We start from the raw sequence: 111,367 nt of genomic DNA on the forward strand, positions 1-111,367 counted from the left end.
TAGTGAGCTACAGCTATACGCTGCTCGCTACCATCGACAATGACAGCAAGACAGGCGCAACCCTTACCGAGTTCGACGACAGCATTGCGCTGAGCGTCACCGGCACCAGCGGCACCAGCGGCAGCGACACGCTGGTCGTGCGGATCGTCGATGATGCTCCACAAGCTGCCAATGACGCAGACAGCGTGACGGAAGGCCTTGGCAACAAGGCTGACGGCAATGTGTTCAGCGGGGTTGGGGGCACGGACGCCAACCCGACCGACGGTACGGCTGACACGATCGGAGCGGATGGCGCAGCGCCGGGCGGCGCGGTGACAGGGGCTCGGGTTGGCACGGAGGCAGGTGGCGGCGCGCTGACGGTGGTGAGCGCTGCGGGCACCGTGATCAGCGGTACTTATGGGGACCTGCTGATCAAAGCGGACGGCAGCTATACCTACACGCTGAAGACTGCGTCCATCCCGGCGGGTGTGGGAAGTGAGACCTTCACCTACCAGATCAAGGACGGCGACGGTGACACCGACCTGGCGCAGCTCGTGATCAGCCTGAACCAGGATGGGCGCGTGCCCGACGTAACGGGCGACACGAGCACGGTCTATGAGGACGGTCTGGCCGATGGCGCGCAGCATGGCGCGACCAGTGAGACCGACACCAGCGGCCAGTTCACGGTCAACGCCAATGGCGAGAGCTACACGCTGACGCTCGACGGCGATCTCAACCCAGCGCAGACCATCACGGCGGTAGGCCAGCAGGTGGTGACCAGCAAGGGCGTGCTGACGATCACCTCGATCTCGGCGCCGGACGTGAACGGTATAGTGACCTATGGCTACAGCTATACGCTGGCCCATGCGCTTACGCACAGCGGGCAGGGCGAGATCAATCCGCTGACCGACACGATCAGCATGACCGTGACCGACGCAACCGGTGACAGCGATGCGACACCGGGGTCGATCGTCATCTCTATCGTGGATGATGTTCCGACATTGTCTTCCGTCACCGATTTGTCGGTGGCGAATTCCATTCACACATACAGCGGCAATGACATCAGTTTCACATATGGCGCCGATCAGGCGGGCAGCATCACGCTCACCCATCTGACTGACATCACGGGTATCGTTTATTCAGGTGATGGCACCGGAACGGTGACGGCCAGCGTGAACGGCAATCCCTACTTCACCATATCCGTTGATCAGACGACGGGCGACTATACGGTGGACGTGCTGACTACACGACCAGTGGTGAACACCCCGCTCAGCTTCAGCAATATCGCACCTGGCAATTACACGACGGTCACGCTGCCGGGCGGGCAATTGTTCGACGGCGTTTCTTACGCCAACGGGACGACGACCGCCCAAGCCTTCACTAACGATGGATCGACGATCAACCCGTCGGGCAACGGCTTCGGTGTGGCGAACAACCTCGTCAATGACAATGAAGGCTTCCTATTCAGCAATCCGGATTCTTCGTCCCTGAGCTTCGATGTGAATTTCCAGCCGAATACATCTTCGGTGACCGTCACATGGGCCACCTACGCGGGTGGCACGCCGGCAGGTGGCGCGGCGCCGCTCCAAACCGGGAGCTTTGTCGTCACGAAGGACGCGGACGGGATCACCCATGTTGATATAGACCCGACGCTGGATTTCGACCACATGGTCGTCCGCTTTGATTACAGTGGAAGCGGCAATCCGGCAGCGCGCGTTGAGAATTTCAGCGTGACGCAGCAGGTCATTCCTGACGACCAAGTGCTGCAATTTGCGGTCACGGTGAAAGATGCAGATGGCGACACCGTCACCAGCACGACGCCTGTTACAACGATAGATATCACGTTCCAAGGCGGTGCGCCGGTTCCGCCGGTGGCGATCGACCTGGATGGCGATGGCCTGGAATTCATCGATCGTTCGGCGGGCGTTACCCATGATTATGGTAGTGGCCTGGTCAGCACCGCCTGGGTTTCGTCCGACGACGGCCTGCTCGCTCATGCGACCGCCGGCTCCTACGATATCGTCTTTGCGGATGATGCGCCGGGGGCGAAGAGCGATCTGGAGGGCCTCCGCCTTGCCTATGACAGCAATGGCGATGCTGTGTTCGACGCCCGTGATGCCGCTTATTCCGAATTCGGCGTGTGGCAGGACCTGAACAGCAACGGGATAGTCGATGGCGGCGAGTTCAAGTCGCTGGCGGACATGGGTATCGCATCGATCAAGCTGACATCCGATGGCCATAATTATCAGGCGGCGGGCGGCGATGTCACGGTGCTGGGGGAAGCGACCTTCACCCGGACCGACGGCACGACGGGCACTGTCGGGGACGTGGTTTTCGCTACCTCTAAGGATGGCGGCCCGGCCAAGACGGAAAGCACGGCCAGCGGCTTCAATCAGGCGTTGGTAGCGGCGAGCCTGGTCGCGGTGGCTGGTGCTGCCGAGACGGTGGAGCAGGTGCCTGCGCCCGCTGTCGCTCAGGCCGAGACCGCGACGGATGCCGTCCCGCTGCCTGCCACGAGTACGGTTGCGGAGCCTGCAAACGACCATGACGCAAGCACGTCGGTATTGAGCGAAAACCAGGAAAGTCATTTCGCGGACCAGCCGGTCGAACAGACGAGCCGTAGCGGTAGCGATGATGCGGCTCAGGATCATTCGACGCTTTCGGACGGGAATGATGCACCGGCCCCTGCCGTCCATGATGATGGCCAGCCGCAGCCCACATTGGACGATCATCAGGGCCTGCTCGCCCAGACGGTCAATCTGCCGAGCTTCGATGCAAATGCGGCGGCGCTCGTTGCGGCGCATGAGGCGGCTGCGAACACCAATGCGGCGGCGCAGGTGGTGGCCGAAGCGCTGGGCGATGCCGGAACGCCAAACATCGACGCTCTGCTGGCCGCGTTGCCAGGGGGCGAGCATGCGGCAGTGCTGCTCAACCCCGTTGCGGGTGAAGCTGCCGATGCCGGGCACGTGATGGCGATGGCGGCGACTGTCTTCGATGCGGCGATGGCTGCGCATGAGGCGATGGCGGTCGCTCACGGGTGATCGCCAGGGTTGGGATTTCTCGCGGGTATATTTGGGGGAGAATGATTATGCGGAACAGGTTGAGAAGCATCGCTTCCTTCGGCCTTGCAGCGGGGATGATGTCTACGGGGGCCTTGGCCGCGCCCGCTTCGCCCCTGCTGCAGATGGGTAGTTCAGAGCTCAAGGGTGCGCTGAAGAGCCGTTATGACACGGCTGTCGCAGCGGCGGGCGACGCAAGCTTGCGGGCAGCGCAGGACAGCCGTTGGACCTGGGCCGTGGAGGCCAAGAACCAGTGCGGCATAGCGCTGGGCTTCATGAAATCCGGCACTAGGGATGCGGACAGCATCAACAAGTGCGACGACTTTGTGGCACGCCTATCGGCGCCGCCACCGCCGCCGGTGCCGGCCGCAGCTTCAGCCCCACCCGCGCTGGACTGTACGGCACCGGCGGTGTCCATTTTCTTTGATTGGAACATGGATACGCCGCTGCCCGAGGGTGCTGCGACGATCAGTCAGGTGACGCAGTCCGCCGCTCGATGTGGTTGGACCCGCTTTGGCATCACCGGCTATACCGACACCTCGGGCGGCACGGGCTATAATGATGCCCTGTCGCTGCGCCGGGCGCAGAATGTCGCCGGGCTGATGGCCCAGGGCGGCATCGCGATGGATGCGATGACCGTCAGCGGGTTGGGCGAGACCCAACTCAAGATCGAAACAGCCGACAATGTGCGCGAACCGATGAATCGTCGGGTCGAAGTCACTGCCAGCGCGAATTGAGGGGAGCGCGATCATGACAATCCTGCGCAAGACATGCGGCAGCCTGATGGCTCTGTGCGCCGCGACCATGGCAACGAGCGGCTGGGCACAGACCACCGATCTCAAGAGCGCCATCGCCGCCGCGATCGACAGCCATCCGGAAATCAATCAGGCGATCCAGAACAAGGAAGCGATCGAGTTCGAGCGGGAACAGGCCAAGGGCTTGTATCTGCCCCGAGTCAGCGTGGAAGGATCGGCTGGTATTCGCCGGCTGGAGAACAACACGCGGCGGACGCTGGGTATCGGCGACCAGACGCTTTATCCACTGGAAGCGAGCGTCCTGGCGGAACAGACGCTGTTCGATTCCGGCTACCGCAGCGCCGAAAAGCGGCGTCAGGCCGCCCGGATCGACGGCGCGGCTCTGCGCGTGGGCGAACGGTCGCAGTTCGTTGCGTTGAACGTCACGCGCCAATATCTCGACTATATGCTGCAACAGCGCGTCGTAGCAGCGGCGGAGGATAACATCGCCTTCCACCGCAAGCTGCTCGGCGACCTGGGCGAGGGCGTGTCGAAGGGCTCGATCAGCATCGCCGACCAGCAGCAGGCCGAAGAGCGTCTGCAATCCGCGCTGGTGCGCAAGAGCGAGGCCGAGCAGGACCTGACCAACGCGGCGATCAGCTTCCGGACGCTCACGGGGCTTTCCATCGATCAGGTGTCGATGCCTGATTCAGTGATGAGCGCAGTCCCGCCGACGCTGGACGAAGCAATAGCGGGCGCGCGCACCAACAATCCCCTGATCCGGGAAGCGGAGGCCGACATTCAGGCGGCTCATGCCGTCGTCGACGAGGCGGAGTCCGAGCTTGGGCCGAAGGTTGTGCTGGAAGGGCGTGGCCGCATCGGCGAGGATGTCGATGGCTTCCGTGGCAGCACCAATGACGTTCAGGGGCGTGTCGTCCTGCGTTGGCAACTGTTCGACGGCGGAATCAACCGGGCGAAGGTCCAGGAAATGACCCGCCGGGCAAGCGAGGCGCGTTTCCGCCTCAGCCAGCGTCAGCGGGAGGCGGAAGACGATGTCCGCACCGCCTGGAACCGCTGGGACACGGAAAAGAAGCGTCTGACCGACCTTTCGCGTCAGGCAACCGTGTCGGATTCCTTGCTGGTGTCTTACCGCGAGCAGTTCAACGTTGGACGCCGTTCGCTGCTTGACGTGCTGGACAGCCAGAACACGCGTTTCAATACGCAGGTGCGGACGGAAACGGCCCGCTTCTCCGAGATCTTCGCGCAATATCAGATCTTGGCGGCGACCAATCAGCTGCTCGACACTCTGGGGATTGCCCAGCCTTCGGGCGCTAATCCTTATGCGCGCAAAAAATATGATGTTCCGGATCTGCCGCCCGCCGAATTGCAGCGGCGGCGCTATCCGGGCTGAGTTTCCATCTTTGGGGGTCACCCCGGCTTCGGCTGGGGTGGCGCGGGGTAAACAATGTTGGAACGAAGCACATTAAGTCTGGCCGAATGGCTGGACCATCAGGGTACGCCCGGCGACGAATTGAGTGAGTGTATCGCCCATGTCGCGCGGCATTTCGATCGATCCCCCGGGATCGTCGCGTTACGGGCGGGCCTTGCCGTTGATGAGTCGGGGCGCTTGCCCTTTCATCAGGCGGAATCCGCACTGGATCAGATCGGCCTGCTGAGCGACCATGTCCGCGGCCGTCTGGAAAAATGGCGGCCTGCCAATCTGCCCGCCATCCTGCCGCTGAGAGGCGAGCGCTTTCTCCTCCTGCTGGATCTGAAGCAGGGCGACGCGCTGATCCAACTGCCTCATGCGAGTGAGCCGGTGTGGGCCCGGCTTTCCGATCTGGAGCCTTATTTTCTTGGCGAGGCGCTGGCGGTCAATGCTGACCACGGCCGCGAGCGGGCCGAGGAACGGCCGTGGGACGAACGGGCACGGCAGCATTGGTTCTGGCGCGAAGTCTGGCGGGCGCGGGACTCCTTAGGCTATGTCATGCTGGCGGCGGGGATCATCAATCTTCTCGCCTTTGCGCTGCCGCTGTTCACGATGAACGTCTATGACCGGATCATCCCGAACAAGGCGGCGTCCAGCCTTTGGGTGCTGGGCGCAGGCGTCATGCTGGCCTTTGGCCTCGACTTCGCGCTGAGGCTCGCCCGGGCCCGGCTGGTCGATGAGGCTGGCCGGGACATTGACGAGCGCCTGTCGCAGCGATTGTTCGAGAAGGTGATGAATGTGCCGCTCGCCAGCCGGGCGGGCAGCACCGGGGCTCTGGCGCGGCGCGTGTCGGAATTCGAAAGCGTCCGGGAGTTCTTCACATCGACGACCGTGGTGCTGGTGGTGGACCTCAGTTTCCTGTTCGTGTTCGTCGGCATCATCGCGCTGCTGGGTGGTTGGCTCGCGATCGTCCCTGTCGTCATGATCGGGGTCATGGCGACGGCGGGCTATTTCCTGCAGCGTTCCATGGCGGCGCTGTCGCGTGACGCGCAAGCGGATGCCAGCCTGCAAAGTGCGGCGCTGGTGGAAGCAATCGGCGGCATGGAAACGCTGAAGGCATGCCGCGCCGAAGGGCGGATGCTCGACCGGTGGCGCCGTTACGCTCGAATGAGTGCATCGACGCAGGAAAAGCTGCGGCGGCTGAGTTCGACCAGCGTGACGCTCGCATCGCTGTGCCAGCAGGTGACGAGCATCGCGCTGGTGATCGGCGGCTTCTATATGTTCGCGGCTGGCGACATCACCATGGGCGCGATTATCGCGATCGTCATGCTGGCGGGCCGGTCATTGGCGCCCGTCGGGCAGCTGGCCTTCGTGATTGTCCGCGCACGGCAGGCGATGACGACGCTGGGCAGCCTGCAGACGCTGATCGACCAGCCGGACGAGCGGCTGGATGGCGCGCGTGGCATCATTCCCAAGGTGCGCAAGGGTGCGATCGACGCCAAGGGGCTGGAGTTCAGCTATCCCGGCGCCACCCAACCGAGTCTGAAGGGCATCGATCTGCGTATCGAGCCGGGCGAACGGATCGGCATCATCGGGCGCGTGGCATCTGGCAAGTCGACGCTGGGGCGAGTGTTGTGCGGCCTCTATCCGCCAGGCGGTGGCATGCTGACCATCGATGATGTGGACAGCCGCCAATATCATCCGCACGAACTGCGCTCCGCCTTCCGCTATGTCGGACAGGATGCGGAACTGTTCAGCGGCTCGGTGCGCGAAAACCTGTTGCTGGGCGCACGGGACGCCGACGATGAGAAGCTGCTGGACGCGCTGGAGCGTTCGGGCGCGTCCCGCTTCTTCGGGCGCGATGCCGCCGGGTTCGACCTGCACATCGGCGAGCGCGGCAGCCGTTTGTCGGGCGGGCAGCGCAGCTTTCTGGTGCTGGCACGGGCATTGGTGGAACCGGCCCGGCTGCTCTTTCTCGATGAGCCGACCGGAGCGATGGACAATCAGACGGAAAACCTTTTCGTCGATCATTTGGCAAAGGCATTGGAGCCGGAGCAGACGCTGATCGTATCGACGCACCGGCATGCGCTGCTGCGCATCGTCGATCGGCTGATCGTGATCGATCAGGGCGTGGTTCTGGCGGACGGGCCACGCGACGAGGTTATCGGGCAGCTTCAGAAGGGAGCGGTGCAATGAGCGCGCTATCCGCACGTGAAGCATCCCTGCTCGGCGTGACTTGTGCGCTTGTCACGGTCTTGGGTGCAGGAGTGGCCGGCTGGCATAGTGACCCTGCTCCCCACAGGTCGGTCCAGACAAAGATCATGGACGATGTGCCCGCCATTCCCCGTCAATATCGCGCACTGGTCAACATTACCGAACGCGAAGCCGCGCCCTTGACGACTGGGCAGGAGGCGGAGGCGCGGAATGACAGGCTCAGGTTTACGCAGGGGGCTGTTGCGGCAGCATCGCCTTTTCGGGCCCTTCAATCAGCAGGCGAGGACAGGAGCCGCGCGCTGCAATGCCTGACGCAGGCCATCTATTATGAAGCGGCTGCTGAACCGGAAAGCGGCCAGCGCGCGGTGGCGCAGGTCGTGCTCAACCGTGTGCGTCATCCCGCCTTCGCCAAGACGGTGTGCGGCGTGGTGTATCAGCGCTTCGACGCGTCCGTATGCCAATTCAGTTTCGTGTGTGATGGGTCGATCGCGCGGCGGCCGGTGGCTGTGCTCTGGAACCGGGCACAGCGGATCGCGGCGGCGGCGCTGGCGGGCGAGGTTGAACCCAGTGTGGGCACGGCCACCCATTATCATGCGGATTATGTGTTTCCTGGATGGGCGCCGCACCTGGCAAAGCTGGCGAAGATCGGCGCGCACATCTTCTATCGCTGGCCGGGCACCTGGGGCCTGCCACGCGCCTTTGTCGGACGCTATGCCGGTGGTGAATATATCCCCGCCTTCAATCCGGCGCAGACGGCGGCGGTGAGCGAGCCGGAGATCGATTATCCACCAATCGCGGCGCTGCCGGAACGGCGGGCGGCCAATGATGTGGGCGGACGCATGGACCCGACCAAAGGGTGGAAGCTGTCCATCCCTGATCCTTCGCAAGGTGGCGGTGCGCTCAGCACCATGCTGGCGGCGCAGGAAAAGGCGAAGGCGGTAGCGCTCGCTGCCGATGAACATGCAATGCAAGAGGCAAAACCATGATGGGGCGCTGGATCGACTGGCTGCGGGGGCAGCCGGGCAACAAGCAGGTCATCCTTTATAGCGGCGGGGGCATGCTGGCGTTCCTCTTGTGGGCCAGCCTCGCGCCAGTGGACGAAGTGACGCATGGGCAGGGGCGGGTGATCCCGTCAAGCAAGGCGCAGGTGATCCAGTCCGCCGAACCGACCACGATCGAAGAGATATTGGTCCGGTCGGGGCAGAAGGTCAGCAAGGGACAGCTGCTGGTGCGGCTGGATGACGCGATGTTGGCATCCGAGCTGGGGCAGTTGCAGGCGGAGACGCGATCGCTTGCCGCGCGGGCAGGAAGGCTGGAGAAGGAAGGCACTGGAGCGGGCGAAAATTGCACGACCGGTGGCCCCGAATGTCAGCAGGAGCAGGCGCTCGCGGCCGTCCGTCAATCGGCGCTCCGCAGCAAGCAGGATGGGCTGTCCGCTCAGGTGGAGCAGCGCCGCCGGGAACTGGGCGAGGCGCAGGCCACGATCGACAGCCTGGGTGGCAGCGTCCAACTGGCGCGGCAACGGGTGGCGATGTTGGAGCCACTGGCCGCGAAGTCCATTATCCCGCAGACCGAATTGCTCGATGCCCGGCGTGATCTGGTGGATGCGCAGGGGCGGCTCAACGCGGCGCAGCAGCAGGCGTCACGCGCATCCGCCGCGATCCGCGAGGCGCAGGCGCAGCTGTCGGAAGCCAATTACCAGTTCCGTCAGGATGCTTTGAACGAGCGCAGCCAATTGGAGGCGAAGATCGCCGTCAACAGTGAGTCTCTGCGGGGGGCGAAGGGCCGGGCACAGCGCGCGGAAATTCGCTCGCCAGTCGATGGCGTCGTCAACGATGTGCAAGTGACGACCATCGGCGGCTTCGTGACTGCGGGTCAGAAGATCATGCAGATTGTGCCCATCGGAGACAAGCTGCTGGTAGAGACGCGGGTGAAGCCAAACGACATCGCCTTCATCAAGACCGGTGATCGCGCCGTGGTGAAGGTGACGGCATACGACTTTTCCATCTACGGCGGCCTGAGCGGGACCGTGCAGCAGGTTTCAGCCGACAGCGTCTATGACGAAGCGACGCGGGAGGCCTATTTCACGGTGGTCGTCGAAACGGACCGGGCATGGCTTGGGTCGGGCGCGCACAAACTGCCGATCACACCCGGCATGGTGTGCGATGTCGAGATATTGACGGGCCGCAAATCGGTACTCGCCTACCTGCTGAAGCCGATCATGAAGGCGCGCGCGGAGGCGTTGCGGGAGCGGTAAGGCAGTGGGTCTTGTCAGCGAGCGGCGAACTGGACCGGGTGCGGCGTCGTCACGCGATAGCCGTGGGTCCAGCGGCCATAAGCGTTGAAGCTCATGATCGGCCGATAATCGCTGACGGCAGACGAAGGCAGTACCCTGTCTGTCATATTGTCGAGCACCATCAATTCATGGCCTAAACGTACCGCGAGCACCGCGTGATCGGCCTGCCGTACCAAGTCTCGCGCGATGACTAGGAACATGGCGCGCCGGTCGAAGCCTGCCGCTTCCAGCAGTTGCATCTTTGCGATGGCGTAGTCTTCGCAGTCGCCGACCCCGCGCTGTAGCGACTGGCTGGCCGAAGCCCAGCTGTCGCGCCCCTGCCGGTCATCAGCGAAGCGCAGGCGGTTGTTGACCCAGCGATTCACCATCTCCACCTGTTGAAGCCCGGCGGCGGCGCGGGCCGACCGCAAGAAGCTTGCGGATATGACGGGAGCGGAAGCCGATCGGGCGATTGCCGCCCATTTGTTGTCGAGCGGTGTCCGGCTTACCGCCATCGCCACCGATCCGAAGATATCCGGCTGTCCCGCGCGTGGCGCTGGAGCAGATGGCAGCGGCGTGGCCTTAGGCATGACGAAGGTAGCGGCTGGTGCTGTCATCAGCTCGCGCATGAAGGCCGGGACAAGGTCGGGTTGTTTGTAACTGAGCGAAGACTGGTTCAGCATCAACCGGACGCCTTGCAATTCCCACCCAGGCATCTGCGACAGCATCCGCTCGACCCGGCTGCCGTTGACGACGGCCTGCGGTTCGGCAAGCGGCGACGCCCAGTTCAAGGAAGATCCGCTCCCTTGCTGCGCGCTGATGGCGGTGAGGCGGCTCATGCCGCCCGCGAGCAGGGTGGATGCGAGACGGTCGGCCTGACCGTAGGCTGCACCGCTTGTCGTCGAACTGAGCACGGCGGCCGGAGCAGGGGCTTGGGCGAATGCGGCGCCGCTCTGAAGCGTCAGCAGCAGGATCGGAGCGGCGCGTGGCGCGATGCGAAGGATCGGGGCGAAGCCTGACATGCTTGCCCGTATCGCCCGGAAAATTGAACATCCCGTGGCCCGCCGTGGTTAATGCTGCGGTAGCCACGAAATCGCGACAGGCTCAGTGCCGGGTTGCTGATGCGCAAATAGGGTCAGGCGTCGATCGCTTCTTCGTCCACCGTTGCGGCATTTTCCTGGATGAAGGCGAAGCGGTGAGCGGGATTGGTGCCCATCAGCCGCTCAACCAATTCGCGCACTTGCTGACGATCTTCGACATCATCGGGCAGGGTGATGCGGATGAGGCTGCGGGTCTTGGGGTCCATGGTGGTCTCGCGCAGCTGGCTCGGGTTCATTTCGCCAAGCCCTTTGAAACGGCTGACCTCCACCTTCTTCCCCTTGAACTCGGTGCGCAACAGTTCCTCGCGATGGGCGTCGTCGCGCGCGTAGAGGCTCTTGCCCCCGGCGACGAGGCGATACAGCGGCGGCTGGGCGAGATACAGATGCCCACGCCGCACCAGTTCGGGCATCTCCTGGAAGAAGAAGGTCATGAGCAGCGTCGCGATATGCGCGCCATCGACATCGGCGTCGGTCATGATGACGATGCGCTCATAGCGCAGATTGTCCGGATTGCAGTCCTTCCGTGTCCCGCAACCAAAGGCCAGGATCATGTCCGCGATTTCCTGGTTCGCCAGGATCTTTGCGTTGTTCGCGGACGCGACGTTCAGGATCTTGCCGCGCAGGGGCAGGATCGCTTGTGTCTTGCGGTCGCGCGCCTGCTTGGCCGATCCGCCTGCCGAGTCGCCTTCGACCAGGAAGATTTCCGTGCCCTCCGGATCGTCGGTCGAACAGTCGGTGAGCTTGCCGGGCAAGCGCAGCTTGCGCGCTGAGGTTGCCGTCTTGCGCTTGACCTCTTTTTCCGCCTTGCGCTTCAGACGCTCGTCCATGCGATCGACGACATAGGCGAGCAGCGCCTTGCCCCTCTCCATATGGTCAGAGAGGAAGTGGTCGAAATGGTCGCGCACCGCGTTTTCGACGAGGCGAGCGGCTTCGGGGCTGGTGAGGCGGTCCTTGGTCTGGCTCTGGAATTGCGGATCGCGGATGAAGACGGACAGCATGATTTCCGACGACGTCACGATGTCGTCGGCGGTGATGTCCTTCGCCTTCTTGTTCCCCACCAGCTCGGCAAACGCGCGGATGCCCTTCACCAGAGCGGCGCGCAGACCGGTCTCGTGCGTGCCGCCATCGGGCGTCGGGATGGTGTTGCAATACCAGCTATAGCTGCCGTCCGACCAAAGCGGCCAAGCGATCGCCCATTCGACGCGACCGGCAGCGTCTGGGAAATCCTGGCTTCCCGAAAAGAAAGCGGTGGTTGCGCATTCGCGCGTGCCGATCTGCTCTTTTAAATGATCGGCAAGACCGCCGGGAAACTGGAACACCGCTTCGGCAGGGGTATCGTCGCTGATCAGCTCAGGCGCGCATTTCCAACGGATTTCGACGCCCGCGAACAGATAGGCCTTGGACCGCGCGAGCCGGTAAAGGCGCGCGGGCTTGAACTTCTGCTCGCCGAAAATCTCATGATCGGGGATGAAGCTGACCGACGTGCCGCGCCGGTTGGGTGCGGCACCGACTTTTTCGAGCCCGCTGGTCGGCAAGCCTTGGGCGAAGCTTTGTCGAAACAGCTCCTTATTGATTGCGACTTCCACAACGGTGACGACGGAAAGGGCGTTCACGACGCTGATACCGACGCCGTGAAGGCCGCCGGAGGTCGCATAAGCCTTGTCCGTGAACTTGCCGCCGGAATGAAGTGTGGTGAGGATCACCTCCAGCGCCGACTTGCCGGGGAATTTCGGGTGCATGCCGACTGGGATGCCACGGCCATTGTCAGTGATGGTCAGCTTGTTGCCGGGTTCCAGCGTCACCTCGATCCGGGTGGCGTGCCCCGCGACCGCTTCGTCCATGCTGTTGTCGAGCACTTCGCTGGCAAGGTGATGCAGGGCCCGTTCGTCCGTGCCGCCGATATACATGCCGGGGCGGCGGCGCACTGGCTCCAGCCCTTCCAGCACTTCGATGGAGGAGGCGTCGTAGCCGGAAGAGGAAAGGGGCTGGCTCGCGAACAGATCGGACATGCGCACAAGCTATAGGCGGGTGGGCGGCGGGCGCAAGCAGGAGGAATGAAGAAGGGCCGGTCTCATCGACCGGCCCGTGATATTCTAGAGGTAAGCGAAGCGTCAGCGTACGCGCGGCCCGCCGAAGGGCAGCGGCGGCGGGGGACGGCGCGTACCGCGGGGCAGTTGAGCCTGATAGGCGCGGCCGCAATGTTCGACGCAATAGGGAAAGCCCGGATTTACGGCTTCACCGCAGAAATGGAAGTCCGGTTCGCCCGGATGGCCCATAGGCCATTTGCAGATACGCTCGGTCAGGTCGAGCAGCGTCGTCTTGCCTGCGATCTCCGGGCTTGGTTTGGCAGGGACCAGGCGGCGCGGTGGCGCGGGGGGGATCGGAGCCTGCTGGTCGCCGGGGCCCTGGCGCAGGAAGCCACCCGGTCCGACCGATATGATGCGTGGTTGCGGCGCGGGGGCGGGGGTTTCCGCGGAAGGTGCCGCAGCAGATTGCGCGGGAGCGGGCGCGACCGGCGGGGCAGGCCGCGCGGGCGTTGGTGCGCTATGCTGCTGCACGGGTGCGGCAGGCTTGGGCGCTTCGGCCTCCGGCGCAGCTTTCCGGACGGGCGCGGTCTTCTTGGGCGCTTCGTTCGGCTTAACGGGCGATGGGCGCGACTGCAGGCCAAGGCGATGCGCCTTGCCGATCACGGCATTACGGCTGACCCCGCCCAGTTCGTCCGCGATCTGGCTGGCGGTCAGGCCTTTTTCCCACATTGCCTTGAGCTGGTCGATACGCTCGTCGGTCCAGGACAATGAATGACTCCTCAAATTCTCTGGCTAGCGCCCTATATGGGACGCGCCTGCACAGGTTAAAGCCCGTGCACAACGCCCTTGCGGCACAACAGACCAGCCGATAGTCGATCGAAGCATGAACGAACAGCCCCAATTTTCCGTACCCGCCTCTTCGCGGCCCGCTTTTCATGAACCGGGTGAGCTCGTCATCCGCAACGTCAATTGGGCGGGCACGCGTGCGCTGTACCGGAAGGAGGTGCGCCGCTTCATGAAGGTGCAGCTCCAGACCATCTGGGCGCCCGCCGTCACGACGCTGATGTTCCTCATCATTTTCTCGATTGCCCTGGGAGGTGCGAACCGGCAGGTGCTGGGCGTTCCCTTCGCGGACTTCATCGCGCCCGGGCTCATGATCATGGGCATGATGAACAATGCGTTCGCCAACAGCAGCTTCTCCCTGCTCGCGGGCAAGATGCAGGGTACGTTGATCGACTATCTGATGCCGCCCTTGTCCAACAGTGAATTGCTGCTGGCTCTTGTCGGTGCGGCAGTGACGCGGGCATTCTGCGTCGGACTCGCCCTGTGGGGAGCGATGGCGCTGTGGCCGGGCGTCCATGTTACGCCTGCACATCCCTGGGCGATCGCCTGGTTTGGCCTGATGGGAGCGGCACTGACGGCGTTCATTGGCGTATTGACATCGATCTGGGCGGAAAAGTTCGATCATGCCGCTGCGATCACCAATTTCGTGATCGGGCCGATGACGCTGCTGTCCGGTACATTCTATTCCATCGATCGACTGGCGCCAGTATTCCAGGCGATCAGCCATGCCAACCCGTTTTTCTATGCAATCTCAGGGTTCCGCTATGGGTTCGTGGCGGCGGCCGATGGAGACGTGGTGGTGGGCAGCATCGTACTTTTGGTGCTCAACATCGCGCTGGCGCTGCTGTGCTATATTCTTCTGAAGCGTGGTTGGAAGCTTAAGGCTTGATATGTGGCGAATGGGTCAGATGAAGCCCGCTATCACTGGGATGACTTGGGTCAGGACGAACAGAGCCGCCGCGGCGGCCAACCAATGACGGAGGCGGGGAAGGCGGGGACCGTCCCAGCCTTCCCCGGAGCGAAAATCCATCAGATCACGCCCTTGCCACCTACTCGGGTAAGGGCGAAGCCTGCTGCCTCTGCTTCGCTGCGCGGATAAATATTGCGCAGGTCGATCAGCAGCGGCGTGTTCATCGAACCGGCAAGGCGCTTTAGATCAAGCGCGCGGAAGATGTCCCATTCAGTGACGAGCACCAGGGCGTCGGCGCCGGTTGCCGCCTCATAAGCGTCCTTCGCCATCGATACGCCCGGCATCATCGGCTTGGCGACATCCATGCCTTCGGGATCATAGGCGACGATCCGGGCGCCTGCATCCTCCAGCGCCTGCACGATCGCGAGGCTGGGGGCATCACGCATGTCGTCAGTGTTGGGTTTGAAGGTGAGGCCGAGCAGCGCGACGGTCTTGCCGCGCGCTTCGCCACCCAGCGCCTTCACGATCTTGCGGCCCATGGCGCGCTTGCGCAGGTCATTTACCTGCACCACCGTTTCCACGATGCGGATCGGCGTGTCATAATCCTGCCCGGTCTTCACCAGCGCCAGTGTGTCCTTCGGGAAGCAGGAACCGCCATAGCCGGGACCCGCGTGCAGAAACTTGCTGCCGATCCTGTTGTCGAGGCCGATGCCGCGCGACACGTCCTGCACCTCCGCGCCGACCGCTTCGCACAGGTCCGCCATCTCGTTGATGAAGGTGATCTTGGTCGCCAGGAAGGCGTTGGCTGCATATTTGATCAGTTCGGCCGTCCGGCGGCCCGTGAACATCACCGGCGCTTGATTGAGGTTCAATGGCCGATAAATCTGGGCCATCACAGCGGTCGCCCGTTCGTTGCCGGTGGTGCCCACCACCACGCGGTCGGGCCGCTTGAAATCGCTGATCGCGGCGCCCTCGCGCAGGAATTCGGGGTTGGAGACCACCTGAATATCCATGCCTGGGCGGACTTCATGGACGATGCGTTCGACTTCATCGCCTGTCCCAACGGGCACGGTTGACTTCGTGACGATGACGGTGGGACCATCCACTGCTTGCGCGATCTCGCGTGCCGCAGCGTAGACGTAGCTGAGGTCCGCATGGCCATCGCCACGGCGCGAAGGCGTGCCGACGGCGATGAAGATAGCATCCGCGCCCTTCACGCCCGCAGCAAGGTCAGTCGTGAAAGTCAATCGCCCCGCCGCGGCGTTATTTGCCACCAGTTGATCGAGGCCGGGTTCGTAGATCGGCATGCGGCCAGACAAGATCGCGTCGATCTTGGCAGCATCCTTGTCGACGCACACCACGTCATGGCCGAAATCGGCGAAGCAGGCACCTGATACCAGGCCGACATATCCCGTGCCGATCATCGTGATCTTCATAAATTACCCACTGCCTCGTTCGAAAAAATGAAGGATTGACCGGGCCCTAGCATAGGTCATTGCACCTGCGAAAGCGCGCGTCGGAATTACCCCTTGTTCAGGGGATGGTTACGATTTGCTGGCAGGGGGTAGCCTTAAAGGCTCGCATCAAGGGGCGAATATGAAAGTTGCGGTGGTATTCGGGACACGTCCCGAAGCGATCAAGCTGTTTCCTGTCATCCATGCGTTGAGCGCGCGCGATCATGTCGATGTGCGCGTGATCGTCACGGCGCAGCATAGGGGTTTGCTGGACCAGGTTCTCGACATTGCGGGCATAAGGCCGGACATCGACCTGGACGTGATGACGCCGAACCAGACGCTGGATGGACTGACGGCCAAGCTGATCGTCGATCTCGGCAAAGCGTTCGATGCAGAAAGGCCTGACCGCATCATCGTGCATGGCGACACGCTGACGACCATGGTTGCGAGCCTCGCTGCCTATTACCGGCAAATTCCGGTCGCTCATGTGGAGGCCGGGCTGCGCAGCGGAGATATTTATCACCCCTGGCCGGAGGAGGTGAACCGGCGGGTTGTCGCTTGCGTGGCCGACATGAACTTCGCCCCGACCCATGCTGCGGCCGAAGCTCTTTTGCGCGAGAGCCGCGAGCCGTCCGGCATCCATGTCACTGGCAATACCGTGATCGATGCTCTGCTTACGACGCGCGAAAGGATCGTCGCAATGCCTGGGCTTGCGTCTGGCCTGGATCAGTTGGCGACGCGATTTGCAGGAAAGCGCATCCTCGCCGTCACCAGCCATCGGCGGGAGAATTTCGGCGGCGGCATGGAGGCGATCGCCCGCTCCATTGCTGACATCGCGGCACGTCCGGACATCGCCGTGATCTTTCCCGTTCACCCCAATCCAAATGTGCGCCCGATCATGGAGGCTGTTCTGGGCGGATTGCAGAACGTCGCGATGATCGAACCACTTGATTATCCCCATTTCGTAAGGCTGCTGGACATGTGCCATCTGGTTCTGACCGACAGCGGTGGCGTGCAGGAGGAGGCTCCGTCGCTCGGCAAGCCGGTGCTCGTCATGCGCGAAACGACGGAACGTCCCGAAGGGGTAGCGGCTGGGACCGCCAAGCTGGTGGGCACAGATCGCGCCCGGATAGTTCGCGAGGTCCTGTCGCTGCTTGATGACGAAGCAGCCTACCGTGCAATGGCGCGCGCGCATAATCCATTTGGCGACGGTCGCGCTTCGGAGCGGATCGCAGCCATCATCGCATCAGGAAGCGCAGAGACGGAAGGGCTGGACGAGGCAGCATAGCTTAGCGCGCCGACTTTTCATGCCTCGGCCGTCAGGCGCGGGCGGCTTGCGCCACGCGGACGCCGGGGCGAGCGGAGGGGTCTGCCAGTTCACGCGCCTGCCAACCGTCCGCGTCCCGGCTATATTCGACATGGTGGCCGCGCTGGAAGCTTGCGCCGTCCCAGACGATGACTTGCAGTTCGATCCGGTCGTTGCGGTGGACGTGGAGCCAGTTGAAGCTTTGCGGTTCGGCATTGCGCAGGCGGGTCGACGTGGCGGTGCCAGCCTGGATGACGAGCGCGCCGCCCGCGTCTGCGACCATCTTTTGCGCGGATTCGGCGTAGGTGCGGTGGAAATGCCCCGCGAGCGCGATATGGATGCCCGCTTCCGCCGCTGCTTCGACCGCGTCATCATGACGGCCGACGGCTTCGCTGAGTTCGCCGCCCTTGCCGATTGGCATGGCGAATAAGGGGTGGTGAGTAACGAGGATGCGCGTTTTTTCCGGCGCGACCGGGGAAAAGCGTTTCTTGATCATGTTCATTTGATCATGATTGATGCGCCCGTCCTTGATCGTCAGCGACCGGGCGGTGTTGATACCCAGGATCGCGACCTTTTCATCCTCATACCAGGGGCAAAGCTCATTGCTGATATAGCGCTTGTAGCGGCGTAGCGGCGCGGCGAAGCGGCGAAAAACGTCATAGAGCGGCACGTCATGATTGCCGGGGATGACGAGCAGGCGCATGCCCGCGGCGCGCAGCCGGTTGAGCCAGGCGGATGCGGCGCGGAACTGCTCGACACGGGCGCGCTGGGTGAAATCGCCGCTGATGATGACGAGGTCGGGCTGGCTGCGTTCGAGCCAGGCTTCGGTGGCGGATACGATCTTGGGATCATTGGCGCCGAAATGAACGTCGGACAGGTGAGCGATGCGAGCCATGGCCTTCCAACGACTGTTCATGCGGATTTGTTGCGGGCAGGAGCCGATCCGCGCCTGGCGAGTTGTTGGGGCATGGAAACGAACTCCCTGCCGCGCGAAGCGGCGCTGATCGTCAATGTCCACAGCCGCAAGGGGGAGGCGCTGTTCGAACAGGCGCGTGAGAAGCTGGAGGCGGCTGGGGTGCGCCTGATCGCCGCCCACGCCGTGCGCGATCCGGCGCGCTTGCAGGACACCGTGCGCCAGGCTGTGAGCAGCGGAGCGCCGATGGTCATTGTGGGCGGCGGAGACGGTTCCCTCTCAGGGACGGTGGATGAGCTGGTGGGCAAGAATTGCGTTTTCGGCGTGCTGCCGCTCGGCACCGCGAACAGCTTTGCGCGGACGCTCGGTATCGGGCTGGACCTGGATAGCGCGGTAGAGACGATCGCCAATGGCAGGCGGCGGCGGATCGACCTGGGCATGATCGACGGCGATTATTTCGTGAACGCGGCTTCGCTGGGGCTGTCGCCGATGATCGGGGAGACGGTGCCGCATAAGCTGAAACGCTATCTGGGGCGGATCGGCTATCTGCTGTGGGCGGTGAAATGTTCGGCCGGGTTCCGGGCGTTCCGCCTTACCATCGACGATGGCAAGGCCGAGCGGCGCATGTGGTCGACCGAGGTGCGGATCTTGAACGGGCCTTATCATGGCGGGGTCGAGCTGTCCGACCGTGCTGATGTGGACAGTGGCGAGATCGTGATACAGGCGGTCGTGGGGCGCAGCCATGCGCGGCTGGCGTGGGACTGGTACGCCAAATTCTTCAAGCTGCGCGATCGGGATGCCCGGACCGAAGAGTATCGAGGCCAGTCCTTCCGCATTGAGACGCGGCCGCGGCAGCGCATCTCGATTGACGGGGAAGTCGTCGCCAGGACGCCCGCGACGGTGAAGATTGCGCCGGGCGCGATCGACGTGGCGGTGCCGCGTTAGGGCGTGACGAGGTCTTTCTCGTAGATCTGGTAGACTTTGTTCACCTTGCTGTCGATCGCGTCGGCGATGGCGTTCATGCCCTGATTATCGTCCAGCACCCAGCCAATCTCACCCCGCGTGGCGCCATAGCGGGTGATGGCGTTGCGGCGGATATATTCGATCATCATGAAGGCAAGCTGGCTCGCGAGGCGCGACGATTGCAGCCGCTGAACTACGCCCATGAGGGGCACGCGCATGGTGCGAACCTGGGGCTTGCGCAGCCACCAAAGGAGCTTTGCCCAACCGAAGGGAAGCAGCGAGCCATTGAGCGGCGCGGTGGCTTCGTTGAGGTCGGGCAGGGTCATCATGAAGGCGACCGGTTCGCCATCCAGTTCGGCGATCATGATCAGATCCTCGAACACGATGGGCTTCAGCTTCTTGCCGGTGTGGGCGACTTCGGCGTCGGTGATGGGGACAAAGCCCCAATTCTTGCCCCAGGCGTCGTTGAGGATGCCGAGCAGGATCGCCGCTTCCGCATCGAATTTCGACTTGTCGACAGGGCGAATGCGGATGCGGTCGCTCTTTTCCCCCGACGATACGATGCGCTGGATGAGGGGCGGGAAAGGGTGAGTGATGTCGAGCTCATAGGTTTTGAGCTGCTTGATGGGCTGATAGCCCGCGCCCTCGATCATCGCCTGATATGCGGGGCTGTTGTGCCCCATCATTACCGTCGGCGGATGGTCGTGGCCTTGGATCAGCAGGCCGGGTTCTTCCCAGATCGACAGGGAAATCGGCCCCAAAACTCGGGTCATGCCCTTGGCGCGGAGCCAGCCTTCAGCCGCTTCGATCAGCGCCTTGCCGGTTTGCGCGTCCTCCGCTTCGAAAAAGCCGAAATTGCCGGTGCCGGGGCCCATTCCCTGTTCGACTGGCTGGGCGAGCGCCAGATGATCGATATGGGCAGAGATGCGGCCGACGACGCGATTGTCGCGGCGGGCGAGGAAATATTGCGCCTCGGCATGGCCGAAAAAGGGGTTCTTGGCCGGCTCTATGACGCCGTACACTTCACTTTTAAGAGGGGGCACCCAATTGGGATCATTGGCATAGAGGCGCCATGGCAAGTCCACGAAGGCCTTTTTGTCGGCCTTGGAAGTGATGGGGGTGATTACCAGATCGGAATGAGCCACGGCAGAGCTTTCGCTAAAGGACCGCAGCAGTTCGGCGCTTGTTACGGGATTGTCAATCCGGAGCGCGCTGGATGATGCACCAAGGCGAAAAGGTCATGCCGCTGCCACGATTTCAGCGCATTTACCATTTAGGAGCGCATGCATGACTGTGCATGATCCCATCAGAGCGGACGCGGCCGTCAAGCGCGTCGCCATTGCCGATGACGCCGCGATGTTGCGCGCCGCTGCGGAATTGTCGCGCGAATTTGCGGTGGCGAACCCACGGATTTACTGGCCTGACCTGCTGGCATCGGCGCTGATCGGCTATGCGGCGCTTGCCGGAGCGATCCTTGCGAGCAATGTCGCGCTGGCTCTGGTTTGCGGGCTGGTTGCGATGCTGGCGCTCTACCGGGCGGCGAGCTTCATCCATGAGCTGACGCATATCCGCAAGGACGCGCTTCCCGGATTTCGGCTGGGCTGGAACCTGCTGGTCGGCATCCCGCTGATGATCCCGTCCTTCATGTATGAGGAAGTGCATACGCAGCATCATGCGCGCACCCGCTATGGCACGGCGAATGATCCGGAATATCTGCCGCTGGCGCTGATGAAGCCGTGGTCGCTGCCCTTGTTCATCCTGATCGCGTCGCTTGCGCCCGTGGGCCTGATCCTGCGCTATGGCGTGCTGGCCCCGCTCAGCATCTTCGTGCCCGCGCTGCGGCGGAAGGTCGTCGCTGAATTTTCCGCGCTGTCGATCAACCCGGCCTATCGCCGCCGTCCGCCGGAGGGCGCGTTCCGCCGCCGCTGGCTGTGGCAGGAGGCGGGCGCATCGCTGTTCGCGCTTGCCCTGATTGGTAGCGTGTTTGCCTTCGGATGGAAACCGTTGCTCGTCTATATGGCGGTGCACTCGGCGATGACCGTCATCAACCAGTTGCGCACGCTGGTCGCGCATCTGTGGGAGAATGAGGGCGACGCGATGACCGTGACGGCGCAATATCTGGATTCAGTGAATGTGCCGCCTCCTTCGCCGCTGGCCGCCATCTGGGCCCCGGTAGGCCTGCGCTATCATGCGCTGCACCATCTGCTGCCGAGCGTGCCCTATCATGCGCTGGGCAAGGCGCACGCCCGGCTGATTGCGGCGCTGGGCGAGGAGTCGCCTTATCATCGCGGCAATTATGCGGGCATGTGGCCGCTCGTCGGGAAGATCGCGCGGAGCACGATGGTTCGGCGTTGAGCACTCTTAAACGCCTGAGACCCCAGCGTTCGCTGGGGTGACGGGTGTAACTGGATTTATTCCTCCGTTCGGAACAGCACTGTTTCGCCTACCAGCAGGAACAGGAAGAAGGGCGCCCAGGCCGCGAGGATGGGCGGGTAAGCGCCGAGATTGCCCATGGCGAGCGAGAAATTGTCCGCTACGAAATAGGCAAAGCCGAGCGCCATGCCGATCACAGCACGGACGAACAACTGGCCGGAGCGCGCAAGGCCGAAGGCGGCGACCGATCCCAGGATGGGCATGAGCAGGGCTGACAGCGGCCCCGACAGTTTGTGCCAGAGGCTGCCTTCCAATTCGGCCGTCGGGCGGCCCGCGTCGCGCAAATCGCCGATAGCGGCCTGCAATTCGGCGAAGGTCATGGCGTCTGGATCGACCTTCGCCAGTGTGAACTGGTCGGGCCGGATCGCATGGCCGAACCGGACGGTGCCGATCTGCCGCTCCGTGCCGCGCGCCACGTCGAACTGGTGCGCATCCTCCAGCACCCAACTCTTACTGGCCGCATCATAATGGCCGCGCGGTGCCTGAATGATGGTGGTGAGGCCATTGTTCACGCGATTGAAAATCTCGACCTTGCGCAGCTGCACCGCAGTGCCGCGGCCCGCCACAATCGCGGCGGTAACGAGATTGTTGCCATCGCGCACCCAAGGGTTGGTCTTGATGCCGCTGTCGGTGGGAACGGGGCCATAATCAACCGCTTGCCATGCGCTGAGCGAAGCCGTCGCCCGGGCGACGACGCGTTCGTTGAAGGCATAGCTGATGACGGCGACACCAAGCGCGGCGGCGATCAGCGGCGCCAATATCTGATGTGCGGACAGGCCCGCCGCCTTCATCGAGATGATCTCGCTATTCTGGTTGAGGCTGGCGAGCATGATCAGCGTGCCGAGCAGCACCGAAAAGGGCAGGAATCGGGCGATGATCTGCGGTACGCGCAGGCCGACATAATGCCACAACTGCGCATCGCCATTGCCTGCATAGGACAGAATGTCGCCGGACTCGCCGAGCAGGTCGAGCGTTTGCAGCACGACCACCAGCAGCGCCAGCACCGCAAAAGTGCGCGTCAGGAACAGCCGCGCCATGTACCAGCTGAGCTGGCGGGAGGGGAAGAAGTCGAACTGCATGGGTCAGGCTGCTCCCTGCGCGGTGGCCGTCCGCTTTCGCCCGAAACGAAGCAGTTTGGCGACCTGCTTGCCAAGCTTGGCAAAGGCATATTCCAGCGCGCCGATCGGCTGGCCGCCGGGGCGGTGCGCGACGACATGATACATCCAGAGGATCAGCCCTGCGGTCAGCAGGAACGGCGTCCAGAGCGCGATGATGGGGTCGATCCTGCCCAATGCGCCGACGCCTTGGCCATATTCGTTGATCTTGTGATAGGTCACGATGAATACGATCGACAGGAACACGCCCAGCGCGGAGGTCGATCGCTTGGGCGGGATGGCGAAGGCGAGCGCGGCGAGCGGCAGCAACAGCATCATCGCGACCTCGACCAGGCGGAAGTGGAAATTGGCGCGGATTTCGTTGCGCAGCTTCTCCGGCGTCGCGGGGTCGTGACCCATGACGGCCAGTTCTGGAATGGTCTTTTCCCGGTCCACGCTGCGTCCACGGAACCGCTCGATCTGCGGCAGGTCGATCGGCAGGTCATGGCTGGAGAAGGACAGGATGCGGGGCGACTTGTATTTGGGGGCATCGTTGACCAGCACGCCGTCGCGCAGGCGGAAGATGATGGTGTCCGGGTCATCCGTCGCCAGGAAGCTTCCTTGCGCGGCGGTCACGGCGACGGTTTGCCCGTCCTTGCCAGCGGCGCGGACGAATATGCCCTGGAGGTTGCGCCCCTCATCCAGGCTGCGTTCGATGCGCAGGGTCATGCGCTTGCCAAGATTGGTGAACTCCCCGACCTTGATCGAAGCGCCGAGCGCGCCTGAGCGCAGTTCAAAGCGCAACGCTTCATAGGCGTGGCGGGAGAGGGGCTGGACGAAACCGACGATGCCGAAGTTGAGCAACGCAAGCGCGATCGCATACATATAGGGTACGCGCAGCAGGCGTCCGTAGGACAGGCCGACCGCGCGCATCACGTCCAGTTCCGACGACAGGGCAAGCTTGCGAAACGCCAGCAATATGCCGAGCATCAGGCCGATCGGGATGCCGAGCGACAGATATTCCGGCATCATGTTGGCGAGCATGCGCCACACGACGCTGACTGGGCCGCCCTCCGCCGCGACGAAATCGAACAGGCTGAGCATCTTGTCGAGCACCAGCAGCATCGCGGAAATGACCAGCGTGCCAAGCATCGGCAGCGCTATCAGGCGGGCGAGATATCGGTCGGTGGCGGTCAGCATTCTCTATGTGGTCGTCCCATCACCATGATTTGGCCGCAAACCCCGCTCATAGCAGAATCACGGAAATGAAGTTCGCGGGGGCGAACAGGGGCTCGCCGTCCGGTTTCCTCGGGCGGCTATAGCTTCACGGAGTTGGATGGTCATGTTCAAAGTTGCGATGGGTCTTCTGCCGGTGGCGGCCATATTTGCGGCTGCCCCAGCGCTGGCTCACAGCGAGGTCATTGCAAACGACCTTGCTCGTTGCGGCGAGTCCGCGAAGGGACCGGCGCTGCTGGTCGATGTCCGGGGTTTCGCGGCGGCGACCGGCAAGGTTCGCGTTCAATCCTATCCCGCCACCAAGAATGCCTGGCTGTCGAAGGGCGCATGGCTCAACCGGATCGATACCGTAGTGCGTCCCAGCAATGGCGGTATGCGCTTCTGCATGCCGGTGCCGGAGCCGGGCCGCTATGCCATCGCGGTGCGTCATGATCGCGACGGCGACGGGAAGACCAGCATTTCGCGCGATGGCGGCGGCTTTTCCAACAATCCGTCCATCAGCATCTTCAACCTGGGCAAGCCGTCGGTCGAAAAGGCCGCCGTCAAGGTCGGGCCTGGTGTGACGCGGATCACCATTAAACTTCAATATATGTGAGTTCCGATGGTCCGGGTCGCGCTTCTGTCCAATCCCAAGTCGACGGGCAACCGGCAGACGCTACCGCGCGTGCGGAGCTATTGCGCCAGCAACCCGGACATCTTTCACTATGAGGTTGAGCATGTCGACCAGATCGGCCGCGCGCTGCAGACCATCGCGCGGGTCGATCCGGTCGTCATCGTCATCAATGGCGGTGACGGCACGGTGCAGGCTGCGCTGACGGAGCTGTATCAGGGCGAGCATTTCACAGGGCGCGTGCCGCCCATCGCGGTGCTGCCCAACGGCAAGACCAATCTGATCGCGCTCGACCTTGGCATCCATGGCGATCCGATCAAGGCGTTGGAGCGGATCGTCCAGATCGCCAAGGCAGGCGTCGATGATCATGTGGTTGCGCGCGAGCTGATCGCCCTTTCGGACGGCCGGGCGGAATCGCGGCCGGTGCTGGGCATGTTCCTGGGCGGCGCGGGGCTTGCGGACTACATGCTTTACTGCCGCAATCAAATTTATCCTCTGGGGCTATCCAACGGCATCAGCCATTTCCTGACCGTCATCGCGGTGCTGGTGTCGTTGATCTTCGGCATTCGCGCCCGGTTCCTGCCGCAATCCAGCCATCCGGTGCGTATTTCGCTGATCCGGGAAGGGCAGCTGGCGGGGCGCTTTGCCGTGTTGATCGTAACGACGCTCGACCGGCTGCTGCTGGGCGTGCAGGCGGGGGACAGCCGTCGCGGCAACATGAAGTTGATGGCGGTGGACCAGAGCCTGGCAGCGCTCATGCGGCTGGCCTGGGCAAGCATCACGCGCCGGGTCGGCAAGTCGCAGGTGCAGGGCGTGCATCTGGAGCAGGGCGACATTATCCGGATCGAGGGCGACCATAGCAGCGTCATCCTGGACGGCGAGCTGTTCGAAGCGTCGGAAGGCAAGCCGATCGTGCTGCGGTCAACGGAGCCGGTGCCTTTCCTGCGGTTGGCGGCGTAGAGCGGCGCGACTTGCTTAAGAGCTTCTTATCACCGTTCGACGCTCAGTGCGAACGGAGTTGAGAGGCACTGAAAGGGCCTTAATCCTTCCGCTTGAGCGCATCCGCGAGCGAAACGGTGGCGCTGCCTCGCTTGGCTGGCTTAGCCTGACTGGCGTCGGGCTTCCACCCGCTTAGATAGACTATCGCCATGTCCTCTGCCGTGCGGCCATCCGGGTCCGCGGCGGAGGCGAAATGCTGGCTTGCCCCTATCAATGTGTCCCTGCGCAGAGCCGGAGGATGCGACGCCAGCACATTGCCCGCGCCCATCCCGCGCAAGTCATGCATCAGGCGCACTATGTCGCCATAGCGCACGGTCAGCGTCACGCTGTCGGCGACCGGCATGGCGAAACCCGCACGGCTCAAAAGATCGCCTGCCGCACGCACGTCCACCTGCGGATGGATATGCTGGGCGGGCCGATCGCCTTCCCCGGCCATCAGCGCGGCGCGCAGGCGCGGAAGGCTGCCCGCACCGGTAAAGGCCGCGAGCAGCAGGCCATCGGGCCGCAGGATGCGCCGCATCAAGATTAGCGCGCCGGGCAGGTCGTTGACGCTGTCGAGCGTGCCGCAGGCGATGATGAGGTCGAAACTGTTGTCAGCGAAGGGAAGCGCGTCCTCCTCCGCCTGCACCCCGCCTTGCGCGCGGGCTGCGGCAAATCCGGGGTCGGCGCACACCACTTTCTTGCCCCTCGCTTCGAGGGCGGCGCGGGCGCTGCCATCCGGGCAGCCGATGACAAGGGTTTCGGGGAGTTCGCGCTGCACATCGGCGAGCCGGTCGAGCAATTCGTCCATCATCGCGCGGTAAAGGAAGTCATGCTCGGAAAAGCGCGGCATCATCCGGTCCCGCCGCCTGGCGCGCAATTGGCGATCGAAGATGTCGGGCTGGGTCATTGCCGGGCCTTGTGCATTGGAGCGGGAGCGGGAACAAGGGAGATCATGCATCTCGCCTCCCTTCTCAAGGGCGCTGTCCGCCCGGCGCTCGATTATGCGCTGCCGCCGCGTTGTCCCGGATGCGGTGTCATTGTCGAGGCTGATGACGCCTTTTGCCTGACCTGCTGGAGCGGCATGCGCTTTCTGGGCGAGCCATGCTGCGCGCGATGTGGCGTGCCGTTCGAGCATGACCGGGGCAGCGACGCGGCATGCGGCGCTTGCCTTGCCGAGCCGCCGCCGTTCGACAGCGCGCGGGCGGTGCTGGCCTATGGCGACATTGCGCGGAATGTGGCGCTCAAGCTCAAATATGGGCGGCGTATCGGCCTCGCGGGGCTGATCGCGCGGCATATGGCGCGGCGCTTGCCGGCTTTCGAAGCGCCGCCCGTAATCGTCCCGGTGCCGCTGCATCGCTGGCGGTTGTGGTGGCGCGGCTTCAACCAGTCGGCGCTGATTGCGGATCATCTTGGCAAGGCGTCGGGGCTCGTCGTGGACAAGCATGCGCTGCTCCGCGTCCGGGCGACGCAGCCCCTGCGCGGCATGCATGCGCGGCAGCGGACCAAGGCGGTCGCGGGCGCCTTTGCGCTGGCGAAGGGGCATGGCGTCAAGGGCAGGGCGGTTCTGCTGATCGACGATGTCCATACCAGCGGCGCGACCGCCGCCGCCTGCGCTCGGGTGCTGAAACGCGGCGGCGCGTCCAGCGTTCACCTGTTGTGCTGGGCGCGGGCTTTGCCGGAAGGCGCCGAAGGCACTGATTGACAAAGGCTTGCCCAGCCACAATTTCAGCGCGCAAGGAGTATCGAATGGCGAAGGTTGAAATCTACACGAAGGCATGGTGCGGCTATTGCGCGCGGGCCAAGGCGCTGCTGGAAGGCAAGGGCGTCGCCTTTGACGAATATGACATCACGATGGGTGGGCCCAAGCGCAGCGAAATGCTGGATCGCGCCAATGGCGGGACGACGGTGCCGCAGATCTTCATCGATGGCAGGCATATCGGCGGCAGCGACGACATGGCGGCGCTGGATCGTCAGGGCAAGCTCGACCCGCTGCTGGGCCTGTAAGCCACATGCGCGCGGCCGTCCTTCAGATGACGAGCGGGATCGATCCCGCGGCGAATGCGGCGGCCATCGTCGAAGCTGTCCGCCAAGCGGCCGAGCAAGGCGCGGATATGCTGTTTACCCCGGAAATGGCGGGTTATCTGGACCGCAACCGCGCGCGGGCGGCGGAAACATTGCGCAGCGAAGCCGACGATCCGGTGTTAGCAACGGTGCGCGAAGCTGCGGCCCGGCACGGCCTTTGGGTGCATCTTGGTTCATTGCCGCTCAGGCAAGAGGATGGCGACGAGCGCTGGGTCAATCGCAGCTTCGTGATCGACAACAAGGGTGAGATCCGCGCCCGTTATGACAAGATCCACCTGTTTGACGTCGATCTGGCGACAGGGGAAAGCTGGCGCGAGTCAGCGGTCTACCGCCCAGGCGAAAAGGTTGTGGCAGTTGATACGCCATGGGGCCGGATGGGCTTGTCGGTCTGTTACGACCTGCGGTTCCCGGACTTGTACCGCGCCCTCACCAATGCGGGCGTGACGATGCTGCTCATGCCCGCGGCCTTCACCGTGCCGACCGGCCAGGCGCATTGGCATGTCCTGCTCCGCGCCCGTGCGATCGAGGCGGGCTGCTTCGTGATCGCGCCTGCGCAAACGGGCCGCCATGAGGATGGACGCGAGACATATGGTCATAGCCTGGTCATCGACCCTTGGGGCGACATCCTGCTGGACATGGAGGAGAAGGCGGGACTGGCTCTTGCCGACATCGACCTGTCGCGCGTAGAGGAGGTGCGCGGGCGGGTGCCTGCTATCGCCAACCGGCGAGATATTCCAGTGGACGTGACCCTTTCGTGATTGTCTTCGACCTCAAATGCAATTCCCATGGCCATGTGTTCGAAGCCTGGTTCGGGTCCAGCGCGGACTATGAGGATCAGTTGGCCCGCGGCTTGCTGGCGTGCCCGATGTGCGGCGATCCGGAGGTGTCGAAAGCGCTGATGGCGCCCGCCGTCGCAGCAAAAGGGAACAGCAGGAAGCCGGAAATGATGCCTGCGAACGCGCCGACCGCTCCGGTCGCCATGGCAGGAGACGAGGCGCGGATGCGCGAAATGGTGCAGGCGCTGGCACAGGCGCAGGCAAAGGTCCTGGAAGATTCGACCTGGGTCGGCCGGGGCTTTGCCGAACATGCCCGCGCCATGCATTATGGCGAGAAGGAGCGGTCGAGTATCCACGGCGAAGTCGCCCCCGACGAAGCGCGCGCGCTGGTTTCGGAAGGCGTCGAGGTCGCGCCGCTGTTGTTTCCTGTCGTGCCGCCCGAAGCGAAGAATTGACCCCGCCGCATCGGCAGCATAGAGCCACCATCGGGCGCCCATAGCTCAGCAGGATAGAGCGTCGGATTCCTAATCCGAAGGCCACAGGTTCGAATCCTGTTGGGCGCACCACTTCTTCAAACAACGGGGAAAATGGCGGCTGGCGCTACTCAGCCGGATGTGGTGAGCCGCGCTGCCATGGCAGGCGGCCCCCTTCATTCACGCCATGGCTTCGATCGTCATGCGATGGCGCAGCGTGTCGACGCGCTCCCGGATGATACCCGGAATGAGGAACAGGTCGATGAACGCCCAAAGGCCTGAGATGATGAGACCGATGATTGTGAGGCCAAGGATCAGCATCACGGCACCGGTGCCCTTTTGACCTAGATAAAATCGGTGGATGCCAAAGCCGCCAAGAAAGAAGCAGAGCAGATAAGCCGCTCCCGTCGATGGCTTTTCATTGGTGATCCGCTGCTCGATAAGCATGCGCTGCGTATCGGTAAGACGGCCCGCATGTTGCTGTTCGACAGCCGGAGCCGCTGTTTCGATGGTCATCATTCCCCCCTGATCTTCGCTCCCCAAGCGAAGCGGCCATATACCGCGTTTTCCGGACGTTACGTCAACGCAAATCTCACCGCTCAGCCCGGCGGACGTATCAGGATATGGTCACGACCCGCGCAGGTCCGGTTCGGTCGAGCGGCTTGACGACCACCTTGTCGTCCATCCGGTCAAAGGCGATGTCGACCGACGCTTCCCCCACGCGCAGGCCATATAGCCTCAGTTCGTCAAGAAAACGGGGAAGGGCAGGTTCGCGCAGGGAGATTTCCGGCCCGGCCACATCGAAGCCGATGCCAAGGCTCGACTGGATGAGGGAGAGAGGCGCGGCGGCTGACCATGCCTGCGGGCTGCAGGCGACCGGGTAGAAGGTCGGGCCTTGCGCACGGCGGCGCGGGAATCCGCAGAAGAGTTCCGGCAGGCGCATGAGATCGACATAGGTGGCCGCCGCGAACAGCCCCTCGAATATCTGGGCCGCCTCCCGCTTGTAGCCGTAGCGCGAAAAGCCCGCCGCGATGAGGGCATTGTCGTGCGGCCAGATCGACCCGTTATGATAGCTCATCGGATTGTACCGCGCTTCGGTGGAGGCGATGGTGCGCACCCCCCACCCGGAAAAGGAGGCTGGCGCCATCAGCGTCCGGACCACGGACTCCACCCTGTTTTCCTTTGCCAGGCCAGTGAAAAGCACATGGCCAGCGTTCGACGAACGCACACGGCATGGCCGCTTTTCCCCGTCGAGCGCGAGCACAAAGGTGCCAAGTTGCGCGTCGAAAAAGGCATCGTCGAAATGGTCGCGCAGGCGATCCGCCCTCGACCCATAATCCAGCCCGCGCGCAGCATCGCCGAGCGCGGCATAGATGGCTTCGGCGGCTTTCCAGGCCCCGTAGACATAGGCCTGAACCTCGGCGAGGGCGATGGGTCCACGCGCGATCGAACCGTCTTCGTGGAAGACGGAATCATGGCTGTCCTTCCACCCCTGATTGGTAAGGCCCTGGTCCGTCAGGCGGCCATATTCGACGAAGCCGTCCTTGTCCCGGTCGCCATGATCGTCGATCCACAGCAGTGCCGCTTCTATATTGGGGAGCAGGCCGGTGACGAATGGGAGGTCGCCTGTGCGCTCCAGATACGCGCCCGCGAGCATGATGAACAAGGGCGTGGAATCGATGCTGCCATAATAGTGGCGGAAGGGCACTTCGCCCAGTTCCGCCATTTCGCCATGGCGCACCTCATGCAGGATCTTACCGGGTTCCGCATCGGCAGCGGGATCAAACTGCGTCGCTTGATGCTTGGCCAGATAGCCCAGCACGCCACGGCTCATCGCCGGATCAAGCCAAAGCGTCTCCAGCGCCGTGATGATCGCATCGCGGCCGAAGACGGTGCTGAACCATGGGATACCCGCATAAGGGTAGGGGCCATATTCGGTATCGGTGGACAGCATCGTGATGTCCGCGACGGATCGGCGCGTGACCTCATCGAACAGCGGGTTGGACGATCGCACGGTCGCGCCACGCGCCCGCGCCTGTTTCAGCGACTGCATGGATTCGCGAAGGGCTTTCAGGAACTGACGGGAGAAGGGTTCGGGCGCGAGTTCCACACGTTCGCAAGCGATCCGCATGTACAAGGTGCGCCGTTCTCCGGCTGGCACGACGATTTCGAAGGCGGCGTGGCTTTCGGTAAGTTCCTGGGGCTGCGGATCGAAGCAGATATGGGTTTCGCGCGTCTTTGCGTCTCGCCCCTCATAGGCGAGCAGCACGTCTGCGGCGCCAAGCACCGGCGGCTTCATCGATCCTTTCCGCAGCCGCGTCATGCCACGTATCTCGAACAGGTCGGCAAAGTCGGCGGCAAAGCCCACATCGACCCGCACGGTTCGCGCTTCGGCATCGAAATTGCGGATCGTGATCCGTTCATGGATCGCGGATTCCCAGAGAAACCGGGTGCGGCGGAAATGGATCAGGTCATGTTCCACCGCGACCCTGCCATCATCGCCCGGAAAATCCGGGTTGGTGAGGTCGCATGTCAGGATGGCATTGTCATCACGGAGCGCTGAACTCAGCAGGATCGGCCGCTGTCCGTTGATCGTCAGGTACAGGTGCGACAGGTGCCGGGTGTCCCGGTGGTACAGCCCCTCCGGACTGCCGGGCCCGGCAATCGCGTCGCCGCTATGATCGAACACCGCAAAGCTGTCGCCATGCTTCAACGTTCGCGGCCGCCGCTCGTGCAGGGAAGCAGTGGCCGGAATGAAGAATTGGGTCTGCTGCTGGGACAGGGACTTTGCCGGTTCGGCTGCCAAGGCTTCTGGCTGCAACTGGCTCACTGTCATGCAACGCTCCTTATCCGACTACCTGCAAATGAAGTTCCGCTTCGTCTCCACGTTCGCGGCGGAGCCTTGCGGCATCGGTTCGCGCGCCGGGCAGAGCATGGTAGAGCGAGACATAGCCTGCGGCCATCCGGTCTGCCGTGAAGCGTGCGTCAAAGGCGGCGCGCACGGCGCTGCGGTCCAGTTCGCCGAGCCGGGACACGGCTTCCACCGCCTGATCCTCGGTATCGACGATGAAGCCGGACACGCCATGGTCGATGATCTCCGGCACCGAACCGCAGCGGAAGGCGATGACGGGCGTGGCGCAGGCCATCGCCTCGATCATCACAAGGCCGAACGGCTCTGGCCAGTCGATCGGGAACAGAAGCGCGCTGGCGCCGCCCAGAAATTCCGCCTTTTGCGTTTCGTTGATCTCTCCGATGAAATCGATGTTAGGATATAGGCTGAGGAGCGGCGCGATCTCCGCTTCCCAGTAGCCCTTGTCCACATTGTCGATCTTGGCCGCGATCTTGAGCGGCTTGCCCGAACGCGCAGCAATGCGGATCGCGCGATCGGGCCGCTTTTCGGGCGATATGCGCCCCAGGAAAGCGAGATAGCCATCGTCGCAGGCGGTCTTGGGCGGCAGCAGATCGGCAGGAAGGCCGTGATACACCGTCCCGGCCCAGTTCACCGGCGGCATCGGCAGCCTTTGATGATCGGAAATGGACACCAGGCTGTGGTTGGGGAAGGTCTGGTAGAAGGGAACCAGATCGGGAAGGTCCAGCCGCCCATGCAGAGTGGTGATGCACCGGCCGATGATGTCTTGGAACATCGGTATGTGGACCAGATCGATGTGAAAATGCAGCGCATCGAATTCGTCGGCGCGCTGACGCACGGCATCGAGCAGCATCATGTGATAGGGGATGGGATCGCGGACATGGGGATTGAGCCGCAACGCCATGTCCGTCACCGGAACCAGTTCCGCGCGCGTGATGGAATCTCCGCTGGCGAACAAGGTCACGTCATGGCCCTGGTCGATCAGGGCTTCGGTCAGGTAGGAAACGATACGCTCGGTTCCGCCATAGAGCTTTGGCGGCACGCTTTCGGCCAGTGGAGCGATTTGCGCGATTTTCATTCGGTAACCCCATCATTGGACTTGAAAGCCGCCACGGCGCGGAGCCGTTGACGTGGGTTAAAAACTTAAATGTTGGTTCGGTTGCATAGGATTGTACGGCTAGTCGCGGTTCAGGGGCGTACCGTGGAACGGTGCGCCGTCAGCAATGCGGCACATGCCTTTCAAAGCCCTCCAGCAACAATTTGTAACATTCGGCAAATTTCAGAGACATTTGCGCCTCCTATGCGTGAGCCGGTTGCCTTTCGTCGGCAGGAGTTGGTTCGGATGTTTCCCATCATTGTGTCAGCCGCAGCCTTGACCTTGACTGCACCCGTCCACAGCGCGGACATCAGCCACGCCGCCACGCGATATCGCGCCAGTTACGAGACGATATCGACGGTTCATTTCCAGCAAGTGGAGCCGCGCTTTGCCACGCGTTCCGCGACGCCCGTTTGCCGGTGGCAAGCGAATGTCGGCGTCGCTCGCACGGTCAATTCGGAAGGGCGTGCTGTTTCCGCCTTGGGCAAAGCGATCCACCGCTTCACGCCGCTGTCGGGCAGCTATGCCGGCGCCTGCGCAAATGCGCGCAGCCAAATAGATGCAGAGATGGATCGCTATGCACGGGCGAACGCGGCCGAGGCGCTGATGGTAGCACAGCAGGACAGCGCAACCGTTTCAGGAGAACTCCAAGCCCTCCACAGCCTGTCAGTGAAGGGGGGATGAGCGCACCCCTGATCCTGATTGCCGAGGAAAAAGCGGACCTACGCCAGCAGGTGCGCGAATATCTGGAGCAGAGCGGCTTTCGCGCGCTGCCCGCCGGATCGGCGGCGGACATATTCAACGCGATCAAGGCCGTGCCGGTAGGCGCTTTGGTGCTGGATGCCGCCTTGCGCGGTGCCGATGGCCTTGACCTGTGCCGGGACGTCCGGGAACGGAGCGACATTCCGATCATATTGGTCGGCGCGGGTGGCAGCGAGGTCGATCGGGTCGTCGGGCTGGAACTGGGCGCGGACGATTACATGGCCAAGCCCTATTCGAACCGGGAACTTGCCGCCCGGCTCCGCGCGGTGTTGCGCCGCAGCAAGAAAGACCGGCTCATCGGCCTTCGAGCCAGCACGCTCGCGCAGTTTGATGGATGGCAGGTCGATTTCTCCCGTCGTGAGGTGCGGGACGGGGAGGGCGCGCTGATCGCACTCACGGCGGCTGAATTCGCATTGCTGCAAGTGTTGCTGGATCATCCGCAGACGGTGATCCCGCGCCTTAGGTTGATGGAATTGGCTGGAGTTCGCGACGCGCCGTCATCTGACCGCAGCATAGATGTGCTGGTCAGCCGCGTTCGCCGGAAGCTCAGCGTTGGCGGCAGGCCAGCCCCGATCGTCACTGTCCGGGGCGCCGGATATATGCTGAGCGCCGCCGTTGAACGGCAGTGACGGCAGAAAATCCAGTCAGACATAATATTTAACAAAAGCGCTGCGACGCAGCAAAGGGCCGTTCCTATCCTTCAAACTACGCCGGTCTGTCGCCCTGACCGGCAACCAGTAAAGAAGGATAGACACGATGAACGAGCTTATCGGTCGCGTCTTCAGTTTCGAAAGCCAGGTCTTTTCGAAGAAGAGCGCGCTCTACAACCAGCTTGCCAGCCATGGGCAGAGCCCCAAGGCGCTGATGATATCCTGCGCCGATTCCCGCATCGTGCCGGAACATATCATGCAGGCCGATCCGGGCGATCTGTTCGTGTGCCGCAACGCGGGCAACATCGTTCCCCCGCATGCGAGTCAGCTGGGCGGCGTCACCGCGACGGTCGAATATGCCGTCATGGTTCTGGGCGTGCGCGACATCATCGTATGCGGTCACAGCGATTGCGGCGCGATGAAGGCGCTGGCGACTGACGCCGACCTGACGTCGATGCCCAATGTCGCCGCTTGGCTGCGCCATTCGCACGCCGCGCAGAAGGTGTGCCGGGAAAGCTACCCGTCCGACCTCAGCGACGCTGAAAAGCTGCGCAACATGGCGCTTGAAAATGTCGTGGTGCAGCTGAACCATCTGCGCACCCATCCGTCGGTGGCGTCGGGCATGGCGCGCGGGGAAATCGCGCTGCACGGCTGGTATGTCGATATCCATGCGGGTCAGGTGCTTGGGCTCGATGGCGAAACCGGGCGGTTCGTCGCCATGCGTGAAGGCCAGCCGCTTCCCGTCGCTCAGGCGCAGTCGCGCCGCCTTGCTGGCGAAACCAGCATCGCCGTGGCTGCGGAGTAAACCATGTTGAAAGCTCTTTCCGGCGGCACTTTCAGCCGCGACTTGACTGCTTCCATCGTCGTGTTCCTGGTGGCGATGCCGCTCTGCATGGGCATTGCGGTCGCATCCGGCGTGCCACCGGAAAAGGGCCTGATCACCGGCATCATCGGCGGCATCGTCGTTGGTCTGCTGGCCGGTTCTCCCCTGCAGGTCAGCGGCCCTGCGGCAGGCCTTGCCGTCATCGTCTTCGAAATCGTGCGCGAACAGGGGCTGTCCGCCCTCGGCCCGATCCTGATCCTTGCGGGCGCGATCCAGGTCGTCGCCGGCCTCCTGCGCGTCGGCGGATGGTTTCGCGCCATTTCGCCTGCGGTCGTGCACGGCATGCTGGCGGGGATCGGCGTCCTGATCGTCGTCGGTCAGTTCCACGTCCTGTTCGATGACAAGCCGTTGTCGAGCGGCCTTGCCAACCTGGTTGCGATGCCGGGCCAGATCTTCGGCCTCAGCAACCAGGACGCAGCGACTGCCTTTGCCATCGGTCTTGTCACCATCGGCGGGATGTTGGGTTGGGAAAAGATCCGCCCCGCTTCCATGAAGCTGCTGCCCGGCGCACTGGTCGGCGTCGTGCTGGCGACGCTGGTGGCATTCCTGTTCAGCCTGCCGGTGGCGCGCGTCGTGGTGCCCGAATCCATCGTTGCGGCGGTGACCTTGCCGGGCGAGGGTCTGCTTCAGCAGTTGATGAACCCCACGATCATCACCACTGCCGTCGCGATCGCCTTCATCGCCAGCGCGGAAACGCTGTTGTCGGCGGCTGCGGTGGACCGGATGCATGATGGCGTGCGGACCAACTATAACAGGGAACTAAGCGCCCAGGGTGTCGGCAACCTGCTGTGCGGCGTGGCTGGTGCCTTGCCGATGACCGGCGTCATCGTCCGCAGCTCCGCCAACGTCCAGGCTGGCGCGAAGACCCGGCTGTCTGCGATCATGCACGGCTTCTGGATACTCGGCTTCGTCGCGTTGCTGCCTTGGCTGCTGCGCGAAATCCCGATGGCTGCGCTCGCAGGCATATTGGTCGTGACGGGTGTACGGCTGGTCAGCCTGGATCATGCCAAGCACCTGCTGCATCGCTATGGTCCGCTGCCGGTGGTCGTCTGGGCCGCGACGTTGATCATGGTCGTGGCTACCGACCTGCTGACCGGCGTGCTGGTGGGCATCGGCCTGTCGCTTCTGGAACTGCTGCCCCATGCCCGCCGCCTGAAGCTCGGCGTGGACGACGAGCAGCGCGGCGATACGCATGAGCTGGCCCTGCATGGCACCGCGACCTTCCTGACCTTGCCGAAATTGTCGGCGAAGCTGGAAGCGGTTCCCGCCGAACGCCCGGTCATCCTGAATGTCGAGCGATTGCTGCACATCGACCATACCTGTGCCGAAATGGTGCGGGAATGGATGGATCGGCGTCGGGGTGCCGGGACCAGTGTCGAACTGTCAGGTGCCGCAGGGCGCCTGCGTAATCTCGCCGCCTGAACTGTCACCCCCGTCAGGCGACGTTGCCGCCGCGCCCCTTCCGAGGCGCGGCGGCATTTTTACATCCATGTGCGATGTAGAAACGAAGCAGACATATTCAGAATGAACATGGACAATAACCGTGCCTTTTGCGGCACGCTTTTGCTGTTGCCTTCGCAGGTGCAGTAAAATGGCATTCCGCTTTCGGGCGGCGCGACATAGCCTGCTGTCAATCCGCCGGTAATCGCAGGCAAGACGACCTAAGAACCAGCGCGGACGCAGGACGGAACATTCTTACCGAAAAAGGGGAATGTTCATGAAATACCAGATCGCCTGTGCGGCTCTCGCCCTGTTGTCGAGTGCCCCGGCCTTTGCCCAGGAAGAAGCCGAAGGACCCGTCACTGTGTCGGGCAGCGTCGCGCTGGTTTCCGACTATCGTTTCCGCGGCGTGTCTCAGACTGACCAAGGCATGGCCATTCAGGGCGGCATTACCGCTACGCACGAAAGCGGCGCCTATGTCGGCACCTGGGCTTCGAACCTTGCTGGCTGGGGCCAGTTCGGCGGCGCCAACATGGAACTCGATCTGTTCGCGGGCTACGCCATTCCGCTCGGCGGCGCGACGCTGGACGTCGGCCTTACCTGGTACATGTATCCGTCGGGCGCGGACAAGACCGACTTCGCCGAGCCCTATGTGAAGCTTTCCAGCCAGCTTGGTCCGGTCAAGGGTCTGCTCGGCGTCGCCTATGCGCCCAAGCAGCAGGCTCTGGGTAACTGGTACAGCACTGCCGCCAGCAATGCTACTGGCATCCCCGACCGTCCGGGTGACAAGGAAGACAATCTCTACATCTGGGGCGATATCAGCGGTTCCATCCCCGAAACCCCGCTCACGCTGAAGGCGCATTTGGGCTATTCGGACGGCAACCCCGGCCTTGGCCCGAACGGTACGTCGATCGCGCCTACGGGCAAGTATCTCGACTGGCTGATCGGCGCTGACCTCGCGATCCCCGGCACCCCGCTGACGTTGGGCGTTGCTTATGTCGATACCGACATCAAGCGTTCGGAAGAAAACTACATCCGCCCGAACTTCATGGTTCAGGACGGCGACAATTTCGGCAAGTCGATCGCCCGCAGCCAGGTGGTCTTCTCCCTTACGGCCGCCTTCTGACAGAAGCATGCCGGGCCCTCATATGCGGGCCCGGCATGATAATCTGCATGATTTCGGGGGAAGAATGTCCCCGTCATGACAAAATATTGCTGAACCTGTTTCCAAGGGTTTCTGGGGCAAGCATCGGTTGACCCCCTTGGCAGCGCTCTCTATCCCGAACGGCATGAGCCGTTCCCGTTGCGCACCCTTTCCGGCATGACCGCTCCCACGATCATACTTGTCGAAGACGATCCGCCGCTGCGTACGCTGACCGCGCGCGCGCTTCAGGAACATGGCTATCAGGTCCGCCCTGCCTCTTCGGGCCCGGAAATGTGGGTCGCTTTTGACGCAGGACCGGTCGATCTGGTCGTACTCGACGTCATGCTGCCCGGCACCAACGGCATCGATCTTTGCCGCCAGATCCGCCGAAAGAGCGACGTTCCCATCATCTTCATCAGCGCAAAAGGCAGCGAGACCGATCGCATCGTCGGGCTGGAACTGGGCGCGGACGACTATCTGCCCAAGCCGTTCGGCACCCGCGAGTTGATCGCGCGGATCAGGGCGATCCTGCGCCGTGTCGGCGTTGAGCGTGGCCCTGACGAACATCGGGAAAATGAAGCGCGCTTCGACGGCTGGATCGTGAACTTCCCCCGCCGCGAACTGCGTTCGCCCACTGGCGCGATCGTAGACTTGACCGGCGCCGAGTTCGACCTGCTCGGATCGTTCCTCAGCCATCCGCAGCGCGTCATCGCGCGCGAGCGCTTGATCGAATTGTCGCGCACCCGCATGGGCGACAGTTCCGACCGGAGCATCGACGTGCTCGTCAGCCGGTTGCGGCGCAAGCTTTCGACCGAAGGCGCGGCAGCGCCCATCACCACCGTGCGTGGCGTGGGCTATATGTTCAACGCGGAAGTCAGTAGGGCTTGAGGCTGCATGTGAGCCGGTCGGTAGGCCTGGTTGGACGGCTTCTGGCAATCCTGCTGCTGGCGCTGACGCTCGAATTCGCCGTCGGGACTCTGATCTACGAGCGGGCGGGGCACCTGTCCCTGCAGGATGACGAAGCCCGGCGGCTGGCCGAGCATCTGGTGATCGCGCGCAAGCTGGTGACGGAGCAGCCGCCGGGCGAGCGGCACGCCATGGCCATCCAGCTTACCACCGACCGCTACGACGTGCACTGGACACCTGCATCCCCGCCGCCGCCTGCACTCGCACCGGAGCTGGAGCGCATGCGGCGCCAGATCATCGCGTGGGAGCCAAGCCTTGAACAGTCCAGCCTATGGTTGCGCCTGGCGTCACCGGGCCGCAGTTCGCAGATCAATGGCGGCTTGCAGCTGCCTGATGGCAGCTGGCTCTATTTCGGCATGCGCCACACCGGGGGCCAATGGACCTTCACCATCGGCCGGATGGGGCTGGCGCTCATCCCGCTCGTGGCGTTGATGGTGGCGGGCGCGATGATGATCCGGCGGACGCTCGCGCCGCTCAAGGACCTCACCAAGGCGACGGAGCATATCGGCCTCAGCGACGAGGTCGTGGTTGCGGAGGGCGGCACCAGTGACGTGCGGGACCTGATCCGCGCGTTCAACGCGATGCAAAAGCGCATCCACCGTCTGATCACTGAACGGACCGAAACATTGGCGGCGGTCGGACATGATCTGCGCACGCCGCTCGCCCGCCTGCAACTGCGTCTTGAGGCCATTAAGGATGACGAAGCGCGCGACGCCATGGCCGAAGATCTGGCGGAAATGGGCGCGATGATCGAATCCCTGCTCGCATTCCTGGGCGGGGAAAAGAATGGCGAGGCCGTGGTGCGGGCCGATGTCGCCGTCACTGTGGCGACCGTGGTCGACGCTTTTCAGGATCAGGGCGCGGATGTCAGCTATGAAGGGCCCGATCATCTGGAGATGAATGCCCGGCCGCTCCACTTGCGCCGCGCGGTCATGAACCTGGTGGAAAACGCGCTCCATTATGGACAGCGTGCCTATGTGACCGTTGAGCGCCGCACCGGCCAAGTGCTGATCCGGGTGGAAGATGACGGCCCTGGCATCCCGGAAGACAAGATGGAGGAGGTGCTGAAGCCCTTTGCCCGGCTGGACGAGGCGCGCGGGCGCAACACAAGGGGCTTGGGTCTGGGCCTGGCGATCGTGGCGAAGGCGGTGGAACAGGAGGATGGCGAGCTCATCCTGGCCAACCGGCCGACCGGCGGATTGAGCGCCGAAATCCGCCTGCCTCTGGGGTAAGCGGCTCCCGTCCGCTGGAGCAGGTGGCGCGCTTCGGCGAAAAGAGAAGCTTCGGGGCTGCAAGCAAAACTCGTTTACCGAACAGCCCGATCGCGGTCTATGCCACCCCTTGTGGAACAAGAGGCGTATATGACGGCAGAAGGCGAAGAAGATCCGGTGGTGGAAGGCTATTGGGACCTCGACCGGCTCGTGAGCGATCTTGGGGCGGTGCGCACCCGCTGGCGGGAAGCGCAGCAGCATCATGCCGAATATGGCGCTGAAGGTTTTCCCTCGCGCGCCAACCTCGCCAAGATCATGAGCTCGCTCTGCGGCGCACTCTTCCCGCTCCGCCTTGGGCCGAGCTTCGTGCGCATCCACAATGAAGATGCCTTTGTGGCGCAGACGTTGCAGACGGCGCTCAGCCGCCTCTACGGCCAGATCCGCCTTGAACTGCTCTACGCCATGCATGGCAGCCCAGCGGCCGAGATCGATCGTGAAGCGTCGCAGATCATCGGCAACTTCGCCCAAAGCCTGCCGGGTCTGCGCGAATTGCTGGACACGGACGTGGAAGCCGCGTTTCTGGGTGATCCCGCCGCGCGCAGCGTTGATGAGGTGCTGATCTGCTACCCGTCGATGCTGGCCATCATCCATCACCGGCTTGCGCATCGCCTCTATGATCTGGGCGCGCCCTTGGTAGCGCGCATCATCTCGGAAATCGCCCATTCGCGCACCGGTATCGACATTCATCCGGGCGCGACGATCGGCCGCAGCTTCTTCATCGACCATGGGACCGGCGTGGTGATCGGCGAAACGGCGATCGTGGGAGACCGGGTGCGGCTATATCAAGGCGTGACGCTGGGCGCGCGCAGCTTCCCCGCTGACGAAAGGGGCGCGCTTGCCAAGGCATTGCCCCGGCACCCGATCATAGAGGATGACGTGGTGATCTATGCCGGTGCAACGATCCTCGGCCGCATCATCATCGGCAGCCGTTCCGTCATCGGCGGCAATGTCTGGCTGACCGACAGCGTGCCCGCGAACAGCAATGTCCGCCAGGCTAAGGCCCAATATGAAGTGACCAGCCGGGTCGAAGTCTCCGCCCCGCACCGCGTCCATGCTCTGGTCGACGCGGAGCGGGATGGGTTCGCGGAGAATATCTGACCTTATCTCCCGGCGCAGCTATCCTCTGGCCCGGCGATCAGGTCCAGGCACCGGCCGTCAATCTCGCTCCGGGGTATGGGTAAGCCGATCAGCGCGGCAAGCGTCGGCATGATGTCCACCGTCTCGACCCCCAACGGCTGTTCGAAGGAGCGCATCCCCTTGCGCCAGAACAGCATAGGGACGCGGCGATCCGTGTCCCAGGGAGAGCCGTGGGTGGCGACGGAGCCGTGCGAGGGGTCGGTGATCGGCGTTATCCGGGGTTTCAGCAGCAACAGAAGGTCGCCCGACCGCTCGGTATTGAAACTGGCGCGCGCCTCCTGAATCAGGCTCCAGCTTTCCGGCGGCCCCGAAGGCGAGGGAGTGGCCGCAAGCTGCGCCTTGGTGAACACGGCTTCCACCTGGGGATGCGCGCGGAGCAGCGCGAGGGTCGCTGCTTCCACCTTGGCGCGCTGGGCAGGCGTCAGCCCAAGGTTGAAATAAAGGTCGCCCGAGGGCCCATCGCCCAGGATAAGCCCCTTTGCCTCCGTTCCGGTGCGAGCGGCCACGGCCTTTGCAAGCGCGCCGGGCAGCAGCGCCGGGTCGACGCGCTGCTCCATCGGCATGGCATTTTGCTGGTGGCGTTCGGGAAGGTCATGGCCGCCATGGTCCGCCGTCAGGACCACCACATAGTCCAGACCCTGCTGATCGAGCCGGTCGAAGAAGGCCCCTAGTTCGCGGTCCAGCCGATCGACCTGGATGCAGCTTTCCGTTCCTTCCGTGCCATAGGCGTGACCGATGACGTCCGTTGCCGAAAGTCCGATGGAGATGATGTCGGTCTGGGGCTGCTTGCCAAGGCCCATCGTCTCGATCGTGGCCGCCGCGAATGCGAGCGTCATCGCGTCCTGTTCAGGCGACGCGCGGAACGCATCATAGCGGCCTGCGGGCCTTTCGAAGCGTCCCGTACCCACCGTGCGATCCGGCGCCACGCGCACCGGAAAGTCCTTCGCGGCGCATTGCGCAGGCAGTTCGAACCCGGCATTGGGCTCAGCCAAACGCTGCTGGAATATCTCATTGACCCGCGCGACCAGCGGCGGCGTGGCGATGCCGGGATAGCTGACATAGCCCTTGGAACTCAGCCACCAGATCTGGTCCGCCTTTGCGCCGCCCATCATGATGGCAGCGCGATCCTTGCCAGCGATGGCGATGTTGCGGGTTGCCGGATTTGCCGCTTTCATGCGCTCGCCCAGCGTGGGCACGCGCAGATGGATGGGGGAGGCGACATAGTTGGAGCTGCTGCTGCCCGCCTGGCTCTCATCCTCCGCGCAATAGATCGTCTTGTCGGCCCGGCCAGCCTTCTGATCGATCCAGCTATTGGCGATGATGCCCGTGCGGGAAGGGCGGCTGCCCGTCAGGATGGTGCTGTGGCCAGGGCAGGTTTCGGTCGCGGCATGGCTTTGATAGCCGCGCGGAAACACTGCGCCCCCACTCAATCGCTTCAGACCGCCCGTGTAATAAGGGCGATATTCGCTGAAGAGATCAGCGGAAAACTGGTCGACGGAGATGGCGATGATCAGGCGGGGCGGCGTGCCGGAACCCGTCGGCGCTGCCGGTTGCGCCAGCACGGGCAGGGGCGCCAGCAGCAGGAGGGTATGAAGCACTTTCCCGAACATCTTTTCCAATCCCTTCTGGCGCCTTGACGGCGCAACCCTGCGGACCTAGCCCGCTGTGATCTACGCGAACAGAGGCCCGATGCGGATTTTCCATGTCCTCTTGATGACGCTGGCGCTCTTTGTCGCGCCGGCCGCCAGCGCCCAGGGCGCATTCGGATCGGGCAGGCCGCACATCGCCCTGCAACTCGTGCCCGAAAGTCCAGCGCCTGCCCCGGGATCGGCGAGCCTGATCGCCTTCGCCATGACGCCCGAAGCGGGCTGGCACGGTTATTGGCAAAATCCGGGCGATGCGGGCTTGGGCATGACGGTGAAATGGTCGTTGCCAAAGGGCGTCAGCGTCGGCCCGCTCCGTTACCCCGTGCCAGAAACCCTGCTGATCTCCGGCCTCATGAACCATGTCTATGAGGGCCCCTATGCGCTGCTTGTGCCGTTACGCATTGCGCCAGAGGTGGCCAAAGGCACGCGACTGCCGATCCGTGGCAAGGCGGAGTGGCTGGCCTGCACTGACAAGATCTGCGTGCCCGAAAGCGCGGACATCGCCCTTGATCTGATCGTAGGCGACGGCACTGTGTCGCCTGCCGTTCAGTCCCGGTTCGATACATGGCGCGCGCGCCTGCCCCGGCCGCTGGGGAGCGAGGCGGCCTATGCTGTTGCCGATGGCAAATTGCTTGTGTCTATTCCCTTTCCCCGGGAAGCCACGGCGGCTGATGTCCATCTTTTCCCGCTGGCGGATGGCGTCGTCCGCTATGCCGCGCCGCAAAAGGTGCAGCGCGAGGGCGACCGGCTGCTGATCGAAACCGAAGCAGGGCAGGGCTTGAAGGAAGGCGCGGTCGAGGCGGTTGTTCGCACCGGCGATCATGTGGGCTTCCTGCTGACCGCGCGGCCGGGCGAGGTCGCCAGGCCAGCTTCCGGCCTGTTGTCCACAGCCATGCTGGCACTGGGCGGCGCGATATTGGGTGGGCTTCTGCTCAACATCATGCCCTGCGTATTCCCGATCCTGGGGTTGAAGGCACTCAAGCTGGCCCGAGCGGGGGGCGACGAAGCGGCGGTTCGGCGGGAAGCGCTTGGCTATGCCGCTGGCGTCATCCTCACCTGCCTGGCGCTCGGGGGCTTGCTGCTCGCGGTGCGGGCGGCAGGCGTCGCGGCGGGCTGGGCATTCCAATTGCAGGACCCGCGCATCATATTGCTGCTGTTGCTGCTGGTCACTGCGGTGGCGTTCAATCTTGCCGGGCTTTTCGAACTCAGCGCCTTTGGCGGCGGCGAGAAGCTGGCGGGCAAGGCTGGCGTTGCCGGTTCTTTCTGGACCGGCGCGCTGGTCGCCTTCGTAGCCACGCCATGCACCGGCCCCTTCATGGGCGTCGCGATGGGCGCGGCGCTGGTGTTGCCGCTGGCGGCGGCGCTCGCGGTTTTCGCTGGGCTCGGGCTTGGGCTCGCTCTCCCCTTCCTGCTGCTTGCTTATGTACCTGCCTTGCGGGAACGCCTGCCACGGCCCGGCCCATGGATGCGTACCTTCCAGAGGATCCTGTCGGTCCCGATGTTCGTGACCGCCTTGGGGCTCGCCTGGCTGCTGGGGCAGCAACGGGGCGTGCTCGCCATGACGATCGGCCTCGGCACGGCGTTGCTGCTGGCGTTGCTGCTCTGGTGGCTTGGAGAGCGCCAACATCATGGCAAGCGTGGAGGCGTTGCCGTCGCAGCCGCAGCGCTGCTGCTGCTAGGGGCGGGTGCTACGGCCTTGCCTGCGCGCGCCGATGGCGTCGCACAGGCGGAGAATGGCAGCGTCGCCTTCGATGAGGCGCGCCTCGCGAGCCTGCGCGCATCGGGCAAGCCTGTGTTCCTCTATTTCACTGCCGATTGGTGTCTGACCTGCAAGGCCAATGAGGCGGCAGCCATCGACCGTTCCGATACGCGGGAGGCCTTCAGAAAGGCAGGCGTAACGGTGATGGTGGGAGACTGGACCAACGCCGACCCCGCAATCACGCGCTTCCTGGAGAAGCAGGGGCGGTCGGGCGTGCCGCTCTACCTCTTTTATGCGCCGGGCCAGCCGGGGCGGACCTTGCCACAACTGCTGACCGTATCCACTTTGACCGGCTTGGTGCGCTGATGGCGAAGGTGCGGGCCGACCAGTTGCTCGTCGATCGTGGCCTGGCGGAGAGCAGGGCCCGTGCACAGGCGCTCATTCTCGCTGGCCTTGTCTTCCTGGGCGACCGGAAGATCGACAAGGCCGGACAACAGGTCGCCGAGGATGCCGCGCTGGAGGTGAAGGGCCGCGATCATCCCTGGGTGTCCCGCGGCGGCATCAAACTCGCCCATGCCATCGAGCATTTCGCGCTGGACGTGAGCGGCATGGTTGCCATTGACGTTGGAAGCTCCACCGGCGGCTTCACCGACGTGCTGCTGACCAACGGAGCGGCGCGCGTCTATGCTGTGGACAGCGGCACGAACCAGCTTGCCTGGAAGCTGAGGTCTGACCCCCGCGTCATCGTGCATGAACAGACGAGCGCCCGCATCCTGACCGCCGACCATATCCCCGAGCCCATCGACATCATCGTATGTGATGCGAGCTTCATCTCGCTCGCCAAGGTGCTGGAAAGGCCACTCGGCTTCGCGCGGCCGGGGGCGCATCTCGTCGCCCTCATTAAGCCGCAATTCGAAGCGGGCCGTGAGGAAGTCGGCAAGGGTGGCGTCGTCCGCGATCCTGCCATTCATGCGCGTGTCTGCCGGGAAGTGCATGACTGGCTGACATCGAACGGATGGAGCGTGCTGGGCGTGACGGCCAGCCCGATTACCGGACCACAGGGCAATGTCGAGTTCCTGATCTGCGCCCAGCGGGAGGGATGACCGGGGGCCGGACGTTTGATTTTGTGACAAATGCTGAAACCCGGCCTTCATTCGCGGGTTGCGGGATGAAGTGTTTCACCGCAAACCATCGCCATACGGCTTGACAGCATTTTCAAGGGATTCGCTGGCGGCCGCGAAAGAGGATGAGTGGAGCTGCGCCGCCGATGAACGAAATCGCGTCCCCGGGTCAACTGCGCCTGGCCTATCTGCGCTGGGCACTTGTCACGGTCCCGGCCATTGTCTTCCTTGGCTTCCTGTCGGGCAAGCTCGCCAACAGCGGCTATGGCAACCGCTGGTTCGACGCGTTGGTGAAGCCAGATTTCATGCCGCCGGGTTGGGCGTTCGGCGTTGCCTGGACCATCCTCTACATTCTGATGGGGCTCGCGCTCGCCATCGTCATCCATGCGCGGGGGGCAAAGGGCAGGGGAGCAGCGATCATCCTTTTCCTGGTGCAGCTCGCACTGAACCTCGTCTGGTCGCCGCTCTTCTTCCGGGCGCATCAGGTCGACAATGCGCTGGCGCTCATCATTGTGCTGTTCGTCGTGGTGGCGGTGACGGCATGGCTTTTCTGGCGCATCCGGCGCCTCGCGGGATTGCTGTTGTTGCCTTATCTGGCGTGGCTGGCCTTTGCCTCGACGCTTAATTATGAGATCGGCCGCTTGAACCCCGGGGCCGAGACCCTTGTCGCACCGGCGCTCAAGACCCAGATATGATTTCGTGACGCGAAGGACGCGTCGGCAAACAAGGACATTTAAGATCATGCAGAGCGAAAACCGCTTTTTCGACGACCTTGCCAAGCTGGTGAACGGCGCTGCGGGAACAGTCGCTGGCATGACCCGCGAGTTTGAAACCAACGCCCGCGAAAAAGCGAAGGAATGGATCGGCGGCATGGATTTCGTGAGCCGCGACGAATTCGATGCGGTGAAGGCGCTGGCTGCCGCCGCCCGTGAAGAGATCGAACTGCTGAAAGCACGGATCGATGCTCTCGAAGGGCGTTCGGCTGAGCCGGTCACGAAAACCGTCCGATCCCCCAAAACCAAGCCGGGCGACGCGGAATAAGCAAGCTTCGCCGCCTGTCCGTTGGATTTGGGCAACGATCGGCTATTTTGATGCGTTTCCCTCAGTCGGTGGTTTCCTTGCCGCCGGGAAATGCTCTATGGCCCACATATGATGGACAGCGACGAATTTGAAAATGGCGGCCAGGAAGCCGCTCCGATCGACATGCTGGCCGCCTATTTCGAAGCGAATGGGTGGAGTTTCGATCAGGTCGGCGAGGATGAGATCGTCGCGAGCACCCAGGGCAGCTGGGCGCAATATGAACTGCGCGGCATCTGGCGCGATGAGGATCAGGTCCTGCAATTGCTGGCGCTGCCCGACATCCGGGTGACGGATGCAAAGCGCGCGTCGATCTACGAAACCCTTGGCCTCATCAACGAACAGCTCTGGCTCGGCCATTTCGAGCTTTGGTCGTCAAGCGGCATCATATTGTTCCGCCACGGTGCCTTGCTGGGTGCCGGCGGCGTGCTGACGCTCGACCAGGCGCAGCTGCTGGTCGAAACGGCCATCGACGAATGCGAACGCTTCTATCCCGTGTTCCAGTTTGTCCTGTGGGGCGGCAAGAGCCCGACCGAGGCGATCTCCGCCAGCCTGATCGAGACGCGCGGCGAAGCCTGAGGATTGTCCATGACGCAAGCTTGGCCCGCGCACCTGTTCATGGTCGGCTGCGGCAATATGGCGGGGCAAATGCTCGCCCGGTGGCTGGCATGCGGCCTTGATCCAGCCCGCGCCACCGTGTTGCGCCCCAGCGGCCGTGCGGTCGCGGATGGGGTGCAAGTGGTGACCGATTACCCCGCCTCGCTCCCGGCACAGGCGATGGTCATGCTGGGTATGAAGCCCTATCAGCTGGATGATGTGGCGGTGTCGCTGGCACCGCTGTGCACGGGGGATACGCGCATCGTTTCTATTCTGGCCGGGACGCCGGTTGCCGACCTGCGGCAACGTTTTCCGGCCGTCCGGGACGTTATCCGGGCGATGCCGAACCTGCCGGTCGCCTTGGGGCAGGGCGTCACCGGACTATATGCCGACCGCGATGTTTCGCCAGCAGCGCGATCCGCAGTGGATGCGATCATAAAGCCATTGGGCGCGGCCGAGTGGATCGAAGAGGAAGGGCAGTTCAACGCGCTGACCGCCCTGTCGGGCTGTGGCCCTGCCTTCTTGTTCCGTTTCATCGACGCCTTCTCGCGCGCGGGAGCAGCCATAGGGCTTTCGGCCGATCAGGCCGCAAGGATGGCGCTCGCTACCGTCCAGGGCTCTGCCAATCTCGCTGCCCAGGCGGAGGAAAGCCCAGCGACATTGGCTGACCGCGTGGCGAGCCCCGGCGGCATGACACGCGAGGGGTTGAACGTCCTCGACGCGGACGACCGGTTGCTCAACCTTCTCATCGATACGCTGGCGGCGGCACGGGACCGGGGCGAGGAAATCGCCCGCGCGCGCTGATCCGCGCTCCCGATGCGAGTTTAAGGCGCCCGGCGTGGCTGTCCGGGCATCTGTGAATATTGGAGTTTGTCATGCTGCCTGCCGATACGCCGATCCTGCTCCTGACCACCGGCGGGACGATCGACAAAATCTATTTCGATGCCTTGTCGGACTATAAGGTCGGCGAAAGCGTGGTCGCCAAACTGCTGCAGATCGGCGGCGTCAAGCGCCCCTTCCGCATAGAAGAGGTGACGCGCAAGGACAGCCTGGAACTGGACGACGCCGACCGGGCGCAGATCCGCGAGCGGATTCTCTCCGCGCCGGAAAGCCATATCGTCATCACCCATGGCACGGATACCATGACGGACACGGCCAGGACGCTTGAGGACATAGCAGGCAAGACGATCGTGCTTGTCGGCGCGCTCGCCCCGGCGCGTTTCGGTGAAAGCGACGCGAGCTTCAACCTGGGCATGGCCTTCGCGACAGCCCAGATTGCCGGGCCCGGCGTCTACATCAGCATGAGCGGATCGGTGTTCCGCGCAGATCAGGTCGTAAAGGACCGGGCAAAAGGCGCCTTCGTCCCGCGATAAGGTGCCCATCCGCGTCAGCGCCATCTCCACATCGACAGGCTCAGCCGAACGGGTTGAATGGTTCCGATCAACACTCTGCCCGAAGATCATTTCTCGCATCTCCGCGTGAAACATCTATCCCGCGACCGTCCCCATATCTGACGCAGGAACCGCCTCCGCCATCGCGCATTATTCGTGCGGGTGGCGTAACGATGAGGAGGAAATTCATGGCCGATTATCAGGAGCGTCCAATGACGACGACTACGGTGATTGAGAAGCGCAGCGGCGGCACGGCGATTGCTGTCCTGCTCCTCGTGGTAGTAGTGGCGATCGCCGCCTTTTTCCTGATCAGCAGCCAGACCCGCAAGGACAGCGCGGTCGAGAGCGCTGCCACGCAAGTCGGTCAAGCCGCGAGTGATGTTGGAAGCGCAGCAAAGGACGCAGCGAACGGCGAATAGGCGGGAACAGCTTGGCCGCGCCGTGCCTAAACTCAGCACCACAAAAAAAAGGGCGCCCCTGTTTGGAGCGCCCTTTCTACATTGCTTCACCTGCCGTCATCGGCTCGGTTAAGGAAATTCAGCCTTCCACCTTGGCATATTTGGGGGCGGCTTCGTTCAGGATGCGCAGGATCTTCTTGAGGGCGCTCGGCTCGTCCGTCTCTTCCATCGCGGCCAATTCGCGAGCAAGACGGCTGGACGCAGCTTCGAAGATCTGGCGTTCGGAATAGCTCTGCTCGGGCTGATCGTCAGCTCGGAACAGGTCGCGCGTCACTTCGGCGATGGAAACCAGATCGCCGGAGTTGATCTTCGCTTCATATTCCTGCGCGCGGCGCGACCACATGGTGCGCTTCACCTTCGGCTTGCCCTTCAGCGTTTCGATCGCTTCTTCCAGGGTCTTGTTCGACGAAAGCTTGCGCATGCCGACGCCTTCGGCCTTGTTCGTCGGCACGCGGAGCGTCATGCGCTCCTTTTCGAACCGGAGCACATACAGCTCCAGCTCCATGCCCGCGATCTGCTCCTTCTGAAGCTCCACCACACGGCCAACGCCATGCTTGGGGTAAACGACATAATCACCAACGTCAAAGGACAGCGCCTTGGCAGCCATTTGAAACCTTTCTAATTCTACCGGAGACGAGCAACCGCCGGGTCACAGAAGCGCGGATGAGGCGCAACCGGGGAATCCACGGCGTCACCGTCAGGACATGAGCAAATACTCCAGGACGGATGCGACCATTTCCGCCTCTTGTCCTTCATTTAGCAGATTCGTAACAAAATTGCCACCCCCAGACGCAAAATCCGGGAGTAGGTGCGAGGGTGAGACGCTAGGGCTAGTAAGTTGCTCTTGCCCAGCCGCCGAATTTTCCGGCCGAATGGCAGGGCGCTCCCTGCCATGAGCGCGTCGATGATTTTATCGACGCCACCCTATGATCAGCTGCCGGAACCGGGCTCGGGAGAGAAGAACTTCTCCAGCTTGTTTTCAATGCCCTTCATTTCATCAGCATCGGCGGGTGCGTCGCCCTTGACGGTGATGTTGGGCCATTCAGCGGAGAATTTGGTGTTCAGTTCCAGCCACTTTTCCAGGCCATTTTCCGTGTCGGGCAAAATGGCTTCGGCCGGGCATTCCGGCTCGCACACGCCGCAATCGATGCACTCGTTCGGATTGATGACCAGCATGTTTTCGCCCTCGTAGAAGCAATCGACGGGGCAGACCTCGACGCAATCCATATATTTGCAGCGGATGCAGTTGTCGGTCACGACATAGGTCATGGATCAGCACTCTAAAGGGGTTTCGACAGCGGCGGCCCTGCTATGCCGCGCGCGCGCGAAGGTCAATGAGGATATTGTTGCGGCCCTAATCGCCTAACTTCAGTTCCTCATAGCAGCTTTGCGCTTCGGGGGCAGGGCCACGGCGGCCGGGGAGCTGGACGACGCGCACCACGCGCACGCCATGATGATGGGGAAAGGTGATGAGGTCGCCCGTCCGCACCGGCGCATGGGCCCGCTCGATGCGGCGGCCGTTCAGCCGGATATGCCCATCCTCTGCCATCTTCTGCGCTAACGACCGGCTTTTGGCGAGCCGCACGAACCACAGGAATTTGTCGATGCGCAGGCTCGGCCCATGATTGCCGGCAGGGGCGCTCTCAGCCATTGCGGCCCAGCAACTCCGCCAGGCCCGCAAAGGCATGATTGCCGTTGGCCGGTGCGGCACTCGCGGCGGCGGGGCGGGGCGATCCACCGCGGGCAGGCGCGGCGCGCCGATTCGGCCCACGCCCCTGCTGCTGGTCGGGTCGAGCCTTCTGCCGTCCGCGGAACGTCCAGTTCGCGCCGCCTTCAGCCGCTGGTTCGATCGGCCGGAACCCGGCAAGGCGCATCAATTGCAGGAAGGAGGCTTCGTTGAGGCCGAGCGACACGATCTGCGGGCTGAGGGCTGTGAAGGCTTCGCCCTTCGCAATCGCCTCATGCGCCGCCCGCGCCATGCGCTCCGCCATGTCGATCCGCAGCATCTGGGTGTCAAAGCCCCTGAAGCCCGCGATACGCGCGCCCATCTGCTCCGCCCTTTCACCTGCCGGGATCAGCGTCAGGCCGGGAAGGGGAAGCGGAAGGCAAGGCTTGGCGATCCGCGCCGCCAGCAATGCCGACCGCCACCGCGCAGCTCCTGGCTTCAAGAGCCCGGGATGATAGATGTCGAGCACGCCGATATCGATGCCCGCGCGGCGCAGCAGGTGGCGCTGGTCCTTGTCGAGATGATTGAGGGCGGCGTCCAGATCCGTCCGCGCCATCACCCCGCCAGCGTCCGCCAATTGGGCGAAGACCGCGCGCACCACCGCAGGGACGGCCGGATCGGCGGCACTGGCGGCCATTTTGACGAGGGGCAGCAGATGCTTTTCCTTCTGCGCCTCCACCCAGGCGGCAAGGCGCGCAAGGACCTGCTTCTGCACATCCTGCCCAAGCGCCAGGAGCCCGCGATCCAGCCGGATTTCCGGCGCCAGCAGCGAGGACCCAGCAAGCAGCGCCGCGACCGCATTACCCTGCCAGCCGATGCCCGGCGCCTGTCCCGGCTCGTCCATCAGCACGAAATCAGTGTCGGGCGCGCCCAGCAATTCGTCAGCCTTCACTCGCAATATCCTTCCAAGACGGCGTTCCGCCGCCGCCAGCAGCATCTTTCTATCCTGATGCCGCGTAGCCGGATCGACCGAGAAACGAAATCCGTCAAGTCGCCCGATCATCTCGCCATCGACGCAGACCGTCCCGTCCTGCTCCACATCGACCGGAAGATTGCTCGCATCCTGCCCCATGTCGCGCAGCAGGACAGAGGTGCGACGATCCACGAAACGCTGGGTCAACGCTGTATGCAGGGCGTCGGAAAGCCGCTCTTCCAGAGCGCGCGTCCGCTCTGCCATCTCGGCGGGATGCGCCAGCCAGTCGGGGCGGTGGGCGATGTAGGACCATGTCCGCGCCGCCGCGATCCGCGCCGACAAGGTATCGATATCGCCCTGAACCGAATCGAGTCGCGCCAGTTGCTGGGCGAACCAGTCCCGTGGAATGTGGCCGCTGCCCTCCGACAGAAAGCGCCAGATCCGGCTCACCGTGCGCGCATGATGGTCCGCCCCAAGCTTCTGGAAGTCGGGAAGGCCGCAAGCGGCCCATAGCCGTTCGACCGCTTTCTTGCCCTGAACCCTTTCGATGACCAGCGGATCGTCCGACAGCCGCCGCAGCACGGCAAGATCGACCGCTTCGGGTGCGGCACGCAGTTCATCCCGGTCAGGCCGCGTCTCCAGTTCCATGATCAGCCGGTTGACGCTGTCCATGCGCGGCTTCCCCTCTCGCCAGAACAGCTGTTCGACGGGCGGGAAATGATGATCCTCGATCGCTTCGATCTCTTCGGGCGTGAACGCCGCGTCGCCATCTTCATGGCCCAGGCTGCCGAAAGTGCCATCCTTGTGATGCCGTCCTGCACGCCCCGCGATCTGCGCCATTTCCGCTATGGTGAGCCGCCGCGTCCGCCGCCCATCGAACTTGCGCAGCGAAGCGAAGGCGACATGGGCTACGTCGAGGTTCAGCCCCATTCCGATCGCATCGGTGGCGACCAGATAATCGACCTCGCCATTCAGGAACATCTGCACCTGCGCGTTGCGCGTGCGCGGGGAGAGCGCGCCCATCACAACGGCTGCGCCCCCGCGAAAGCGGCGCAGCATTTCCGCGACGGCATAGACTTCCTCCGCCGAGAAGGCGACGACCGCCGATCGCTTGGGCAGGCGCGACAATTTCTTCGCCCCGCCATAGGATAATGTCGAAAAGCGCGGGCGACTGATGATCTCCACGTCCGGCACCAGCGCCTTCACGACCCGGCCGATGCTGGCCGAGCCCAGGATCATGGTCTCTTCCCGCCCGCGCGCGCGCAGCAGCCGGTCGGTGAACACATGCCCACGCTCCGGGTCCGATCCGAGTTGCGCCTCGTCCAGCGCCACGAAAGCGAAATCCCCATCGACCGGCATCGATTCAGCGGTGCACAGATAATAGAGCGCGCCGGGCGGGAGTATCTTCTCCTCGCCGGTGATCAGCGCGACCTGATGCGCGCCCTTGATCGCGACCACCCGGTCATAAACTTCGCGCGCTAGCAAACGGAGCGGAAAGCCCATCATGCCGCTGGAATGACCGCACATGCGCTCGACGGCCAGATGCGTCTTGCCGGTATTGGTGGGACCCAGCACGGCTGTGACGGGCGATCGGGCAAATTGAGCCATGATCCTCTCTATGTCGGGGATGAGCGCTGCAAGGGCAAGGGGAAGGCGGTGATTCTCCTCGGAGTGGTGGAGCTTGCGTCACTCAACGGCCGAAGGCCACGTTTCGTCGCGTGAAAAGGGTTAAAAAATCCGTCTTTATTTGACTTTAACCCTATGCGTTCACAACAATGCCCACGAACGCGCGGCGGGGGCCGGGCGAAATTGCAGCCCGTGGGGGGCTTTTCCAAAGTGTTTCACGGCAGTCAATTCAGCCCTCAGCAGGGGGGCGCATCCGCATCCCTCTGGGTGACTGACGCGATCGGCGGGCGTCCCTTCGCGGCTGCCGATAGCCGAGACTGGCGCACCCGCCTGCGCGAATGGGCGGACTATGTCGAGCTGGTTCCCGATCTTGGCCAAAATGTCGGCAGCCGCACCTGGTTCCGCGGCCTTGCCACCTGTTTCGGCCTCTGTGCGTCAGCGCTCTACCTCTCGCCGGGCTTCCAGCCGCTGCCGGGCGCACCGCAACCGCTGCTCGACGCTCCGCAGTTCGAGGAAGTGCGCAGCCAGATGATCACGCCGCTCGCCATGGGCGCGGACAGCGGGCGGCGCATGGGGCCGACCGATGCCGTTCAGCCCCTGCGTGAGACGCCGGAGCGCCCGCAGATCGAATTGCGCGCCCAGATCGGGGGGAGTGACTCGCTCGGCCGCGCCTTGTCACGCGCTGGCGTCAGCAATGCCGACGCCGCGCAAGTGATGGCGCTTGCCAGCGGCGACATTGCCAAGGGGCTAAAGCCGGGTACGCCGCTCGACATCATTCTTGGCCGCCGCGCCAGCCGCGACATGCCCCGCCCGCTGGATCATCTCGCTTTCCGTGCCCGGCTCGACCTCGCGCTCGAAATCAACCGGGTAGGCGGGATGCTTCAGGTAAAGCGCACGCCTATCCATGTCGACAATACGCCCCTGCGCATCCAGGGTGTGATTGGCGACAGCATCTATCAGTCCGCGCGCGCGGCCGGTGCGCCGCCCAAGGCGATCCAGAGCTTCCTGCGCGTTATTGCGCAGCAGGTCGATCTGGGATCGATCCACAGCGGCGACCGCTACGACATCATCACCGAATATCGCCGTGCGGAAACCGGAGACGTCGAAGTAGGCGACCTGTTGTTCGCGGGCCTGCACCGCGCCAGCGGACGTGGCATCGACATGCTGAAATGGACCAGCGATGGCCGCAGCCAGTGGTTCGAAGCGTCGGGCGTCGGCGAACGTCGCGGCGTGCTGTCCGCGCCGGTGCGAGGGCGCATGTCATCCGGCTTCGGCATGCGCCGCCATCCCATCCTTGGCTACACGCGTATGCATGCGGGCATCGACTTCGCCGCCGCCTATGGCTCGCCCATCTATGCGGCCACCGATGGCGTCGTGTCCTATTCGGGCCGGCATGGCGGCCATGGCAATTATGTCCGGCTGGAACATGGCAATGGCCTTGCCACCGGCTATGCGCATCTGAGCCGCATCGCCGCACGCTACGGCCAGCGTGTCCGCCAGGGTCAGGTGATCGGCTATGTCGGCTCCAGCGGCCTTTCGACCGGCCCGCACCTTCATTATGAGCTGTATCGCAGCGGCCGCACGGTGAACCCGCTGTCGGTCAAGTTCACTACCACCGCGCAGCTTGCCGGGCGTGAACTGTCCGCGTTCCGCGAGCGGCTGAGGCAGCTCAAGAGCCTGCGGACGGGAGTCCCCGTCACGGTCGCGCAGAACAAGCCGCAGGCTGCCGCGCCTGCCACATAGAGCAATTAGCCGCTTCCCGTCCCCGGACCGCTTCGCTAACCCGCCTCCATGACCAAGATCACCGCCCTGCTGCTCGCCGGATCGCGTCCCGGTTCCGATCCTCTGGCGCAGGCGGCCGGGGTCGCGGTCAAGCCTCTCGCTCCGGTTAGGGGCGAACCTATGATCAACTATCCCGCCCGCGCGCTGCTCGCGCATCCGTCGGTCGGACAGCTAGTCATTCTCACCCAAACGCCGGAGCTTTACCGCGCTGATCCCGCCACAGCCTGGCTCGACAAGGACCCGCGCGTCCGCTTCGAACAGAGCGGCAGCGGCATAGCATCCACATTGCTCGAACTCCTGGACCGGCCCGATCTCCCCTTTCCGCTGCTCGTTACCACGGCGGACCATGTTCTGCTCGACGGCGATATGCTCGACCAATTCGTTGCGGAGGCGGACGGGGCCGACATCGCGGTGGCGATGGTCGAACGCACGACGCTGCTTGCTCGCTATCCGTCGTCCCGGCGCACCTGGCTCAAGTTCCGCGACGGCTGGTGGTCGGGCGCCAACCTCTTCTGGTTCGGCAGCGTCAAGGCGCGCGCGATCATCTCCCTCTGGCAGGAGGTGGAGCAGGACCGCAAGAAGGGGTGGAAGATCCTCGCCGCATTCGGGCCGATCGCCTTGCTCGGCGCCGTGCTGCGCGTCTCCACATTGCGCGGGGGCATAGCGCGCGTCGGCCGCCGCTTTGATCTCCTCGCCAGACTGGTGCCCATGCGCAAAGCGGAAGCCTGCATCGATGCCGACAAGGCCGAGGATGTCGCCCTCATCGAACAGATATTGGACGGTCGCGGTTAGTTTTAGCGCTATTCGGTCGCGCAACCCTCAATCCCCGTTCGCCCTGAGCCTGTCGAACGGGGCTCCACTTGCCCTCTTCGTAAGAAGAGGGCTTCGACAAGCTCAGCCCGAACGGATGGCGTGATTGAGATTGAGCGCAACCCGTCCAAGCTTTTGCCACTTTGATGGGTAGCAAATGGCTGAACGAGGCGCTAAGGGCCTCATGCGCGCGCCCCCATAATGATTATCGGCGCGGACGGAGGACATCTTAAACCATGGCCGAATTCACCCTGCCCAAGAACAGCAAGATTTCCGGTAAGGGCGTGACCCACAAGGCTCCCGACGGCGCGAGCAACGTCAAGAGCTTCAAGGTCTATCGCTACGATCCCGACTCGGGTCAGAATCCGCGCTATGACACCTTTGAGATCGACCTCGACAATTGCGGTCCGATGGTCCTCGACGCACTGCTGAAGATCAAGAATGAATATGATCCGACGCTGACGTTCCGCCGGTCCTGCCGCGAAGGCATTTGCGGTTCCTGTTCGATGAACATGAACGGCAAGAATGGCCTCGCCTGCACCACCGCGATCGAGGATTGCGCGGGCAAGGAAGTGCGCGTTACGCCGCTGCCGCACATGGACGTGATCAAGGATCTCGTCCCCGATTTCACGCATTTCTATGCGCAATACAGCTCGATCAAGCCGTGGCTGCAAACCGTCACCCCGTCGCCGAGCGGCAAGGAGCGGCTCCAGTCGCCCGCCGACCGTGAAAAGCTCGACGGCCTGTACGAATGCATCCTGTGCGCCTGCTGCTCGACCAGCTGCCCCAGCTATTGGTGGAACTCCGACAAGTTCCTTGGCCCGGCCATCCTGCTTCAGGCCTATCGTTGGCTGGCCGATAGCCGCGACGAATATACCGGCGAGCGTCTGGACGAACTGGAAGATCCCTTCCGCCTCTATCGCTGCCACACCATCATGAACTGCGCGAATGTCTGCCCGAAGGGTCTCAGCCCTGCCAAGGCGATCGCCGAAACCAAGAAGATGATGGTCGAACGGCAGCTTTGATGCAGTGAGTGACGATGCTGGCCCTGTAAGCCTGGTGCTGGAAGGTCCTTGGGCTGACTGGCTGCGCTGGAGCGATCCGGTTTCGGAGACGTTTCTCAGCACATCCGTGGGGCCCAGCTATTCGCAAGGTGCCGGTGATCGCCGCGCCACGGTGATGCTGGAAACGCGCCAGTCGCACGCCAATCGGAACGGCGCGCTGCATGGCGGTCTCCTCGCCGCCTTTGCCGATCATGCCTATTTTGCCGCGCTAGCGGCCATGGGGCGTCCTGAACAGGCCGCTGCCGTGACCGTCGACCTTTCCATGCAATATTGCGGCTCGGGAAAAGTGGGGCACCCGCTGCGCGCGGATGTGGAGGTCTTGCAGGAAACCGGGCGCTTGTTCTTCATGCGTCTGACGCTTCATCAGGAAGACGCGCTGGTCGCGTCCTCCACCGCCACGGTGCGAAAGGTGCCGGTCCCCAAATGAGCAGCGTGATCGAGCGTTATCACGCGCTCGTCGCGGCCGGGGAATTGCGCCCCGATCCGGACCAGCAGGCTGCCGCAGCGCGGCTAAACGTCCTTCAGCAGGAACTGGAAGCAGCTCCTCCGCGTGGTTCGACCTTGTGGAAACTGCTGCGGAAAGCGCCCGAACCGCCGCGCGGCCTTTATATGTGGGGCGGCGTCGGCCGGGGCAAGTCGATGTTGATGGACCTGTTCTTCGACACCGTGCAGGTCCGGAACAAGAAACGCGCTCATTTCCACGAGTTCATGCTCGACGTCCATGCGCGGCTTGCGGAGGTGCGCAAGGCGGAGAAGGGCGATCCCATCCCGCCGGTCGTGGACTCGCTCGCCGAAGAGGCGCGGCTGCTCTGCTTTGACGAGATGGTCGTGAACAACATGGCCGACGCCGCCATCATGTCGCGCCTGTTCACCGGTCTGCTCGACAAGCGCGTGACGGTCGTCACCACCTCCAACCGCGCGCCCGATGAACTCTACAAGGACGGCCTCAATCGGCAGCTTTTCCTGCCGTTCATCGACCTCATCAAGGATCGGCTGGACGTTCTGACGCTCGACGGGCCGACCGACTATCGGCTGGATCGTCTGGGCGACGCGCAACTCTGGCATTCGCCCAACGGCCCGGAGGCGACAAAGGCGCTCTCCGACGCCTTCTTCCGCCTGACCGACTATCCGGTGGAAAATCGGGCGAAGGTGCCTGCGGAGGATATTGAAGTGCAGGGCGGGCGCACCCTGCATGTGCCAAAAAGCCTTAAGGGCGTGGCGGTCTTCTCCTTCAAACGCCTATGCGCCCAAGCGCGCGGCGCGCCTGATTATCTGGCGATCGCGCGGCGGTTCCACACGGTCATCATCGTCGGCATCCCGGTACTGGGTCCGGAGAACCGCAACGAAGCCGCCCGCTTCGTCACGCTGATCGACGCCTTGTACGAATATAAGGTCAAACTGCTCGCATCGGCTGATGCGGAACCTGCACAGCTTTATCCCCGTGGCGACGGCGCGTTCGAATTCGAACGCACGGTTTCGCGGCTGATGGAGATGCAGTCGGACGATTATCTCGCGCTCGGGCACGGGCCGAAATAACGCTCTTCGGCGCGGCGGCGCCCTCATCCATCGCATTGAAAATGGCCCGGACGCTTCCTTATGAGAGGAAGCGCCCGGCAGGTGGCCGCTGCGGGACAAGTCAGCGCCAGGGTAGGAGCGCGTAACAAACAGGGGCGGAAACGCTCTTAATGAAACTGCGAATGAATTGCAAAGATAAATCTCCCAGAGGTCTTTTAGTTGGTTGAATCATTAATGAGATCGGCCTAAGCGGGCGGGCAATCCCGTGTTTTCCATGCTTGGAGGATGATTGCATATGGCCCGTAAGAAGATCGCGCTCATCGGCGCTGGCAATATCGGCGGTACGCTCGCGCATCTCGCAGCCTTGAAGGGTCTGGGCGACGTCGTCCTCTTCGACGTGGTCGAAGGCGTGCCCCAAGGCAAGGCGCTCGATCTGTCGCAGTGCGGCCCGGTTGAAGGCTTCGATGCGAAGATCACCGGCACCAACGACTATGCCGACATCAAGGACGCCGACGTCATCATCGTCACCGCCGGTGTCGCTCGCAAGCCCGGCATGAGCCGCGACGATCTTCTGGGCATCAACCTCAAGGTCATGAAGGCCGTGGGCGAGGGCATCAAGAACAATGCCCCGAACGCCTTCGTCATCTGCATCACCAACCCGCTCGACGCGATGGTGTGGGCGCTGCGCGAATTCTCCGGCCTGCCGCACAACAAGGTCGTCGGCATGGCGGGCGTTCTCGATTCCGCGCGCTTCAGCCACTTCCTCGCCGAAGAGTTCCAGGTGTCGGTCAAGGAAGTGAACAGCTTCGTTCTCGGCGGCCATGGCGACACCATGGTGCCGGTCGTGCAATATTCGACCGTCGCGGGTATCCCGATCCCCGACCTCATCAAGCAGGGCCGCTCCACCAAGGAGCGCATCGACGCCATCGTGCAGCGCACCCGTTCGGGCGGCGGCGAAATCGTCGGCCTGCTCAAGACCGGTTCGGCCTTCTATGCGCCCGCCACCAGCGGCATCGCCATGGCTGAAGCCTATCTGTTCGACCAGAAGCGCCTGCTGCCCTGCGCCGCGAACCTGACCGGTCAATATGGCGTCGACAATCTCTATGTCGGCGTGCCCGTGATCATCGGCAAGGACGGCGTTGAGCAGGTCATCGAGATCGAACTCGACGACGAAGCCAAGGCGAACCTTCAGGTATCGGTCGATGCCGTCAAGGAACTGCTCGAAGCCTGCAAGGGCATCGATTCCTCGCTCGCCTGAGTCAAAGAGCTGCACCAGTGCGTCCCAGGTGAGTGAGCAGCCTGGGACATGCTGCCTTCCACCTGAAGTGCCACGTCCACAGAATGCAAAGGGACTGACATGTCCATTCTGGTGAACAAGAACACCAAGGTCATCACGCAGGGTATGACCGGCGCCACCGGCACCTTCCACACCGAACAGGCGCTGGCCTATGGCACGCAGATGGTCGCGGGCGTCACGCCTGGCAAGGGCGGCACGAGCCATATTGGCCTGCCCATGTACGATACCGTGGCGGAAGCCAAGTCGAAGACCGGCGCCGACGCTTCGGTCATCTATGTTCCGCCGCCGTTCGCGGCCGACTCGATCCTGGAAGCGATCGATGCAGAGATCCCGCTGATCGTCTGCATCACCGAGGGTATTCCGGTACTCGACATGGTGCGCGTCAAGCGCGCCCTGTCCGGCAGCAAGTCGCGCCTGATCGGCCCGAACTGCCCCGGCGTCCTGACGCCCAACGAATGCAAGATCGGCATCATGCCCGGTTCAATCTTCTCCAAGGGTTCGGTCGGCGTCGTCTCGCGCTCCGGCACGCTGACCTATGAAGCGGTGTTCCAGACCACCAATGCTGGCCTGGGCCAGACAACCGCCGTTGGTATCGGCGGCGATCCGGTTAATGGCACGAACTTCATAGACGTGCTGGAACTGTTCCTGGCCGATGACGCGACCGAATCGATCATCATGATCGGCGAGATCGGCGGCGACGCGGAAGAGCAGGCTGCCCAGTTCCTGATCGACGAAGCTAAGCGCGGTCGCAAGAAGCCGATGGCTGGCTTCATCGCCGGCCGCACGGCGCCTCCGGGCCGCCGCATGGGCCATGCCGGCGCGATCGTGTCGGGCGGCAAGGGCGACGCGGAAAGCAAGATCGCGGCGATGGAAGCGGCCGGGATCAAGGTCGCGGCCAGCCCGTCCGAACTGGGCTCGACGCTTGTCGAAGTCCTGAAGGGCTAAGGCAGAACGGACAAGGCGGCCGGGCTGCACCTCGGCCGCTTTACATACCCCGCTCCGCGACTGCACGCGGCAGGCATGGGACTTGAAAGCATGGGTTACGAGAACCAGGACTTTGAAACGGAACGCGGGCCGAGCTGGGCGCGTCCCAATTGGCCGCTGACGGACACCGATGACCTGACCGGTGCGCTCGACCCGACGCAGATGCAGGTGGCGGTGAAGGCCGCAGCCAAGTCTGCGGGCAAGCCCGTTTCGGATGCCGACGCGGTCAGCGCCGCTGACGACGCGATCCGGGCGCAGCTGCTGATCCGCACCTATCGTGTGCGCGGCCATCTTGCGGCCAATCTGGACCCGCTGGGTCTCGTTCAACGTGATCTGCCTGCCGACCTGACCCCGGAATATCACGGCCTCACCGATCCTGAGAAGAAGATCTATCTCGGTGGTACGCTGGGACTGCAATATGCCACGGTGCGCGAGATCGTTGCGATCCTGCGCGCCAATTACTGCGGCAATGTCGGCCTTGAATATATGCACATCGCCGATGTGGAGGAGCGCCGTTTCCTGCAGGACCGCATGGAAGGCAAGGACAAGGAAATCCACTTCACGCCGGAAGGCAAGAAGGCGATCTTGGCCAAGGTGATCCACGCCGAACAATATGAGAAGTTTCTGGGCCGCAAATATGTCGGCACCAAGCGCTTCGGCCTGGACGGCGGCGAGTCCATGATCCCCGCGCTTGAAGCCATCATCAAGCACGGCGGCGCGAGCGGTATTCGCGAAATCGTCTATGGCATGGCCCATCGCGGCCGCCTGAACGTGCTCGCCAATGTGATGGCGAAGGGCTTCCGCGTCATTTTCCACGAATTTTCCGGCGGTACGGCCAACCCGGAAGATGTCGGGGGATCAGGCGACGTCAAATATCATCTTGGCACCTCGACCGACCGTGAGTTCGACGGCGTCAAGGTCCATATGTCGCTGGTGCCCAACCCGTCGCACCTTGAGACGGTCGATCCGGTGGTGCTGGGCAAGGTGCGCGCGCAGCAGACCTTCCGCGACGATCTGGAAAAGCATGAGCAGGTCCTGCCGGTGCTGATCCACGGCGACGCCGCCTTTGCGGGGCAGGGCATCGTGTGGGAATGCTTCGGCTTTTCCGGCGTGTCGGGCTATAATACCGGCGGGTGCATCCACTTCATCGTGAACAACCAGATCGGCTTCACGACCAGCCCGCAATTCTCGCGCGGCTCGCCTTATCCAAGCGACGTCGCCAAGGGCGTTCAGGCGCCCATCCTGCACGTCAATGGCGACGATCCGGAGGCGGTCACCTTCGCCTGCAAGCTGGCGATCGAATATCGTCAGACCTTCCATCGCGACATCGTCATCGACATGTGGTGCTATCGCCGCTTCGGCCATAATGAAGGCGACGAGCCAAGCTTCACTCAGCCGCAGATGTACGCGAAGATCCGCCAGCACGCGCCGGTCAGCGACGTCTATTCGGCACGGCTGAAGGCTGAAGGCGTCGTGGATGATGATTTCGTCAGCAAGGTCACGGGCGACTTCGTCAATCATCTCGAAGAAGAGTTCGAGGCTTCCAAGAGCTACAAGGCCAACAAGGCGGACTGGTTCGCAGGCCGCTGGTCCGGGCTTCACAAGCCCGCCGATGCCGAAACGGCGCGACAGAATGTCGAGAGCGCGATCAGCCAGAAGCTGTTCGACAGCCTTGGCAAGACGCTGACTACCGTCCCTGAAGGGCTCAACGTTCACAAGACCCTGAAACGGGTGATCGAGGCCAAGGCCGAGATGTTCAAGAACGGTGTGAACTTCGACTGGGCGACCGGCGAAGCGCTGGCCTTCGGATCGCTCCTGTCGGAAGGCTATGGCGTCCGCCTGTCGGGTCAGGACTCGGGACGCGGCACGTTCAGCCAGCGTCACGCCGTCTGGGTCGATCAGGACAGCGAGAACAAATATATCCCGCTTTCGACCGTCCCGCACGGCCGGTTTGAAGTGCTGGATTCGCCGCTGTCGGAATATGGCGTTCTCGGCTTCGAATATGGCTATGCGCTGGCGGACCCCAAGAGTCTGGTGCTCTGGGAAGCCCAGTTCGGGGACTTCGCCAACGGCGCGCAGATCGTGTTCGACCAGTATATCGCTTCATCGGAAACGAAGTGGCTGCGTTCCAACGGTCTCGTTTGCCTGCTGCCGCACGGCTATGAAGGGCAGGGACCGGAACATAGCTCGGCGCGCCTAGAACGCTTCCTGCAGCTTTGCGCAGAAGGAAACATCCAGGTCGCGAACATCACGACGCCCGCGAACTATTTCCATGTTCTGCGGCGGCAGATGCTGCGCCCCTTCCGCAAGCCGCTCATCATCATGACGCCCAAGTCGCTGCTGCGGCACAAGCTGGCGGTTAGCAAGGCAGAGGACTTTGTTGGCGAGACGCACTTCAAGCGGATCCTGTCCGACCCCAACGGCGCTGCGGATGCCGAGACGAAGCGGCTCGTCCTATGCTCGGGCAAGGTATTCTACGACCTTATGGAAGCGCGCGACGCAGCCGGGGATACGAACGTGCAGATCCTGCGTATCGAGCAAATCTATCCCTTCGCCACCGAGGCGCTCGCCACGCGCATCAAGCGCATGACGAACCTTGAAGAGGTCGTCTGGTGCCAGGAAGAGCCCCGCAATAATGGCGCCTGGTTCTTCGTGGAGCCTTACGTCGAAGAAGCTTTGGCCCAGGCGGGCAAGGCGCCAATGCGTGCTCGCTATGCCGGGCGCAAAGCGGCCGCGTCGCCTGCCACCGGCCTTGCCAAGCGCCATGTCGCCGAACAGGGCGCGCTCGTCGCCGATGCGCTGGGTCACAGCGTCCGTGAAGAAATCCGCCGCCAGAAGAAAGGCTGACACAGCTCATGGCAACTGAAGTCAAAGTCCCCACGCTGGGCGAATCTGTTACCGAAGCGACCGTTGGCCAGTGGCTGAAAAAGCCTGGCGACGCTGTGAAGGCTGACGAGCCGATCGTCAGCCTGGAAACCGACAAGGTCGCAGTCGATGTGCCTGCGCCGGTCGGCGGCACCTTGGGCGACATCATCGCCAAGGAAGGAGACACGGTGAATGTCGGCGCATTGCTGGCGATGATCAACGAAGGCGCAGCGGCCGCGGCAGCTCCCGCAGCGCCGACCGCTCCTGCGCCCGCCGCGAAGGCAGAGGCTGCTACCTCCGCGCCTGCCGCATCGGCGCCAGCGGATGAGGAAGAGGGCGGCAACCTTACGCTGTCTCCCGCCGTTCGGCGCCTGGTGCTGGAGCATGGGCTTGACCCGAGCAAGATCAAGGGCACTGGCAAGGACGGGCGCCTGACCAAGGACGATGTCATGGCTGCCGTGGCCGCTGGCACTGCGAAGGCGACGGCATCAGCTCCGGCCGCTGCGCCTGCGGTTGATGCCCCTGCGTCAGGCCCCAGCCGCAAGCAGGAACGGGTCAAGATGACGCGTCTGCGTCAGACGGTCGCCAAGCGCCTGAAGGAAGCGCAGAACACCGCCGCGCTGCTCACGACCTATAATGACGTGGACATGACCAACGTCATCGAAGCGCGCGCCAAATATAAGGACCTGTTCGAAAAGAAGCACGGCGTCCGTCTGGGCTTCATGGGCTTCTTCACCAAGGCCGTGTGCATGGCGCTGCGGGATATCCCCGGCGTCAACGCGCAGATCGAAGGCGACGAGATCGTCTATAACGATTTCGCTGACATTTCGGTCGCCGTGTCGGCTCCGAATGGCTTGGTGGTGCCGGTCATTCGCAACGCCGAGTCCTTGAGCGTCGCGGACATCGAGAAGACGATTGGCGGCTTTGGCAAGAAGGCCAAGGAAGGCACGCTGACCATGGAGGATATGAAGGGCGGCACCTTCACCATCTCCAATGGCGGCGTATTCGGTTCGCTGCTGTCCAGCCCGATCATCAACCCGCCGCAGTCGGCGGTGCTCGGCCTGCATCGCATCGAAGACCGTCCGGTCGTTCGCGATGGGCAGATTGTCATTCGTCCGATGATGTATCTGGCGCTGAGCTACGACCATCGTCTGATCGACGGTCGTGAAGCGGTCACCTTCCTCGTTGCGGTGAAGAACGCGATCGAGGATCCGACCCGTCTGCTGATCGACCTGTAACTACACCACTTATCGTCACCCCAGCGCAAGCTGGGGTCTCTCTTGTTCTTCTGAAGGAAAAGAGAGATGCCGGTTTCCGCTGGCATGACGGGAAAAGGGAATATCCCATGTCTGAATTCGATTATGACGTCCTGGTGATCGGCGCTGGTCCGGGCGGCTATGTCGCTGCGATCCGGGCAGCGCAGCTTGGTCTCAAGACCGCTTGTGTCGAGAGCCGGGAGACGCTGGGCGGCACTTGCCTCAACGTTGGCTGCATCCCGTCGAAGGCGCTGCTGCATGCGTCGGAGCTTTACGAAGAAGCCGCTGGCGGGGCGCTCGCGAAGCTGGGCGTCAAGATCGACAAGATGAGCCTCGACCTCGACACCATGCAGGGCCAGCGCAAGGATGCCGTAAAGGGCCTGACCGGTGGGATCGAGTTCCTGTTCAAGAAGAACAAGGTTGACTGGCTGAAGGGCCGGGCGAGCTTCACCGGTGCGAACACGGTCGAGGTTGGTGGTCAGACCGTTACCGCCAAGAACATCGTCATTGCGACAGGATCGTCCGTAACTCCGCTGCCGGGCGTGGAGGTCGACAATGACAAGGGGCTTATCGTCGATTCCACGGGCGCTCTGGAACTGGACAAGGTGCCGGATCATATGGTCGTCATCGGCGGCGGTGTGATCGGGCTGGAGCTGGGATCGGTATGGCGCCGTCTGGGTTCCAAGGTGACCGTAGTCGAGTTTCTCGACCAGATCCTCCCCGGCATGGATGGTGAAGTCCGCAAGGAAGCGAACAAGATCTTCAAGAAGCAGGGCTTCGAATATAAGCTCGGCACCAAAGTCACCGGTGCCGAGGCGCACAAGAAGGGCGTTCGCTTGACTGTCGAACCCGCCGCCGGTGGTGCTTCGGAGACGATCGAGGCGGATGTTGTGCTGGTATCCATCGGCCGTCGCCCGAACACCGACGGGCTGGGTCTCGACAAGATTGGACTTGAACTGAACGCGCGCGGGCAGATCGAAACCGATCATGACTTCGCGACGAAGGTGCCGGGCATATGGGCCATTGGCGACGTGATCCCCGGTCCTATGCTGGCGCATAAGGCCGAGGATGAAGGGATTGCAGTCGCTGAGAATATCGCCGGGCTGACCGGCATCGTGAACCATGCAGTCATCCCTTCGGTCGTCTATACAAAGCCCGAGATTGCGGGCGTCGGCCTGACCGAGGAAGCTGCCAAGGAGCGCGGTGCTGTCAAGGTCGGCAAGTTCCCAATGCTGGCGAACAGCCGCGCCAAGACCAATCATGAGCCCGACGGCTTTGTGAAGGTGATCGCCAATGCCGAGACCGATCGCGTCCTTGGCGTGTGGATCATCGCGACCGTGGCCGGAACGATGATCGCGCAGGCTGCGCAGGCGATGGAATTTGGCGCCTCTAGCGAGGATATCGCCTATACCTGCCATGCGCACCCGACGCATAGCGAAGCGATCAAGGAAGCCGCGATGGCGGTCACCGGCAAGCCGATCCATATGTGAGCAGCGCCGCTTCTGAAAAGTTCGCAAAGGGCCGCCACCGCGCGGCCCTTTCTTTGTTCAGGCGCTGACGACGCGGGGCATGGACATCCTCTCCCTCTGGGGCGAGGATAAAGCGCGCCGGACGCAGACACGATTTCGTCCCCGCGCCTTCGCCTCGTAAAGGGCTTCATCTGCGCGAGCGATAGTGTCGTGGATGGATCTGTCACCCGATTGCATAGTCGAGAGCCCGAAACTCGCGGTCAGTTGCCGGTCCTGCCCTAATTGCTGTGCGGCGGATTGGGCGAAAGCTTCGCGCAGCATGTTCGCGATTTCAGCTGCACGCGCCGCATTGGTTTCGGGCAGGAACAGGACGAACTCCTCTCCTCCGAAACGAGCGGCAATCGCGCCCGGGGGTGCTATTTGGGTCAGCAGATTGGCAAGCGCCTTGATCACCTGATCGCCTAGCGCATGCCCGTATTCGTCGTTGACGGCCTTGAAGTGATCAATGTCGCAGACAAGGAGGCTGCCTTCCGGCAACCCGTTCGCCTCGCTCCCGGCAATGGCGTTATCGAATCCGCGACGGTTGAACAAGCCCGATAGCGGATCGACCATGGCCTCCCTCTGATAACGGGCCAATATGTCCATGACTTGCGTCGCGAGAGCGGAGAGGGCCAGGAACATGCCGAATATGCAAGCAAGCGCCTGCATCAGGAAAGCATATTCGCTCGTCAGGAAATCGCCATTGTTCGGCAAGGTGAAGGGTACGCTATAGCCCCTAACAAAGTTGTCCAAGGCGACGAGCGCCGCCGCCGCGAACAGCGTCCGATCGGCGGGATTATGAAGATGGCTTCTTGCTGCGACGAGTGGAATGCTGATCAGCAGGAAGCAGCCGAAATCCGAAGCCACCAGTTCAAGCGGCAGATCACCCCGAACGGAAGCCAGGGCGGAAAGCGATATTGAGCCGCCCCATATCGCCAATCGCAGGGGCAGCATCCAGGAAGGGCGCCAGCGCTCCAGCAGCGCTTGGCTGAACAGCAGAAATCCGGTTGCGAACAGGAAATCGGCCAGGATGCTCCACCACGGTCCAGGCATCGCGGCAGCACCGACCGGGACAGAAAATCCCGCAGCGACAGAGAAGAAGGCGGCGCTCCACCACGCAGCAGCGCGCACATGCCAGTTGCAGATGATCAAAAAGGCGATCCCGAAACTCGCCATCATGACCGGAAGGAAGAAAGCGAAATTTTCGCCCATGCTGACTTCCTTTATCTGCTGTTGCCGGGACATGGGCAGGGACAAGGCTGCCGCTCGGGCGGCGTATAAGCCTTTGTTTAACAAATACTTCCATATCTGATGAAATGTTCATCCGATATGGATTGAACGCTGGTGATCAGCCCGGCCAATTTTGAAGGAGCGGCAGAAGCTCATCGAAATGATCGATGACCGCATCCGCGCCAAGCGTTTCGACGGCTCCATCCAGGAAACCGAAGCTGACCGCAACACTCGGTATGCCGGCGTTGCGAGCGCCCGCAATGTCGTTGATCGTGTCGCCGAGGAAGATCGTCCGACCGCCGCCTGCGCGCTTGACCATTTCGTGAATGGGCGCGGGGTCGGGCTTTGCAACGCCGAGCGTGTCGCCGCCGACAACGCTGGCAAACCTCTCGAAAAGGCCAATCTGGTGGAGCAGGGGAATGGTGAAGCGTTCTGCCTTGTTCGTGCAGATCGCCAGCTTTACGCCCGCTTTCTCCAGCCCCTCGATCACGGCCATGAGCCCCGGATAGGGCACAGAATGGATGGCCAAATTCTGTTCGTAGTAATCGAGCAATATCGGCAGCATGCGGGCGAGCAGCGCCTCATCATAACCGCCCGATGCTGACAAAGCCCGTTCCAGCATGACCTTCGCGCCCTTTCCAACGAAGGGCCGGATCGCATCGACGGCAAATGGCGGGCGGCCGTCGGTCGCGATCGCGTAATTGACCGCCGCAGCCAGGTCACCACTCGTATCGAGCAAGGTGCCGTCAAGGTCGAAGCCCACAATATCGAAAGGAATGCTGGTCATCGGCGGCTCATGGGGCCTCTGCGGTGGCAAAGGCAAGGCAAACGTGGCAGAGAGCGATGAGATTCATACCTTTCCATAAAAGAGGACGCGTTCCGCCGTGACCGCCACCCGCCCACTCGCCGTCATCATCCTCGCCGCTGGGCAGGGTACGCGCATGAAGTCAGCAAAGCACAAGGTGCTGCATCCGGTCGCGGGTCGGCCGATGCTGCTGCATCTGCTGGCGAGCGTCGCTGAGCTCCGGCCGGAGCGGCAAGTCGTGGTTGTCGGCGCTGGGCGCGAACAGGTCGAGGCGGCTGTCGCCGGGACGGGCGCAGTAATCGCGGTGCAGGAACAGCAGCAGGGGACGGGCCACGCCGTCGCTCAGGCGCATGACGCGCTTGCCGGGTTCGCTGGCGACATATTGATCCTCTATGGCGACGTGCCGCTGGTGCGGACGGAAACCATGCGGGCCATGCTCGACCGGTTGAACATGGGTGACGAATTGCGCGCGGTGGTGCTGGGGTTCAGGCCTGAAGACGCCGGTGCCTATGGCCGGATCATCACCAATGGTCAGGGCATCATCGGCAAGATGGTCGAATATAAGGATGCCGATGCCACTGAGCGCGCGGTGACGCTGTGCAATTCTGGCCTCATGGCTGTGCGGTCCACCGATCTTTTCGTCCTGTTGGACCAGATCGGCAATCATAATGCCGCTGGGGAATATTATCTGCCCGATATCGTCATGCTGCCCGGCGCGCAGAGTGCGGTGATCGAAACGGAGGCCTGGGAAGTCGCTGGGGTCAATAGCCGTCAGGAACAGGCGATGATCGAAGCCGCCTGGCAGGACCGGCGCCGCAGCGAGGCTATGCGGGATGGCGTGACGCTGATTGCGCCGGGAACAGTTTTTTTCGCTTATGACACACAGCTGGGGCGCGATGTCTTGGTGGAGCCGAATGTCGTCTTCGGACCTGGCGTGAAAGTGGCCGATAACGCCGTCATCCGCGCCTTCTCCCATCTTGAAGGCACGGACGTCGGGCGGGGTGCTGAGATCGGCCCCTATGCGCGCCTGCGCCCCGGAGCGAACATCGGCGCCAAGGCGAAGGTCGGCAACTTCGTCGAGATCAAGAAGGCCGAACTGAATGAAGGCGCGAAGGTCAATCACCTTTCTTATATCGGCGACGCCACCATCGGAGCAGGCGCGAACATCGGCGCGGGCACGATCACCTGTAACTATGACGGCTTCTTCAAATATCGGACGGAGATCGGCGCAGGAGCCTTCATAGGATCGAACAGCGCGCTGGTCGCTCCGGTGAAGATCGGCGCTGGCGCGATCGTGGGTGCGGGAAGTGTGGTGACCAAGGAGGTTGAGGCCGACGCACTTTGCCTCGTCCGTCCGGCACAGGAGGGCAAGCCGGGCTGGGCAGCGCGGTTCCGCGCGGGGATGCAGGCGCGTAAAGCGGCCAAGTGAAATCCCTGTCGCGCCGTCGAGGGTGCCTGAGGGCGCTCTTGCTGCTTTTCCTGATCGTCGTAGGCGCGTGCCTGTGGTTGTTCGGCAATGCCCGGGCCATGCCGGTCGTGCGCCGGATGGAGATGGCGCTTCCCTTCCCCAAAGATGCGCCTCGAAAGCCGGTGACTATCGCCCTGATGACCGACACGCATCTGTCCGGGCCGGATAACAGTCCGGAAAGAATGGCCCGCATCGTACAGCAAGTGAACAGCCTGAAGCCCGACCTCATTCTTTTGGGCGGCGACTATATCGGGGATGACAAGGGCGGAGCCGTCTACGGACCGCAGGCGAGCATCGCTTCCTTTGCCGCGCTGCGCGCGCCGATGGGGGTGCTGGCGGTTTTGGGCAACCATGACGCGCGGCGGCATGCATTGATTGGCCATAAAGAGTGGCGCGCGCTTTTCCGCCGGATTGGCGTCACACTCCTCACCGATCAGGCTGTGCGGCGGGGTCCGCTGCTGATCGGCGGGCTGCGCGATATTTATACCGACCATCCGGATGTCGAAGGTTTAGCACGGAAAATGGCCGATCTGGGCGGAGCTCCGATCATTCTTTCGCATGGGCCGGATGTGTTTCCCACTTTGCCGGACCGGCCGCTGCTGACGCTGGTGGGGCACACGCATTGCGGCCAGGTGGCGTTGCCCTTTGCCGGGATCGTCTATGTGCCTTCCCGTTTCGGCACCCGCTATGCTTGCGGAGCTTTTCGAGAGGGCGAGAAGTCCATGATCGTGTCGGCAGGAGTCGGGACAAGTGGCCTGCCGATCAGACTGCTCTCCCCGCCGGATGTCTGGCTGGTTACAATTCGTCCGGAATGACTCTCTAGCCCTGTCGCCACCTTGCCGATCATGGCATAGGTAAAGGCCAGGCGGGACTAGCCATTTCTTCGCATAGCTTTGGGGCTCAGGATTCATGTGCGGTATCATTGGTATCATCGGTAAGGACGATGTGGCGGAGCGGCTGGTAGAGGGGCTGAGGCGCCTGGAATATCGCGGCTATGACAGCGCCGGGGTGGCGGCCGTTTACGAGGGCGCGATCGAGCGGCGGCGGGCCGAGGGGAAGCTTGCCAATCTGGTGAAGGAATTAGCGAATAATCCGCTTCCGGGAACGACCGGGATCGCGCACACCCGCTGGGCAACGCATGGGGCGCCGACGACGAGCAATGCGCATCCGCATGCCACCAGGGAAGTGGCGCTGGTGCACAATGGGATCATCGAGAATTTCAAGCCGCTTCGGGAGGAACTGACCAGCCGGGGACGTCGTTTCGATAGCGAAACGGACACTGAAGTAGTCGCGCATCTGGTGAGCGAGCTGGTGGAGCAGGGCGCTTCGCCGAAGGACGCGGTGGCCCAAGTGCTGCCCCGCCTGCATGGTGCCTTTGCGCTGGCGATCTTGTTCCGCAGCCATCCCGGCATGCTGATCGGCGCGCGGCTTGGGTCCCCGCTGGTCGTCGGCTATGGCGAAGGTGAGACCTATCTGGGGTCCGACGCACTGGCGCTGGCCCCGCTCACCCAGCGCATTGCCTATCTGGAGGAGGGGGATTGGGTCGTCATCACCGCCGAGGGCGCGGAGATTTTCGACAAGGACAATAATCCCGTCGAGCGGCCGATCACCATTTCCGGCGTGACCGGAGAGCTGATCTCCAAGGGCAATCACCGCCATTATATGCTCAAGGAGATTTACGAGCAGCCGGTCGTCGTCGCGCAGACGCTGAAGTCCTACCTTCAGCGGATGGAGGACCGGGTGTCGCTGCCTATCCCCGACTTCGACCTCGGCGCGATCCGCCGCGTTACCATCGTCGCGTGCGGCACCAGCTATTATGCCGGGATGGTCGCTAAATATTGGGTGGAGCAATTCGCCCGCGTTCCCGTCGACATCGATGTGGCGAGCGAGTTCCGCTACCGCGCGCCGGTGATGGAGGATGGCGGGCTGATGATCGTCATCAGCCAGTCTGGCGAGACTGCCGATACGCTGGCGGCGCTGCGCCATGCGCGGAGCGAGGGGCAAAAGATCGCAGCGGTCGTCAACGTCCCCACCAGCACCATGGCGCGGGAGGCCGACCTGCTGCTGCCGACCCATGCAGGCCCCGAAATCGGCGTCGCTTCAACAAAGGCCTTCACCTGCCAGCTAGCAGTTCTGGCGGCGTTTGCTGCAAATCTGGCGCGGGCCAAAGGGCGGCTCGATGAAAAGGCGGAGAAGGAACTCGTCCGCCACCTCGCTGAAGCCCCTGCCGCTCTCAACGGCGCGCTTGCCTATGATGAGTCGATCGAGGGCATGGCGCACCTGATCGCGGGCGCGCGGGATGTACTCTATCTTGGCCGTGGCCCGGATTATCCGTTGGCGTTGGAAGGGGCGCTGAAGCTCAAGGAAATCAGCTATATCCATGCCGAAGGCTATGCCGCTGGCGAGATGAAGCATGGGCCGATCGCACTGATCGACGACAAGGTGCCGGTGATCGTGCTGGCGCCCAGCGGGCCGCTGTTCGAAAAGACCGTCAGCAACATGCAGGAAGTGCAGGCGCGCGGTGGCAAGGTGGTGCTGGTGTCCGACTATGACGGCGTCGCCGCGGCGGGCGAAGGGTGTATCGCGACGATCACCATGCCCAAGGTGCATCCGCTGATCGCGCCCATGGTCTATGCAGTGCCCGTGCAGCTGCTCGCCTATCATGTGGCTGTGGCGAAGGGCACGGATGTCGATCAGCCGAGGAATTTGGCCAAGTCCGTGACGGTGGAGTGAAGGCTGCGCTCCGTTGGAGAGCTAGTTCAGTTTCGTAAAGCGATAGCGGTCGCGGATCTGGCGATTGAAGAAACTGCCCTTTGACGTTGCATTCCGCATGTCAAGGGCCAGCTTTTCCGGCACGTCATGATAGCTGTAGCGCTTGCCGCTGACGAATTGCACGTCGAGCCGATGCTTGGCCGCGTCATATTCGAAGTGATGGATGACCGTGGAGGGCATGGTTGGATAATGATCGGCCGCCATGTTGTTTCCCGGCGACCGATTTACACGTGACTTGCCCAGCTTGAACGGGCGTTGATCTAGAGCGCGCTGCGTTCAATCGGACGCAGGTCGCGCGCTCTAGTTTTTTGTTATCGCATCGTTTTAGGCGCAAAACCGGTTCCCACTTTTGCGCACGATGCTCTAGAAAGTCGCCGTCAGCGCCGTCGCGAGATAGTGCGTATTGCCTGTCGCAGGAGCATTGGGCGCCCTTTCGAGGAATCGCCCCTTGGCCAGCCACAGAGCATTCACCTCGCCGCGCAGGAATTTGGGGATCAGCCAGTAGCGTATCCGCGCCTCGACTTGATGGCCGGCGAAACTGCCGCTTCTGCCCGCGGCATCCCTGACGCCCGTGGTGGAGAAGGCGTCTGTCCGGCTGGCAAGCCACATCGCCCGGTAAACGGCAAAGGCGTCGAACTTCTTGCCCGGTGCGATCTCGGCCCGCAGGCCCGGCGTGCGAATGTTGGCGCGACCGATCGCATTGTAGATGCCCGCAGGCGCAAGGTCGGCCCTGCGCATGCCGAACAGCGTGTCGAAGCGGGTGAATTTGCGTGCCGGGCCATCCCCGCTCGCCTGATCATATTCCAACGAGAGCCGCAGCTTCCCAGGGCCTGGAAAGCTGTAGCCCGTGTCGATGTGGAAGAACCAGGCGCCGACGGGCAGTTGCGCCGCCGATGGCGCAACGCTCGCCCGGATATTTCCGAACTGGTAGAAGCCCTCCGCCTCAAAATCCCAGCGGCCTGGTTGGGGATCGCGGATAAGGCGGCCGCCGACCGTGTGCAGATTGCGGTTACGGGTAGGGCGATCCGGGCTGTCACGCTCCTGAAGCCTGAAATAGCTGAGTTCCGCCGTTGCGCCCGCAATCATATCGGGCCGCGCCATCAGCCCGCCCCACAGTTTCAGGTCGAAGCTTTCGCGATCCCAGCGCACTTTCTCCCGCTGGATCGAAGGAAGATCGTCGGGCAGCCTGATCTGGGGCAATGTGTAGATCAGCGTTGCCGATCCCCCCTTAAGCTTGATGTCGGCGCGCACGCCTGTGTAGCCGTTGGTGGTGTTGCGGTAATCATCCGCCGCCACCAGCCGCCTTGACCCCAGGTTGAGCATCATGCGCCCGAGTTGCAGCCCTAGCGCGCTATTCGGCCCGAACGGGTTTTTCCAGTCCGCGGCGACGTAGGCCTGCACTAGTTCGAAGGTGTTGACCTCGTTCGCGCTGATGGCGCTGCCCGGCCTGTCCAGATAGGCGCGGCTGTCGAACAGCTCTCCTCCGATCCGGAACGCTCCCGTCCGATATTCGGCGGCCAAGGTGCTGCGGAGAGCAAGCTGCTCATCCTCGCTTCTGAGGCCAACCCTGGGCTGGCCATCCAGCAATTCATGGCGCACCCGCACGCTGCCAGCGAGCTTGAAATCGGACGGATTGCCAATGGCGGCCTGAAGCGTTGGAACGTCGGCCATCGCTTGGCGTGGCAGGAGGAGGGAGGCGGTAGCGGTGAAAAGCGTAGCGCCCAGACGCCAAACCATAAAGACATGCTCCTTCGATCGGCGAAGGCCGATAGAGAAGCAACGCTTGAGCACGCGCTGTGCTTGACCGGGAGGTTGCACTGCCCCGGTGCGGTGCCGATATCATCGGGAAACCTGTTTGCCAAGTTCGGCAATGAGTTGGCGATGTTAGTTACTCGGAGAGGCTGCGTGCCGGGCTAGCCGCCGCCGGGCGCATTATGGCCACCCGCAGGCACCGGACCACCGCTGGGCGCGTGCGTATGATCGGGGCTGCTGTCCCAATCGATATGGTAGAGGTCGAACCGGCGGTCGCGCAGGTTGCGTACCGTGCCCTCGGCTCTGGCCCAGCTGAGGTCGGCGAGGTTGACGTCTGCCATGGTCAGCGTTTCGACATTTTCCGTGGACTCCGCCGCTATACCGTCGCGGGCAAAGGGTAGGTCGCAGGGCGTCAGGATGGCGCTCTGCGCATATTGGATGTCCATATTGTCGACATTGGGCAGATTGCCGACATTGCCGGACATGACCACATAGCATTGGTTTTCGATCGCCCGGGCCTGCGCACAATAGCGCACGCGCATATAGCCAAGGCGCGAGTCGGTGCAGAAGGGCACGAAGATGATGCGTGCGCCCTGGTCCACCAGGCGGCGGGCGAGTTCGGGAAATTCGCTGTCATAACAGATGAGGACGCCGATCGGGCCGCAGTCGGTCTGGATCACATCGAGCGAATCGCCGCCCTTGATGTTCCACCAAAAGGCTTCGTTGGGCGTTGGGTGGATTTTTTCCTGCGTATGCACCGATCCGTCGCGGAGGGCGACATAAGCGATATTCTGGATGTCGCCATCATCCGCGCGCGTGGGATGGGAGCCGCCGATGATGTTGATATTATATTCCAGCGCCATCCGCGTCAGTTCCTTGGTCAGGCGCGGGGTGTAGGCGGTCAGCTTGTCTATCGCTTCGAGCGGCGAGAGCTTCTTCGATTCAAAGGACAGCAGCGGCAGCGTGAACAGTTCCGGGAAGATGATGAAGTCGGACCGATAATCCGCTGCAACATCAACGAAATATTCGATGTTGCGGATAAATTCATCGAAGTCCGCGACAGCGCGCGCCTGAAGCTGGCAGGTGGCGAGGCGGACGCTTTCGACGCCGCGCGGCACCCGCATTTCGGGTGCCTCGTCGGGATCGACATAGGGGTTGCGCCAGACGAGATGGGCGGCATGGCCGTCCGACTGCTTGTCTTCGGGCAGATAATTTTCAAGGACGCCGAGCGGTTCGAACTGGTTCTTGAGCTGGAAGCTGATGACCTGGTCACGCAACCTGCCCTGGACGACCTTGTCGAGATAATCGGCGGGGCCATCGACCCGGCGTTTCGCGCGCATGTAACCTGGCATGCGGCCCGCGATGACGATGCCGTGCAGGTCCAGCTGTTCGGCCAGTTCCTTGCGCTCGTCATAGAGGCGCTGGCCGATGCGCAGGCCGCGCAGCTTGGGATCGACCGCCATCTCATAGCCGTAGAGCCATTCACCGGCCGCGCTGTGCCGGGTGCCGAAACCGTTGGCGGTGATTTCCTCCCAATCGTGGAAGGAGAATGCCATCGACCGGCTGACCCGCATGGTCGCGCAATAGCCGACGACCTTGTTGTCGTAGAGCGCGACGAAGCAGCCGTCGGGGAAATTGTTGATCTGGCCGCGAAGGGTGGCGAGCGAGTAATTGGCCATGCCGGGATAGACGCGCGCGATCAGCCGCTGAATGCCGCGCACGTCGGATGGGACCGCGGTGCGGACCTCCAATCGCTTGCGTGTTGCTGTCGTCATCGCCGATCTCCCGCCATGGAAAAGGCGGCGCCGTGGTACGGCACCGCCTTATTCCGTTTCCGTACTGAATGCCTGGAAGGCTGGATCAGTTCCGAGAAATCAGTTCCACTTGCCCATGGCGGTTTCGAGGTTCGCGCGGATCGCCTCGAAGAACTGCTCGGTGGTCATCCATGCCTGATCCGGACCGATCAGCAGGGCAAGATCCTTGGTCATCGCGCCGCCCTCGACGGTTTCGATGCAGACCTTTTCCAGCGTTTCGGCGAACTTGGTGACGTCCGGGGTGTCGTCGAACTTGCCGCGATAGGCCAGGCCCTGCGTCCAAGCGAAGATCGACGCGATCGGGTTGGTCGACGTCTGCTTGCCCTGCTGGTGCTGGCGATAGTGGCGGGTGACGGTGCCGTGCGCGGCTTCCGCCTCGACCGTCTTGCCGTCGGGCGAGAGCAGGACGGAGGTCATGAGGCCGAGTGAGCCGAAGCCCTGCGCCACGGTGTCGGACTGCACGTCACCGTCATAATTCTTGCACGCCCAGACGAAGTTGCCGTTCCATTTGAGGGCGGAGGCGACCATGTCGTCGATCAGGCGGTGTTCGTAGACGATGCCGGCAGCCTTGAACTTGTCGGCGAATTCGGCGTCGAACACCTCCTGGAACAGATCCTTGAAGCGGCCGTCATAGGCCTTGAGGATCGTGTTCTTGGTGGACAGATACACAGGCCAACCACGCAGCAGGCCATAGTTGAAGCTGGCCTTGGCGAAGTCGCGGATCGATTCGTCGAGGTTGTACATGCCCATGGCGACGCCCGCGTCGGGGAATTCGAACACGTCGAATTCGAGCTGGTCGCCATTGGTGCCCACCCACTTCATGGTCAGCTTCCCCGGGCCGGGGACGCGGAAGTCGGTGGCGCGATACTGGTCGCCAAAGGCGTGACGGCCGATGACGATCGGGTCCGTCCAGCCGGGGACCAGGCGGGGCACGTTCTGGATCACGATCGGCTCGCGGAAGACGACGCCGCCCAGGATGTTGCGGATCGTGCCGTTGGGCGACTTCCACATCTTCTTGAGCTTGAATTCCTCGACGCGGGCTTCGTCCGGCGTGATCGTGGCGCACTTCACGCCGACGCCATATTGCTTGATCGCATTGGCGCAATCGACGGTGACCTGGTCTTCCGTCGCGTCACGATTCTCGACCGACAGATCATAATATTTGAGGTCGATGTCGAGATAGGGGAGGATGAGGCGCTCACGGATCCACTGCCAGATGATCCGCGTCATTTCGTCGCCGTCGATCTCCACGACAGGGTTTTTGACCTTGATCTTCGCCATGCGCCTCTTCGCCTTCTTCGTTTGGATGGAATTGCGACACGCCCTAGGGAAAGCGGCGGCAATGTTCAACAGCGCAATGGCGGCTGATGGGGCATCGCACTTGCCATGCCCCGGTGCAGGATCGGGCGTTGTCACTGCAAGTGACTGTCCCTAAAGACAGGTGCCATGGAAAATGACGAAATCACCGTCGCCTTGGGCGGCAATGTGAAGTGGCGCTTCCCTACGGTCCATCCGGAGGGGATGAAATTCGGCCTGATCGCCGCCGCGATCACGGCAGTGCTGTTCCTGGTGGGGTGGACGATACCCGGCTGGCTGATGGTGATGGTGACGATCTGGGTGTTCGCCTTCTTCCGCGATCCGGTGCGCGCCGTGCCGCAGGATGAAAGAGCGATCATCGCGCCTGCCGACGGCCTGGTGACGCTGATCCAGCGCGTGCCGCCCCCGCGCGAGATGGCCGGAGCCGATGGCCTTGGCGACCAGCCGATGATCCGCGTGTCGATCTTCATGAGTGTGTTCGACGTCCATATCAACCGCACGCCGATAGGCGGGACGGTGAAGTCGGTGGTCTATATCTCGGGCAAGTTCCTGAACGCAGACCTCGACAAAGCGAGCGAGGATAATGAGCGCCAGCATATCCTGGTGGAACGCCATGACGGCTTGCGCGTCGGCTTCACCCAGATTGCGGGGCTTGTGGCCCGGCGAATCGTGCCGTTCGTGAAGCCTGGCGACATGATCGCGGCGGGACAGCGGATCGGGCTCATCCGCTTTGGCAGCCGCGTCGACGTCTATCTGCCAGCCGGAACGGCGCCGCGCGTCGTTCTGGGGCAAAGGACCGTTGCAGGCGAGACTATCCTCGGCCAGATTGGCGACATGCGGGTCATTTCGGGTATACAGCAATGAGGCAGCGGCGCGCTATCCCCCGTGGGCTTCGCCGGGGCATCACGCTGCGGATGGTTGCGCCCAATGCCGTCACGGCCATGGCGCTATGCTTCGGCCTGACCGGGGTACGCTATGGCATTTCCGGCGAGTGGGAGAGGGCGGTCCTCTCCATCCTGATCGCAGGCGTGCTGGATGGGCTCGATGGCCGCATCGCCCGGCTGCTGCGTGGGGAAAGCCGATTCGGCGCTGAGCTCGACTCCTTGTCGGACTCCATTGCCTTCGGTGTCGCGCCAGCATTGATCCTGTATCTCTGGTCGCTGCAAGCGATGCCGAAATTCGGCTGGATCTTCGCGCTGGCACATGCGCTGTCCTGCGCGCTCCGCCTGGCGCGCTTCAACGCCAATATCGACGCGGACATACAGCCACATAAGTCGGCGGGTTTCCTGACCGGGGTCCCCGCGCCTGCGGGCGCAGGGCTGGCGTTCGTGCCGCTCTATCTGTGGCTGGTCACGGGCGAAGAACTATTCCGGGCCTGGTATGTGGTGGCGCCCTGGACAGCCTTTACCGCTTTCCTGATGATTTCGAGCATTGCCACCTACAGCTGGTCGGCGCTGCGGCTGCGCAAGCGGATCAGGCTGGAGGCTATTGCGGTCGCCGGACTGTTGGCGGCGCTGCTGCTCACCGATCCCTGGCTCACCTTGCTGGCGATATGCGCGGTTTATCTGGCGACCATCCCGTTCGGGATCATGTCCTATGCTCGCGTCCGGAGGCAGAGGCTGGCAGCCGCGTCCTGATCAGATCAGGCGGCGAAGACGCCCGACGGCGCCACTGCAGGAACAGTGCGCCGGTCCGGGTTCACGCGGCGGCGGCTGATCCGCAGATGATAGACCGGCGGCTGTTGGGGAATGGGTTCGAACAGCAAGGCGGCCGCCATCTTTTCATGATAAAGTGCGAACATGCCGACGATGACGCCTGCGGCCAGAAGGAAGGCCGCGAAAAATACCGTAGCTGCAACAATGGTGAACATGAGACCGCTCACTCTTCCTGTCCTAAGAACCATGGGTTCTGATTGAAGGAGCAAACCGGCCAAGGCTTCGTTTTGTTCCCATGTTCACTTTATGTTCTAGTTTCCAGCGCCCGTCAAGTCTTGCGTTGCTGCTCGCCACCCGTTAAGGGCCGCGCCATTCCACATGGGAATCGCACATATCCGGTGCTGATGGCGTGATGCTGCCAGTTCCTGATTCCCAGAGGTCAAACCGGAAGGAGATAAGATTATGGCGGCACCTGTCGTCACCATGCACCAATTGATCGAGGCTGGCGCCCACTTCGGCCACCAGACCCACCGCTGGAATCCGCGCATGAAGCCGTACATCTTCGGCGAGCGCAACGGCATCCACATCCTCGACCTGTCGCAGACCGTGCCGCTGTTCGGCCGTGCGCTTGACTTCGTGTCGGCGACCGTCGCTGCTGGCGGCAAGGTGCTGTTCGTCGGCACCAAGCGCCAGGCGCAGGACCCGATCGCTGAAGCTGCCCGCAAGTCGGGCCAGCACTTCGTCAACCACCGCTGGCTGGGCGGCATGCTCACCAACTGGAAGACGATTTCGGGTTCGATCAAGCGTCTGAAGACCCTTGAAGAGAAGCTGTCGGGCGACACCCACGGCTTCACCAAGAAGGAAGTCCTTCAGATGACCCGCGAGCGCGAGAAGCTCGAACTGTCGCTGGGCGGCATCCGCGACATGAACGGCATTCCCGATGTCATGTTCGTGATCGACGCCAACAAGGAAGAACTGGCGATCAAGGAAGCCAACACGCTCGGCATCCCGGTCGTCGCGATCCTCGATTCGAACGTCTCGCCCGACGGCATCGCTTTCCCGGTTCCGGCGAATGACGACGCCAGCCGCGCGATCCGCCTCTATTGCGACGCCATCGCCGCCGCCGCCACCAAGGGCAACCGTGGTGCGCAGCAGGCTTCGGGCGTTGACATCGGCGCGCTGGACGAGCCGGAAGCCGAAGAGGTCGCCGTCCAGGCCTGATCCCGCGGTCTTTGAACTGCAAGATTGACAGGCTAGGGCGCGCTCCACCGGACCGCGCCCTAGTCCATATTTGAACCATTAAACTTTAGGAGCCGAAACATGGCCGAGATTACCGCCGCCGCCGTCAAGGAACTGCGCGACCGTTCGGGCGCGGGCATGATGGACTGCAAGAAGGCGCTCGCCGAAGCCAATGGCGACATGGAAGCCGCCGTCGACTGGCTGCGCGCCAAGGGTCTTGCCGCTGCGCAGAAGAAGTCGAGCCGCACCGCTGCTGAAGGTCTGGTCGGCGTTGCCGTCGCGGGCACCAAGGGCGTTGCCGTCGAAGTGAACAGCGAAACCGACTTCGTCGCCAAGAACGACCAGTTCCAGGATTTCGTCCGCACCGTGGCCCAAGTTGCTCTGCAGAGCGGCGCGACCGATGCCGAGACGCTCTCGTCGCAGGCTCACCCGGCCGGTGGCACGATTTCCGAAAAGCTGGTGTCGAACATCGCCACCATCGGTGAGAACCAGACCCTGCGCCGCGTCGGTCAGCTGGAAGTGAGCCAGGGTGTCGTTGTGCCCTACGTTCACAACGCAGCTGCTCCTGGCCTCGGCAAGATCGGCGTGCTGGTCGCGCTGGAAGGCGATGCGCCTGCCGACGTTCTGGAGCCGCTGGGCAAGCAGATCGCGATGCACATCGCGGCTGCCTTCCCGCTGGCCCTGTCGGCTGCCGACATCGATCCGGCCCTGCTGGAGCGTGAGCGCGCGATTGCCGCTGAGAAGGCTGCCGAATCGGGCAAGCCTGCCGAGATTGTCGCCAAGATGGTCGACGGTTCGGTCGCGAAGTACGCCAAGGAAAATGCGCTGCTCAGCCAGCTGTTCGTGATGGACAACAAGACGCCGATCGCCGACGTCGTTGCCAAGGCAGCGAAGGACGCAGGCAAGTCGATCACGCTGAAGAATTATGTCCGCTTCCAGCTCGGTGAAGGCATCGAGAAGGAAACGAGCGACTTCGCGGCTGAAGTTGCTGCGGCTGCGGGCGTCTGATCCCGGCCTGACCTGATAGAGCGTTCGGTTCGGGCGGCGCGTGGGAAGCAACGCTTCTCGACAAGCGGCTCGAACACGCTAAGGACTTCACAGAATGGCGCGCGCTGCCTAAGGTGCGCGCCATTCCTTTGTCTGCTCGAATAAATGGAATTTTACCCCGCATGACTCGTCCGCCGTTCAAGCGCATATTGCTGAAACTCTCGGGCGAAGTACTGATGGGGCAGGGGCAGTTCGGCATTGAGCCGGAGACGGTGAACCGCGTTGCGACAGAGATCGCGGCGGCCAAGGACGCAGGCTTTGAAATTTGCGTCGTGGTCGGCGGGGGTAATATCTTCCGGGGCCTGGCAGGCGCGGCCAAGGGCTTCGACCGCACCAGCGCCGATTATATGGGCATGCTCGCGACCGTGATGAACGCATTGGCGGTGCAGAACGCCCTGGAAAAGATCGGCTATGACACGCGCGTGCAGTCGGCGATCCCGATGGCGTCGGTGTGCGAGCCCTATATCCGGCGCAAGGCCGTGCGGCACATGGAAAAGGGTCGGATCGTCATCTTCGCGGCGGGTACGGGCAGCCCCTTCTTCACTACGGATACCACCGCGGCGCTGCGGGCGGCCGAGATGAACTGCGACGCGCTGTTCAAGGGCACCAGCGTCGACGGCATCTATAATGCGGACCCCAAGAAGGTTCCGGACGCGGCGCGCTATGATCAGATCAGCTTCGACAAGGTGCTGAACGACAATCTCAAGGTGATGGATGCGAGCGCCATTGCCCTGTGCCGCGAAAACAATATCCCCATCGTCGTTTTCAACATCCGCGAAACCGGCAATCTTGCAAAGGTGCTGGCCGGTGACGGGGTTGCGACGATCGTACAAAATCAGGAGCGCTGAAAGACCATGGCTCAATATGACAAGGCCGACCTCGAACGCCGCATGCACGGCGCTGTCGAATCGCTGAAGGGCGATCTCTCCGGCCTGCGCACCGGCCGGGCCAATATCCAGCTGCTCGATCCCGTGACGGTCGAGGTCTATGGCGCCCACATGCCGCTCAACCAGGTGGCGACCGTCTCTGCGCCTGAACCGCGCATGCTGTCGGTGCAGGTCTGGGACAAGAGCAATGTCGGTCCCTGCGACAAGGCGATCCGCTCGGCGGGGCTTGGCCTCAATCCGATCGTCGACGGGCAGACGCTGCGCCTGCCGATCCCGGACCTCACCGAGGAACGGCGCAAGGAACTGGCCAAGCTCGCCAGCAAATATGCCGAAGGCGCGCGCGTCGCTGTGCGCAACGTGCGCCGTGACGGCATGGACAGCCTGAAGACGGACGAGAAGAAGGGCGAGATCAGCGAAGACGAGCGCAAGCGACTGGAAACCGAGGTGCAGAAGCTGACCGATAGCACCATCGCCGACATCGACGCTGCGGCGGCGGCCAAGGAGAAGGAAATTCTCGGTCACTGAGCCGGGGTCCTTGTCCGTGTCCACCACGCTCCGACACTTCTGATGGCCACCCAAGCCAAATCCGACTTTGCTCATGACGGTGCGCCCGGCCATGGTGCGCGGCACGTCGCCATCATCATGGACGGCAATGGCCGTTGGGCAAAGAAACGGTTCCTGCCGCGTATCGCCGGTCACAGGGCGGGGGTGGAGGCCGTGCGCAAGGTGGCGCGGGCGGCGCGCGACCTGGGCCTGGAATGCCTGACGCTCTACGCCTTCTCGTCAGAAAACTGGAAGCGCCCCGCGAGCGAGGTTGCGGACCTTATGGGCCTGCTGCGGCGCTTCATTGAATCCGACCTCGACGAATTTCATGCCAATGGCGTGCGCTTGCGGGTGATCGGCAACTACCGAGCGCTTGACGCTTCATTGGTCGACATGATCGACGGGGCGGTTGCGCGGACGGCGGGGAACAGCGGCCCGATCGTGGCGATTGCCCTCAACTATGGCGCCCAGGACGAACTGGTGCGGGCGGCACAGGCTATCGCGCTGCGGGTGCGCGCAGGCGAGGTCGATCCGGCCGCGATCAGCTTGGAAGATGTGGCGGCAGGGCTCGACACGGCCGATCTGCCACCCCTGGACTTGCTGATCCGCACTTCGGGTGAGCAGCGGCTGAGCAATTTCATGTTGTGGCAGGCCGCCTATGCCGAGCTTTATTTCACCGACACGCTCTGGCCCGATTTCGACGCGCGGGCACTTGCCAAGGCGCTGGATGCCTTTCGTCTGAGGGACCGCCGTTTCGGCGGGCTTTGACCCATGTCGAATGAGCTTCGCATCCGCGCGGTCGTTGGCCTGCTGCTTATCCTTCTTGCCTCCGCCGCGCTCTATTTCGGGGGCTTCTTCTTCTGGCTGTTGCTCGTTGTGGCTGGCGTGCTGATGCAGGGCGAGTGGGGGAATTTGACCCGCGTATCGCCCGAGCATCGTCGGCTTTCGATGTTCGCGGTCTCCGTGCCGCTGGCGCTACTTTGCCCCTTGGCGGCGGGGCTGTCCTGGACGGCCTTCACCCTTGCGGTGGCGGCTTTCTTCTTCGTGATCCTCGTCACGCGATCAGGCAGGCTGGCGCTCGGCGTGCTTTACGTCTTCGTGCCGGTCGCGGCACTGATTTTCCTTCGTGAGCAGCAGCCGGGCGGCTTGCTGCTTGCTTTCTGGGCATTATCGCTGGTGTGGGCGACGGACATCGGCGCCTATTTCGCGGGGCGCGCGATCGGCGGACCCAAGCTCGCGCCTCGGGTCAGCCCCTCCAAGACTTGGGCAGGGCTCGGCGGCGGTGTGTTGGCTGCTCTGGTCCTCGGTTTCGTCCTCCACCGCTTCGCCGGATTGCCGATCCAGCTTGCCGCCGCGAGCGGGCTTCTGGCGGTCGCCGCGCAGCTTGGCGATCTTCTGGAAAGCGCGATGAAGCGCCGGGCGGGGGTCAAGGACAGCGGTAACCTGCTGCCCGGCCATGGCGGCGTGATGGACCGGCTGGACGGCGTAGTAGCCGCCGCGCCGATTGCCGCTCTCTTCTATCTTTTTCTGGTGTTTCCATGACGCGCAAAGTTTCCATCTTCGGCGCGACGGGCTCCGTCGGCATGTCGACGCTCGACCTCATCCAGCGCGATGCGCAAGCCTTTCAGGTGGTTGCCCTCACCGCCCATAGCGATGTCGATGGTCTCGCCAAGCTGGCACGCGCATGCAGTGCCCAGATGGCGGTGATCGGCGACCCGGCGCGCTATGATGCGTTGAAATCGGCCTTGGCGGGATCCGGCGTTGAGGCTGCGGCGGGCGAGGCCGCTCTGGTCGAGGCGGCGCAAGCAGGCGCGGACTGGAGCATGGCCGCGATCGTTGGATGCGCAGGGTTGCGGCCGACAATGGCTGCGTTGCAGACAGGCGGAACGGTCGCGCTCGCCAACAAGGAATCACTTGTCTCGGCGGGCGCTCTGATGATGGACGCGGCGGTCCAGTCGGGGGCAACCCTGCTGCCCGTCGACAGCGAGCATAATGCCATTTTCCAGTGCCTTGCCGGTAGCCGCCTGGATGATGTGGCAAGGATCATCCTGACCGCGAGCGGCGGCCCCTTCCGCACCCGCAGTCGGGAAGAAATGCGCGACATCACGCCAGCCCAGGCCGTGGCGCATCCCAATTGGTCGATGGGCGCGAAGATCAGCGTCGACAGCGCGACGATGATGAACAAGGGCCTGGAACTGATCGAGGCCGCGCATCTGTTTCCGGTGGGGTTGGATCGCATCGAGATATTGGTCCATCCCCAATCGATCATCCACTCTATGGTCGAATATCGCGATCGTTCGACGCTGGCGCAGCTGGGATCGCCGGACATGCGCATTCCCATCGCCAGCGCCCTTGCCTGGCCCAGCCGGATGGAGACACCCTGCCAACCGCTCAACCTCGCGCAGGCAGGGCGCCTCGATTTCGAGGCTCCGGACGAGGTTCGCTTTCCCGCGCTCCGCCTGGCGCGGCAGGCGGCGGAGCAGGGCGGGCTCGCGCCTGCAATCCTGAATGCGGCCAATGAAGTGGCGGTGGCGGCCTTTCTTAAAGAGGCCATCGGCTTCCTTGATATCGCCATGATTGTGGAGGACGTTCTGAACCGCTATAGCGCCCCAGAGCCAAGCGGTATCGACGATGTGCTGGAAGCGGATGCACAGGCGCGACGCATGGCGGGCCAAGTGATGGAAAGATTGACTGCTTGATCCAAAATCCCGGGTTCCTGCTGACGGTCCTCGCCTTTGTAGCGGTCATCGGGCCGCTGGTGTTCGTGCACGAACTCGGCCATTACCTCGTCGGCCGCTGGTTCGGCGTCAAGGCGGAGGCTTTTTCGATCGGCTTCGGCCCGGAACTGGCGGCATGGGTTGATAAGCGCGGCACACGCTGGCGCATCGGTGCACTTCCCCTTGGTGGCTATGTCCGCTTCAAGGGGGACATGAACGCCGCCAGCCAGACGGACCCCGCCTGGCTTCAGCTTCCGCCAAGCGAGCGCGCCGAAAGCTTCCCGGCCAAGCCCTTGTGGCAGAAGGCGGCGATCGTCGCGGCGGGGCCCTTTATCAATTTCCTCTTCGCCATTCTCATCCTGTCCACATTCGCGTTCGTCTACGGTGAGAGCCGGACACCCGCCGTTGCGGGGAAGGTGCAGGCCGGTAGCGCGGCCGCTGAGGCGGGCATACAGGCTGGAGATCGCATCCTGTCGCTGAACGGCCGGGAGATGACGACCTTCGACGACCTTCGCCTTTATGCGCAGATCCGTCCGGGCGAGCCGGTGACGATCCTTGTCGAACGATCGGGACGGACGGTCGAAAAGCAGGGCCGGGTCGGTGCTGTTCAGGAGCAGGATGGCTTTGGCAACAGGTTCAAGGTCGGACGGCTCGGCATCGCTCCGGCGCAGCCCGTGATCGAGCCGGTCGAACTTTGGCGCGCGCCTGCGGTTGCGCTCAAGCAGACCGGGCAGATCATTCGCACGATGGTCGAAACGCTAGGGCAGATATTGGGCGGCGGCCGGTCGGTGAAGGAACTGGGCGGCCCGCTCAAGATCGCAGAGGTTTCGGGCCAGGCGGCAACATTGGGGGTGGAGAGCTTCGTGTTCTTCATGGCTCTCATCTCGATTAACTTGGGGTTCATCAACCTGTTGCCAATCCCCATGCTGGATGGCGGACATCTGCTGTTTTACGGGGTGGAGGCGATACAGCGCAGGCCCGTCAGTGCGCGGGTGCAGGAATGGGCGTACCGATCGGGTCTGGCGGTCCTTTTGGCCATGATGATGCTGGTGACTTTCAACGATTTATCTTCTTTCGGGCTCTGGGAACGCCTGTCCGGCTTGATCGGCTAAGCCGTATCGGGCAGGGAGGCGCGATTTAGCGCCGTGTTTCCCGGCGTGAACGAACATATGCTTTTTTGTAAAAGGGTAGAGCGGGTGACAGCGATGATGAGCAGCAAGAGACAGCGCCCGGTTGTCGCGGCCCTTCTGGCAACGACGATGATGGGCGGCCTGTCCGCGGTTCCCGCTTTGGCGCAGGACGCGGCGCAGCCTGCCGCTCCCGTTCCGGCCGTCGCGCCCGCAGCCGGCACCATCCGCAGCATCAGCGTCGTGGGTCAGCAGCGCCTGGAACCCGATACGGTGCTATCCTACACCAAGCTTCGCGTCGGCCAGCCCTTTACCCAGGAATCGCTCGATCAGGCGCTGCGTGATCTTTACGAGACCGAACTGTTCGCAGACGTTCAGATCCGCAACGACAATGGCGCGCTCACCATTGAAGTGAAGGAAAATCCGGTCATCAACCGCATCGTGCTGGAAGGCAACAAGCGGTTGAAGGAAGACAAGATCCGTCCGGAGATCAAGCTCGCCCCGCGCCAGATATATACCCGGTCCAAGGTCCGCGCCGACGTCGCCCGCATTATCGAACTTTATCGCCGCCAGGGCCGCTTTGCCGCGACCGTCGAGCCCAAGATGGTGCAGCTCGACCAGAACCGCGTCGATATCGTCTTTGAAATTTCGGAGGGGCCCAAGTCCAAGGTCCGCCAGATCAACATCATCGGCAATGACAAATTCAACGATGGTGAACTGCGCAGCCAGATGGTGACGAAGCAGTCGCGCTGGTTCCGCGTCTTCTCCTCCGGCACCAGCTACGATCCCGATCGCCTGGCCTATGACCAGCAGAAGCTGCGGCAATTCTACCTGACCGAAGGCTATGCGGATTTCCGCGTTATTTCGGCCGTCGCGGAGCTGACGCCCGACAAGCAGGACTTCATCATCACCTATGTGGTTGAGGAAGGGCAGCGCTACAAGTTCGGTGACGTGAAGGTCGAATCCGACATTCGCGACCTGTCGGGCGCGTCGCTCACCAAGACGCTGCCGATGAAGAAGGGCGATTGGTACAACGCCAAGCAGGTCGAGGACACAGTCGATACGCTCAGCCAGACGGCGGGCCTGTTCGGCTATGCCTTTGCCGACGTGCAGCCGGACTTCAACCGCGACAAGGACAGCCTGACGATGGGGATCAATTTCCGCATCGCCAACGCGCCGCGCGTCTATGTCGAACGGGTTGACATCAACGGCAACACGCTGACCCAGGACAAGGTGGTCCGCCGCGAATTCCGGCTGGCGGAAGGTGACGCGTTCAACAGCTTCCTCGTCAAGCGCTCGAAGGACCGGATCAACTCGCTTGGTTTCTTCCAGGAAAAGCTGGACATCGAACAGAAGCCGGGCTCGGCGCCCGACCGCATCGTGCTGGAAACCAACGTCCAGGAAAAATCGACCGGCGAGCTGTCGCTGTCGGCAGGCTTCTCCTCGCTGGAGCGCTTCATCGTCGCGGCGTCGATCACGCAGCGCAACTTCCGCGGCAAGGGCCAGGAACTGCGCACCAGCGTCAATTATTCGAGCTATTCCAAGTCGGTCGAAGTGGGCTTCACCGAGCCCTATTTCATGGACAAGAATATCGCGCTGGGCGGCGATATCTATCGGCGTGATCTGAACAGCTTCCGTTATATCGGCAGTGGCAACGATCGCGATACCACCTACAAGCAGACTACCACCGGGTTCCAGATCCGCGCGGGCGTTCCCATCACCGAATATATGTCGCTGGCGTTGCGCTACAGTCTCAATCTGGATGATGTGAGCCTGGACGAGGATACCTATTATTCCGATGTCGATGGCGACGGTGACAGGGAGTGCGATCCCATTCTCGCTGGGCGTTATCTTTGCGACGCGATCGGGAAGCGTACCACGTCCTCGCTGGGCTACTCGCTGATTTATGATAATCGCGATAACCGCATCCGTCCCACGCGGGGTCACAATGTTGTTCTGAGCCAAGACTTCGCCGGCCTCGGCGGCAGCGTCAAATATATCCGCACGCGTCTGAACGGGTCGAAATTCTGGCCGCTTGGCGGCGGCTTTATCTTCTCGCTCTCCGCTGAGGGCGGCTACATCCACTCGCTTGAGGGCGAGCGGCGGGACGCCACCGACACGATCGTGGATAAGGTGCGTCTGACTGACCGCTTCTTCCTGGGCAATCCGCAGATTCGCGGCTTTGATATTCGTGGTATTGGACCGCGTGTGAAGCGGTACTATCTCGTGGCTGACCCTGACAGCCCGACTGGTTTTTCGCGCAACACGGGCGATAACAATGTCCGCGACGACGCGCTCGGCGGCAAGATTTACTATCTTGCGCGTGCCGAGATGGAAATTCCGCTGGGATCGGGCGCTCGGGAAATGGGACTTCGTCCGTCGATCTTCGTGGATGCAGGCGCGGTTGCCGGACTGCGCGATCCCGTTCCGACTAATTTCCCGGGTTTCTGCTCGCTCACGCCTGTCACGGGGTCGAACAATCCTGGCCGAGCTCCCGAGCGCGCGGCAGGTCTGGGTAATTGTTCGAATGTATCGGCACCTGGTTATACCGTGGACTATCTCGACGGCACCGGCTTCGAAGAAGTTTATCTCGGCGACACGCTCAAGCCGCGCGTGTCTGTGGGCTTTGGCGTCAACTGGAACTCGCCGTTCGGGCCGTTCCGCATCGACATCGCCAAGGCCCTGCTCAAGGAACCAGGGGACGATACTCAGCTCATCAGCTTCAACGTAGGGACTCAATTCTAATGAATAAGATGCTCAAGGCCGCGGCGCTTGCTCTTGCGCCCATGACTGCCATCGCGCTCTCCAGCGTGCCTGCCGCAGCTCAGTCGAAGACCGGGATCGCCGTTGCAGACCTGCAGCGGGCAGTCGCCACCAGCTCGGCTTATACCACCGCCCGCTCGCAGATTCAGACGACCTACAAGGCTCAGATCGACAGCTTCACCGCGCGCAAGAATGCGATCGACGCTGATTTGAAGTCGAAGGGCAGTGCGCTCGAAGCGGCCATGAAGGCTGCGGGCAACAAGCCAACGCCCGCCATCCAGACCCAGTATGAGGCCTATCAGAAGGCGGGTCAGAACGGCCAGGCCGAACTGCAGCGCCTGGGCCAGCCGATCGCGCTCGCCAACGCTTATGTCGAAGAGCAGATTTCGGCCAAGCTGTCGGATGCGCTGAAGTCCGCGATGACGAAGGCGAAGGTGGACCTGATCCTCGCGCCCGACGCGACCGTCTCCTATCAGCCGAGCGTGGATATCACGCAGCAGGTGGTGACGGAGCTCAACGCGCTGGTGCCGAGCGTGGGCATCACGCCGCCTGCGGGCTGGCAGCCCGGCGGCGCGCGCGGTCAGGCGCCGACGCCTGCCGCCGCGGCTCCCGCCAACCCGTCGCAGCAGCCGACCTCGCGCTGATATCGGCCGATGACGGGGGAAGTTGAAGCGGCACCAGCCGCCGTGGGCGCCATCGATATTCGTGGCATCATGGCAGCGCTGCCGCACCGCTATCCGATGCTGCTCGTCGACCGCGTGGCCAATCTCGTGCGCAACGAGAAGATCCACGCGGTCAAGGCCGTCTCGATCAACGAATCATTCTTCCAGGGACATTTTCCTGGCCGCCCGATCATGCCGGGCGTGTTGATCGTCGAAGCGATGGCGCAGGCAGCAGGCGTGCTGACGGTCGAAACGCTTGATCTGCGCGGCTCGGGCAAGCTGGTCTATTTCATGAGCATCGACGGAGCCAAGTTCCGCAACCCGGTGGAGCCGGGCTGCTTGCTCGACCTGCATGTCGAACTGCTCCAGATCCGGGGCCGGGTCTGCAAATTCGTCGGCAAGGCATCGGTGGACGGCAAGCTGTGCGCCGAGGCGAACTTTGTCGCGATGATCGCCGACCCGCCGGAAGACTAAAGGCCGCGCGGGGCTTGCGTTCGTGGGAAATCCCATGTAACCGCGCGCCTTCGCAAGATTTCGCATCCATGGCCGGTCGGAAACCGGCCCATTGACGGAGCAGACCCATGAAGGCCGATACCCACCCCGATTACCACTTCATCACCGTCCAGATGACTGACGGCAGCACCTTCCGCACCCGTTCGACCTGGGGCAAGGAAGGGGACACGATGGCGCTCGACATCGATCCCAAGTCGCACCCGGCTTGGACCGGCGGCCAGCGTCAGCTGGAGCAGGGCGGCCAGGTGGCGCGCTTCAACAAGCGCTTTGGCGGCCTGACGCTGAAGAAGTAATCGCTCGGTCACATGAGCAAATGAAAAGGGCGCCCGACGAGGCGCCCTTTTTTGTGTCTGTAACGAAGACGGCTGCAGGGAAGCTTGATCGCTTTCGACCGCGATCGCCATAGTGCTCAGCCAGTCATCTACCCCAAAGCCGGTCGTTGTTTCCCTGTCGACCGACAAGTAGGCTGGCCCAGTGACGAACGATATCAGCCCAAGCTTGCGAATGGTCAGCGGCAGATTTTTCCGGTCTGTTCTCGCAGATCGGGTAGATGACGTCCTTAAGTCACCTAGTCCGGATAGTGCGGGTCGCTATCATCGTCCGGGCCAAGCCGTGCTCTACATGAGTCCGCAACTGGAATGGGCCATGATTGCAGTTTCGGGCTACATCCGAGAAGATGGCCGGCCTCGTGTTGTGGTGCCACTGATCGTAGGCGAAGCACAGGTACTTGATCAACGCGATGAACATGCCTGCCGCCTTCTCGGCATCGACCGCGATTTGTCGAATGCGCAGTGGCGACAAGCCTTAATGGCCGGACGGGAGCCTCCATCCTGGCGCAACGCGGATGTGGCGCGTGCGGCTGGCGCGGATGGTATCATTGATCGTTCGCGCATGATTCCAGGCGTATGGCACGTAAATCTATTTCGGTGGAATGAGCTTGGCGGCCCATCTGTATTAGTTGCTGGAAAACCGGTTTTAATTCAGCTTTCGAGCGACGGGCCAAAGTGGGGCTTGTAGTCGTCGCTGGACATAACTGTTCTTGGGACTTGGTCTCCCATAAATCACCATCCCGCACATCACCCGTCATCCCATAGGTGATGATGTCGGCATACGGTCCTTAAGCGTGAGCCGCGCGGTCCTCGTCCAGAAACGCTGCCACGTCATCCAACACGACATCCTTCGACAGGAACGTCTTCCCGATGCCTCGCGCCAGCAGGAAGGGCAGGGTGCCTGCCGCCATCTTCTTGTCGTGCAGCATATGGGCCACCAAAGCAGCGCCGTCCGCTTTCACATGGGCGCTGGCAAGATCATGCGGTAGGCCCACCGACTTCAGATGCGCCGTCACCCGATCCGCATCCCCCGGTGCGCACAGCCCCAGCCGCGCGGAATAGCGGAAGGCGAGCGCCATGCCTGCCGCCACGCCTTCGCCATGCAGCAGCAGATCGGAAAAGCCCGTATCCGCCTCCAGCGCATGTCCGAACGTATGGCCAAGGTTCAGCAGCGCGCGACGGCCGGATGTTTCGCGCTCATCGTCGGCGACGATAGCCGCCTTCGCACGGACGCTGCGTTCAATCGCGAACTCGCGGGCATCGCGATCGCCGGTCAGCAGCCGATGCCCCTCAGCCTCACACCATGCGAAGAATTCTGGATCGTCGATCAGGCCATATTTCACGACCTCGGCATAGCCCGCGCGCGTTTCACGATGCGGCAGGCTGTCGAGGGTCGATGGATCGATGAGGACCAGGCTCGGCTGATAGAAGCTGCCGATCAGATTCTTGCCCGCGCTCGCGTTGATCGCGGTCTTTCCGCCAACCGAACTGTCGACTTGGGCGAGCAGCGTCGTCGGCACCTGGATGAAGTGGCAGCCGCGCTTCAGGATGGATGCGGCGAAACCGACAAGGTCGCCGATCACGCCGCCGCCCAGCGCCACGACATGGTCCCCGCGCTCCACTTCCAGAGCCAATAGCTGATCGAGCAATTGCTCAAGGTGCCGCCAGCTCTTCGTCTGCTCGCCAGCAGGCAGGATGATGGGCTGAACCGTGATGCCGGTGCTGCGCAGGTTGTTTTCAAGCCTGGGTAGCTGTGCCTTCGCGACATTGGTGTCGGTCACGACCACCATCCTGCCGCCTCTGGCATAGGAGCCAAGATGACCTGCCGCGCGATCCAGCGCGCCTTGTTCGATCACGATGTCATAGCTGCGCGCATCCAGCGCGACGCGGACTATTGCCATGCCGCCAATTTCTCCAAAATGCTCTCGACCGCCACTTCATGCGGCGCGGCAATGCTCTTCACGTGGATGGGGGCTAACGAGTAGACCGGGTTCCGAACTGCCGCCAATTCGGTCAGCACGACGCGGGGGTCCTTACCTTTCAACAAGGGGCGGCCTTCCCGCCGCGATACCCGATCGACCAGCGTGTCGATGTCGGCGTCCAGCCATATCGCGGTTGCCTGGTCAAGGATCAGGGCGCGCGTATCTTCCTGCATGAATGCGCCGCCGCCGGTGGCGATCACCTTGGGCTCATCGTCCAGCAACCGGGCGATCACCCGCCGCTCGCCATCACGGAAATAGCCCTCGCCATAGCGTTCGAACATTTCCGTGATGGTCATGCCCGCGGCCTTTTCGATCTCTTCGTCAGCATCCACGAAGGCAAGGCCGAGCCGCGCTGCCAGCCTGCGTCCGACTGTCGATTTGCCGACGCCCATCATCCCTATCAGGACGATGGAACCGCGCTTTGACTGCGGAGGCACGGATTTGCTGTTTCGCTGCATTGCGGAGGGGGCTATACATCCCCCCGTCGCGGAGGCAAATCGCAACTTTCCTCAACTAGACGGCTAGGCCGCACAAGGATCCATGAGAAGCAATCGTTCCTTCAGCACCTTCGAAAGCAGCTCACGCCGTCGCGGGACGCGCCTGCCACTCATTCCCATTGTTCTGATCGTCCTGCTTGCGGGTCTCGTCGCGCTGCTTTGGTCGCGCGGCGGCGAACAGCCGCAGCAGCGGGTGGAAAAGACCATTCCCGCCGAAAAGCTGGGCAAATAAGTTCATGCGTCAAAGCCGGGTGAATGCGAAATGGGCGCTGGGGACGCTGGCGTTCGCTCTCGCGCTGCCGGTGATTGCGCAGGAGTCGCCGGAATCGCTCCTGCCCCCGGGCTTCGGAGAGGCGCCTCCGGCACCACCGGCTTCCGCGCCTCAGCCCGCGCGTCCGGCAACCCCCGGCGCGCCTGTGCCGATGGTTCAGCCCTTGCCGCCCAGCAGCGACGTACCGTCTGCGGACAACGCTTTGGCGGGCGAGGCAGTGGATGAGCTGTCCGAGGAAGAGCTGGCGGCGCAGAAGCAGAAATATGATCTGCCCCCCGGCGCGCAGCGGTCGCTAGACCGTGTCGGGCCGCTCACGCCCGCGCGGCTCGGCCTGGAGCCCGATGCATTTGGCGGCCAATCCGGCCTGTTTCTCGCGACATTGATGAAGGAAACGCGCGCGCCGGTCACGTCGCGCTGGGCGTCCATCCTGCTGCGCCGCGCGCTGCTTTCGGCAACGGACACGCCGCGCGATATCAATGGCGCAGACTGGGTTGCCGAACGGGCGTGGCTGCTGCTTCGGATGGGCGAAGCGGACAGCGCGCGGCTGCTGGTGCAGAGCGTCGATTCCGACAAGTTCACACCGCGCCTCTATGCCGTGGCGATGCAGACCTACTTGGCAACCGCAGACCCGGCCGGCTTATGTCCGCTTTCCACCGGTGCGCTGCGCTATAGCAAGGAACCGGGATGGGACATGACGCGGGCGATCTGCCCGGCGCTGTCGGGTGATCAGGGTTCTGCCAGTGCGGCGCTCAACCAGGCGCAGCGCCGGGGCGTCGTGCGCGGCGTCGATTATCGACTGGCAGAGAAGGTCGTCGGCACGGGATTCAATGCGCGCCGGTCGGTGAAGATCGAATGGGACGGCGTAGATGGGCTGACGGCGTGGCGTTTCGGCCTTGCCACCGCTCTTAATGTCGAAATCCCCGACGCGCTTTACGCCACCGCGGGGCGCCATGTGCGGGCATGGGAAGCGCGCGCGCCTGCATTGAGCGCGGTTCGCCGCCTGCCCGGTTCGGAAGCAGCAGCGCGACTGGGCGTTTTCTCCAATCAGGCGCTGGTCGGCTTCTATAGCCAGTTGGCCGCCGATGGCGATGCGACCCCCGAAATTGCCGACAAGGTCGATGCGCTGCGCAACGCCTATCGTGCAAGCTCGCCAGGAGAGCGCGTTCAGGGGATGCGGACGCTGTGGCGCGACAATGGCAAGCCTGACTATGTCGGCCTGATCGCGACGGCGAAGGCGGCGGCCGCCTTGCCCGTCACCACGATCGACGCGCGGGAGGCCGCCAATCTGGTCGCATCCATGCTGACGGCAGGCTATGACCGCAGCGCCGCGCGGTGGAGCGGCGTCGCACGGCAGGCGGAAGGCGACGGCGCAGGCGACCTTTGGGCTTTGCTGGCGGTGGGAGCGCCGAGCGCGGTGGTCGACATCAGCGAAGGGCGTGTATCCTCCTTTGCCGATGAGGCTGGCGCGGCAAAAGGCCAGATGTTGATTGCGGCTCTGGCGGGACTTGCCCGCCTCAATCCGCAGGCCAGTGCCTCCCTGGCGCAGGATAATGGCCTGAACCTTGCAGTGAACAGCCGTTGGGCGCGGGCGATCCACCAAGCCGCAGGGCGGGGAGAGAAAGCGACAGTCGCGTTGCTTGCCGCCGTGGGCATGCAGGCGGCGGAGTGGGATCGCCTGCCTGCCGCTCACCTCTATCACATCGTTGCGGCTCTGCATCAGGTCGGGCTCGACCCCGAAGCGCGGATGATCGCGGCGGAGGCCATAACGCGGATCTGAGCCCATGGGAGAGGATGGGGCGCTAATCGGCCGTTTTCTGGAGATGATGTCGGCGGAACGCGGTGCCTCGCGCAATACCTTGCTCGCTTATCGCGCTGATCTGGAAGGCGCGGCGAAGATCTTGGGTGGCCTCTCCGCCGCCGGCAAGGACGCCATTGCGGGGCTTGCCGCTGCCTGGGCGGAACTGTCCGCTTCTTCGGTGGCGCGAAAGGCTTCGGCACTGCGCGCCTTTTACGGCTTTCTGGAAGAAGAAGGGCTGCGCGGCGACAATCCTTCCGCTGCATTGCCGCGTCCGGTCACCCGGCGTCCCCTGCCCAAGATTTTGTCGGCGCAGGAGGTCGAATCTCTGTTCGCCTTGATCGAGGAGAAGCTCGCCGTCGCGCATCCGTCGCCGCTCGACCTTCGTCTCTCGGCCTTGATCGAGTTGCTGTATGGCTCAGGACTGCGCGCTACCGAACTGGTCTCCTTGCCGCGCAGGGCGCTGGCCGCGGACCGGCCGTTCCTGATCCTGAAGGGCAAGGGCGCGCGGGAGCGACTTGTGCCGATATCGGACCGGGCGCGAGCCGCCGTCTCCGCCTGGCTGCCGCACGTCCCTGAGACCAGCCCAAGGCTCTTTCCCTCCGGCAAGAGCCATTTGAGCCGCATTCGCCTCTATCAGTTGGTGAAGCAGCTTGCCGCCGCAGCAGGCATAGCGCCGCAGCGGGTAAGCCCCCATGTGCTGCGCCATGCCTTCGCCACGCATCTCCTCGAAGGCGGGGCAGACTTGCGCGCGCTCCAGTCCATGCTTGGCCATGCCGACATTGGTACGACGCAGATATATACGCATGTCGACAGCCGCCGTCTGGTCGAATTGGTGAACAGCCGCCATCCACTGGCGACAATGCGCCATCGTTTCGTTGACGAAGAAGCGTCTGCACCCTAACGCCGTCGGCCATGGTTAGCTTTCTGGAATTTGAAAAACCTATCGCCGAGCTTGAGGCGCGCGTCATCGAACTGCGCGCGACGGCGAGCGCCGGTGATATCGATATCAGCGGCGAGATCGAGAAGCTGGAGCAGCGCGCCGCCAAGATGCTGGTGGACACCTATGCGAAGCTGACGCCTTGGCAGAAGACACAGGTTGCCCGGCATCCCGATCGCCCGCACTTCAAGGATTATGTCGCGGGCATGTTCGACAATTTCATGCCGCTCGCCGGGGACCGGGCCTTTTCCGATGATCAGGCGATCATCGGCGGCTTGGCGATGCTGGGCGATCGCAGGGTGATGGTGATCGGCCATGAAAAGGGTGACGACACCGCCAGCCGCGTCCGCCACAATTTCGGCATGGCAAAGCCCGAGGGCTATCGCAAGGCAATCCGCCTGATGCAGTTGGCTGACCGGTTCGGCCTGCCGGTCGTGACGCTGGTCGATACGTCGGGCGCATTCCCGGGCGTTCAGGCCGAAGAACGCGGCCAGGCGGAGGCTATCGCCCGTTCGACCGAACAATGCCTGGCGCTGGGCGTGCCCATGGTCGCTGCCGTGGTGGGTGAGGGCGGCTCGGGCGGCGCGGTCGCGCTGGCTGCCGCGAACCGGGTGCTGATGTTCGAACATGCGGTTTATTCGGTCATTTCGCCTGAAGGTTGTGCCTCCATCCTGTGGCGGACCGCCGACAAGGCGAGCGACGCCGCCACGGCCATGCAGGTGACGGCGCAGCATCTCAAAGGTTTGGGCGTCATTGACCGTATCGTCACGGAGCCGATCGGCGGCGCGCACCGCGAACCTGTGCAGGCGATCGCCAGCCTTGGCGCAGCCATCGGGGAAGAGCTGGACTCGCTCGCAGGCCTCGGGGCACAGGAGCTTCGCACCGACCGCGCGGACAAATTTCTAGCCATCGGCGCTTGATCTCGCTCTTCCTGAAGGAACATGCATCCCGGAGCCTCGTTTCGTCCGGGTAACAGGTTCAGCATGTGGAGGAGCCGTGAAAAAGGCATTGGCATGGACAAGCGGCGCGATTGCTATCGCGGCCGCCATCGCAGCACCGTCAGTTCTGGGGCAGCAACGCGCGATCCGGACGGTGACGTCGATCAGCCCGCAGGAAAAAGCAAGCGGCGCGAAGCAGCACCCGCAGCTGCTTAATGAATTTGGCGGCGCCTATACTGGCCCTCAGGCGAAATATGCCGAGACAGTGGGCCGCCGCATCGCCGTTCAATCCGGACTGTCCAACGCTCAAGGCGATTTCACCGTAACGCTGCTGAATTCGCCGGTTAACAACGCTTTCGCCATTCCCGGCGGCTATGTCTATGTGACCCGTCAGTTGATGGCGCTGGCCAATGACGAAGCAGAGCTTGCAGGCGTACTCGGCCATGAAATCGGGCATGTCGCGGCTCAGCATGGCCAGCGGCGTCAGCAGGCGGCGCAGCGCAATGCCATCGGCGGAACATTGCTGCAGGTGCTGACGGGGGCCCTGCTGGGCGATTCTGCCTTTGCCGGGTTGCTGCAGAAAGGCATTGGCACGGGCAGCCAGTTGCTGACCCTCAAATTCTCGCGCACGCAGGAATATGAGGCCGACGACCTCGGCATCCGTTACCTTGCGTCCGCTGGCTATGATCCTCGGGCGCTATCGTCCATGCTGGCGTCCTTGGGTGCTCAAAGCAGCTTGGATGCGCGCGTGACGGGCAATGCGCGGTCTGTTCCGGAATGGGCGAGCACGCACCCCGACCCCGCGTCCCGTGTCGGGCGCGCGGCGCGTAACGCCTCCGCGAAAAAGGCGGCCGCTGGTGCACGCAATCAGGATCAGTTCTTGAAGGCGCTGGACGGCGTCCTTTACGGCGACGATCCGCGGCAGGGTGTGATCGAGGGCAGCCGTTTCCGTCATCCAGACCTGCGTCTGGCTTTCACCGCACCTTCCGGCTTCGGCATGGAAAATAGCGCGAGCGCGGTCTCGATTTCCGGCTCTGGCGGGCAGGCGCAATTTGGTGGCGGCGCTTATTCAGGCGATCTTGGAGCTTATATCGACTCGGTTTTCGCGAAGTTGGGCGGTAGCAATAGCCGCGTGCCGGAAGGAGAGGTGCGCCGCACCACGGTAAATGGCATTCCCGCTGCGTGGCGCAGCATTCGGGCAAACGCCAACTCTACCCAAGTGGACGCAACCGTATTCGCCTATGATTTTGGCGGCGGCAAAGCATATCATTTCCTGCTCCTGACGCCTGCCGGGCAGGGGATAGGGCCATTCGCTCCCCTGGTGCAGTCGGTCACGCGACTCACGTCTCAGGAAGCAGCAGCCATAAAGCCGCGCCGCGTGAATGTGGTTACGGTAAAGGCTGGAGATACCGTGCAGTCGCTCAGCCGACGAATGGCTTACCCCGACTATCAGCTTGAAAGATTTCTCACGATCAATGCGCTCAAGGCTCAGACCGTGCTTCGCCCTGGTCAGCGGGTAAAGATCATTATTTGAGATCTGGGCCGATCGTGCTGAGCGTGCGAGACAAAAAAAGGCGGCGGGATCGCTCCTGCCGCCCTTTTCTAAAAGATCAGGTCGAAACTTACGTTCCCATGTTGCCCGAAACTTTGTTGAACGTGTTGGTCAGTTTGCCACCGAGGCTGGTCATCGCGCCGATAGCGGCGACAGCGATCAGCGCAGCGATCAGGCCGTATTCGATGGCCGTAGCACCCTTTTCATTCTTCAGCATCTTGCGAACGAACTTCATGTGAAGTCTCCTTGACTTGAATTCCCGTTTAACTACCCAGCCGCCCCGCTAGAAATAGGTCAGCAATGGACGGTTTATGAGGGTTAGGTTGACAAAGCTTTAATATCGTCGAGCAGGTCTGAGATTAATGGTTAATGCGCGAGAACTTCAGTTGCGACGTTGTTCCACATGCCCACGGTCTTGTTTGCGACGTTCGATACTGCAGCGATCATCGCGAGAAAAACGAGGGCCAAGATTAACCCATACTCAACAGCTGTTGCCCCCCGCTGACACTGCAACAATCCCGATCGGGACAGGCGTTTGATCACCCCACGCATTGTACCACCCGTTTATTGCAGACAGCCCCGCTTACCCCTGTAAAAGGGCGACAGTTAACAAACCCCTTTTGCTGGACTGATATGACGACAAATTTCCCGCTTCTGGTCGTTGCTGCAGCGTTGGTCGACGCGGACGGCCGGGTGCTGCTTCAGCAACGGCCACCAGGCAAAGCCATGGCGGGCCTGTGGGAATTTCCTGGCGGAAAGGTGGAAATGGGGGAGACGCCAGAAGCGGCCTTGATTCGCGAACTGGAGGAAGAATTGGACATCCGCACCCATGCAAGCTGTCTCGCGCCAGCCGCTTTCGCCAGCGAGGCGCTTGGCGACAGGCACCTGCTGCTCCTGCTCTATGTTTGCCGAAAATGGGAAGGCTTGCCCGAAGCGCGGCACGCTACCGATCTGAAATGGGTGAGGCCCAATCAGATGTATGCGTTGGACATGCCTCCAGCCGACTTGCCGCTGATCGGCTTACTCGATTCGCTGATTTGAGAAAGGGGGCAGGCGAACAAGCGCCCACCCACCTTATGAATCAATCTTCCGCAGCTTTGCTCTGAAGCTGGATATAGTTCTGGATACCCATGCGTTCGATCATTTCGAACTGGGTCTCCAATGTGTCGACATGCTCTTCCTCGCTTTCGAGGATCGACTGGAACAGGTCGCGGCTGACATAATCGCGTACGGTCTCACAATAGGCGATCGCGTCCTTCAGGACGGGAAGCGCTTCATATTCCAGTGCGAGGTCGGCCTTCAGCACCTCTTCGACCGTTTCGCCAATCTTCAAACGGCCGAGCAGCTGGAAATTGGGCAGACCGTCGAGAAACAGGATGCGTTCCGCGACCTTGTCCGCATGCTTCATCTCATCGATCGACTCTTCATATTCGAACTTGGCCAGCTTCTCGATGCCCCAATGATCGAGCATCCGGTAATGCAGGAAATATTGATTGATCGCGGTCAACTCATTCTTGAGGACCTCGTTGAGATAGTCGATGACCTTGGAGTCACCCTTCATGGCGCTGTCCTCCGGCTATTGGAATGAAAGCGTAACTATAGGGTGCGTGATCCGGTTTGTTAACCCGAAAGCCTAGGAAAACAGCCATTTTTCTCTAGCGCTATTGCGTCGAGTTCTCGGCGACTGAAGGGGATTAAATGCGGATGATTTGCAATGCTGATCAGGCGCTGGCACGCTCGGCAGCGATCAGCGTGCGGGCGAAGGGGACGCACTGCCCGCATTTGGGACGACGGCCGAGACGGGCATAAGCGCTGCAGGGGGTATCCGCGCCACTGCGCACGGCTTCCTTAAGATCCTTTTCGCGAATGGCATTGCAGACACAGACGACCATGAGGCTCTCCCTGAATCGGGAAATATCTCAGATGATAATGGGTCGCAATAGAATATTAGATGCTGTTGCGAATCTTTTGCGTTTTTCCTCGCGCGAGGGTGCGCCAAAGCCATTCCGAAGGTCCGATGGCGAATCGGGCAAGCCATGCCGTCGACCACACCAGCATGAAAAGCCAGGCGCAGAGCACCAGCAGCGGCAATTGCGATGGCCGCAGCAGGGCAAATAGCCCGAGACCCCACCCATAAAACAGGGCGCACATGAAGAGGCTGCTGCCCAGATAGTTGCTGAGCGCCAACCGACCCGTGCGCGCAACCGCCATCACGATTCGTCGCTCACCATGGCCGACAAACACCCATAGGATCAGCGCTGCCCAGCCCACCGCGAGCGGGATGCGGAAGGGAAAGGACCAGGCAAGCGACGTGGCCAGGGATGGCAAGGCAGGGAAATCCCGCAGGATCAGCCAGGCCGCGAGGCCCGCCATCGGAGGCAGCCCGATCAGGAAACAATGCCTTGCCGTGCGCCAATATTGCTCCGCTTGCCACCGTCCGGTCAGAAACCCGCCCTTCAGCATGGCCATGCCCATCAGCATGAAACCGAGCGTGTCGAACGCGCTCAGGAAAAAGGACCACCACCAATTGCTGACATAGAGCTCCAGATGATGCGCCACTATGGTTGCAAAGCCGCTCCGGTAGGTGGCGATTTCTTCCCGGACCGCGGGATCGTCCGGATTGCTCAATGCGCCGATATAGCGGGCAAAGCTGTCCTTTAGGGTTGTGGCGGCGTCGGGCGCGGCGGCCGCCTCCGCCCATCCATGGAGGCTAAGGACAAATGCCGTGCAGATCAGGAAATGAGCGAGGAAGAACAGGAACGCCCATTTGAGGAGCGACAGCGGCTCCTTGCCGATGAACATCATAGCGACGAGCCCGATCAGGGCGTAGTTCATTAATATGTCGCCGGACCATAGCAGCATATAATGCGCGAGGCCGAAGACGAAGAGCCAGGCTGCCCGGATGATCTGCGCGCGCTGCCCGTTGCGCCCCGCCATTTCCTCGCGATCGATCAAAAGCAGCATCGACGCGCCGAATAGCATGGAGAAGAGGGCCCGCATCTTGCCGTCGAACAGCAGGAAGCTGGTCAACCAGAACAGCTTATCGCCAACCGAAAGCGGCCCCGCGACGCTCGGATTGAAATAAGCGGTCTGCGGCAGGGCGAAGCTGCTGATGTTCATCCACAATATGCCCATCACCGCGCAGCCGCGCAGCACGTCCATGGCGGCGATCCGGGATGATGGGGCGATCATGTGGCAAGGTTCCTTAAAGACGCTGGCAAAGGCGGCGTTGCTCTGTCATGCGACTAGCCATGAACAGCGGCCGCAAGCAACGGATAAGCGAGGCGTTCGGCGCGGCGGCGGATCATTATGAGGATCATGCCGGTCCGCAGCGCGCGGCAGCGGCCTTGGTCGCCGACCTTGCTCAACGGCAGAAATCTTCAGGGGTGGAGCGCATTCTGGAAATCGGCTGCGGAACGGGGCTGTTGACCCGTGACATCCAGCAGCGATGGCCCGCGGCCGAACTGTTCGTTACCGACCTCTCGCCAGAAATGCTCGCGCGCACCGCGACCGGAGCCTTCGTCGCGGGCACTTTCATCGCAATGGATGGAGAAGCGCCTGCGTTCGAAGGCGAGTGGTTCGACCTGATCCTTTCCAGCTTGGCCTTCCAATGGTTCGACGATCTGGAAGAAGCGATCGCTCGCTTGGTCAGCCTGTTGAAGCCGGGCGGAAGCATCATTTTTTCGACGATGGGGCGGGGGAGCTTTGCGAAATGGCGGGCAGCTCATGAAGCCTGCGGCCTGAGACCCGGCGTCCCTGACTACCCGTCGACTCGCGAACTATCTTCCATGCTGGCGCGGTATGACGACGCGTTCGTTTTCGAGGAAGACTATGCTCTCCACTGCGGCGGCGCGCGGGGCTTGCTCTCGCATCTGAAAGGGATCGGCGCGGTGGTGTCCAGCGAGGGGCGCCAACCCCTTTCCCCCAAGGACCTCAGAAAGGTGATGGCCGTATTCGATGCGGAGGGGGGCGATGATGTCTATCAACTGCTGTTTGGGCGGGTGACGAGGTCTGCCTGACCCGGCCCGCCCATCAGCTTGCCAAATCCGCCCTTACAGTTCGGCGTCCATCAAATTGGGGAAGAAGCCCTCATGTGCTGAGCGGAGATCGGCAAGGCTGACGCCCGCAACCTGATCGCCGCCAACGGTCCCGATCTTCACCGCGCCCGGAATGTCCACGCCCGCCGCTGCTGTCACGACATAGCGGCCCTGATCCTCGCCGAAGGCTGCTGCGGTGGTCAATTCGGTGCTGAGCTCTGCGCCCTTGCCGCTCGCGAGCGCCATTTCAGCGACGGCGACGAGCAGGCCGCCATCCGAAATATCATGAACCGCGCTGACCTTTCCGTCGGCGATGAGCGCACGGACCGTTTCCGCATGAGCGCGCTCGGCGGCGAGATCGACCTTCGGCGCTTCCCCGGCTTCGCGGCCTGCGATTTCACGCAGCCAGATGGACTGGCCAAGATGCGTGCCTTGGCCACCGATCAGCCAAATGGCGTCGCCCTCATTCTTGAAGGCAACGGTCGCCATCACATCGATATCCTTTAGCAGGCCGATGCCGCCGATCGCAGGCGTGGGCAGGATGGCCGAACCGCCACCCGTCGCCTTCGACTCATTGTAAAGCGACACATTGCCCGACACGATCGGGAAGTCGAACGCGCGGCAGGCATCGCCCATGCCGTCGAGGCAGCCGGTCAGCTGCGCCATGATCTCAGGGCGCTGCGGATTGGCGAAGTTCAGGCAGTTGGTGACGGCCAGCGGCGTGGCGCCGACCGCGCTGATGTTGCGATAGCATTCCGCAATGGCCTGCTTGCCGCCTTCATAGGGGTCGGCATAGCAGTAGCGCGGGGTGCAGTCGGTGCTGATCGCGATGCCCTTTTGCGTGCCATGGACGCGGACCACCGCGGCATCGCCGCCAGGACGCTGCACGGTGTCGGCGCCGACCATATGGTCATATTGTTCCCAGATCCAACGACGGCTGGCGATGTCGGGCGAACCCATGAGCTTCACGAGATCCGCGCCAATGTCGCTGCTTTCCGCGATCTCGCTCAGCGGCTCGACCTTTGCCCAGGCCTTATAATCTTCCTTCGGCATCGATGGGCGGTCATAGAGCGGCGCATCATCGGCCAACGGAGCAAGCGGGATGTCGCAGACGGTCTCGCCCTTGTGCACCAGCACCATGCGGCCGGTGTCCGTCACATGGCCGATAACCGCGAAGTCCAGTTCCCACTTGCGGAAGATCGCTTCGGCGAAAGCTTCCTTGCCGGGCTGGAGCACCATCAGCATGCGCTCCTGGCTTTCCGACAGCATCATTTCATAAGCCGTCATGCCGGTTTCGCGTTGCGGCACGTCATCCATGTTGAGCTGAATACCGACGCCGCCCTTCGAAGCCATTTCCACCGACGAGGAGGTGAGGCCTGCCGCGCCCATGTCCTGGATCGCGACGATCGCGTCGGACGCCATCAGCTCGAGACAGGCCTCGATCAGCAGCTTTTCGGTGAAGGGGTCACCGACCTGCACCGTTGGGCGCTTCGCGTCCGCATCGTCGCCGAAATCGGCGGACGCCATGGTCGCGCCATGGATACCGTCGCGGCCCGTTTTGGAGCCAACATAGACGATCGGATTGCCAATGCCCGACGCGGCCGAATAGAAGATCTTGTCCGTCTCCGCGACGCCCACCGTCATCGCGTTGACCAGGATGTTACCATCATAGGCCGGGTGGAAATTCACTTCGCCGCCCACCGTCGGCACGCCCACGCAGTTGCCGTAGCCACCGATGCCATGCACCACGCCGCTGATGAGATGCTTCATCTTCGGATGATCGGGGCGGCCGAAGCGCAGCGCATTCATGTTCGCGACCGGCCGCGCGCCCATGGTGAACACGTCGCGCAGGATGCCGCCCACGCCAGTCGCCGCACCCTGATAGGGTTCGATGTAGCTCGGGTGGTTGTGGCTCTCCATCTTGAAGATCGCCGCTTGGCCATCGCCGATATCGACGACGCCCGCATTCTCGCCAGGGCCGCAAATGACCTGCGGGCCTTCGGTCGGCAGCTTCTTCAGGTGGATGCGGCTCGACTTGTAGGAGCAATGCTCCGACCACATGACCGAGAATATGCCCAATTCGGTAAGGTTGGGCTCGCGCCCGAGGGCGTTCAATACGCGGTCATATTCTTCCGGCGAAAGGCCATGTTCGGCGACGATTTCCGGGGTGATCTGAGTGGCTGCGGTCGACATGAGCGCGCCTTTAGCCGGGGAGGGGCGGATAGACAATCCTTGGCCAGCCCAACTCGGGAAAACATGCTATTAATATGCGTTGGATCATGGTGGGAGGACGGAAAATGGAATGGATGTTGTTGCCGCTGCGTCGCTACGCCCGTTTTTCGGGGCGGGCGCGGCCGAAGGAATATTGGATGTTCATCCTCTTCCTCCTGATCTGCTTCATCGCGATCAGCCTCATAGAGGGGCTGCTGGGGCTCAGCACGACGGAGCATTGGGTGCGGCGTGGGCCATGGTGGTTCGACACCGGTTATCAAACCCGTGGCGGCCCACTCACGGGCCTGTTCGGCCTCGCCATGCTGATCCCATGGCTGGCGGTAGCCGTGCGCCGTTTGCATGACACCGACCGGAGCGGCTTCTGGCTGTTGATCATCTTCTTTCCGTTGATCGGCAGCCTTATTCTGTTGGTGTTCTTCATCATGAGCGGGACGCGCGGGGCCAACCGCTTCGGTCCCGATCCGATTGAAGTTGGCGAGCCTGAACTGGCGTCCCCGTCGCCCAAATGAAAAAGGCCGGGCGGTGAGGCCCGGCCTGTGAAAGACATGGGAGGCGGTGATCAGGCCTTGCAGCTGATGCCGCTCTTGCCCGGAAGAGTTGCGATGATCTGCTTGCCGCTGCCTTCGACCGAATAGCCGCCTTCTGCCGTAAAGGGCTTGCCCGGCTCTGCCGCGACGAGCTTCGTCGGCGCGCCAGTCTTTTCAGTGCGGAGGTTCGCGGTCTTATCATCGCTCAGGAAGTCGACGAAGATCAGGCTGTTGTCCTTGCAACGATACTGATGGCTCACCTTCACGGAAGGGGGGAGTTCAACAGGCGCTGCGTTGGCGAGTTGCGCAGCCATCGGATCGGCGGGGCCGCCGACGACTTCGGGTTCATCATTCTTGTTGCAAGCGGAAAGGAGGCTGAGAGCAACGACGGAAATTAGGGGGAGATAATATTTCATAGCGGTCCTTCTATGTGCACTTGCTGACGCAAGCGTCAACGCAAAACTGCCAAAATCCCGCCATTCTTGTGGCTTCTTTCATGACGCTTTCGTGACGAAGTGGTCGGGAATCAGGGCTCCGGCACGGTGCGGACTTGACCGCGCCTCCAGCGCCCGCCAATGCAGAGATCATGGCCGAAGACAGCAAGACAGAGCCGGGCGACTTGTCCCAATTGTCGTTTGAAGATGCGCTGCGCGCACTTGAGTCCATTGTCCGGCGGCTGGAGAGCGGCGATGTGCCGCTTGACGAGTCGATCTCGCTCTATGCCCAGGGTGAAGAGTTGCGCAAACGCTGTCTGGAGCGTTTGCAAGCCGCCGAAGCCCGTATCCAGAAACTGACCCTCGACCAAAGCGGCGCCGTCACGGGTGCCCAGCCGTTCGGCGCGGATTGAGCGCCGCGATGATGGAGGGAAGGGCCTCCGGATCAGCATTGTTGGCGGATCGGGCATCTGCCGTCGCTGCCGCCATAGATCGCGCGTTCGATCTGTTGCTCGCCGTCCCGCAAGATCCGCGCGCGCGGCTTTATGAAGCGATGCGGCACGCCGCCATCGGCGGGGGCAAGCGATTGCGGCCACTGCTGGTGCAGGCCGCTGGCGAGTTGTTCAATATCTCGGCGGAATCGCTGCTGCGCGTCGGCCTCGCGATCGAGTGCATCCATGTCTATTCGCTGGTGCATGACGATTTGCCCGCGATGGATGACGACGACATGCGCCGGGGCAAGCCGACGATCCACAAGGCCTTTGATGAAGCGACCGCGATCCTTGCGGGTGACTGCCTCCACGACCTTGCCTTTGAAGTGCTGGCGGATGAGGAAACCCATCCTGATCCGTTCGTGCGGGTGGAACTGGTAAAGGCGCTCGCGCTGTCCAGCGGCCCGGCTGGCATGGCGGGCGGGCAGATGATGGATCTGGAGGCGGACGGCACCAGCTTCGACCTCGCCACCGTCACGCGGCTGCAACAGTTGAAGACCGGCGCGCTCATCGGCTTTTGCGTGGATGCGGCCGCCATCATGGCGCGGATTCCGGCGGAGTCCCGGACCAGCTTGCACGGCTATGCGCGCGACATCGGCCTTGCCTTCCAGATCGCCGACGATCTGCTGGACGTCGAAGGGGACGCCGACCTTGCGGGCAAGGCCGTGGGGAAGGATGCGGCGGCTGGCAAGGAAACCTTCGTCTCCCTGCTCGGGATAGAGCGTGCGCGGGAACAGGCGCGTCTGCTGGTCGATCAGGCCAAGGCGCATCTGCACGGCTTCGGGGCAGAAGCGGACCTGCTGCGCGCGATCGCGGATTATATCGTGGAAAGGGACCGGTAAGGCATGAGCAGTCAGCGGGTAGGGGTCTATCCCGGCACGTTCGACCCGATCACTCTGGGTCACATGGACATCATCCGCCGGGGCGCCAAGCTGGTCGACAAGCTGGTCATCGGCGTCACCACCAATATCGCCAAATCGCCCATGTTCACGGATGAAGAACGGCTGGAGATGGTGCAGCGCGAATGCGCCGGTATCGACGCGGAGATCGTCGTTACCGGCTTCAATTCGCTGCTGATGGATTTCGCCGAATCGCAGGGCGCCAGCGTCATCATCCGCGGCATTCGGGGCGTCACCGATTTCGAATATGAATATCAGCTCACCGGCATGAACCGCCAGATCAACCACCGGATCGAAACCGCGTTCCTGATGGCCGATGTATCGCTCCAGCCGATCGCTTCGCGCCTGGTGAAGGAAATCGCGCTGTATGGCGGGCCGATCGACAAGTTTGTCAGCGCCCGCGTGCGGGATGATGTAGTCGCTCGGGTAGCGATGCTCGGGCAGAAGGGCGGCCAATAACAGGCCGCTCAGCCTTCGTTCAGTTGCCAATCGCGAAGAGCGCGCTATCAGGGCAGCTTCGCCTTCAAGGTCCAAATCAGGGAAAGCTTATCCATGCGGTTCAGTTCGGCGTTCAAGACCGTGGCGATCACTGTCGCTCTCTATGCGTCGGGCGGCGTGGCGCTGGCCCAGGGCGGCGCTCCTGGCGGCAATGGTGAAGAGATGAAGCGGGCGGAAGCCGCCGCGCGCGCTGAACAGAACGCCAAGTCGATGGGTCAGGACGCAGAAGTGAAGCTGCCGCCCGCGACCGTGCCGGTGGACCCGGAAAATGTGTGGGATCTCGACCTGTCGAGCGGTGGGCGCGTGCGCATCCAGCTGCGCCCTGACATCGCCCCGCAGCATGTCGAACGCATCAAGCAGTTGACGCGTCAGGGCTTCTACAATGGCCTGAAATTCCACCGCGTCATCCCCGGTTTCATGGCGCAGGGCGGCGATCCCAAGGGTGACGGCACTGGCGGTTCCTCGCTCCCTGACCTTCAGGCAGAATTCAACCCGATGCCCCACTTGCGCGGCACCGTGTCGATGGCGCGCGCAGCGGATGAGAACAGCGCCAACAGCCAGTTCTTCATCCTCTTCCTGCCGCGCATGCAGCTCGACAAGAAATACACCGTCTTCGGCCGCGTGATCGAAGGCATGCAATATGTCGATGCCATCGCTCCGGGCGAGCCGCCCGCCAATCCATCGACCATTCTCCAGGCTTCGATCGAAAGCGATGGAAAGGCGCCGGTAGCAGCCCTGCCCACGCCTCCAGCGCCCTCCATTGTCGCGCCCGCACCGGCTGCGGCAAAGAAGGCTGCACCGAAGAAGCGCTAAGGCTGAAGAAAGGCGGATCATGCCGGGCCACTCCGGCATGATGATCCTGCTTAGAGGATAGCGCCCGCATGCGCGTAGATCTGTTCGACTTCGAATTGCCTGCTGAGAGCATTGCTCTCCGGCCAGCATCACCGCGCGACGCTGCCCGCCTGCTGCTGGTTGATGGCGACAGGCCGTTTGAGGATCGCATCGTGCGCGACCTGCCGAGCCTTTTGCGGGCCGGTGACGTGCTGGTCTTCAACGATACGAAGGTCATCCCCGCCCAATTGGAAGGGCTCCGTGGCCAGGCCAGGATCGGGGCAACGCTCCACAAGCGGCTCGGCCTCCGCCAGTGGCAGGCCTTCCTCCGCAATGCCAAGCGGGTTCGCGAAGGTGACCAGATCGATTTCGGCGCGGGCGTCACGGCTCTTGCCGGGCCGCGAGACGACGATGGCGGCGTCACCCTGACGTTCGAAGGCGATGACCCCGTGGAGGTTCTGCTGGAGCGGGCAGGGCGCATGCCGTTGCCGCCCTACATCGCCAGCAAGCGGCCAACCGACGCGCGCGACCGCAGCGACTATCAGACGATGTTCGCGCGCGAGGATGGGGCGGTCGCAGCCCCCACGGCGGCGCTGCACTTTACCCCAGATCTGATGGCAGCGCTGGCGAATGCGGGCGTAGTGTCGGAAACGCTGACGCTGCACGTGGGCGCTGGCACATTCCTGCCCGTGAAGGCTGAGGATACCGACGACCACCGCATGCATGCGGAATGGGGCCGGATCGAACAGGCCACCGCCGATCGGCTGAACGCCGCCCGCCAGGCGGGCGGCCGCCTCATCGCCGTCGGCACGACCAGCCTGCGCCTGCTCGAAAGCGCCTGTGGCGAGGATGGCATCATCCGCCCCTTCGCCGACGAGACGCGCATCTTCATCACGCCCGGCTATCGCTTCCGCGCGATTGATGGCCTGATGACCAACTTCCATCTGCCACGATCGACATTGTTCATGCTGGTAAGTGCGCTCATGGGACGGGAGCGCATGCAGGCGGCCTATGCCCATGCGATCGATAGCGGATACCGCTTCTACAGCTATGGGGACTCGTCGCTGCTGTTGCCGTAAGCCGTGGCCCAGCTGGGCTAGGACCGGCCCACGAACAGAAAACCCACCGCCGCCATGATGCACAGAAATGCCGCCGCGTGCCGCCAGTGCAGCGGTTCGCCGAGAACCGTGACCATGAACCCGCCGAACACGATCAGCGCTATCGCTTCCTGAGCGATCTTGAGCTGCCCCGCGCTCCACCCGCTGGCGAAGCCGACGCGGTTCGCAGGCACGGCAAAGCAATATTCGATCAGCGCGATGCCCCAGCTGATCAGGATGACGATCAGGATCGGCTTTTCCATCCCGCCTTTCAGATGCCAATACCAGGCGACGGTCATGAAGATGTTTGAAACGACCAGCAGCAGGATGGTTGGCATGAACGGCCTCGACAGGTGAGGGATGGGCCTGTGCCATCGCCGGTAGGCAGAGCGCAAGAGGGGTGGCAGGCCTTATCGGCCGACGTCGCATAGCCTGTTCGGCGCACAAGAAAAAGGGCCCGGCATCGCCGGGCCCCTTCCGTCGCTCATCGGCAATCAGCGGTAGCGGTACGTGTCGCGCGAGCTGCTGGAACCACTGCTGCTCCAGCTATTCTGGTCGCGTCCTTCCCCGAACATCGCATTCTGCTCGCGTTCGGTGCGCCAGGCTTTGTGCGCTTCATCGGCGGTCTTTTCCAGCGTCACCCGCTGTTCGTCCACCGATCTGATCCAGGACGACGGAACGGAATGGTGCACGCCGCCTGCATCCTGATCGGTCTTGGTCAGGATGATGCGATCGCCGCTCAGCTTGTCGACGGTGCCGATATGTTGGCCGTCGCTGCCCACGACTTCCATATGTTCGCGGACCTGCTGCACCGCCTGCCGCTGTTCCGTGCGGCGCGTGCGCCAGCTGCCGAACTCATTGTTGAAGCGGTCGCGATGCTCGCGTTGATATTCCGCATAGTCGCGATCCAGTTCGTCGATCCGCTGCTGGCGCCAGGCATGATAGTTGGCGTCGTGATGCTCGCCATAATCATGCGTCGGTCCATAGGAGCGGACGCGGTTGCCATGATCTTCACTGCCAAACCCGCTGCGTTCGCCAGTGAAGGGCGCATAGCCCCGGTTCGGCAGATATTGGCTGCTGCGCGATGCTGACGCGAAGCCGATGCGGCTGCTTTCGTCGCGCGGGTCACCATAGGGACGGTTATAATATTCGTCATATTCGCGACGGCGTTCGGCTTCTTCATCGCCGAACCAGCTGCGAATCTCGTCACCTGCCCGATCGAAGAATCCGCGCTCTTCAGGATCATACTGCTCCGGTGCCCG

General features: G+C 62.8%; 108 protein-coding genes and 1 tRNA gene (1 of these 109 only partly in view). 74 read left to right on the forward strand and 35 right to left on the reverse strand.

Annotated elements, in window-relative coordinates:
- From SPHS8_RS00755 to SPHS8_RS00780, 6 genes are all read left to right on the forward strand, one after another.
- On the forward strand, positions 1-3,020 hold a 3,020-nt coding region (locus SPHS8_RS00755), incomplete at its 5' end, for a beta strand repeat-containing protein (RefSeq protein ID WP_443018536.1).
- Between the two features lie 95 nt (positions 3,021-3,115).
- Positions 3,116-3,775, forward strand: coding sequence for an OmpA family protein (locus SPHS8_RS00760; RefSeq protein WP_236574905.1), 660 nt, complete (start codon positions 3,116-3,118; stop codon positions 3,773-3,775).
- Between the two features lie 13 nt (positions 3,776-3,788).
- Positions 3,789-5,183, forward strand: a complete 1,395-nt coding sequence (locus SPHS8_RS00765; RefSeq protein ID WP_097091214.1) for a TolC family protein — start codon at positions 3,789-3,791, stop codon at positions 5,181-5,183.
- A gap of 54 nt (positions 5,184-5,237) precedes the next feature.
- A complete protein-coding gene (locus SPHS8_RS00770; protein ID WP_201513475.1) occupies positions 5,238-7,397 on the forward strand; it encodes a type I secretion system permease/ATPase in 2,160 nt (719 codons plus the stop codon).
- On the forward strand, positions 7,394-8,401 hold the full coding sequence (locus SPHS8_RS00775; RefSeq protein ID WP_201513476.1) for a cell wall hydrolase: 1,008 nt from the start codon (positions 7,394-7,396) through the stop codon (positions 8,399-8,401). The genes SPHS8_RS00770 and SPHS8_RS00775 overlap by 4 nt, the downstream gene beginning before the upstream one ends.
- Entirely contained in the window at positions 8,398-9,672 is a 1,275-nt protein-coding gene (locus SPHS8_RS00780; protein ID WP_097091217.1) for an HlyD family type I secretion periplasmic adaptor subunit, read from the forward strand. The genes SPHS8_RS00775 and SPHS8_RS00780 overlap by 4 nt, the downstream gene beginning before the upstream one ends.
- 14 nt (positions 9,673-9,686) lie before the next feature.
- Here the strand turns inward: SPHS8_RS00780 and SPHS8_RS00785 are convergent, their stop codons facing one another.
- The 3 genes from SPHS8_RS00785 to SPHS8_RS00795 all read right to left on the reverse strand — a co-directional run bounded on the left by SPHS8_RS00785 (position 9,687) and on the right by SPHS8_RS00795 (position 13,585).
- The gene (locus SPHS8_RS00785) at positions 9,687-10,712 is read right to left on the reverse strand and encodes a transglutaminase-like cysteine peptidase (protein WP_201513477.1); all 1,026 of its coding nucleotides are present in this window, start codon (positions 10,710-10,712) and stop codon (positions 9,687-9,689) included.
- 113 nt (positions 10,713-10,825) lie between these two features.
- Positions 10,826-12,799, reverse strand: a complete 1,974-nt coding sequence (parE, locus tag SPHS8_RS00790) for a DNA topoisomerase IV subunit B (RefSeq protein ID WP_201513478.1) — start codon at positions 12,797-12,799, stop codon at positions 10,826-10,828.
- Between the two features lie 102 nt (positions 12,800-12,901).
- Positions 12,902-13,585: a GcrA family cell cycle regulator gene (locus tag SPHS8_RS00795; protein WP_201513479.1), complete on the reverse strand. Its 684-nt coding sequence runs from the start codon at positions 13,583-13,585 to the stop codon at positions 12,902-12,904.
- Positions 13,586-13,700: 115 nt separating this feature from the next.
- Between SPHS8_RS00795 and SPHS8_RS00800 the strand changes: the two genes are divergently transcribed.
- On the forward strand, positions 13,701-14,549 hold the full coding sequence (locus SPHS8_RS00800; protein WP_201513480.1) for an ABC transporter permease: 849 nt from the start codon (positions 13,701-13,703) through the stop codon (positions 14,547-14,549).
- 140 nt (positions 14,550-14,689) lie between these two features.
- Here SPHS8_RS00800 and SPHS8_RS00805 read toward each other — a convergent pair whose 3' ends face one another.
- Positions 14,690-16,006 (reverse strand): UDP-glucose dehydrogenase family protein, encoded by a 1,317-nt coding sequence (locus SPHS8_RS00805; protein WP_097091222.1) that lies wholly within the window; start codon positions 16,004-16,006, stop codon positions 14,690-14,692.
- A gap of 160 nt (positions 16,007-16,166) precedes the next feature.
- On the opposite strand from SPHS8_RS00805, the gene wecB reads away from it, so the two are divergent.
- Positions 16,167-17,312, forward strand: coding sequence for a non-hydrolyzing UDP-N-acetylglucosamine 2-epimerase (gene wecB, locus SPHS8_RS00810; protein WP_201513481.1), 1,146 nt, complete (start codon positions 16,167-16,169; stop codon positions 17,310-17,312).
- Positions 17,313-17,343: 31 nt separating this feature from the next.
- On the opposite strand, the gene SPHS8_RS00815 is transcribed toward wecB, so the two are convergent.
- Positions 17,344-18,225, reverse strand: a complete 882-nt coding sequence (locus SPHS8_RS00815) for a metallophosphoesterase family protein (RefSeq protein ID WP_201513482.1) — start codon at positions 18,223-18,225, stop codon at positions 17,344-17,346.
- 72 nt (positions 18,226-18,297) lie between these two features.
- Between SPHS8_RS00815 and SPHS8_RS00820 the strand changes: the two genes are divergently transcribed.
- Entirely contained in the window at positions 18,298-19,188 is an 891-nt protein-coding gene (locus SPHS8_RS00820) for a diacylglycerol/lipid kinase family protein (protein WP_201513483.1), read from the forward strand.
- Here SPHS8_RS00820 and SPHS8_RS00825 read toward each other — a convergent pair.
- Complete coding sequence (locus SPHS8_RS00825) at positions 19,185-20,351, reverse strand: N-acetyltransferase (protein ID WP_201513484.1); 1,167 nt, start codon at positions 20,349-20,351, stop codon at positions 19,185-19,187. The genes SPHS8_RS00820 and SPHS8_RS00825 overlap by 4 nt on opposite strands.
- A 142-nt stretch (positions 20,352-20,493) precedes the next feature.
- Between SPHS8_RS00825 and SPHS8_RS00830 the strand changes: the two genes are divergently transcribed.
- A complete protein-coding gene (locus SPHS8_RS00830) occupies positions 20,494-21,561 on the forward strand; it encodes a fatty acid desaturase family protein (RefSeq protein WP_201513485.1) in 1,068 nt (355 codons plus the stop codon).
- A gap of 56 nt (positions 21,562-21,617) precedes the next feature.
- On the opposite strand, the gene lptG is transcribed toward SPHS8_RS00830, so the two are convergent.
- Both lptG and lptF read right to left on the reverse strand, forming a co-directional pair.
- Positions 21,618-22,718 (reverse strand): LPS export ABC transporter permease LptG, encoded by a 1,101-nt coding sequence (gene lptG, locus SPHS8_RS00835; protein WP_201513486.1) that lies wholly within the window; start codon positions 22,716-22,718, stop codon positions 21,618-21,620.
- Positions 22,719-22,721: 3 nt separating this feature from the next.
- The gene (gene lptF, locus SPHS8_RS00840; protein WP_097091229.1) at positions 22,722-23,933 is read right to left on the reverse strand and encodes an LPS export ABC transporter permease LptF; all 1,212 of its coding nucleotides are present in this window, start codon (positions 23,931-23,933) and stop codon (positions 22,722-22,724) included.
- Between the two features lie 136 nt (positions 23,934-24,069).
- Here lptF and SPHS8_RS00845 point away from each other — a divergent pair, with 136 nt between their 5' ends.
- The gene (locus SPHS8_RS00845) at positions 24,070-24,564 is read left to right on the forward strand and encodes a DUF2141 domain-containing protein (RefSeq protein ID WP_097091230.1); all 495 of its coding nucleotides are present in this window, start codon (positions 24,070-24,072) and stop codon (positions 24,562-24,564) included.
- Positions 24,565-24,570: 6 nt separating this feature from the next.
- Positions 24,571-25,539 (forward strand): diacylglycerol/lipid kinase family protein, encoded by a 969-nt coding sequence (locus SPHS8_RS00850; protein ID WP_201513487.1) that lies wholly within the window; start codon positions 24,571-24,573, stop codon positions 25,537-25,539.
- 79 nt (positions 25,540-25,618) lie between these two features.
- On the opposite strand, the gene SPHS8_RS00855 is transcribed toward SPHS8_RS00850, so the two are convergent.
- Positions 25,619-26,467 (reverse strand): class I SAM-dependent methyltransferase, encoded by an 849-nt coding sequence (locus SPHS8_RS00855; RefSeq protein ID WP_201513488.1) that lies wholly within the window; start codon positions 26,465-26,467, stop codon positions 25,619-25,621.
- Between the two features lie 45 nt (positions 26,468-26,512).
- On the opposite strand from SPHS8_RS00855, the gene SPHS8_RS00860 reads away from it, so the two are divergent.
- From SPHS8_RS00860 to SPHS8_RS00880, 5 genes are all read left to right on the forward strand, one after another.
- On the forward strand, positions 26,513-27,262 hold the full coding sequence (locus tag SPHS8_RS00860) for a ComF family protein (RefSeq protein ID WP_201513489.1): 750 nt from the start codon (positions 26,513-26,515) through the stop codon (positions 27,260-27,262).
- Between the two features lie 44 nt (positions 27,263-27,306).
- A complete protein-coding gene (gene grxC / locus SPHS8_RS00865; RefSeq protein WP_201513490.1) occupies positions 27,307-27,564 on the forward strand; it encodes a glutaredoxin 3 in 258 nt (85 codons plus the stop codon).
- Between the two features lie 5 nt (positions 27,565-27,569).
- Positions 27,570-28,400 (forward strand): carbon-nitrogen hydrolase family protein, encoded by an 831-nt coding sequence (locus SPHS8_RS00870; protein WP_201513491.1) that lies wholly within the window; start codon positions 27,570-27,572, stop codon positions 28,398-28,400.
- A complete protein-coding gene (locus SPHS8_RS00875) occupies positions 28,397-28,873 on the forward strand; it encodes a DUF1178 family protein (protein ID WP_201513492.1) in 477 nt (158 codons plus the stop codon). The genes SPHS8_RS00870 and SPHS8_RS00875 overlap by 4 nt, the downstream gene beginning before the upstream one ends.
- A gap of 34 nt (positions 28,874-28,907) precedes the next feature.
- Positions 28,908-28,984: transfer RNA gene (locus SPHS8_RS00880), tRNA-Arg, on the forward strand.
- 87 nt (positions 28,985-29,071) lie between these two features.
- Here SPHS8_RS00880 and SPHS8_RS00885 read toward each other — a convergent pair.
- The 3 genes from SPHS8_RS00885 to SPHS8_RS00895 all read right to left on the reverse strand — a co-directional run bounded on the left by SPHS8_RS00885 (position 29,072) and on the right by SPHS8_RS00895 (position 32,838).
- Positions 29,072-29,410 carry a TM2 domain-containing protein gene (locus SPHS8_RS00885; protein WP_236574906.1) on the reverse strand — a complete coding sequence of 113 codons (339 nt, stop codon included), beginning with the start codon at positions 29,408-29,410 and terminating at the stop codon, positions 29,072-29,074.
- A 97-nt stretch (positions 29,411-29,507) separates the two neighbouring features.
- Positions 29,508-31,727 carry an amylo-alpha-1,6-glucosidase gene (locus tag SPHS8_RS00890; protein WP_201513493.1) on the reverse strand — a complete coding sequence of 740 codons (2,220 nt, stop codon included), beginning with the start codon at positions 31,725-31,727 and terminating at the stop codon, positions 29,508-29,510.
- Positions 31,728-31,737: 10 nt separating this feature from the next.
- Entirely contained in the window at positions 31,738-32,838 is a 1,101-nt protein-coding gene (locus SPHS8_RS00895) for a glycosyltransferase family 4 protein (protein WP_201513494.1), read from the reverse strand.
- A gap of 264 nt (positions 32,839-33,102) precedes the next feature.
- On the opposite strand from SPHS8_RS00895, the gene SPHS8_RS00900 reads away from it, so the two are divergent.
- The 8 genes from SPHS8_RS00900 to epsC all read left to right on the forward strand — a co-directional run bounded on the left by SPHS8_RS00900 (position 33,103) and on the right by epsC (position 41,070).
- Complete coding sequence (locus tag SPHS8_RS00900; RefSeq protein WP_201513495.1) at positions 33,103-33,540, forward strand: hypothetical protein; 438 nt, start codon at positions 33,103-33,105, stop codon at positions 33,538-33,540.
- Positions 33,537-34,247, forward strand: a complete 711-nt coding sequence (locus tag SPHS8_RS00905) for a response regulator (protein WP_201513496.1) — start codon at positions 33,537-33,539, stop codon at positions 34,245-34,247. Before SPHS8_RS00900 ends, SPHS8_RS00905 begins: the two co-directional genes overlap by 4 nt.
- A 127-nt stretch (positions 34,248-34,374) precedes the next feature.
- Complete coding sequence (locus tag SPHS8_RS00910) at positions 34,375-35,073, forward strand: carbonic anhydrase (protein ID WP_097091249.1); 699 nt, start codon at positions 34,375-34,377, stop codon at positions 35,071-35,073.
- A gap of 3 nt (positions 35,074-35,076) precedes the next feature.
- On the forward strand, positions 35,077-36,573 hold the full coding sequence (locus tag SPHS8_RS00915) for a SulP family inorganic anion transporter (RefSeq protein WP_201513497.1): 1,497 nt from the start codon (positions 35,077-35,079) through the stop codon (positions 36,571-36,573).
- Between the two features lie 289 nt (positions 36,574-36,862).
- Positions 36,863-37,717: a TorF family putative porin gene (locus SPHS8_RS00920; RefSeq protein WP_201513498.1), complete on the forward strand. Its 855-nt coding sequence runs from the start codon at positions 36,863-36,865 to the stop codon at positions 37,715-37,717.
- Between the two features lie 195 nt (positions 37,718-37,912).
- Positions 37,913-38,623, forward strand: coding sequence for a response regulator (locus tag SPHS8_RS00925; protein WP_097091252.1), 711 nt, complete (start codon positions 37,913-37,915; stop codon positions 38,621-38,623).
- 8 nt (positions 38,624-38,631) lie between these two features.
- Positions 38,632-39,933 (forward strand): ATP-binding protein, encoded by a 1,302-nt coding sequence (locus SPHS8_RS00930; protein ID WP_201513499.1) that lies wholly within the window; start codon positions 38,632-38,634, stop codon positions 39,931-39,933.
- Positions 39,934-40,062: 129 nt separating this feature from the next.
- A complete protein-coding gene (gene epsC, locus SPHS8_RS00935) occupies positions 40,063-41,070 on the forward strand; it encodes a serine O-acetyltransferase EpsC (RefSeq protein WP_201513500.1) in 1,008 nt (335 codons plus the stop codon).
- A 2-nt stretch (positions 41,071-41,072) separates the two neighbouring features.
- On the opposite strand, the gene SPHS8_RS00940 is transcribed toward epsC, so the two are convergent.
- Positions 41,073-42,719, reverse strand: coding sequence for an alkaline phosphatase family protein (locus SPHS8_RS00940; protein ID WP_201513501.1), 1,647 nt, complete (start codon positions 42,717-42,719; stop codon positions 41,073-41,075).
- 79 nt (positions 42,720-42,798) lie between these two features.
- Here SPHS8_RS00940 and SPHS8_RS00945 point away from each other — a divergent pair, with 79 nt between their 5' ends.
- From SPHS8_RS00945 to SPHS8_RS00980, 8 genes are all read left to right on the forward strand, one after another.
- Positions 42,799-44,820, forward strand: coding sequence for a protein-disulfide reductase DsbD family protein (locus tag SPHS8_RS00945; RefSeq protein WP_201513502.1), 2,022 nt, complete (start codon positions 42,799-42,801; stop codon positions 44,818-44,820).
- On the forward strand, positions 44,820-45,557 hold the full coding sequence (locus SPHS8_RS00950; RefSeq protein WP_201513503.1) for a TlyA family RNA methyltransferase: 738 nt from the start codon (positions 44,820-44,822) through the stop codon (positions 45,555-45,557). The genes SPHS8_RS00945 and SPHS8_RS00950 overlap by 1 nt, the downstream gene beginning before the upstream one ends.
- 164 nt (positions 45,558-45,721) lie before the next feature.
- The gene (locus tag SPHS8_RS00955) at positions 45,722-46,270 is read left to right on the forward strand and encodes a TspO/MBR family protein (RefSeq protein ID WP_201513504.1); all 549 of its coding nucleotides are present in this window, start codon (positions 45,722-45,724) and stop codon (positions 46,268-46,270) included.
- A gap of 46 nt (positions 46,271-46,316) precedes the next feature.
- Positions 46,317-46,616 (forward strand): accessory factor UbiK family protein, encoded by a 300-nt coding sequence (locus SPHS8_RS00960; protein WP_201513505.1) that lies wholly within the window; start codon positions 46,317-46,319, stop codon positions 46,614-46,616.
- Between the two features lie 108 nt (positions 46,617-46,724).
- Entirely contained in the window at positions 46,725-47,231 is a 507-nt protein-coding gene (locus SPHS8_RS00965) for a YbjN domain-containing protein (RefSeq protein WP_201513506.1), read from the forward strand.
- Between the two features lie 9 nt (positions 47,232-47,240).
- Entirely contained in the window at positions 47,241-48,053 is an 813-nt protein-coding gene (gene proC, locus SPHS8_RS00970; protein WP_201513507.1) for a pyrroline-5-carboxylate reductase, read from the forward strand.
- 71 nt (positions 48,054-48,124) lie between these two features.
- Positions 48,125-48,622: an asparaginase domain-containing protein gene (locus tag SPHS8_RS00975; RefSeq protein WP_097091259.1), complete on the forward strand. Its 498-nt coding sequence runs from the start codon at positions 48,125-48,127 to the stop codon at positions 48,620-48,622.
- 206 nt (positions 48,623-48,828) lie between these two features.
- On the forward strand, positions 48,829-49,059 hold the full coding sequence (locus tag SPHS8_RS00980; RefSeq protein ID WP_201513508.1) for a hypothetical protein: 231 nt from the start codon (positions 48,829-48,831) through the stop codon (positions 49,057-49,059).
- 118 nt (positions 49,060-49,177) lie between these two features.
- On the opposite strand, the gene SPHS8_RS00985 is transcribed toward SPHS8_RS00980, so the two are convergent.
- The 4 genes from SPHS8_RS00985 to SPHS8_RS01000 form a co-directional block, all read right to left on the reverse strand.
- Complete coding sequence (locus SPHS8_RS00985) at positions 49,178-49,705, reverse strand: CarD family transcriptional regulator (RefSeq protein ID WP_097091261.1); 528 nt, start codon at positions 49,703-49,705, stop codon at positions 49,178-49,180.
- 323 nt (positions 49,706-50,028) lie between these two features.
- Entirely contained in the window at positions 50,029-50,367 is a 339-nt protein-coding gene (fdxA, locus tag SPHS8_RS00990) for a ferredoxin FdxA (RefSeq protein ID WP_097091262.1), read from the reverse strand.
- Between the two features lie 85 nt (positions 50,368-50,452).
- Positions 50,453-50,749: an RNA-binding S4 domain-containing protein gene (locus SPHS8_RS00995; RefSeq protein ID WP_201513509.1), complete on the reverse strand. Its 297-nt coding sequence runs from the start codon at positions 50,747-50,749 to the stop codon at positions 50,453-50,455.
- Positions 50,742-53,345, reverse strand: coding sequence for a helicase-related protein (locus SPHS8_RS01000; RefSeq protein ID WP_201513510.1), 2,604 nt, complete (start codon positions 53,343-53,345; stop codon positions 50,742-50,744). The genes SPHS8_RS00995 and SPHS8_RS01000 overlap by 8 nt, the downstream gene beginning before the upstream one ends.
- 228 nt (positions 53,346-53,573) lie before the next feature.
- On the opposite strand from SPHS8_RS01000, the gene SPHS8_RS01005 reads away from it, so the two are divergent.
- The 10 genes from SPHS8_RS01005 (at position 53,574) to lpdA (ending at position 66,426) form a co-directional block, all read left to right on the forward strand.
- On the forward strand, positions 53,574-55,106 hold the full coding sequence (locus SPHS8_RS01005; RefSeq protein ID WP_236574907.1) for a M23 family metallopeptidase: 1,533 nt from the start codon (positions 53,574-53,576) through the stop codon (positions 55,104-55,106).
- A gap of 48 nt (positions 55,107-55,154) precedes the next feature.
- A complete protein-coding gene (locus tag SPHS8_RS01010; RefSeq protein ID WP_201513512.1) occupies positions 55,155-55,937 on the forward strand; it encodes a nucleotidyltransferase family protein in 783 nt (260 codons plus the stop codon).
- Between the two features lie 254 nt (positions 55,938-56,191).
- The gene (locus SPHS8_RS01015; protein ID WP_097091267.1) at positions 56,192-56,980 is read left to right on the forward strand and encodes a succinate dehydrogenase iron-sulfur subunit; all 789 of its coding nucleotides are present in this window, start codon (positions 56,192-56,194) and stop codon (positions 56,978-56,980) included.
- Between the two features lie 4 nt (positions 56,981-56,984).
- Entirely contained in the window at positions 56,985-57,446 is a 462-nt protein-coding gene (locus tag SPHS8_RS01020) for a PaaI family thioesterase (RefSeq protein ID WP_236574908.1), read from the forward strand.
- On the forward strand, positions 57,443-58,555 hold the full coding sequence (gene zapE, locus SPHS8_RS01025) for a cell division protein ZapE (RefSeq protein WP_201513513.1): 1,113 nt from the start codon (positions 57,443-57,445) through the stop codon (positions 58,553-58,555). Before SPHS8_RS01020 ends, zapE begins: the two co-directional genes overlap by 4 nt.
- 274 nt (positions 58,556-58,829) lie before the next feature.
- On the forward strand, positions 58,830-59,792 hold the full coding sequence (gene mdh / locus SPHS8_RS01030) for a malate dehydrogenase (protein WP_097091270.1): 963 nt from the start codon (positions 58,830-58,832) through the stop codon (positions 59,790-59,792).
- A 99-nt stretch (positions 59,793-59,891) separates the two neighbouring features.
- Entirely contained in the window at positions 59,892-60,776 is an 885-nt protein-coding gene (gene sucD / locus SPHS8_RS01035; protein ID WP_097091271.1) for a succinate--CoA ligase subunit alpha, read from the forward strand.
- 90 nt (positions 60,777-60,866) lie between these two features.
- Positions 60,867-63,662: a 2-oxoglutarate dehydrogenase E1 component gene (locus tag SPHS8_RS01040; RefSeq protein ID WP_201513514.1), complete on the forward strand. Its 2,796-nt coding sequence runs from the start codon at positions 60,867-60,869 to the stop codon at positions 63,660-63,662.
- An 8-nt stretch (positions 63,663-63,670) separates the two neighbouring features.
- Entirely contained in the window at positions 63,671-64,918 is a 1,248-nt protein-coding gene (gene odhB, locus SPHS8_RS01045) for a 2-oxoglutarate dehydrogenase complex dihydrolipoyllysine-residue succinyltransferase (RefSeq protein WP_201513515.1), read from the forward strand.
- A 107-nt stretch (positions 64,919-65,025) separates the two neighbouring features.
- Complete coding sequence (gene lpdA / locus SPHS8_RS01050; protein ID WP_201513516.1) at positions 65,026-66,426, forward strand: dihydrolipoyl dehydrogenase; 1,401 nt, start codon at positions 65,026-65,028, stop codon at positions 66,424-66,426.
- Positions 66,427-66,483: 57 nt separating this feature from the next.
- On the opposite strand, the gene SPHS8_RS01055 is transcribed toward lpdA, so the two are convergent.
- A complete protein-coding gene (locus SPHS8_RS01055; RefSeq protein WP_201513517.1) occupies positions 66,484-67,656 on the reverse strand; it encodes a GGDEF domain-containing protein in 1,173 nt (390 codons plus the stop codon).
- A 136-nt stretch (positions 67,657-67,792) separates the two neighbouring features.
- Positions 67,793-68,461, reverse strand: coding sequence for an HAD family hydrolase (locus tag SPHS8_RS01060; RefSeq protein ID WP_201513518.1), 669 nt, complete (start codon positions 68,459-68,461; stop codon positions 67,793-67,795).
- A 154-nt stretch (positions 68,462-68,615) separates the two neighbouring features.
- Between SPHS8_RS01060 and glmU the strand changes: the two genes are divergently transcribed.
- The 3 genes from glmU to glmS all read left to right on the forward strand — a co-directional run bounded on the left by glmU (position 68,616) and on the right by glmS (position 72,680).
- Entirely contained in the window at positions 68,616-69,908 is a 1,293-nt protein-coding gene (glmU, locus tag SPHS8_RS01065) for a bifunctional UDP-N-acetylglucosamine diphosphorylase/glucosamine-1-phosphate N-acetyltransferase GlmU (protein ID WP_443018561.1), read from the forward strand.
- A 26-nt stretch (positions 69,909-69,934) separates the two neighbouring features.
- The gene (locus SPHS8_RS01070; protein WP_236575002.1) at positions 69,935-70,762 is read left to right on the forward strand and encodes a metallophosphoesterase; all 828 of its coding nucleotides are present in this window, start codon (positions 69,935-69,937) and stop codon (positions 70,760-70,762) included.
- A gap of 94 nt (positions 70,763-70,856) precedes the next feature.
- Complete coding sequence (gene glmS / locus SPHS8_RS01075) at positions 70,857-72,680, forward strand: glutamine--fructose-6-phosphate transaminase (isomerizing) (protein WP_201513520.1); 1,824 nt, start codon at positions 70,857-70,859, stop codon at positions 72,678-72,680.
- 21 nt (positions 72,681-72,701) lie between these two features.
- On the opposite strand, the gene SPHS8_RS01080 is transcribed toward glmS, so the two are convergent.
- From SPHS8_RS01080 to SPHS8_RS01095, 4 genes are all read right to left on the reverse strand, one after another.
- Positions 72,702-72,923, reverse strand: a complete 222-nt coding sequence (locus tag SPHS8_RS01080) for a KTSC domain-containing protein (protein WP_201513521.1) — start codon at positions 72,921-72,923, stop codon at positions 72,702-72,704.
- A 159-nt stretch (positions 72,924-73,082) separates the two neighbouring features.
- Positions 73,083-74,456, reverse strand: a complete 1,374-nt coding sequence (locus SPHS8_RS01085; RefSeq protein ID WP_236574909.1) for an alginate export family protein — start codon at positions 74,454-74,456, stop codon at positions 73,083-73,085.
- A 176-nt stretch (positions 74,457-74,632) separates the two neighbouring features.
- Positions 74,633-76,246, reverse strand: coding sequence for a carbon-nitrogen hydrolase family protein (locus SPHS8_RS01090; protein ID WP_201513522.1), 1,614 nt, complete (start codon positions 76,244-76,246; stop codon positions 74,633-74,635).
- 99 nt (positions 76,247-76,345) lie between these two features.
- A complete protein-coding gene (locus tag SPHS8_RS01095; RefSeq protein WP_201513523.1) occupies positions 76,346-77,566 on the reverse strand; it encodes an NADP-dependent isocitrate dehydrogenase in 1,221 nt (406 codons plus the stop codon).
- A 165-nt stretch (positions 77,567-77,731) separates the two neighbouring features.
- Here SPHS8_RS01095 and SPHS8_RS01100 point away from each other — a divergent pair, with 165 nt between their 5' ends.
- Together SPHS8_RS01100 and SPHS8_RS01105 are read left to right on the forward strand one after the other, a co-directional pair.
- Complete coding sequence (locus tag SPHS8_RS01100) at positions 77,732-78,466, forward strand: phosphatidylserine decarboxylase (protein ID WP_201513524.1); 735 nt, start codon at positions 77,732-77,734, stop codon at positions 78,464-78,466.
- The gene (locus SPHS8_RS01105) at positions 78,463-79,239 is read left to right on the forward strand and encodes a CDP-alcohol phosphatidyltransferase family protein (protein WP_201513525.1); all 777 of its coding nucleotides are present in this window, start codon (positions 78,463-78,465) and stop codon (positions 79,237-79,239) included. Before SPHS8_RS01100 ends, SPHS8_RS01105 begins: the two co-directional genes overlap by 4 nt.
- Before the next feature lie 5 nt (positions 79,240-79,244).
- On the opposite strand, the gene SPHS8_RS01110 is transcribed toward SPHS8_RS01105, so the two are convergent.
- Positions 79,245-79,472 carry a hypothetical protein gene (locus SPHS8_RS01110; RefSeq protein WP_097091281.1) on the reverse strand — a complete coding sequence of 76 codons (228 nt, stop codon included), beginning with the start codon at positions 79,470-79,472 and terminating at the stop codon, positions 79,245-79,247.
- A gap of 247 nt (positions 79,473-79,719) precedes the next feature.
- Here SPHS8_RS01110 and rpsB point away from each other — a divergent pair, with 247 nt between their 5' ends.
- The 13 genes from rpsB (at position 79,720) to SPHS8_RS01175 (ending at position 91,772) form a co-directional block, all read left to right on the forward strand.
- Positions 79,720-80,478, forward strand: coding sequence for a 30S ribosomal protein S2 (rpsB, locus tag SPHS8_RS01115; RefSeq protein WP_097091282.1), 759 nt, complete (start codon positions 79,720-79,722; stop codon positions 80,476-80,478).
- 99 nt (positions 80,479-80,577) lie between these two features.
- Entirely contained in the window at positions 80,578-81,504 is a 927-nt protein-coding gene (tsf, locus tag SPHS8_RS01120) for a translation elongation factor Ts (protein WP_097091283.1), read from the forward strand.
- Positions 81,505-81,665: 161 nt separating this feature from the next.
- Positions 81,666-82,391 carry a UMP kinase gene (pyrH, locus tag SPHS8_RS01125; protein WP_097091284.1) on the forward strand — a complete coding sequence of 242 codons (726 nt, stop codon included), beginning with the start codon at positions 81,666-81,668 and terminating at the stop codon, positions 82,389-82,391.
- A 6-nt stretch (positions 82,392-82,397) separates the two neighbouring features.
- Positions 82,398-82,955: a ribosome recycling factor gene (gene frr / locus SPHS8_RS01130; protein ID WP_097091285.1), complete on the forward strand. Its 558-nt coding sequence runs from the start codon at positions 82,398-82,400 to the stop codon at positions 82,953-82,955.
- Between the two features lie 42 nt (positions 82,956-82,997).
- Positions 82,998-83,741: an isoprenyl transferase gene (locus SPHS8_RS01135; RefSeq protein WP_201513526.1), complete on the forward strand. Its 744-nt coding sequence runs from the start codon at positions 82,998-83,000 to the stop codon at positions 83,739-83,741.
- A 3-nt stretch (positions 83,742-83,744) separates the two neighbouring features.
- Complete coding sequence (locus SPHS8_RS01140; RefSeq protein ID WP_201513527.1) at positions 83,745-84,515, forward strand: phosphatidate cytidylyltransferase; 771 nt, start codon at positions 83,745-83,747, stop codon at positions 84,513-84,515.
- Positions 84,512-85,672: a 1-deoxy-D-xylulose-5-phosphate reductoisomerase gene (locus tag SPHS8_RS01145; protein WP_201513528.1), complete on the forward strand. Its 1,161-nt coding sequence runs from the start codon at positions 84,512-84,514 to the stop codon at positions 85,670-85,672. The genes SPHS8_RS01140 and SPHS8_RS01145 overlap by 4 nt, the downstream gene beginning before the upstream one ends.
- Positions 85,669-86,802 carry an RIP metalloprotease RseP gene (gene rseP, locus SPHS8_RS01150; RefSeq protein WP_201513529.1) on the forward strand — a complete coding sequence of 378 codons (1,134 nt, stop codon included), beginning with the start codon at positions 85,669-85,671 and terminating at the stop codon, positions 86,800-86,802. Before SPHS8_RS01145 ends, rseP begins: the two co-directional genes overlap by 4 nt.
- Positions 86,803-86,895: 93 nt before the next feature.
- Positions 86,896-89,562: an outer membrane protein assembly factor BamA gene (gene bamA / locus SPHS8_RS01155; protein WP_201514830.1), complete on the forward strand. Its 2,667-nt coding sequence runs from the start codon at positions 86,896-86,898 to the stop codon at positions 89,560-89,562.
- A complete protein-coding gene (locus SPHS8_RS01160) occupies positions 89,562-90,224 on the forward strand; it encodes an OmpH family outer membrane protein (protein WP_201513530.1) in 663 nt (220 codons plus the stop codon). Before bamA ends, SPHS8_RS01160 begins: the two co-directional genes overlap by 1 nt.
- A 9-nt stretch (positions 90,225-90,233) precedes the next feature.
- Positions 90,234-90,716 (forward strand): 3-hydroxyacyl-ACP dehydratase FabZ, encoded by a 483-nt coding sequence (fabZ, locus tag SPHS8_RS01165; RefSeq protein WP_201513531.1) that lies wholly within the window; start codon positions 90,234-90,236, stop codon positions 90,714-90,716.
- A gap of 107 nt (positions 90,717-90,823) precedes the next feature.
- The gene (rpmE, locus tag SPHS8_RS01170) at positions 90,824-91,048 is read left to right on the forward strand and encodes a 50S ribosomal protein L31 (RefSeq protein WP_097091292.1); all 225 of its coding nucleotides are present in this window, start codon (positions 90,824-90,826) and stop codon (positions 91,046-91,048) included.
- A 211-nt stretch (positions 91,049-91,259) separates the two neighbouring features.
- On the forward strand, positions 91,260-91,772 hold the full coding sequence (locus SPHS8_RS01175) for an RES family NAD+ phosphorylase (RefSeq protein ID WP_268933193.1): 513 nt from the start codon (positions 91,260-91,262) through the stop codon (positions 91,770-91,772).
- Positions 91,773-91,872: 100 nt separating this feature from the next.
- On the opposite strand, the gene aroB is transcribed toward SPHS8_RS01175, so the two are convergent.
- Both aroB and SPHS8_RS01185 read right to left on the reverse strand, forming a co-directional pair.
- Positions 91,873-92,985, reverse strand: coding sequence for a 3-dehydroquinate synthase (aroB, locus tag SPHS8_RS01180; protein WP_201513533.1), 1,113 nt, complete (start codon positions 92,983-92,985; stop codon positions 91,873-91,875).
- Positions 92,976-93,524 (reverse strand): shikimate kinase, encoded by a 549-nt coding sequence (locus SPHS8_RS01185; protein ID WP_201513534.1) that lies wholly within the window; start codon positions 93,522-93,524, stop codon positions 92,976-92,978. The genes aroB and SPHS8_RS01185 overlap by 10 nt, the downstream gene beginning before the upstream one ends.
- 82 nt (positions 93,525-93,606) lie before the next feature.
- Here SPHS8_RS01185 and SPHS8_RS01190 point away from each other — a divergent pair, with 82 nt between their 5' ends.
- The 5 genes from SPHS8_RS01190 (at position 93,607) to SPHS8_RS01210 (ending at position 99,041) form a co-directional block, all read left to right on the forward strand.
- Positions 93,607-93,795, forward strand: coding sequence for a hypothetical protein (locus tag SPHS8_RS01190; RefSeq protein WP_097091295.1), 189 nt, complete (start codon positions 93,607-93,609; stop codon positions 93,793-93,795).
- A gap of 4 nt (positions 93,796-93,799) precedes the next feature.
- Positions 93,800-95,611 (forward strand): hypothetical protein, encoded by a 1,812-nt coding sequence (locus tag SPHS8_RS01195; RefSeq protein WP_201513535.1) that lies wholly within the window; start codon positions 93,800-93,802, stop codon positions 95,609-95,611.
- A 4-nt stretch (positions 95,612-95,615) separates the two neighbouring features.
- Entirely contained in the window at positions 95,616-96,533 is a 918-nt protein-coding gene (locus tag SPHS8_RS01200) for a tyrosine recombinase (RefSeq protein WP_201513536.1), read from the forward strand.
- Between the two features lie 11 nt (positions 96,534-96,544).
- Positions 96,545-97,489, forward strand: coding sequence for an acetyl-CoA carboxylase carboxyltransferase subunit alpha (locus SPHS8_RS01205; protein ID WP_201513537.1), 945 nt, complete (start codon positions 96,545-96,547; stop codon positions 97,487-97,489).
- Between the two features lie 76 nt (positions 97,490-97,565).
- A complete protein-coding gene (locus SPHS8_RS01210) occupies positions 97,566-99,041 on the forward strand; it encodes a M48 family metalloprotease (protein ID WP_443018537.1) in 1,476 nt (491 codons plus the stop codon).
- Between the two features lie 88 nt (positions 99,042-99,129).
- Here the strand turns inward: SPHS8_RS01210 and SPHS8_RS01215 are convergent, their stop codons facing one another.
- Positions 99,130-99,294: a Flp family type IVb pilin gene (locus SPHS8_RS01215; RefSeq protein ID WP_201513538.1), complete on the reverse strand. Its 165-nt coding sequence runs from the start codon at positions 99,292-99,294 to the stop codon at positions 99,130-99,132.
- A gap of 131 nt (positions 99,295-99,425) precedes the next feature.
- Positions 99,426-99,611, reverse strand: a complete 186-nt coding sequence (locus SPHS8_RS01220) for a Flp family type IVb pilin (RefSeq protein ID WP_201513539.1) — start codon at positions 99,609-99,611, stop codon at positions 99,426-99,428.
- Positions 99,612-99,692: 81 nt separating this feature from the next.
- Here SPHS8_RS01220 and SPHS8_RS01225 point away from each other — a divergent pair, with 81 nt between their 5' ends.
- On the forward strand, positions 99,693-100,100 hold the full coding sequence (locus SPHS8_RS01225; RefSeq protein WP_201513540.1) for a (deoxy)nucleoside triphosphate pyrophosphohydrolase: 408 nt from the start codon (positions 99,693-99,695) through the stop codon (positions 100,098-100,100).
- Between the two features lie 40 nt (positions 100,101-100,140).
- Here SPHS8_RS01225 and bfr read toward each other — a convergent pair whose 3' ends face one another.
- The 3 genes from bfr to SPHS8_RS01240 form a co-directional block, all read right to left on the reverse strand.
- Positions 100,141-100,620, reverse strand: a complete 480-nt coding sequence (gene bfr / locus SPHS8_RS01230; protein WP_097091301.1) for a bacterioferritin — start codon at positions 100,618-100,620, stop codon at positions 100,141-100,143.
- 160 nt (positions 100,621-100,780) lie between these two features.
- Positions 100,781-100,951 (reverse strand): (2Fe-2S)-binding protein, encoded by a 171-nt coding sequence (locus SPHS8_RS01235; protein ID WP_097091302.1) that lies wholly within the window; start codon positions 100,949-100,951, stop codon positions 100,781-100,783.
- Between the two features lie 55 nt (positions 100,952-101,006).
- The gene (locus tag SPHS8_RS01240) at positions 101,007-102,251 is read right to left on the reverse strand and encodes a DUF418 domain-containing protein (protein ID WP_201513541.1); all 1,245 of its coding nucleotides are present in this window, start codon (positions 102,249-102,251) and stop codon (positions 101,007-101,009) included.
- 59 nt (positions 102,252-102,310) lie between these two features.
- Between SPHS8_RS01240 and SPHS8_RS01245 the strand changes: the two genes are divergently transcribed.
- Positions 102,311-103,078, forward strand: coding sequence for a methyltransferase domain-containing protein (locus SPHS8_RS01245; RefSeq protein ID WP_201513542.1), 768 nt, complete (start codon positions 102,311-102,313; stop codon positions 103,076-103,078).
- Positions 103,079-103,111: 33 nt separating this feature from the next.
- Here the strand turns inward: SPHS8_RS01245 and purL are convergent, their stop codons facing one another.
- A complete protein-coding gene (purL, locus tag SPHS8_RS01250; protein ID WP_201513543.1) occupies positions 103,112-105,289 on the reverse strand; it encodes a phosphoribosylformylglycinamidine synthase subunit PurL in 2,178 nt (725 codons plus the stop codon).
- A 74-nt stretch (positions 105,290-105,363) separates the two neighbouring features.
- Here purL and SPHS8_RS01255 point away from each other — a divergent pair, with 74 nt between their 5' ends.
- Positions 105,364-105,837 (forward strand): DUF805 domain-containing protein, encoded by a 474-nt coding sequence (locus tag SPHS8_RS01255; protein ID WP_443020026.1) that lies wholly within the window; start codon positions 105,364-105,366, stop codon positions 105,835-105,837.
- 50 nt (positions 105,838-105,887) lie between these two features.
- Here SPHS8_RS01255 and SPHS8_RS01260 read toward each other — a convergent pair whose 3' ends face one another.
- A complete protein-coding gene (locus SPHS8_RS01260) occupies positions 105,888-106,271 on the reverse strand; it encodes a hypothetical protein (protein WP_097091307.1) in 384 nt (127 codons plus the stop codon).
- A 170-nt stretch (positions 106,272-106,441) separates the two neighbouring features.
- Between SPHS8_RS01260 and SPHS8_RS01265 the strand changes: the two genes are divergently transcribed.
- The 5 genes from SPHS8_RS01265 (at position 106,442) to queA (ending at position 110,087) form a co-directional block, all read left to right on the forward strand.
- The gene (locus SPHS8_RS01265) at positions 106,442-106,702 is read left to right on the forward strand and encodes an exodeoxyribonuclease VII small subunit (RefSeq protein WP_097091308.1); all 261 of its coding nucleotides are present in this window, start codon (positions 106,442-106,444) and stop codon (positions 106,700-106,702) included.
- Positions 106,703-106,713: 11 nt separating this feature from the next.
- The gene (locus SPHS8_RS01270) at positions 106,714-107,622 is read left to right on the forward strand and encodes a polyprenyl synthetase family protein (RefSeq protein ID WP_097092734.1); all 909 of its coding nucleotides are present in this window, start codon (positions 106,714-106,716) and stop codon (positions 107,620-107,622) included.
- Between the two features lie 3 nt (positions 107,623-107,625).
- Positions 107,626-108,138 (forward strand): pantetheine-phosphate adenylyltransferase, encoded by a 513-nt coding sequence (gene coaD / locus SPHS8_RS01275; protein ID WP_201513544.1) that lies wholly within the window; start codon positions 107,626-107,628, stop codon positions 108,136-108,138.
- 93 nt (positions 108,139-108,231) lie between these two features.
- Complete coding sequence (locus SPHS8_RS01280) at positions 108,232-108,990, forward strand: peptidylprolyl isomerase (RefSeq protein ID WP_201513545.1); 759 nt, start codon at positions 108,232-108,234, stop codon at positions 108,988-108,990.
- 68 nt (positions 108,991-109,058) lie between these two features.
- Entirely contained in the window at positions 109,059-110,087 is a 1,029-nt protein-coding gene (gene queA, locus SPHS8_RS01285; RefSeq protein ID WP_201513546.1) for a tRNA preQ1(34) S-adenosylmethionine ribosyltransferase-isomerase QueA, read from the forward strand.
- Between the two features lie 17 nt (positions 110,088-110,104).
- Here queA and SPHS8_RS01290 read toward each other — a convergent pair whose 3' ends face one another.
- Positions 110,105-110,443, reverse strand: a complete 339-nt coding sequence (locus SPHS8_RS01290) for a DMT family protein (RefSeq protein WP_097091312.1) — start codon at positions 110,441-110,443, stop codon at positions 110,105-110,107.
- A gap of 156 nt (positions 110,444-110,599) precedes the next feature.
- Positions 110,600-111,367: the 3' portion of a DUF2171 domain-containing protein gene (locus tag SPHS8_RS01295; RefSeq protein ID WP_201513547.1), read on the reverse strand. It continues 156 nt past the right edge of the window; 768 of the gene's 924 nt are visible here — the last part of the coding sequence; its start codon lies off the right edge, out of view; its stop codon occupies positions 110,600-110,602.

Source organism: Sphingobium sp. S6, from assembly GCF_905120495.1.
In the GTDB taxonomy this organism is placed as follows: Bacteria; Pseudomonadota; Alphaproteobacteria; order Sphingomonadales; family Sphingomonadaceae; genus Sphingobium; species Sphingobium agri.

Excerpts from the sequence above, each read along its gene's own strand:
- parE (WP_201513478.1), bottom strand. The coding sequence starts at position 12,799 with ATGTCCGATCTGTTCGCGAGCCAGCCCCTTTCCTCTTCCGGCTACGAC.
- SPHS8_RS00895 (WP_201513494.1), bottom strand. The coding sequence starts at position 32,838 with ATGAAAATCGCGCAAATCGCTCCACTGGCCGAAAGCGTGCCGCCAAAG.
- SPHS8_RS01110 (WP_097091281.1), bottom strand. The coding sequence starts at position 79,472 with ATGTTCACCATTGTTGCAGCTACGGTATTTTTCGCGGCCTTCCTTCTG.
- SPHS8_RS01055 (WP_201513517.1), bottom strand. The coding sequence starts at position 67,656 with ATGGGCGAAAATTTCGCTTTCTTCCTTCCGGTCATGATGGCGAGTTTC.
- SPHS8_RS01080 (WP_201513521.1), bottom strand. The coding sequence starts at position 72,923 with ATGGCGGCCGATCATTATCCAACCATGCCCTCCACGGTCATCCATCAC.
- sucD (WP_097091271.1), top strand. The coding sequence starts at position 59,892 with ATGTCCATTCTGGTGAACAAGAACACCAAGGTCATCACGCAGGGTATG.
- SPHS8_RS00870 (WP_201513491.1), top strand. The coding sequence starts at position 27,570 with ATGCGCGCGGCCGTCCTTCAGATGACGAGCGGGATCGATCCCGCGGCG.
- SPHS8_RS01185 (WP_201513534.1), bottom strand. The coding sequence starts at position 93,524 with ATGCAGCGAAACAGCAAATCCGTGCCTCCGCAGTCAAAGCGCGGTTCC.
- SPHS8_RS01220 (WP_201513539.1), bottom strand. The coding sequence starts at position 99,611 with ATGCGTGGGGTGATCAAACGCCTGTCCCGATCGGGATTGTTGCAGTGT.
- SPHS8_RS00815 (WP_201513482.1), bottom strand. The coding sequence starts at position 18,225 with ATGGCTCGCATCGCTCACCTGTCCGACGTTCATTTCGGCGCCAATGAT.
- coaD (WP_201513544.1), top strand. The coding sequence starts at position 107,626 with ATGAGCAGTCAGCGGGTAGGGGTCTATCCCGGCACGTTCGACCCGATC.
- bamA (WP_201514830.1), top strand. The coding sequence starts at position 86,896 with ATGATGAGCAGCAAGAGACAGCGCCCGGTTGTCGCGGCCCTTCTGGCA.
- SPHS8_RS00800 (WP_201513480.1), top strand. The coding sequence starts at position 13,701 with ATGAACGAACAGCCCCAATTTTCCGTACCCGCCTCTTCGCGGCCCGCT.
- SPHS8_RS00855 (WP_201513488.1), bottom strand. The coding sequence starts at position 26,467 with ATGACCCAGCCCGACATCTTCGATCGCCAATTGCGCGCCAGGCGGCGG.
- SPHS8_RS01095 (WP_201513523.1), bottom strand. The coding sequence starts at position 77,566 with ATGGCGAAGATCAAGGTCAAAAACCCTGTCGTGGAGATCGACGGCGAC.
- SPHS8_RS00765 (WP_097091214.1), top strand. The coding sequence starts at position 3,789 with ATGACAATCCTGCGCAAGACATGCGGCAGCCTGATGGCTCTGTGCGCC.
- SPHS8_RS00950 (WP_201513503.1), top strand. The coding sequence starts at position 44,820 with ATGGCGAAGGTGCGGGCCGACCAGTTGCTCGTCGATCGTGGCCTGGCG.
- SPHS8_RS01235 (WP_097091302.1), bottom strand. The coding sequence starts at position 100,951 with ATGGTCGTCTGTGTCTGCAATGCCATTCGCGAAAAGGATCTTAAGGAA.
- SPHS8_RS00785 (WP_201513477.1), bottom strand. The coding sequence starts at position 10,712 with ATGTCAGGCTTCGCCCCGATCCTTCGCATCGCGCCACGCGCCGCTCCG.
- SPHS8_RS01090 (WP_201513522.1), bottom strand. The coding sequence starts at position 76,246 with ATGACGACAGCAACACGCAAGCGATTGGAGGTCCGCACCGCGGTCCCA.
- SPHS8_RS01245 (WP_201513542.1), top strand. The coding sequence starts at position 102,311 with ATGAACAGCGGCCGCAAGCAACGGATAAGCGAGGCGTTCGGCGCGGCG.
- wecB (WP_201513481.1), top strand. The coding sequence starts at position 16,167 with ATGAAAGTTGCGGTGGTATTCGGGACACGTCCCGAAGCGATCAAGCTG.
- SPHS8_RS01240 (WP_201513541.1), bottom strand. The coding sequence starts at position 102,251 with ATGATCGCCCCATCATCCCGGATCGCCGCCATGGACGTGCTGCGCGGC.
- lpdA (WP_201513516.1), top strand. The coding sequence starts at position 65,026 with ATGTCTGAATTCGATTATGACGTCCTGGTGATCGGCGCTGGTCCGGGC.
- SPHS8_RS01060 (WP_201513518.1), bottom strand. The coding sequence starts at position 68,461 with ATGACCAGCATTCCTTTCGATATTGTGGGCTTCGACCTTGACGGCACC.
- pyrH (WP_097091284.1), top strand. The coding sequence starts at position 81,666 with ATGACTCGTCCGCCGTTCAAGCGCATATTGCTGAAACTCTCGGGCGAA.
- SPHS8_RS01105 (WP_201513525.1), top strand. The coding sequence starts at position 78,463 with ATGAGGCAGCGGCGCGCTATCCCCCGTGGGCTTCGCCGGGGCATCACG.
- SPHS8_RS01255 (WP_443020026.1), top strand. The coding sequence starts at position 105,364 with ATGCGTTGGATCATGGTGGGAGGACGGAAAATGGAATGGATGTTGTTG.
- SPHS8_RS01270 (WP_097092734.1), top strand. The coding sequence starts at position 106,714 with ATGGAGGGAAGGGCCTCCGGATCAGCATTGTTGGCGGATCGGGCATCT.
- SPHS8_RS00900 (WP_201513495.1), top strand. The coding sequence starts at position 33,103 with ATGTTTCCCATCATTGTGTCAGCCGCAGCCTTGACCTTGACTGCACCC.
- SPHS8_RS00955 (WP_201513504.1), top strand. The coding sequence starts at position 45,722 with ATGAACGAAATCGCGTCCCCGGGTCAACTGCGCCTGGCCTATCTGCGC.
- SPHS8_RS00915 (WP_201513497.1), top strand. The coding sequence starts at position 35,077 with ATGTTGAAAGCTCTTTCCGGCGGCACTTTCAGCCGCGACTTGACTGCT.
- SPHS8_RS01085 (WP_236574909.1), bottom strand. The coding sequence starts at position 74,456 with ATGGTTTGGCGTCTGGGCGCTACGCTTTTCACCGCTACCGCCTCCCTC.
- frr (WP_097091285.1), top strand. The coding sequence starts at position 82,398 with ATGGCTCAATATGACAAGGCCGACCTCGAACGCCGCATGCACGGCGCT.
- bfr (WP_097091301.1), bottom strand. The coding sequence starts at position 100,620 with ATGAAGGGTGACTCCAAGGTCATCGACTATCTCAACGAGGTCCTCAAG.
- SPHS8_RS01280 (WP_201513545.1), top strand. The coding sequence starts at position 108,232 with ATGCGGTTCAGTTCGGCGTTCAAGACCGTGGCGATCACTGTCGCTCTC.
- glmS (WP_201513520.1), top strand. The coding sequence starts at position 70,857 with ATGTGCGGTATCATTGGTATCATCGGTAAGGACGATGTGGCGGAGCGG.
- SPHS8_RS01135 (WP_201513526.1), top strand. The coding sequence starts at position 82,998 with ATGGCCACCCAAGCCAAATCCGACTTTGCTCATGACGGTGCGCCCGGC.
- grxC (WP_201513490.1), top strand. The coding sequence starts at position 27,307 with ATGGCGAAGGTTGAAATCTACACGAAGGCATGGTGCGGCTATTGCGCG.
- mdh (WP_097091270.1), top strand. The coding sequence starts at position 58,830 with ATGGCCCGTAAGAAGATCGCGCTCATCGGCGCTGGCAATATCGGCGGT.
- SPHS8_RS00985 (WP_097091261.1), bottom strand. The coding sequence starts at position 49,705 with ATGGCTGCCAAGGCGCTGTCCTTTGACGTTGGTGATTATGTCGTTTAC.
- SPHS8_RS00770 (WP_201513475.1), top strand. The coding sequence starts at position 5,238 with ATGTTGGAACGAAGCACATTAAGTCTGGCCGAATGGCTGGACCATCAG.
- SPHS8_RS01145 (WP_201513528.1), top strand. The coding sequence starts at position 84,512 with ATGACGCGCAAAGTTTCCATCTTCGGCGCGACGGGCTCCGTCGGCATG.
- SPHS8_RS00960 (WP_201513505.1), top strand. The coding sequence starts at position 46,317 with ATGCAGAGCGAAAACCGCTTTTTCGACGACCTTGCCAAGCTGGTGAAC.
- odhB (WP_201513515.1), top strand. The coding sequence starts at position 63,671 with ATGGCAACTGAAGTCAAAGTCCCCACGCTGGGCGAATCTGTTACCGAA.
- rpsB (WP_097091282.1), top strand. The coding sequence starts at position 79,720 with ATGGCGGCACCTGTCGTCACCATGCACCAATTGATCGAGGCTGGCGCC.
- zapE (WP_201513513.1), top strand. The coding sequence starts at position 57,443 with ATGAGCAGCGTGATCGAGCGTTATCACGCGCTCGTCGCGGCCGGGGAA.
- SPHS8_RS01205 (WP_201513537.1), top strand. The coding sequence starts at position 96,545 with ATGGTTAGCTTTCTGGAATTTGAAAAACCTATCGCCGAGCTTGAGGCG.
- SPHS8_RS00760 (WP_236574905.1), top strand. The coding sequence starts at position 3,116 with ATGATGTCTACGGGGGCCTTGGCCGCGCCCGCTTCGCCCCTGCTGCAG.
- SPHS8_RS00820 (WP_201513483.1), top strand. The coding sequence starts at position 18,298 with ATGGAAACGAACTCCCTGCCGCGCGAAGCGGCGCTGATCGTCAATGTC.
- SPHS8_RS01175 (WP_268933193.1), top strand. The coding sequence starts at position 91,260 with ATGGTCAGCGGCAGATTTTTCCGGTCTGTTCTCGCAGATCGGGTAGAT.
- SPHS8_RS01265 (WP_097091308.1), top strand. The coding sequence starts at position 106,442 with ATGGCCGAAGACAGCAAGACAGAGCCGGGCGACTTGTCCCAATTGTCG.
- SPHS8_RS00910 (WP_097091249.1), top strand. The coding sequence starts at position 34,375 with ATGAACGAGCTTATCGGTCGCGTCTTCAGTTTCGAAAGCCAGGTCTTT.
- SPHS8_RS01225 (WP_201513540.1), top strand. The coding sequence starts at position 99,693 with ATGACGACAAATTTCCCGCTTCTGGTCGTTGCTGCAGCGTTGGTCGAC.
- SPHS8_RS01195 (WP_201513535.1), top strand. The coding sequence starts at position 93,800 with ATGCGTCAAAGCCGGGTGAATGCGAAATGGGCGCTGGGGACGCTGGCG.
- SPHS8_RS01190 (WP_097091295.1), top strand. The coding sequence starts at position 93,607 with ATGAGAAGCAATCGTTCCTTCAGCACCTTCGAAAGCAGCTCACGCCGT.
- SPHS8_RS00830 (WP_201513485.1), top strand. The coding sequence starts at position 20,494 with ATGACTGTGCATGATCCCATCAGAGCGGACGCGGCCGTCAAGCGCGTC.
- SPHS8_RS01000 (WP_201513510.1), bottom strand. The coding sequence starts at position 53,345 with ATGGCTCAATTTGCCCGATCGCCCGTCACAGCCGTGCTGGGTCCCACC.
- SPHS8_RS00925 (WP_097091252.1), top strand. The coding sequence starts at position 37,913 with ATGACCGCTCCCACGATCATACTTGTCGAAGACGATCCGCCGCTGCGT.
- SPHS8_RS01140 (WP_201513527.1), top strand. The coding sequence starts at position 83,745 with ATGTCGAATGAGCTTCGCATCCGCGCGGTCGTTGGCCTGCTGCTTATC.
- SPHS8_RS00945 (WP_201513502.1), top strand. The coding sequence starts at position 42,799 with ATGCGGATTTTCCATGTCCTCTTGATGACGCTGGCGCTCTTTGTCGCG.
- SPHS8_RS01290 (WP_097091312.1), bottom strand. The coding sequence starts at position 110,443 with ATGCCAACCATCCTGCTGCTGGTCGTTTCAAACATCTTCATGACCGTC.
- SPHS8_RS01100 (WP_201513524.1), top strand. The coding sequence starts at position 77,732 with ATGGAAAATGACGAAATCACCGTCGCCTTGGGCGGCAATGTGAAGTGG.
- SPHS8_RS01160 (WP_201513530.1), top strand. The coding sequence starts at position 89,562 with ATGAATAAGATGCTCAAGGCCGCGGCGCTTGCTCTTGCGCCCATGACT.
- fabZ (WP_201513531.1), top strand. The coding sequence starts at position 90,234 with ATGACGGGGGAAGTTGAAGCGGCACCAGCCGCCGTGGGCGCCATCGAT.
- fdxA (WP_097091262.1), bottom strand. The coding sequence starts at position 50,367 with ATGACCTATGTCGTGACCGACAACTGCATCCGCTGCAAATATATGGAT.
- SPHS8_RS00965 (WP_201513506.1), top strand. The coding sequence starts at position 46,725 with ATGATGGACAGCGACGAATTTGAAAATGGCGGCCAGGAAGCCGCTCCG.
- SPHS8_RS00940 (WP_201513501.1), bottom strand. The coding sequence starts at position 42,719 with ATGTTCGGGAAAGTGCTTCATACCCTCCTGCTGCTGGCGCCCCTGCCC.
- tsf (WP_097091283.1), top strand. The coding sequence starts at position 80,578 with ATGGCCGAGATTACCGCCGCCGCCGTCAAGGAACTGCGCGACCGTTCG.
- SPHS8_RS00850 (WP_201513487.1), top strand. The coding sequence starts at position 24,571 with ATGGTCCGGGTCGCGCTTCTGTCCAATCCCAAGTCGACGGGCAACCGG.
- SPHS8_RS01215 (WP_201513538.1), bottom strand. The coding sequence starts at position 99,294 with ATGAAGTTCGTTCGCAAGATGCTGAAGAATGAAAAGGGTGCTACGGCC.
- SPHS8_RS00805 (WP_097091222.1), bottom strand. The coding sequence starts at position 16,006 with ATGAAGATCACGATGATCGGCACGGGATATGTCGGCCTGGTATCAGGT.
- aroB (WP_201513533.1), bottom strand. The coding sequence starts at position 92,985 with ATGGCAATAGTCCGCGTCGCGCTGGATGCGCGCAGCTATGACATCGTG.
- SPHS8_RS00890 (WP_201513493.1), bottom strand. The coding sequence starts at position 31,727 with ATGACAGTGAGCCAGTTGCAGCCAGAAGCCTTGGCAGCCGAACCGGCA.
- SPHS8_RS00975 (WP_097091259.1), top strand. The coding sequence starts at position 48,125 with ATGCTGCCTGCCGATACGCCGATCCTGCTCCTGACCACCGGCGGGACG.
- SPHS8_RS00885 (WP_236574906.1), bottom strand. The coding sequence starts at position 29,410 with ATGATGACCATCGAAACAGCGGCTCCGGCTGTCGAACAGCAACATGCG.
- SPHS8_RS01260 (WP_097091307.1), bottom strand. The coding sequence starts at position 106,271 with ATGAAATATTATCTCCCCCTAATTTCCGTCGTTGCTCTCAGCCTCCTT.
- rpmE (WP_097091292.1), top strand. The coding sequence starts at position 90,824 with ATGAAGGCCGATACCCACCCCGATTACCACTTCATCACCGTCCAGATG.
- lptF (WP_097091229.1), bottom strand. The coding sequence starts at position 23,933 with ATGCTGACCGCCACCGACCGATATCTCGCCCGCCTGATAGCGCTGCCG.
- SPHS8_RS00845 (WP_097091230.1), top strand. The coding sequence starts at position 24,070 with ATGGTCATGTTCAAAGTTGCGATGGGTCTTCTGCCGGTGGCGGCCATA.
- SPHS8_RS01010 (WP_201513512.1), top strand. The coding sequence starts at position 55,155 with ATGACCAAGATCACCGCCCTGCTGCTCGCCGGATCGCGTCCCGGTTCC.
- purL (WP_201513543.1), bottom strand. The coding sequence starts at position 105,289 with ATGTCGACCGCAGCCACTCAGATCACCCCGGAAATCGTCGCCGAACAT.
- SPHS8_RS01200 (WP_201513536.1), top strand. The coding sequence starts at position 95,616 with ATGGGAGAGGATGGGGCGCTAATCGGCCGTTTTCTGGAGATGATGTCG.
- SPHS8_RS00980 (WP_201513508.1), top strand. The coding sequence starts at position 48,829 with ATGGCCGATTATCAGGAGCGTCCAATGACGACGACTACGGTGATTGAG.
- SPHS8_RS01015 (WP_097091267.1), top strand. The coding sequence starts at position 56,192 with ATGGCCGAATTCACCCTGCCCAAGAACAGCAAGATTTCCGGTAAGGGC.
- SPHS8_RS00860 (WP_201513489.1), top strand. The coding sequence starts at position 26,513 with ATGCATCTCGCCTCCCTTCTCAAGGGCGCTGTCCGCCCGGCGCTCGAT.
- queA (WP_201513546.1), top strand. The coding sequence starts at position 109,059 with ATGCGCGTAGATCTGTTCGACTTCGAATTGCCTGCTGAGAGCATTGCT.
- SPHS8_RS00780 (WP_097091217.1), top strand. The coding sequence starts at position 8,398 with ATGATGGGGCGCTGGATCGACTGGCTGCGGGGGCAGCCGGGCAACAAG.
- SPHS8_RS00775 (WP_201513476.1), top strand. The coding sequence starts at position 7,394 with ATGAGCGCGCTATCCGCACGTGAAGCATCCCTGCTCGGCGTGACTTGT.
- SPHS8_RS00905 (WP_201513496.1), top strand. The coding sequence starts at position 33,537 with ATGAGCGCACCCCTGATCCTGATTGCCGAGGAAAAAGCGGACCTACGC.
- proC (WP_201513507.1), top strand. The coding sequence starts at position 47,241 with ATGACGCAAGCTTGGCCCGCGCACCTGTTCATGGTCGGCTGCGGCAAT.
- glmU (WP_443018561.1), top strand. The coding sequence starts at position 68,616 with ATGAAGTCAGCAAAGCACAAGGTGCTGCATCCGGTCGCGGGTCGGCCG.
- epsC (WP_201513500.1), top strand. The coding sequence starts at position 40,063 with ATGACGGCAGAAGGCGAAGAAGATCCGGTGGTGGAAGGCTATTGGGAC.
- SPHS8_RS00920 (WP_201513498.1), top strand. The coding sequence starts at position 36,863 with ATGTTCATGAAATACCAGATCGCCTGTGCGGCTCTCGCCCTGTTGTCG.
- SPHS8_RS00995 (WP_201513509.1), bottom strand. The coding sequence starts at position 50,749 with ATGGCTGAGAGCGCCCCTGCCGGCAATCATGGGCCGAGCCTGCGCATC.
- lptG (WP_201513486.1), bottom strand. The coding sequence starts at position 22,718 with ATGCAGTTCGACTTCTTCCCCTCCCGCCAGCTCAGCTGGTACATGGCG.
- SPHS8_RS01040 (WP_201513514.1), top strand. The coding sequence starts at position 60,867 with ATGGGTTACGAGAACCAGGACTTTGAAACGGAACGCGGGCCGAGCTGG.